The sequence below is a fragment of the Streptomyces sp. DvalAA-43 genome (genome assembly GCF_900091725.1).
Taxonomy (GTDB): Bacteria; Actinomycetota; Actinomycetes; order Streptomycetales; family Streptomycetaceae; genus Streptomyces; species Streptomyces pulveraceus.
In genome coordinates, this window is the sequence record NZ_FMBW01000094.1 from 113,936 (window position 1) to 229,278 (window position 115,343).

Consider the following 115,343-nt stretch of genomic DNA (forward strand, 5'->3'; position numbering starts at 1 on the left):
CACTTCCGACGTGACCGATCCGGTGGAGCTGCTGATGCGGGTCCAGCTGGGCGGCGGCACCGACATCGCACGCGCCGTGGAGTACGGCGCGGGTCTGGTGGAGAACCCGCGGCGCACGATCGTCGCGCTGATCACCGACTTCTACGAGGGCGGCGACCCCTACCGGCTGGTGCGGGCGGTACGGGGGCTGGTGGAGCAGGGCTCGACCGTACTGGGACTGGCCGCGCTCGACGAGGACGCCGACCCGGACTACGACCGCGTGACGGCCGGGAAGCTCGCCTCGGCCGGGGCTCACATCGGGGCGATGACGCCGGGCCGTCTCGCCGAGTTCGTCGCCGAGAGGCTGGGCCGATGACCGACACGGATACCGGCGCCGCCGTGCGCCCCGATCTCCTCGCCCTCACTCCGGAGACACTCGCGGCGCTGTCCAACCGCGGCCTGGTCAAACGCGCCACCAAGGAGCTGGACGCGGGGACGGTGCCCGCGCTCGCGACCGATCCGGACACCACGGTGCGCGCCCGGTTCGACGACGGCACCACCACGTCGCTGCCGCCCGGCACCGGTCTGGACGAGGGCAGTTGCAGCTGCGCCGCACCGGGGGTGTGCCGCCATCTCATCGCCCTGGTGCTGGCCCACCAGCGCGGCGCCGAGGCCGGACCGGGCGCAGCCCCCGCCGCGTTCACCGACTGGTCCCCCGGCAGCACCGATGACGCGGTTCTCGCCGAAGTCATCGGCACCCGCCCGTTCACCACGGCCCGGCGCACCTTCGAGCGGGGTTACGCCGCCGTCGTGCACCGCCCCACGCCCGGCCGTCCCGAGCCCCGGGTCGAGCTCCCCACCTGCACGGTGAGTTTCCCGGTCCCCGACGCGATCGCGTACGCGTTGACGGACGCGGCCGCCGCGCTGCGCGGTGAGGTGCTGGCGCTCGCGGTCTGGGCGTTCCGGGCGGCCGACGCCGCGGACACCGGCGAGCGTTCCGTACCCGTGCGGGTCGGCGGCCGTACCACCGCGCCGGCCACGGCCCGGCCCGCGCTGGACGCGGCCGTCGAGCTGGTGGACGTGCTGCTGGCGGAGGGTGTGGCCCACGTCGGACCGGTGCACGGCGGGGCCCTGGCCCGTGCCGGTGCCGCGCTGACCGCCGAGTCGATGCACTGGGCCGCGGGCGCGATCGCCGCGTTGACGGATCAGCTCACGGCGTACGCCGATCGCAGCGCTCGGTACCGCCCGGAGTCGGTCGCCGCCCTGCTCACCGAGGTGCACGCCCGTCGGCGGGCCGCGGCGCACCCCGGCGTGCTCGGCACCCGCGAGGCCGGCGACACCCCGCTGCGCCGGGTCCGGCTCGTCTCGCTCGGCTGCCGTGTCCACGGCACCGGGCAGTCGCTGGTCTCCGAGGTGTACCTCGCTCACCCCGGCGCGGGCACCGTCCTCGTCCTGCGCAAGGGATGGACGGCCCCCGAGGGCAGGGAGCTCTCCGCCCCCCATCTGGCCGCCCGCCGTGTCCTCGGCACCCCACTGGGCTCGCTGGCCACCGGAAGCCTGGTCAGCGAGAGCGTCCGGCGCACCCCGAGCCATGCGCTGACGATCGCCCGGGGCCGGCTCGGCACGACGACCATCACCCCGGTCGGCGCCGCCTGGACGGAGCTTCCCGAGCCGTTGCTCGTACGGGATCTGACCGCCCTGACGGCGGGCTGGGACGGCAGGCCGCCCCGGCTGATCCGGCCACGGGTCGAGGCGGAGGCGGTCCATGTCGTCGCGCTGTCGGAGGTGGCGAGCGTCGGCTACGACCCCGCCGAGCAGCGCCTCGAAGCCGTGGTGCGCGATGCCTCGGGGACCCGGGCCCTGGTGGCGTCGGAGTACCGGCCGGAGTGCCCGGGTGCGCTGGACGCCCTGGCCGACGCCCTGGTGGGCGGCGCCACACACATCAGCGGTTCGCTGCACCGGTCCGGCGGTGGAGTCCGGATCGATCCGCTCGGGGTGCTCACCCCGGCGGGGACGGTCGTGCCCGATCTCGCCGCCGGTGACGGCTCCACGGCGCTGGCGGCGGTGGGGCGGCGTCCGTCCGATCCGCTGACGGCGGCGCTGGACGAGGCGATGTCCGCCATGGCGGCGGTGCCGCACAGCGGGCTGCGTCATCTGGGCGTCCCGGCCCGCGCCCGTATCGACGAAGCGGCGACCGCGCTGTCCCGCACCGGTCTGGACCGTGCCGCGACGCTGCTGCGCGCCTTCGTCGAGACGCTGGACGGCGGGGCCGTGTCCGACACGGAGGCCCTCGCCGCCCGTTCCGGGGCGTGGCTGGACGCTCAGCTCCACCTCCTGGTCAGCAGCGAACTCCGCTCCTCGGGAACGGGATCCGGAACGAACGACAGACCCTGACGGCAGGCCCTGACGCATCCAGGACCGCTGAGACTTCCGGAACCGCCAGGGCCTCCAGCGCCTCTACGGCCGGTTCAGATAGGCGAGGCCGGGGTGGACCTCGATGTATCCGTCGACGAGGCGTCCGGCCACGGCCACCGAGTCGACCAGCGGGTGCAGCGCGAAGGCCTTCACGGCGGCGGCGCGCGAGCCGCTCGCCGCCGCGTCCAGTACCGCGCGCTCGACCGCCTTGACCGCCGTCACCAGCCCGACTGCGTGGTACGGAAGCGGGTCGACGGCGACGGGATGGGCACCGTTGGCGTCGACCAGGCACGGCACCTCGATGACGGCGTCCTCGTCCAGCACCGAAAGCGTGGTGCGGTTACGGACGTTGAGGATGAGCGAGGTCCGTTCGTTACGGGCGACGGCCCGCATGAGGGCAAGCGCCACCTGCTCGTAGCCGCCGGACTCCAGATCGCTCTCCTCCCGCTCGCCGACCCCGGCGACCTCCCTGTTCTCCGACATGTAGGTGGCTTCGCGCTCGGCGCGCGTATGGTCCCAGGCTGCCAGGGCGGGCGTGGCGGGGTCCTTCATCCGGGCGTAGAAGCCCTCCTGCTGCGTGCGGAGGAAGGCGCCCCGGGTCTGCTCGGCATCCTGGTAGGCGCGTACCGCCTCGCGGTTGAAGTAGTAGTAGTGCAGGTACTCGTTGGGGATGGCGCCCAGCGACCGCAGCCAGTCGGCGCCGAAGAGCCGGCCCTCCTCGAAGGACCCGAGGAGTTCCGGGTCCGCGAGGAGCCGCGGGAGTTCGTCCCGGCCGTCGACGTGGAGCCCGCGGACCCAGCCCAGATGGTTGAGCCCGACGTAGTCGATCCGGGCCCGGTCGGGGTCGGCGCCGAGCACCCGGGCGATGCGGCGCCCGAGGCCCACCGGGGAGTCGCAGATGCCGATGACCCGGTCGCCCAGGTGGCGGGACATGGCCTCGGTGACCAGACCGGCCGGGTTGGTGAAGTTGATGACCCAGGCGTCGGGGGCGAGCCGGGCGATGCGCTGTGCGAGGTCGACGGCGACGGGCACGGTGCGCAGCCCGTACGCGATGCCGCCCGCGCCGACCGTCTCCTGGCCGAGTACGCCTTCGTCGAGGGCCACCCGCTCGTCGGCCGCCCGGCCTTCGAGGCCGCCGACGCGGATCGCGGAGAAGACGAAGTCGGCGCCGCGCAGTGCTTCGTCGAGTGAGGTGGTGGCGGTGACGGTGGGCGCGTCCGGGACGCCGGCGGCCTGTTCGCCGAGCACCCGGGCCACCGCCGTGAGCCGGTCCGCGTCGGTGTCGTAGAGGGTGACCGCCGATACGCGGCCTTCGGCGTGATCGGCGAGCAGCGCCCCGTACACGAGAGGAACCCGGAATCCGCCGCCGCCCAGAATTGTCAGCTTCACGCTTCCGCATGGTACGGGGACCGGCCCGCGCCAGGGCCGAACGCCCCGGGCGGCGGCTCGCACCGTACGCCCGAGGACACCACCGGGCCCCACGCCCAAGAACACCACCGGGCCCCTCGCCCGAGGACGCCGTCCGGCCCGGCGGCCGCGGACCCGGGGGTCCGAGGCCGCCGGGCCGGAAGCCGGTCGGGCCCGCGCTCCGGGGAGCGGGTCGGGTCAGCTGCCGCCCCACCACCGCGAAACGGCCCGCCACAGCCGCGCCGGTGCGGATTCGCCGCCGCGCTGCTGCGGGATCCGGCCGACGGCGGACGGTTCGGCGCCCGTGCCCCCGGATTCACCGAAGGACGGTTCGGTCACCGCGCTCCTGGACTCGTCGACGGCCGTGGCGGTGGCCGCTGTGCTCGCGGCGGCCGGGGCGGGGGCACGGCCGGGCGTGGGGGCGGTGTGCCGGACGGTCGACTGCACCTCCCAGTCCTGGCGCTGCGGGTTGGGCCTTCCCATGGACGGCGGTTCCTTGTCGTCCTGCGGCGGGCGGGCCGCGAAGTCCGCCGGAAGCTCCACCAGGTGCCGGCCCATGATGTTCCCGACCCAGCTCAGCTCGCTCTCCTCGACGGCGAGTTCGAGGTCGGGCAGTCGCATCAGCAGGGCGTCGACGCCGACATCCGCGATGGCCCGTCCGATGTCCTGTCCGGGGCACTCGTGGGGGCCGCCGCTGAACGCGAGGTGGGCGCGGTTGCCCGCCATGTCGGCACTGAGATCGGGCCGGACCACCGGATCGGTGTTGGCCGGTGCGATGCCGACGATCAAGGCGTCGCCCTCCTTGATCTGCTGACCGCCGAGCTCGGTGTCCCCGACGGCCCAGCGGCCGAAGACCGCGGTGAACGGCGGCTCGTCCCACAGCGTCTGCTCGACCGCTTCGGGCACCGTCATGTGTCCGCCGCTGAGCCTGGCCCGGAATCGCGGGTCGGTGAGCACCATGCGCAGGACGTTGGCGATCAGGTTGGCGGTCGCCTCGTAGGAGGCGATCAGGATCAGCCGGAGGTGCTCGCTGACCTCCTGGTCGTTCAGCCCGGCGGGGTGCTCGACGAGCCAGGTGGCGAAGTCGTCCGCGGGTTCGCGGCGGCGGCGCTGGACGAGCCGGGTCAGCGCGTCGAGCACATAGGCGTTGCTCGCGACCGCGGTCGCCGTGCCCCGCGTCATGTCGCGGGCGGCCTGGACCATCCGGTCGTTGTACTCCTCGGGCATGCCGATGATCGCGCACGTCACCATCATCGGCAGCCGCTCGGCGAACTGGCCGACCAGGTCGGCACGGCCCTGCTGGCAGAACTCGTTGACGAGCCGGTTGCTGTAGCGGTTGACGTGGCGGCGGACGCCGCGGGTGTCGATGCGGGCCATGCTGTCGGTGACCGCGCCGCGCAGGCGCTCGTGCGTGGCGCCGTCGGCGAACACACACATCGGCTGCCAGGTGAAGATCGGGGCCAGCGGGTGGTCCGGGGCGACGCTGCCGTCCTGGAGGGCCCGCCACCGGCGGGAGTCGCGGGAGAACTGCGAGGGCGTACGGGTCACGTGCAGGTTCTCGCTGTGTCCGAGGACCAGCCAGGCGGGCACGTCCCCGTGGAGCAGCACGGGGGCCACGCTGCCGTGTTCGGCGCGCAGCTTGTCGTACAGCCCGTGGGGGTCCCGTTCGGCCTCCGGGCCGTAGAACCGGCGCAGTCCGCCGGGGCCGATGCCGAGGCCGTGGGCCGGGCATTCGGGGGGCGGGACCGGCCCCGTGGCCGCTCCGGGCTCGTAGTGGAATGGGGTTGTCACGATCGCTCCAGGGATCAGGTTTCCAAGAACCGGACGGGTGGGGATGCGCGCGGGGGGATGGGTACTGCGGTCAGGCGAGCGGGAGGGACAGGCTGTGCAGATAGCGCATCAGGGTCATCAGCACATCGCGGCTGGAGCCGCGCAGTCGCGCGTCGCAGTCGATCATCGGGACCTCTTCGGGCAGGTCCAGGGCACTCCGCAGCGCCTCGACGGGGTGTTTCGGGGCGTCGGGGAAGGTGTTGATGGCGACGACGAACGGTACGCCGCGCTCCTCCAGCCTGCCGATGACGTCGAAGCTGACTTCGAGCCGTCGGGTGTCGATGAGGACCACCGCGCCGAGGGCACCTTCGAACAGACCGTTCCAGAGGAACCAGAACCGTTCCTGGCCCGGGGTGCCGAACAGATAGAGGATCAGCTCCTCACTGATGGAGATCCGGCCGAAGTCCATGGCGACGGTGGTGGCGGTCTTGCTCTCCACCCCGAAGTTGTCGTCCACGCCGACCCCGGCCTGGGTCATGGTCTCTTCGGTGGTCAGCGGCCGGATCTCGCTGACGGAACCGACCATGGTCGTCTTGCCGACCCCGAACCCGCCGACGATCACGACCTTCACCGCGGCTGTCGCCGTGGTGGGAAGGACGTCCTCGCTCCGGGGGCCGGTGATCGTGTCAGAGCTTCTGAAGTCCATGCATCACCGCTTCGAGAAGGGACCTGTCCGGGAGGGTGGCGCGGACGATGGGTGCGCGCGATTCGATGAGTTCGGCAGCGAGGAGCTCGGTGAGGAGCGAGGTCACCACGCTGAAGGGCAGACCGAGGTACGCCGAGATCTCCGCGACGGATAACGGTGCTTGGCAGAGCCGCAGGATCACGGCCTGCTCGGGCTGGACCGTCGGCGTCGGCTGTGCCTGCGCGACGATCATCGTGACCAGATCGAGGTGTGCCCGCTCGCTGCCGTCGGGATCGCCGGTGATCACGTACAGCCGTTCCGGGTCACTCAGTGCCGGATCGGCCTTTCGGCGTTCTCTTCGGGGAGAATTCATCCGGGCTGCCCGTCGTGGCGCGGCGGACTCGTCAGATGGGCGCCGATCCTGACGACCATGTCACGCATCCGCGATCCGACCAGTCCCGCGTCGACCGTCTCCCCGGCGAGGACCGCGAGGTACGCGCCGGTTCCGGCGGCCATCAGGTAGAAGAACCCGCCGGTGACTTCGATGACGACGAGCCGCATCAGCCCGTCGCTGTACGGGATCTCCGAGGCGACGGCGGCGGCCAGGCTCTGCAGTCCGGCGCAGGCCGCCGCGAGGCGGTCGGCGACATCGGGGTCGCCGCCGTGCCGGGCGATGCGCAGACCGTCGGCGGAGAGCACCACGATCTGGTGGATGTCCGGTACGTCGTCGGCCAGTTCCTTGAGCATCCAGTCCATGTTTCCCCGCTGCTGGATCACTTCAGGTCTCCCTTGTCCCACGCATCGTCAGAGTCTTCGTCGGTCGTCGGGTCCTGCGGCACACCGTTGACGGCGTTGGTGAAGGCCTCCAGCCAGAGTCCGGGGGGCTGTTCCTTGCCACCGGGACCGCCGGGGCCGTGACCGTTGGCCTGGCCGTTGGTATGGCCGTTCGCGTAGCCGTTGCGCTGGCCCGCGGTGGGGTCGACGGGCTGGGCCGGGAGGTTGTGCGAACCCAGGGGCGCCCGGCCGCGGCTGCGGCGTTGCGGGAGCCCGCCCGCGGTCCACTCGGTCACCACGGGGATGTCGTCCTCCAGGGCGGCCGCGGGAACGACCGGCCGGGCGACGGGTGCGACCGGTCCGGTGGCGGGTCGTTGGGCCACCGGGGTACGGGGCTTGCGGCGGGCGGGCACGACGTGCTTCATGGCCTCCTGGTCGATGTCGCTGGTGGGCCTCGACGTGGCGCCGATGCCGTGGGCGATACCGGGAGCGGGTCCGGTGGTGATCATGGCGCGGGGCACGATGAGCACGGCACGGACACCGCCGTACGCGGACTGCCGCAGCGAGACCTGGAGGTCGTACATCCGCGCGAGCCTGCCGACGACGGCCATGCCGAGCCGCGGGGACTCGCCGAGGTCGTTCATGTTGGAGCCGGCCTGGGCCCTGGCGAGCATGTTCTCGGCCCGCGAGCGGGCCTCCTCGCTGAGCGAGACGCCGCCGTCCTCGATCTCGATGGCGATGCCGGTCTGCACCTCGACGGCCGTGACGTGCACCCGGGTCTGCGGGGGCGAGTAGCGGGTGGCGTTGTCGAGGAGTTCGGCGCAGGCGTGGATGAGCGGCTCGACGGCGGTGCCGATGATGGCGACCTTGGCGATCGAGTGCAGATCGACGCGGGGGTACTCCAGGATCCGTGACATGGCGCCGCGCAACACGCTGAACAGCGGTACGGGCTTGGGCCACTGGCGGCTGGGCCGGGCGCCGCCGAGTACCGCGATGGAGTCCGCGAGACGGCCGATCAGCGCGGTGCCGTGGTCGATGCGGAGCAGGTCGTCGAAGACGTCGGGGTTGCGCCCGTGGTGCTCCTCCATCTCCCGCAGCTCGCTCGCCTGGCGGTGGACGATCGCCTGGACCCGCCGGGCGACGTTGACGAAGGCGCGCTGCGCGGAGTCGCGCATCGCCTCCTCGTTGTCGATGATGTTCAGCACCGTGTAGACGAGGGTGCGCTGGGCGTCGGGCAGATCGCGGTACAGCTCGTCCGCGTCGACGACGTCACGGAGCACCTCTTCGGGCGAATTGCCCACCCGCAGCCGGTGGATCGCGGCCGGCAGGAGCTCCTTGCTGAGGCGCACGGTCTCGTCGTCGTGGGTGGCGATGCGCCGCTCCAGATCGGCGAAGCGCCGTTCGTACACCGCGCGCTGGGACCGCAGGTCGCGGGCCCGGCGAGCGAGTTGGACGCTCAGGGCGACGACCACGACGGTGGCCACGGCGCCGCACCACACGACCGGTATGCGCGCGGCCGCGGAAGCCAGTGCCACCGCGGCGGCGGTGGCGCCGCCCATCAGGAGCACGGGCAGCAACACAGCACGAGCGACAGGGACTTCTCGGTCGATCGGCGGTGATTCAACACGAACCATCTAAGACCTCTGGCGGTTGATTCGGGAGGTATGCACGCTTGCAGGACAGTCGTGTACAAGCGCTCGAATTCATATCAACTCGACTTCACTGCGCGTGAGCTTAGTCAGATCGAATCAGTGCTTCGGCACATTCACCCAACCCCCTGCGCGAGCGCCCCAGCAGTAATACACTCACGAGTTTTTGCACGCACCGCCGTCGCACGCACACAGGGAGTGACAGCCGATGGGATTCAGCGAGGAATGGGGGCGTTCGTACCGGAGGATGGGACGACTTCCAACCTGCGGGCCCGACCGCCCTGTTGAGCACGTACGGTGAGGGTGGAGATCACCGATTCGGTTCGCTCCGAACACCTCACACCGACCGTCCCACAGAGCGGGACATACGCACATGCGATCGAACTGGATCGAAAGGAGCACATTCATGACTCCGGGTGGGGTGGACCTCGCGGTCACCGAACTGACGAGCGGTACGGCCGGCACCGGCAGCACACGCAGCACGGAACGCACCGGAACCGAAGGGGAACGGACACACCATGGCGCCGAATCGGGGCTACACCATCGAATCGCTGGACACCGGGCTCCGGCTGATGCGGCTCTTCCTCACCCATGACACGCTCACCGTCTCCGAGGCCGCCGAGCTGCTCGCCGTGGGCCGGTCCACCGCACACCGAGTACTGAGCACCCTGGAGGGACGCGGCTTCGCGATCCGCGACTTCTCCGGCCGCGGCTACTCGGCCGGTCCGGAGCTGGTGCGGCTCGGCCGCCCGGCGGGATTCGGCACGGACCTCCGCGAACGGCTGGGGGCGGTGCTGGAGGACGCGCTGCTGCGCACCGGCGAGACGGTGCAGAGCGCGGCGCTGATGGGCGACCGGATCATCGTCACCGACGGCCGCGCGTCCTCGCATCCGGTGCGGGTGATGCCGGAGGTGGGCGGGACGCGGCCCGCCCATGCCACATCGGGCGGCAAGATGCTGCTCGCCCGGATGACGACGGAGCAGGTCTGCGCCCTCTACCCGCGGGAGGAGCTGCCCGCGGCCACGCCGGAGACCATCACCTCGCGCTCCGCGCTCCTCGCCGAGCTGGACGGGATCCGGTCCTGCGGATACGCGCTCAGCCGCGGGGAGTCGGTCCGGGGGATGCACACCGTGGCGGTGCCGCTGGCCGGATCGAGCTGGCGCGACCGGCTCGCCCTGATGGCCTCGGCCCCCGCCGACCGCGGCGACGAGGCGTCCCTCGTCCGCCGCGCCGAGGAACTCCACCTGTCCGCCGCCCTGCTGGGCACGGTCTGAACGGGACCGGCCGCGCGGGAAGCGGCAGCGGACCGCCGTTCCCGGACGGCCCGCCGCCGCTTCCGGCGCCCCTACGCCCCTACGCCCGGAGTTCGATGCTGTGCGCCGCCACCAGGGCGGCGATCTCCGCCAGGACCCGGTCCACGGGCCGCGGTTCGAGCCGGGCGCCGTCGCGCAGACGCAGGGCCACCTGCCCCTCGGCCGCTTCCCTGGCCCCGATGACCGCCTGACAGGGGACCAGGCGGGCCTCCCGGATGCGGGCGCCCAGGGTGCCGCGTTCCGGACCGGCGATCTCCGCCCGCAGTCCCAGGCCGGCGCATTGCCGGGCGAGCGCCTCGGCGTCCGGCAGTTCGGCGCCGGAGACCGGGAGGACCGCCAGCTGGACGGGGGCGAGCCAGGCGGGGAGGGCCCCGCCGTGCACCTCGATCAGATGGGCGACGGCCCGCTCCACGCTGCCGATGATGCTGCGGTGGACCATGACCGGCCGGTGTTTCGCCCCGTCGGCGCCGATGTAGCGCAGATCGAACCGGACCGGCTGGTGGAAGTCGATCTGGACGGTGGACAGGGTGGACTCCCGGCCCGCGCCGTCGGCCACCTGGACATCGATCTTGGGACCGTAGAACGCGGCCTCGCCCTCGGCCGCCTCGTAGGGCACTCCCGAGCGGTCGAGGACGTCGGTCAGCAGGGCGGTGGACTTCCGCCACATCCCGGGGTCGTCGACGTACTTGCCTCCCGGGCCCGGAAGGGAGAGCCGGTAACGGGCCGCGCCGATGCCCAGCGCCCGGTACGCGTCGCCGATCAGCTCCAGGGCGGCCCGCGCCTCCTCGGCCACCTGGTCCGGGGTGCAGAAGATGTGCGCGTCGTTCAGCTGGATGGACCGCACCCGGGTCAGTCCGCCGAGCACTCCGGAGAGTTCGGAGCGGTACATCCCGCCCAGTTCAGCCAGGCGCAGCGGCAGTTCGCGGTAACTGTGCGAGCGGGAGCGGTAGATGACCGCGTGGTGCGGGCACAGGCTGGGCCGCAGCACGACCTGTTCCCCGCCCAGCTCCATCGGCGGGAACATGTCGTCGCTGTAGTGCGACCAGTGCCCGGAGATCTCGTACAGCTCCCGCTTGCCGAGCACCGGCGAGTACACGTGACGGTAGCCGGCCCGTCGTTCGGCGGTGCGGATGTACTCCTCCAGGGTGTGACGGACGACGGCGCCGTCGGGCAGCCAGTAGGGCAGTCCCGCGCCGATCAGCGGGTCGGTGTCGAACAGGCCCAGCTCGCGGCCGAGCTTGCGGTGGTCGTGCATGGCGGTCTCCTCGTGGTCACCGGGCGGGTGACCGCAGGACGACACGAAGCCCCGGGGCACTCGCCCCGGGGCTTCTCACTGCACAGCTGTCAGCGCGCCGGGACACTCTCCGGCGTCGTCGTCATGACAGCGCGTTTCATGCGGTGGACGCTAGCAGCGGTGCTCCGGCGGCCGCGCGGCATTTTTCTTCCCGGCGCCGTCGGCACGGGTCCCGCGGCCGCCCCCCGGTTCAGCGCCGGGCTCCCCCGATGCGCCCCTCCAGCTGCACCAGCAACTCACTGAGCTGGGCGCTGAGCCGGGTACGGGACTGCTCGTCGAGACCGGAGAGCACCGAGCGTTCGTAGGCGAGCTGCCGGGGCAGCAGCATGTCCACCAGCTCGCGCCCCTCCTCGGTGAGGCGGACGTGGTTGACGCGGCGGTCGCGGTCGTCGCCCCGGCGGTCGACCAGACCGCGCTCCTGAAGGACCCGCAGGCGTTTGGTGACGGCGGCGCCGGACGAGAAGGTCTCCCTGGCCAGTTCGCCGGGGGTGAGTTCGCGGTCGGTGCGGCGTACGGCACCGAGCAGGTCGAACTCGGCGCGGGTCAGTCCGGCGGCGCGCAGCGGGGCGTCCTCCGCCTGCTGGAGCAGGGCCGCGCAGCGGTTGATGCGGCCGATGAGTTCCATCGGTCCGGTGTCCAGCTCCGGGTTGACGGCCTGCCACTGCCGTACCACCGAGGCGACGATGTCGTCGGTCACACCGCTCCGTTCTCCGGGGCGCGGGCGATCGACCCCCGCCGTGTTGCTGTCGCGGCGAGCGTACGGTGTCCGGCCTGCTCGGCGGCGAGCACCTGCTCCCGGGGCAGGGCGCGCTGCCACCATTCGCCCGCCGCGGTGTCGTCGGCCTCGCGCAGTTCGACGAGCGATCCGGTCAGCCGGCGGCGGGCGGCGTCGAGCGCGGCGGGCGTGGTCTGCGGGGCGGCCAGCGCGTGTACGGCGTGGGCGCGGGCCAGGTCGGTGGCGGCCAGCGCCTTCTCCAGGCGCCCGCCGGCCCGCCGGTTGGTCACCAGCATGGCGGCCAACAGGCCCGCCGCGGCCCCGATGACGGTGTCCAGGACCCGGTCGCCGATGAGTTCACCGGCCGGGTGGGTGCCGCCGAATTCCAGGACCAGCAGGGCCATCGGGGTGACGGCGACGGAGCCGAGCCAGTAGTTGCGGGTGATCAGGGCCTCGGCCGCGAAGCCGAAGAAGAGGCAGAAGCCGATGAGGGCCAGCGGTCCGGTGCGGCTGACGGGGAGGACGGCGGCGAAGACGAGGACGCCGAGCAGATTGCCGAGGGTGCGCTGGAGGGCCCGGTTCCAGGACAGCGTCACATTCGCCTGGTAGAGGGAGGCGGCGGTGACGATCGCCCAGTAGGGGCGGCCGACACCGGCCGCCTGGGAGAGGTATCCGGCCAGGGCGCAGCCGATGAGCGCGCGGGCGCCGATGGGCAGCAGCGGGGAGCCCGGGGCGAGGGAGCGCAGCAGCGCGCGGCGGGAGTCGCGGCGGCTGCCGCCGCGCCGGGCGGCCCGTTCGGCGTCGACGCCGAACAGTTCCTCGGAGGTGCCCGGGGCGGGCGGCGGTGTGGGGACGGGGCCGCGGGCGCGGGTCTGCCGGGCCCAGGCGCGGAGCCGGTCGGAGGCGGGCACGGCGACGGGCGACGGGGCGTCGGGGCCGCCCGCGGCGAGGGCCGCTTCGGCGTGGACGACCAGCCGTTCCAGCGCCCGGCGTACGGGTGTGGGGCGCCCGGCGGCGAGCAGGGTCTGCCAGGCCCCGTGCACGGCGGCGGCCGCGGCGTGCCGGGTGCGGTGGCCGGGATCGGCGAGGTACGCCGCGGCTGCGTCGAGGGCGCGGGCCGTCGCCCGGCGCTCCGGGCCCTCCCGGCGGACGAGCGCGGGGCCGGCCGTGACCAGCCAGGCGACGGCGCCCGCCGCCAGGGTCAGCGCGAGATGGCCCGGCACCTGATCGAGACGCTGGGGGGCGAAGAGCGCGGCGGAGGTGACGAAGGTGAAGATCACCGGTCCGGGCGGGCCGATGCGGGTGGCGTCGCAGAGGGCCTTCTGCGCCGCCGCGAGCAGCGCCCCCACCGCGATCAGCACGGCGGTCGACCCGGTGAGCGAGGCCGCGACCAGGGCGGTCGCCAGTCCGATGACCATGGCGACGACGACTCCGGCGACGGCCCTGGCGCGACGGGCGTACGGCAGGTTGTGGCCGTACAGCGCGCAGAGCGAACCGGCCATCGTGTACATCACGAGGTCGAGGCGGCCGACGGCGAGCAGCACCAGATCCGGTACGGCGGTGGCGACGACCACGCTCAGCGCCGGTTTGAACCACATGTCCGAGGGCCGGGCCAGACGGAGCGGGGCCGCCAGCGGGAGTCTGCGGACGGAGGGCTGCCGGGACCAGGTAGTTGTATCACTCACCCACATACCTTAACAGGTATTACACCCGTAAAATACTTTCTCCCGATGGCCGCCCCCTGCGCGAGGTCATAGCGTGCGAGTGCGCGGGGACGGACAGGTGCCGGGCACAGGCACCCGTCCCCCGCGCCCACGCAGCCACGGAGGAACCCGAATGAAGCTCACCGAACCGGTGCCCAGCGGCCCCTGCTGGATCGAGCTGAGCACCCCCGACATCCCGGCCGCCAAGTCGTTCTACGCGGCGCTGTTCGGCTGGCGCTCCGAGACCGATCCGCGCGAGGAGGCGGGCGGCTACACGATGGCGCGCCTCGGCGACGCGCGGGTGGCCGCGCTCAGCCCGGTCTATCAGCCGGGCCGGCCGCCCGCCTGGACGGTCTCATTCGCCACCGAGGACACGGATGCCACGGTCGAGCGGGTGAAATCGGCGGGCGGTTCGCTCCTGATCGGCCCGATGGACGTGTTCGACCAGGGCAGGTTCGCGGTCGTCGCCGATCCGTCCGGCGCGGTGTTCTCGCTGTGGCAGGGACGCGCCTTCGGCGGAGCCGAGCGGCTGAACGACCCCGGCGCGCTCGGCTGGGTCGAGCTCGTCACCCGTGAGGCCGACCCGGCCCTCGCTTTCTATCCCGCGGTCCTCGGATGGACGGTGGACGCCGCATCGGAGCGGTACACCCGGTGGGGCGTGGCCGGTGAGGACTTCGGCGGGATGCTGGTCATGGACGACGGGTTCCCGCCGGAGGCGCGGCCGAACTGGCTGCCGTACTTCTCCGTGACGGATGTCGACGCGACGGCCGCCACGGCGCAGGGAGCGGGCGGCGAGCTGCTGATGCCGCCGACGGACATCCCGGACGGACCGCGGATCGCGGTCGTACGGGACCCGCAGGGCGCGGTGTTCGGCATCCACCGGCCGGGCGGCAAGGGCTAGGGTCTCCTGGAGTTCAGCCGATGTACGAGAGCGACGCCGGACTTCTCGCCCCCGGCCGGGCCGGCTCCCCCGCCGAGACGGCCACCGGCGACAGCGCCTTCCTGCGGGCGATGCTCGACGCCGAGGCGGCACTCACCCGCGCCCAGTCCGGCTGCGGGCTCGCCCCCGCGGAGGCGGGGCGGGCGGTCACCTCGGCGGCGGCCGACGCGGGCCGGTTCGACGTACGGGACCTGGCGCTGCGGGCGCGCGCGGACGGCGATCCGGTCGTCCCACTGGCCATGGACCTCGCCGCCGCGGTGGAGCCGGACGTCCGGCCGTATGTGCACCGGGGCGCGACCAGCCAGGACATCCTCGACACGGCCGCCATGCTCGTCGCCGTGCGGACCCTGGCCCCGCTGCTCGACGATCTGGCGCGGACCGCCGACGCGGTGGCGCGGCTCGCCGCCGCGCACCGCAACACCCCGATGGCCGGCCGGACGCTCACCCAGCACGCCGTGCCGACCACCTTCGGGCTCAAGGCGGCGGGATGGCGGGCGCTGATCCTCGACGCCCGGGACCGGCTATCGGCCGTACGGGAGTCACTGCCCGTACAACTCGGCGGCGCGGCGGGGACGCTGGCCGCCTTCGAGGCGTACGCGCCCATCGAGGACGTCGACGGGATCGATCCCGGGCTGCCCCTGATCCAGGCGTTCGCGAGCGAACTCGGCCTCGCCGAACCGCTGTTGCCATGGCACACCCTGCGCACCCCGGTCGCCGACCTGGCGGGCGCGCTCGCCTTCACGGCGGGCGCGCTCGGCAAGCTGGCGGCCGATGTGCTCAGCCTGTCCCGTACCGAGATCGGCGAGGTCACCGAGGGGCAGGGCGACGGTACCGCCGCCGTGACACACCGGACCGATCCGGTGCAGGCGACACTGATCGCGGCGGCCGCCCGCCGCGCCCCCGGTCTGGCGGCGACGCTGTACGGCTCGCTCGTCGCCGAGGACGAGCGGCCGGCCGGGGCCTGGCACGCCGAGTGGGAGCCGCTGCGCGAACTGCTGCGGCTCGTCGGCGGGGCCGCGCACCGCGCCGCCGGACTCACCGGCACCCTGCGCGTCGTCCCGTACGCCATGCGGGAGAACCTCCAGCTCACCGACGGGCTGATCGTCTCGGAGCGACTGGCCGCCGTGTTCGCCGAACGGATCGGCCGCAAGCGCGCCGGGGAGGTGCTGGTGAGCGCCGCCGACCGGGCCCGTGCGGAGACCACGGACCTGGCCGACGTCCTCGCCGACGTGCTGGACGAGGAACCCGAACTCGCCGGTCTCGACCTGGGCGAACTGACCGACCCCGCCCGGTACACCGGATGCGCGGGCTCCCTCACCGATCGCGCGCTCGACCGCGGCTGACGGGCCCGTACGTCTCAGACCAGCCGGCCCGCGCGGGCGATGACCCGGCCGCCGCGCACGACCAGGGCCGGAACCGGGCGGTCCACCACGGCCTCGGGCAGCGAGGCGGCGTCCACCAGGACGAAGTCGGCCGGGTCCCCGGCCTCCAGCCGGGAGGCGGGCAGACCGAGCAGGGCGGCGCCGCCCTGGGCCACCGCCTCGTAGCAGGCGGCGAGTTCGGCATCGGTACGGGCATCCGTGCGGTAGGCGAGCAGATGGGCGCGGGCGAGCATGTCGCCGTCACCGAACGGCGTCCAGGCATCGCGCACCCCGTCCGAGCCGACGGCGAGCCGCACACCGTGCGGGGTGAGCCGCGCGGGGTCCAGCACGGGGTCGGCGCCCAGGGCGCAGGTGACCAGGGAGACCCCGGCGTCGGCCAGCCGCGCCGCGACGGCGTCGCCCTCAGCGCCTCCGAGCTCCGCCACCGCGAAGGCGTGGCCGAGGGTGACCCGTCCCTGCATCCCGGCGGCGACGGTGCGCCGGGCGATCTCGGTGACCTGGCGCAGGCCGTCGGAGCCGCCGTCGTGCAGATGGATGTCGATCGGTACGCCCTTGCGGACGGCCAGCCCGAACACGAAGTCCAGCTGGCCCGCCATGTCGCCGTCGATGCCGATCGGGTCGAGACCGCCGACGACGTCGGCCCCCTCGGACAGGGCCTGCTCCATGAGTTCGGCGGTGCCGGGCTCGCTCAAGAGGCCGAGCTGCGGGAAGGCGACGATCTGGACGTCGATGAGGTCCTTGCGCGCGTCGGCCGCCGCCCGCGCACCGCGCACCCCGGAGAGGCCGTGGACGGGGGCGACGTCCACATGGGCCCGCATGGCGCGGGTGCCGCGGGCGATGGCCCGGTCCATGAGCGCCCCGACCCGCTCCTCCACCGGACCGGTGAAGGCCGTCCTGGCCCGTACATCGCCCTCGATCAGGTCACGGAGCGTCCCGGCGGGTTCCCGGCTCAGCCAGGGGCCGCCCCAGGTCGTCTTGTCGGGGTGGATGTGCGCGTCGACGGGCGAGGGCAGGGCGAGGGCGCCCGCGGCGTCCACGGTCGCACAGCCGTCGGGCAGCCGTGCCGGGTCGTACGCGGCGATCCGGCCGTCGGAGACCAGCAGGTCACGGGTGCGCCCGTCGGCGGAGCGGACGGCGGTGAACAGGACATGGGGGGAGGCGGTGACGGGCGTCGCCATGGTGCGGGATCTCCTTCGGGGCTGCGCGGCGGGGTGCGCCGAGTCGTGCGCGCGGTGGTCGTGCGCCGGGTCGTGCACGCGGTGGTCGTGCGCCGGGTCGTGCACGCGGTGTGCGTCGTGGTCAGGGCCTGCGGCGAGGGCCGGGAGCGGCCGGTTCGGCGGCCTCGGCGGTCTCGGCCTCGGCGAGCATCTGCAGGGCGGTCGCGCGCGTTCCGGCCACATGGCCGCGGGCGATCCGCTCCGCCGCGTCCGCGTCGCCGCTCCTGATCGCCTCGTAGAGCAGTTCGTGTTCGCCGCACATCACGGGGCCGTCGCCCGGCTCGGAGGTGAGGCTGAAGAGCCGGCGCAGCCGGCCGTCGAGCGGTGCCATCAAGCCCTGGAGCAGCGGATTGCCGGACATGACGACGATCTGCTGGTGGAAGTCGGCATGGACCGAGCCCAGTTCCCGGGTCCGGCGGGAGGAGTCCGCGACGCGACGGGCCCGGTCCAGGAGCCGCTCCAGGGTGCGCAGGCCGTCCCGGTCGGCCCGCCGGGCGGCCAGCGAGGCGGCCAGGGCTTCCAGATGCTCCCGGATGTCGAAGAAGTCGGCGGCCTCGTCCGGGCCGAGCGGGGCGACGAAGGCACCCTTGCGCGCCTGGGCGGCGATGAACCCCTCGGTCTCCAGCCGCTGGATGGCCTCCCGCACGGGGATGCGGGACACCCCCAGCTCGTCCGCCAGCTCCCGTTCGACGACGCGGTACCCGGAGGGGTAGCGGCCGTCGATGATCCGCTCGCGCAGTTCCCCATAGACCTGGTCGCGCAGCGACTGATGTGCCGCACCGATCGTGCCGGTGGCGGTGAGACCGGCGGTTCGGCTGCTGCTCATGGACTCGCTTCCTGCCCGTCGGAGCCGGTCTCTTCCGGCTCCCGTGCCGCGATCATCGCAGATTCCGGAAAGCTCCCGTAGACCCTTGCTTGGTATTCGGTATACCAGATAGCTTGAGCGCCGTGCCCAATCGGGCCGCTCTGAACTGGTCTTTTCCGCCGACCCATGCCTGGGCAGGCATCGGCTTCGGCGTCCAGCCGCCCGTTCGCACCTGAGGAACCACCGATGACCCAACCCTCGACGGCCGTCCCGCCGCCCGCCTCCCCCTCCTCCCCGACGTCCTCCGGCCTCCCGGATGCCGCCCCGCCGTCCGGCGGCCCGGCGGGGAGCCTCGCCAAGGGGCAGATCGGCACCTTCGATCTGGTCTTCTTCGTCGTGGCGGCGGCCGCGCCGCTGACCGTGCTGGCCGGTGTCGCGCCGTTCGCCATCGGCATCGGAGGTCCGGGCACCCCGCTCGGGTATCTGGTCTCCGGTGCGCTGCTGGTGCTGTTCGCCGCCGGGTTCACCGCGATGAGCCGCTATGTGCGCAACGCCGGAGCCTTCTACGCGTACGTCGCCCGGGGACTCGGCCGTACCCTCGGCGTCGCCACGGCCTATCTGGCGACGCTCTCGTACAACCTGGTCGCCCCCGGGGTCGCCGCCGGGTTCGGCTACTTCGCCTCGACGACCCTGAGCGATCTCACCGGTGCGGAACTGCCCTGGTGGCCGCTGTCGACCCTCTGCGTGCTGGGCACCGGGGTACTGGGCTGGCTGCGGGTCACCCTGAGCGCGAAGGTGCTGGGGGTGGCGCTGGTCCTGGAGGTCCTGGTGCTGCTGGTGATGGACGTCGGGGTGCTGGCGGACCGGGGTACCGCCGCCCTGGACCTCACGTCCTTCGACCCGTCGGTGCTGGCCTCCTCCGGTGGCATGGCGGGGATGTTCGTCCTGGTCATCGGCGCGTTCACGGGCTTCGAGGCGACCGCGATCTACGCCGAGGAGGCACGCGACCCGGAACGCACGGTGCCCCGCGCCACCTTCGTCGCCATCGGCTTCCTGGCGCTGTTCTACGCCGTCGGGGTGTGGATCCTGATGGGCAGCTTCGGCACGGACGAGTCGGTGTCGATGGCCCGGTCCTCGGACGGCCCGCAGCTCACGTTCCACGCGGCCGACCGGTTCGTCGGTCCGTGGCTCGCCGACTCCATGCATGTGCTGATCGTGGTCAGCGCGTTCGCCGCCACCCTCGCCTTCCACAACGCCGCGGCCCGCTACCTCTACGCCCTGGGCCGCGAGGGTCTGCTGCCGCGCCGGCTGGGCCGGGTGTCGCCCCGGCAGGGCTCACCGGTGACGGCGGTCGTCGCGCAGACCGTCTTCGGTCTGGTGATCGTGGGGGGCGGTGCGCTGATCGGCGCGGATCCGTACTCCGAGATCTTCCTGTGGACCAACAGCACCGGCGTCCTCGGCATCATGATCATGCAGGCGCTGGCCGCGCTCGCCGTCTGCTTCTTCTTCCGCCGCGACCGGTGCGGCATGTCGGTCTGGCGGGTCGCGGTCGCCCCGCTGATCGCCTTCGTGGGTCTAGCGGTCCTGTCGGTGCTCGCGACGCTCCACTTCGATCTGCTCACCGGGCGCACGGGCGCGGTCAACGCGGCGCTGCTGGTGCCGCTGCCGGTGGTGCTCGTGGCCGGGATCGTGGTGGCGCTGCGCATCCGCCGCACCGATCCCGGGCGGTACGCGCGGCTCACCGAGGTGGACGTCGAGCGGGACTGAGCGCCGCGGTTGCCGGACGGCCGGACGGCACCGCCGCTCCGCGGTCAGCCGTTCGCACCGTCCCCGCGGAGCCTGGCGTGGAGATGCATGTCGTGCCAGCCGTCGGCGTGCGGATGGGAGTGGCGCCGGGTGCCCTCCAGGGCGAAGCCCGTCTTGGCCGCCACCCGGCAGGAGGGCTCGTTCCGCACGGAGTGCGCGAGTTCGAGCCGCTCGAATCCGATCTCGTCGAAGGCCCAGCGGGCGAGCGCCGAGACGGCCCGGGGCGCCACGCCCCGCCCGCGGGCGGCCGGCAGCACCCAGTAGGAGCACTCCGCCTGACCGATCTCCGGGATCAGGGTGCGGAGCGAGACCCGGCCCAGCACCTCCCCGGTACGGTCGTCCGCCGACCCGGGGCGTACGACGGCCCAGTGGGCTCCGGTCTCGGCGTACCAGGCGTCCTGCCACTGCCCGATCCATTCGCGTGCCTCGTCCTCGTCGTCCGCCCGGCGCAGGTGCCAGTGCTGGATCGCCGGATCGGAGAAGGCGGCGACGACGGTCGGCGCGTCCTGCTGCCGCCACGGCCGCAGCAGCAGGTCGTCGGCGACGGACAGGGCCGGCTGGGCGGAGTCCGCGAGGCGGCCCGGCGGGATGTGGGGCGGCACCAGGTACGGCATGGCCGCATCATCGCACGGGAGGCGGGACCCCCTCGGGCCGCCGCCGCGCCGGACGGCGGCCTGCCGGCCGACCCGTCAGCCCACCTGCTCGTCGGTCGCCTGGACGTGGTCGGCGATGCCGACGACGAGGACCCGGGTGTCCGGTTCGATGGGCCGCCACCGGTGGACGAGGCCGCCCGCGCAGTAGAGCGTGTCGCCCTGTTCGAGGCGGTAGAAGTTGCCGTCCGCCTCGACCTCCGCCGAGCCGTCGGCCACGTACAGGATCTCGTCGTTGCGGTGCCGGAACTCCCGGCCCCAGTCGTGGGCGCCGGTGAACTCCAGGGCGTGCAGCCGTTGATGGCCCCGGACCAGCGGGCGCATCCGGCCGTCGCTCTCGCCCTCCGCTCCGGTCTCGCGCACGGCGGCGGAGGTCCGGCGCACCACGTCGACGGGGCGCGGCGCCTCGGCCGTGGACAGCAGCTGGACCGCGCTGGTGTCGAGCGCGTCGGCGATCCGCTGGAGGGAGCCCATGCTCGGCCGGGAGCGGCCGTTCTCGATCTGGCTGAGGAAGGGGACGGAGAGCCCGGCCCGCCGCGCGACCTCCGCGAGGGTCATCTCCAGGGCCCGGCGCCGTCGGCGAATACCCGGGCCGACCAGCGGGGTGTCCGCCTCGCTCATCTCACTCACTCCGTGTTCCGAGTGCCGCACACCACAACCGGCGGGGCAGGGAGCAGCCTACCGGGCCGGTTAACCTTTTAAGTCCCACCTAAAAAAGTTAACCGGGAGGACCGATCCATGCCCCTCGTGGACCAGAACCAGCGACGACGCCGCGGCACGGGGCTCATGGCCCTGGACGAGGACGCCAGCTACGGCGGGTACACCCTGTTCGCCCCGCTGACCGGCGGCGGCGAGGTGTACCTCATCGACCTGCGCGGTGCGGTCGTCCACCAGTGGAACCTCCCCTACCGCCCCGGCCGGCACGCCCGCATCCTGCCCAACGGCAACCTGGCGTACAGCGGTGTCCTCCCGGACGAGCCGGCTCTCTTCCCGATGTGGCACAAGTACCGCGGCGGGATCATGCAGGAGATCGCCCCGGACGGCACGGTGGTGCGCGAGCACCGCGACCGCTATCAGCACCACGACGCCTACCACTACGGCGACGGCCGTCTCCTCTACTCCGCGCTGGAGCCGCTGACCGGCGAGGCCGCCGCCGCGGTCAGGGGCGGGGTGCCCGGCTCGGAGCCCGGGGGCACGGTGTGGGCGGACACCATCGTGGAGGTGGACGCCGAGGGCAACACGGTGTGGGAGTGGAAGGTCTCCGAGCACCTGGACCGCGAGGCGTTCCCGCTCCACCCCGACTACTCGCGCGAGCACTACCCGCTGATCAACAGCGTGCTGCCGACCAGCGACGGCAACATCCTGGCGAGCTTCCGCTCCGTCTCGGCCGTCGTCGTCATCAGCCGTGCGACCGGCGAGATCATCTGGCGCAGCGAGCCGGGCACCGTATCGCAGCAGCACTGCCCGACGGAGCTGGAGAACGGCAACTTCCTGGTCTTCGACAACGGCGTCTTCCGCCCGCGCTGGGACGTCCCGTTCAGCCGCGTCATCGAGATCGAGCGCGCGAGTGGCACCATTGTGTGGGAGTACCACGACCCGGCGCGCGAGTCGTTCTTCGCCCCGTTCATGGGCAGCGCCCAGCGCCTGCCCAACGGCAACACGCTCGTGACGGACTCCCCCGCCGGCCGCCTCTTCGAGGTGACCGCGGACGGCTATCTGTGCTGGGAGTACGTGGTGCCGTTCTTCGGCGGCTACCAGGAAGAAGAAGTGCGCAAGCTGTTCCCGTCGGAGCCCAACGCCGTGTTCCGCTCCTACCGCTACTCGGCCCAGGAGCTCCCCTGGCTCGACGTCCCGAAGGGCTGAGCCGGACCATGGCCTCCCCCGTCCCCGACACCGCCGCCCCCGTCGCACCGGTCGCGTCCGTCGCACCGGTCGACGAGCGGCTCCCCCTCCCCCGGCTGGCGCCCCTGGCGTTCCAGCATCTGCTCGCCGGGATCGCCGCCCCCGTCTCCTCGGTGATCCTGATCGGCACCACGCTCTCGCTGTCGGCGTCCCGGACGGCTTCGCTGCTCAGCGCGACGCTGGTGCTGTGCGGTGTCGGGGCACTGCTCCAGTCGCTGGGGATCAGGGCGCTGCGCATCGGCGCCCGCCTCCCGTTCCTGATGCTGCCGGGTGGCGCGGCGGTGGCGATCTTCCTCCAGGTGGCGAAGGAGCACGGGCCGGCCACCGCCTCCGGTTCGGTGCTGATCGCCGCGGTCTTCCTGATTCTCGTACTGCCGCTGTACGGGCGTCTGGTGCGGTTCTTCCCGCCACTGGTGATGGGCACCACGGTGGTCCTGATCGGCATCAACATGATCAAGATCACCGCGCCGATGATCGCCTCGGGGCCGGGGCTCGGCTTCGCGACGCTCGGCATCACCGCGCTGTTCTTCCTCGTCCTGCGCGGTGTGTGGCGGCAGATGTCGGTGCTCTTCGGCCTGATCGGCGGCACGGTCGTCGCCGCGGTCAGCGGTACGGCGTTCCATCTCGCGCACGGCAGCACCTTCGCGCTGCCCGAGCCGTTCCCGTATGGCACCCCGCACTTCGATCTGCTGGCCGCCGTGCCGCTGCTGGTCTTCGCGCTCGCCTCGCTCGCCGAGGCCACCGGCCAGACCGTACTCAACAGCGAGGCCGTGGGCCGGACGCCGGACGCCGCCCGTGACGTCCCGCGGATCTCGCGGGCCGACGCGGTGGCGTCGCTGGGTGCCGGGGTCTTCGGTACGTCGCTGATGGTGACGAGTGCCGAGAACATCGGCATCGTCCAGTTGACCCGGGTGCGCAGCCGGTTCGTCACGGCGGGGGCGGGGGTGCTGCTGATCGTGTGCGGTCTGATCACGCCGCTCACCCGGCTGCTCGCCGCCATTCCGGAGCCGGTGGTCGGCGCCGCGGGGCTGATCATCTACGCGGTGATCGCCACGATGGGGTTCGGCATGCTCAGCCGGGAGAACCTCGGTCACGGCACCAACGGCATCGTGGTCGCGCTCGCGCTCTGCGTCGGCCTGCTGCCGGTCTTCGCCCCGGAGATGTACGCGGGCCTGCCGGTGTGGGCCCGCACGATCTTCGGCAGCGGCGTCGCGGCCGGTGCGCTGGCCGCGGTGGTCCTCGCCGCCGTGTTCGGCCGACTCGGGCCGAAGGAGGAGAGGGCCGGGCAGGAGGAGGACGGGGCCGGGGCGCGGCCCGAGGCCGGGTCGGCCCGGTAGACCGCCGGTTGCCGCACACTCGGGTGCCCTCTCGCACGGACGATCGCGCGAGGGGGCATTCGTGCCCCCTCCACCTCTCATTGAAAGTTCACACACCGGTAGGATGACGGGATGGACGGGCTGAGCGGACTGATGCGGCGGTGCACTCGGGGCACCCGCGCGTCGGCCGTGCTCGGCTGGCTCTTCGTCCTGCTCGCCATGGTCTCGTGCTGTTCGATCACGGCTCCGGCCGCGCACGCCTCGGGCGCCCACCCGACGACCGTCGTCCGGACGATCACGCCCACCCATGAGGCGCTCGCGCGGATCGTGGTGGCCGATGCCCCCGAGGACCGGGGCCTGGGCAGCTCCTGCCACGGCACCTCCGAGCACGCGACTCCGGTCGTGCTGCCGGGCCAGAGCGCGCCCGCGGCCCTCCCCGGCGTGACCGCCACCGCCCACGTCGCCCCGCTCACCGGCGCCGCCGCGATCCGCGGCCCGTCCAACGACGCCGTGCGGGAAGTCGACCATCTCCGTCTGCAGGTTCAACGGATCTAGAGGCAGGACCCGTTCCCCGGAACACACCGGGGGACGGATTCCGCATGCCCTCGACCCCATCCGTCCTGATCGAACCGAAGGACTCCCCCATGGCTTCCGCCAAGCAGCAGAACACCCCTGCCTCCGCCCGTCGCGCCAAGCTGGAGGAGGCCCGCCGCAAGGAGCGGGCCCGCGAGCGGCGCAGCCGCGTCATCACCCTCACCGCCTCCGTCGCCGTGGTCGCCGCGCTCGTCGCGGGCGGCGGCTATCTCATGTCCGCCGCCGACGACAAGGAGAAGGCACAGGCCGAGGCCAAGTCCTCGCCGGTGAAGGGCGAGCGGACCTGGGACAAGCTCACCCAGAACCACGTCGAGAAGAAGGTCGACTACCCGATGAACCCGCCGGTCGGCGGCGATCACCACCCGGTCTGGATGAACTGCAACGCCGACGTCTACACCAAGGCGATACCGAAGGAGAACGCCGTCCACTCCCTCGAACACGGCGCGGTCTGGGTCACGTACACCAGCAAGGCGAAGCCGGCCGACCTCGACAAGCTCCGTGAACGCGTCAAGTCGACGCCGTACTCCCTGATGAGCCCGGTCGAGGACCAGGCCGCCCCGCTGATGCTCAGCGCCTGGGGCAAGCAACTGACGGTGGATGGTGCCGCCGACGCGCGGGTCGGGCAGTTCTTCACCAAGTACGTGCAGGGCCCGCAGACCCCGGAGCCGGGCGCGGCCTGCACGGGCGGGGTGGCCCAGTGACGTCCGCGGTCCGCTCCTCGCGGCCGATGGTACTGGCCGGCGGCGCGGTGCTGCTGCTGGCCGTGGGCCTGCTCGCGCTCATGCTCGTACGGCCCTCCTCGTCCGCGGGTCCCGCCTCGCCCGCGGCCGCCCCCTCGGACGCCTCGGTCGACGTCGGATTCGCCCGCGACATGTCGATCCACCATCAGCAGGCGGTCGAGATGTCGTTCATCGTCCGGGACCGCACGTCCGACGAGGCGGTACGCCGGCTCGCGTACGACATCATCAACACCCAGGCCAATCAGCGCGGCATGATGCTCGGCTGGCTGGAGACGTGGGGCCGGGCGAAGTCCTCGGACGCCCCTCCGATGCAGTGGATGGGGCACGCCTTCACGCCGAGGGGCGACGGTTCATTGATGCCCGGAATGGCGACCGACACCGAGCTCGACGCGCTGCGGGAGGCCAAGGGCAGGGCCGCCGAGGTGCTGTTCCTGAAGCTGATGACCTCGCACCACCGGGCCGGGGCGGAGATGGCCCAGGCCGCGGCCGGCTCGGCGGACACGGACGCGATCAGGAATCTGGCGGCGGGCATGGTGCGGGGCCAGCAGTCGGAGATCGCGCTCATGGCGGACATGTTGAAGGAACGCGGCGCGAAGGCCTGAGTGCCGCGTGCCGGTCTCGGCGGCGGTCCGTTCGCGGCGGGGCCCCTCCCCGTGAACGGACCGCCCACGCCCGGCCCGGCACTCCCGGAGAGTCCGGCCCGCCGGGCTCGCACAAGGGATCGCATAGGCTCGGCTCCGACATGAAGAGCAACGTCACACCGCTGGGGCCCAAGGCCGACAAGGACACCGTGCGCCGGAGCAACCTCAGCCTCGTGCTGCGGGCCGTCCGCGACGAGGCCGGGGGCGGGGCGACCAGGGCCACGGTCGCCGCCCGGGTGGGACTGACCCGGGCCGCGGTGTCCTCGCTCGTCGAGCAGTTGCTCGGCCTCGGATTCCTCACCGAGTCCGGCAAGACCTTCAGCGGGCAGGCGGGCCGCCCCGGGACCGCGCTCAAGGTGGCCCGCACCGGGCCCGCCGGACTCGGCGTGGAGGTCAACATCGACTATGTGTCGGTGTGCGTCGTCGACCTCGCGGGCACCGGGCGGGTGCGGCTCACCGAGCACCTCGACAACCGTGGCGCACCGCCCGCGCGGGTACTGGCGCGGGCGGCCGGGATCGCCGCGCGCACCCTGGAGTCGGCGCGCGAGCAGGAGCTGTTCCCGGTGGGGGTGGCCCTCGCGCTGCCCGGACTGGTCTCCGGCGGGGCGGTGCGCCAGGCGCCCAACCTGGGCTGGAACCGGGTCCCGGCCGATGGTCTCTTCGCCGCCGCGCTCGCCGCCGAGCGTCCCGGCCGTGCGGCACTGCCGGTGCGCGCGGAGAACGAGGCCAATCTGGCGGCGCTGGCCGAGCTGTGGTTCGGCGGGCTCGACGCGATCCGCAGCTTCCTCCACCTCACCGGCGAGATCGGTGTCGGCGGTGCCCTGGTCATCGACGGTGAACTGCTGCGCGGGGCGCACGGATTCGCCGGGGAGATCGGGCATGTGGTGGTGGACGCCGAGGGGCCGGAGTGCCGGTGCGGCTCGCGCGGCTGTCTGGAGCAGTACGCGGGACAGGCGGCGCTGCTACGGGCCGCCGGGATCGAGGAGTCCGGCGGCGGGGCCGGGGTGGCCGAGCTGGAACGGCGTGTCCGGGCGGGCGACGAACGGGCGGTGGCCGCGGTCGCGGAGGCCGGCCGGATGCTGGGGCGGGTGCTGTCCGGGGCGGTGAATCTGCTCGACCCGGACGCGGTGGTGCTCGGCGGTATCTACCGGAACCTGATGCCGTGGCTGTCGCCGCCCGCCGACGCGGAGCTGACCGGCCGTGTGGTGTCGGGGCTCTGGTCCCCGGGGAGCGGGCGGCTGCGCGCCGCGTCCGTCGCGGGCGACGCGGCACGGGGCGCAGCGGCGCTGGTGCTGACGGAGGTGCTGGCCGACCCGGTGGCGTACGCGGGCCGTGCGACCGGCGGACCGGGGTGAACGGGCCGGGGCGGCCGGGCCCGCGGCCGCCCCGTCGCGCGTCCCGTGACGCCGAGGGGCCGCACGCGACGGCCCCCGTGCCCGGGTGGCACGCGCATGCGCCCCGGGTTCAGCGGACCCCGAGCAGGTGGTCCATCGCCAGCTGGTCCAGGGCCTCGAACGCCATGCCCCGTTCCGCCGCCGCGTCCACGTCGAACTCCTCGAACGCCGACCGGTCGGCCAGCAGCCCGGCCACGCCGTCCTGTGCGGTGGGGCGGGCCAGTTCGTCGAGCCGGGACGCGCGCAGCGCCTCCCGCACGGCGGGGTCGGCGCGGAACGCGGCGGCGCGCTCCTTGAGGATCAGATAGTTGCGCATGCACCCCGCGGCCGACGCCCAGACGCCGTCGAGGTCCTCGGTGCGCGGCGGCTTGAAGTCGAAGTGGCGCGGCCCCGCGTAACCACCCGTCTCCAGCAGGTCGACGAGCCAGAACGCCTGGCGCAGATCGCCCGCCCCGAAGCGCAGGTCCTGGTCGTACTTGATGCCGGACTGACCGTTCAGATCGATGTGGAAGAGCTTGCCCGCCCACAGCGCCTGCGCGATGCCGTGCGGGAAGTTCAGACCGGCCATCTGCTCGTGCCCGGTCTCCGGGTTGACGCCGACCAGCTCCGGGCGTTCCAGGCGCTCGATGAAGGCGAGGGCGTGGCCGATGGTCGGCAGCAGGATGTCGCCGCGCGGCTCGTTCGGCTTGGGCTCGATGGCGAACCGGAGGTCGTAGCCCTGCTCGGTGACATGGTCGCCGAGCAGGTCGAAGGCTTCCTTCATGCGGTCCAGGGCGACCCGGATGTCCTTGGCGGCGCCGGACTCGGAGCCCTCGCGGCCGCCCCAGGCCACATAGGTGGTGGCGCCCAGCTCGACGGCGAGGTCGATGTTGCGGAGGGTCTTGCGCAGCGCGTAACGGCGTACGTCACGGTCGTTGGCGGTGAACGCGCCGTCCTTGAAGACCGGGTGGGTGAAGAGGTTGGTCGTCGCCATGGGGACGACCAGCCCGGCCGCGTCCAGCGCCTGCCGGAACCGCTTCACGATCCCCTCTCGCTCGGTCTCCGTCGAGCCGAACGGAATCAGGTCGTCGTCGTGGAAGGTCACCCCGTACGCGCCCAGCTCCGCGAGGCGCCGCACGGATTCCACCGGATCGATGGGTGCGCGGGTCGCGTCGCCGAACGGGTCTCGCCCCTGCCAGCCCACCGTCCAGAGTCCGAAGGTGAACCGGTCGTCGGGGGTGGGCGTGAAGCGTTCCGTCATCGTCTGGCCGCCTTCGGTGCCGTGGGGCCCAGGACGTTCGAGGCGCCCGAGCCTTATTTGTTCAGTGACATGACTAATGATGCACGGACCACCCCTGGCGCGTAACCCCTCGCCGCCTCGGACTGTTCGGCGCACCCTCGATCCCGTAATTTGTTCCGTGCACGACCGAATCCCGCACCACCTGCCGCACAGGAATGAGGGCCCATGCCGCCGCGTACCGTCGTCATCGGCGTGGACAGTTCCACCCAGTCCACCAAGGCGGCCTTCGTCGACGCCGCGAACGGCCGGCTGCTCGGCGTCGGCCGCGCACCGCATGTCGTCAGCGGCGAGGCCGGGGCCCGGGAGAGCGACCCGGAGCTGTGGTGGCGGGCGCTGCGGGCCGCCGTCGCCGCCGGGCTGAAGGAGTCCGGGGTGGCCGCCTCGGCCGTGACCGGCATCGCGGTCGCCGGACAGCAGCACGGGCTGGTCGTCCTCGACCGGTCGGGCCGCCCGCTGCGCCCCGCGATGCTGTGGAACGACACCCGCTCCGCCCCGCAGGCCGCCGCGCTCATCGAGGAGTTCGGCGGTCCGGACGCCTGGACCGCGCGGACCGGGTCGGTGCCGGTGGCCGCCGTCACCGCGTCGAAGTGGCGGTGGCTGCGGGAGAACGAGCCGGACATCGCCGCCGCGGCGGCGGCCGTGCGTCTGCCCCACGACTTCCTGACCGAACGGCTCACGGGCATCGCCGTCACCGACCCCGGCGACGCCTCGGGCACCGGCTGGTACTCCACCGCGACCGGCGCCTACGACCCCGTACTCCTCGAACTCCTCGACCTGGAAGCCGCGTTGCTGCCCGAGGTGGCCGGGACCGGTGCGACACGCGTCGGCCCTCTGACCGCCGGGGCGGCCGACGCGCTCGGGCTGCCGGCCACGACCGCCGTGGCCGCGGGCACCGGGGACAACATGAGCGCCGCCGTCGGCCTCGGCCTGGGCGGCGCCGGGCTCCTCGACCACCCCGTCCTCAGTCTCGGCACCTCGGGCACGGTCTTCGCCGCCTCCCGGACCCGGCCCGCGTCAGCGGCACTCTCCGGCTTCGCCGCGACGGACGGTACGTATCTCCCGCTGGCCTGCACCCTCAACTGCACGCTCGCCGTGGACAAGGTCGCGGCGCTGCTCGGCCTGGACCGCGACGACGCGTCCCCCGGCGGCGAGGCGGTGCTCCTCCCCTATCTCGACGGCGAGCGCACCCCCGATCTGCCCACCGCCGCCGGTTTGCTCACCGGGCTCCGGCACGACACCACGCCCCGTCAGCTCCTCGGCGCCGCCTACGAGGGCGCCGTCGTCACCGTGCTGCGCGCCCTCGACGAACTGCTGCGGGCCTGCGGCCTCGACCCGGCCGATCCCGGGGTGGCCGACCGGCCGTTGCGCCTGATCGGCGGCGGGGCGCGGGGGCGGACCTGGGTGGAGACGGTACGGCGGCTCTCCGGCCGGCCCGTGATCGTTCCCGGCGGCGGCGAACCGGTGGCGCTGGGCGCCGCCGCACTGGCCGCGGCCGCGGCCACCGGCGCCGACCCCGTCGCGATCGCCGCAGGATGGGGCACCGGCGAGGACGCCCAACTGCCGCCCGTACCAAGGGACTTGACCACATGGGACCGGATCGGGTCGGTTCTGGAACGCGCCTCGGGCCCGTTGCTCGGCGGTTTCTGACGGTTCCACGGCCGGTTCCGGACCGGTTTGGGGTAGCGAACCGATCTTCACTACTATCCGGCGATGATCATAAGTAAAAGGCTGACGGTCGGGGTGGGCATCCTGCTCGCCACCCTGACCGCCGGGCTCGGTTCGGCGCTCCCCGCGGCCGCCGACGAAGCCCCCGCCCAACCCTCCCCCAAGGTCGAGCTGGTGCTCGACGTCAGCGGCTCCATGCGGACCCGCGACATCGACGGCCAGTCCCGGATGACAGCCGCCAAGCAGGCGTTCAACGAGGTCCTGGACGCGGTGCCCGAGCAGGTGGAACTCGGCATCCGCACGCTCGGCGCCGACTATCCGGGCAACGACCGCAAGGTCGGCTGCAAGGACACCAAGCAGCTCTACCCGGTCGGCCCGCTGGACCGCACCGAGGCCAAGACCGCGGTCGCCACCCTGGCCCCCACCGGCTGGACCCCGATCGGCCCGGCCCTGCTGGGCGCCGCCGACGACCTGAAGGGCGGCGACTCCACCCGGCGGATCGTACTGATCAGTGACGGCGAGGACACCTGCGGACCGCTCGACCCGTGCGAGGTCGCCCGTGACATCGCGGCCCGCGGCATCCACCTCGTCATCGACACCCTGGGCCTGGTGCCCAACGCGAAGATCCGCGAACAGCTGACCTGCATCGCCGAGGCCACCGGCGGCACCTACACCGCGGTCCAGCACACCGATGAACTCTCCGGCCGCGTCAAGCAGTTGGTCGACCGGGCCGCCGAGCCCGTCGTCACCCCCGTGGCGACCGAGGGCGCGGACGCCTGCTCCGACGCACCGCAGCTCAAGCCCGGCCTCTACACCGACCGCGAGAAGTTCGGCCAGCACCGCTGGTACCGGGTGGATGTGCTGCCCGGCCAGGAACTGCGCGCCTCCGTCAGCGTCTTCGCCGACCGCGCCATGAACAACGACTACGGCGTACTGCTGCGGGCGCTCACCGTGCACGGCAGGGAGATCGTACGGGGCTCGGAGTCGGGCACCGGCCGCACGGACGCGATCTCCTCCGGCCTGCGCTATCCGAAGCCCGAGCAGGACGGCACGGACAGCGATGACAAGCCGGCCGCCGAGACCGTGTGCCTCCAGGTCGGCAACTCCTTCTCGGCCCCCGCTTCGGTGAAGACCTCGCCCGGCATGCCGGTCGAGCTGACCGTGGACCTGGTGGACGCCCCGGACGACGCCGCCGATGTCGCCGCGTTCGGACTCGGCCGCGGCTGGTGGCTGCTGGGCGTGCTGATCCTCACCGGCCTGATCGCCGGCCTGCTCTTCGGCTGGATCTCGCGCTGGCGCGTCGCCGTCTGGAGGACCAACTGATGATGCGTACGACACGTGTACTCGCCGGTGCGCTGCTCACCGGGCTCGCCCTGCTGACATCGGCGGGCGCCGCGGCGGCCGACGACCCCTCCGCGAGCCCGAGCCCGAGCTCCTCCGACGACGCGTCCGGCCCCACCGAGGCCGGCACCACCTTCCGTACGGCGACGGCCCTCCAGCAGAACCAGCGCGCCACCGCCGGGGCCTCCACGGGTGACTACCTGTACTGGGTCTTCCCCGCCGACGCGGGCCAGCGGGCCACCGTCAAGGCGAAGATCACCCTGCCCGAGAACGCCACCCGGCACGGCACATCGACCTGGCAGGTCGACGTGTACGACGGGCTGCGGCGCCGCCAGGCCTGCATGTACGGGCGCCAGACCGGCAAGGCCGGGGCCGACGCGTCGGCCGTCGAGCTGACCTGTGTCCTGCGGACCGTCCGCGCCTGGGCCGAGCCGTGGGCCAACGACCCGCTGCCGGGCAGCTACTACGTACGCCTGACGGTCGTGGATCTGCCCTCGGCCGACCTCGGTCTTCCGGTGCAGACCGAGGTCGAGGTCACGGCGGCCGACAAGGGCGGTGCCGGCGATGTGGACGGCACGCTCGCCCAGCCGCTGGTCCCCGGTGTGTCCTCCGTCGCGCAGGCCTCGGACGGTTCGTCGGACGACGGCGACAGCGCGACTCCCAAGGTCTCGCTCGGCAGTGAGCCCGAGGACGGCTGGGCCTCGGGCTGGTGGACCGACCGCTGGCTGTGGACGGTCGGCGGCGGAATCCTGGGGGCGCTCGCGGGGGTCTTCGGCTACTCCCTCACCCGCGGCAGCGGCCGCCCGTCTCGGGTCCCGCCGGGCGTCTGACGCGACCGCACCGTAGGGCGGGCCCGGATCCCGGGCCCGCCCTACGGTGGCGGACGGCGTCGCCTCCGCCCCGCCCGCCCGAACCGCCCCCGGGGCGGCACCGCGCGCGACTACGCTCGACAACTCACGTACCGAATAAGGCCGATGGTGTTCTCCACGGCTGCGGTACCGCTGATGTCAGGTCGCCGCGCACCGCATCCGGTGCGCCACGAGGGAGCGGAGACTTTCATGTCCACGGAGACCGGCCCGGTCATCGACGCCGAGCCGCGCAGCCACCGGATCGCGCCGGGCCCGAAGGGGCTGCCGTTCCTCGGGAACCTGCCGCAGTTCGGCAAGAACCCCCTCGCCTTCTTCGAGCGGCTGCGCTCCCACGGGGACATGGTGGGCTGGCGATTCGGCCCCAACTCCTGCGTGTACATAGCCGATCCGGACTGCATAGGCGAGCTGCTCACCGAGACGGAACGCTCCTTCGACCAGCCGGCACTCGGCATCGCCTTCCGCACCGTGATGGGCAACGGCGTGGTGGTCGCCCGGGGCACGGACTGGCGCCGGAAGCGGTCGCTGGTGCAGCCTTCCGTACGCCCCAAGCAGGTGCGGTCCTACGCGGCGACGATGGCGAGCAGCACGGTGGAGCTGGCGGACACCTGGTCGGACGGTGAACGCGTCGACGTCAAACGGGAGATGGCGGCACTGACCCAGCGGATCGCCGTGCGCACCATCTTCGGCGTCGACACGGCGGCCGACGCCGAGGCGATGGGCCGGGCGATGGATGTGGCACAGCAGGAGATCGGCAAGGAGTTCGCCGGTATCGGCGCGTTACTGCCGGACTGGGTGCCGACTCCCGGTCGGGCCAGGATCAGGAAGGCAGCGGCGGTCATCGACGCGGAAGTGGGCCGGGTCGTCGCCCGGCACCGCGACGGCGGGGACGAGCGGCCCGATCTGCTGAGCCGGCTGCTGACCGCGGTCGACGAGACCGGTGCGCACCTCACCGACCGGGAGATCCGCGACGAGACGGTCACGCTGTACATCGGCGGGCACGAGACGACCAGCTCCACGCTGGTGTGGGCCTGGTATCTGCTCTCCCGCAACCCCCGGGTGCGTACCGCCCTCGCCGAGGAGCTGGACCGGGTCCTCGGTGACCGGGAGCCGGAGTTCGACGACTACGCGCGGCTGACGTACACCCAGTCGGTGGTCAAGGAGACCCTGCGCCTCTACCCGACGATCTGGCTGGTCACCGGGGTCGCGAAGGAGGGGGCGCGGATCGGCGGGGTGCCGATGCCGGAGGGTACCCGGGTGTGGACGAGCCAGTGGGTGACGCAGCGCGACGCACGGTGGTTTCCCGAGCCGGAGGAGTTCCGCCCCGAGCGCTGGGACCCGGAGACGGGCGACGACATCGCGGAGTACGCCTGGTTCCCGTTCGGCGGCGGGCCCCGGGTCTGTCTGGGCACCCGGTTCGCGATGGTCGAGGCGGTGCTGATCCTGGCCGTGCTGGCCCGCCGCTTCGAGCTGGACGTGGATCCGGGCGTCGTCGGTCCGGTGCCGTCGCTGACGCTGCAACCGGACCGGGACGTGCTGGCGACGATCCGGGCGCGGTGACGGAACGCGGGGCGGGGCCGTGGGCGCCGGCACGGGTAGGCGCCGCCACGGATATACCGAACCGATATGTCCGATCTGTCGCGGAGGTCAGGTCATCCGGTTCACAATGTCCATGTCGGCCGCACCGGCCGGCGGGCCGTTACCGCAGGCTGTCGATCCAAGGGGAGAAACACCATGCGCCTCCGCTCCGCTCTCGCTTCCGCGCTCTCCGTCGCGGCCGCCCTGGCCCTGACCGGCACCGCCGCCGCGGCGACGCCCTTCTCCGCGCCCGCCGGGGCCACGAGCTGCCTCGGGACCTGCCAGGAGAAGGCTCTCGACGTGCGGGCCGCCCCCGGCGGACAGCGGAACGTCGCCCGTGTCAGCGTCACCAACCACGGCGACCGGGCCTGCGTGGTGGACCGGATCCCCACGGTCACCTTCCGGGGGCTCGACGGCTCGGCCGAGGCCGTGCCGCCCGCCGGGAGCGGGCCCTACACGCTCTCCGCCGGGGAGCGGGCGTACGCCGCCGTGCGCACCGCGGACCCGGCGGCCACCGAGGGCCATGTCGTCGGCAGCCTCTCCGTGGCGGCGGACCCCTCGCACACGGGTCTCACCTTCCGCGCGGCCGCCGTGGGCATGCCCGAGGGGGTCCATGTGTGGGAGCCGGTGACCACGCTGTGGCAGGAGACGCAGGCCGCGGCGGACAGCGCGCTGGCGGGCGCGCCGCACTGACGGACGGCTGCGGATCGCGCGAGGCGCCGGCGACGGTCCGCCCGGATGCTCCGGGCGACCCCGGGGGCGTCGTCGCGCCTCAGCAGTGCAGCAGTACGGGGAAGGCCGCCATGTCGTTCTGGGTCATCACCGGCAGCTTGCGGATCTCGTCGTCCGCGACGGCCGCCCGCAGCCCGGGGAAGCGCCCGAACAGCGCGGGCAGGGCGATCCGGGCCTCGACGCGGGAGAGTGCCGCCCCGGGGCAGATGTGGGGGCCGTGGCCGAAGGTCATGTGACGGATCGGGGACGGCCGGGTGATGTCGAAGGCGTCGGCGTCCGTGCCGTGCTGATCGATGTCCCGGCCGATCGCGCGATAGGAGATCACCACTCCCTCGCCCTTCGCGATCACGTCGTCACCGACCTGGATGTCCTCGGTGGCGAACCGCATCAGCAGATGGGTGGTGGGGGTGTCCCAGCGCAGGGTCTCCTCGATCACCGTCTCCCACGGGATCTCGCCGTCGAGCACCTTGCGCAACTGGTCGGGATGGGTGAGCAGGGCCCGTACGGCGTTCAGGATCAGGCCGATGGTGGTTTCGTGACCGGCGGCCACCATCGCCTTGAGGTTGCCCACCACCTCTTCCTCGGTGAGCGGTTCACCGCCTTCCTCGGCGAGGATCAGCGCGCTGGTGAGGTCGTCGGTCGGGCGCGCGGTCTTCTCGCGTACGAGGGCGGCGTAGAAGACGTCCAGTTCGGCCAGGAGTGCCAGTCGTTCCTCCTGCGGGGTGAGCATGGAGAAGAACGCCTTGTACCGCTTCATCAACATGGGGTGCTCGGCCTCGTCCACCCCCATCAGCATGCCGACGACCCGCATCGGCAGCGGCTGGGCGAACACGGACTTGAGGTCGACCACCCCGTCCTCGCTCTTCTCCCCCTCTTCGGCGAGGGCGTCGAGCAGTTCCCCGGTGAACTTCTCGATCGCCGGGCGTATCTCCTCCAGCCGGCGCGGTGTCAGCGCCTGGGAGGTCTTGGTACGCAGTCGCCGGTGCTCGGCTCCGTCCACGGTGAACATGGAGCGTCCGGCATCGATCATGCCGATCAGGGGCCACTCGTGGGTGACCTCGCCGCGCTGCCAGAGCCCCCAGGCGTCGAGGTCCTTCACCAGCCGGGGGTCGACGAGCAGTTGGCGGGCCAGGGCGTGGCGGGTGACGGTCAGGGCCGGTACGCCGAGCAGCTCGATCCTGGCGAGCGGGCCGGCGTCACGCAGTCGCGCCGTCTCCGCGTCCAGGTCCTGGACCATCGGGTCGATGACGACGGCCCCGCCGTTCGAAGCGGCGTCCCGGGCGGCGGCGTGCGGGCAGTTCACGACGGATCTCCTGTCGGGCGTACGGGAGCGAACCGGACGGGCAACGCGGTCATCCCCCGCAGGAAGGCGGACTGCCTTCGGACCAACTCGGGTGCGGGGACCGCCAGTTCCAGGTCGGGCAGCCGGTCGAGCAGCACCTCGATCCCGGTGCGGGCGATGATTTCGGCGATCTCCTGGGCCGGGAAGGGACAGCGGTACTCGCCGTGGCTGAACGCCAGATGCGCGCTGTTGCCGCGCTGGCCCGACGGGCCTCCCGAGGCGGAGAGGTGCTGGCGGATGTGCGGATCGGTGTTGGCGGCGCCCAGGCCCAGCAGCAGCATGTCCCCGGCACGGATGTTCCGGTCCGCCAGCCGGGTGTCGCGGGCGGCCCAGCGCCCGGCGAGGATCTGCGTCGGGCACTCCTCCCAGAGCACCTCGTTCATGGCTTCGGCGACGCTGTGCCGGCCGCCGGAGAGCGCGACGGCGAACTGGTCGTCGGTGAGCATCAGCCGGAGCGAGTTGCCGATCCAGTCGGCCGTGGTGAGGTGCCCGGCGGCCGTGATGGCCATCAGGTCGAGCACGTACTCCTCATCGGTGAACTCACCGGCGTACGCCAGCATGCGGGAGGCCACGTCGTTCCCGGGCTCGGCCCGGCGGGCCGCCAGCAGCCGCCGCATGTGTTCGCCGAACCGCAGATGGGCCTCCTGCGCGCCCGGTCCGCCGTCGGCCAGGTCCCCGAGCACCTCGGCGATCCTCGGCCCCTCCGCGTCGGGGAATCCCACCAGCCGGGCGAGGACGAGCACCGGCAGCGGCACGGCGAAGTCGGCGATCAGGTCCGCCGTACCCCGCTCACAGAACCCGTCGATGAGACGGTCCGCCAACTCCTCGCAATTCCTGCGAAGTTCGAAGTGCTCGACCTCCTCCAAGGCCTGCCCGACCATCGCGGCGTGGCGCCGGTGCTCGGCCCCGGCGGTGAAGTAGATGGACGGCATCGGGCGGCCGACCATCGGCAGCAGCGGCCAGTCCTCGGGGATACTCCCCCACTGGTTCCACAGCGCCACGTCCCGGGGGAACAACTCGCCGTCGCTGGTGACCTGGTGGAGTTCGCGGTAGCCGATGACCAGCCAGGCCGGTACCCCGCCGGGCAGCTCGACGGGTACGACGGGCCCGTGTTCGCTCCGCATGGCGCGGTAGACGGCATGCGGTTCGATGTGGAACCGGGGTCCACTGAGCGGCACGGCGGACGTGCCGCCACCGGCCGGGCAGCCTCCGGTCGCGGGCGGCTGGGACAGGACGGGGCGCTCGGGCACCGCTGACGCGGGCGTCGTCATCGTACGGAATCTCCTGCGACGAAGGCTTCGCTCGTTGCGGTGGTCGGTTGATCAACGCGGCTTCACTATAGGGAAATTCGGTGAGTCTTTCGGCACTATTCACAACCATTCTCGCCACTCTTCCGACTTTGGAAGACCGTTTTCTGAGCATCATTGATCAAAAAGGGTGGGATGTGACATGCCTCGGCCGCGCACACCCGCCACGGCGCGGCCGCCCCGGCACATGGAAACGGACGGGCGCGGGCAGACACGGGCGGGCATGGGCAGGCATGGACCGCCGACCGGAACATTGACATGCACCGGTCGTACGGTGAATTCTGATGCTCGAATCTTCAGAGTTTCAATCATGTCTGCGCAGGCATCGCCTATTTCACTGTTCGTTACGAACGGAGAACACTCCTTGCGGATCCTTCAGAACCGTTCCAGCCAAGCGGCGGTCGGCACGCTGTCGGTGATCGTCCTCGCACTCACCGCCCTGACCGCCCCGGCCCCGCAGGCGCACGCCGCGGCCACGCCCTCGGGCACCCTGGACGGCACCACGAAGAATGTGACGTGGCAGAGCCCGGTCTACCCGAAGGGAACCGTCGACTCGCCCACGAAGTGCGGCACGGCCGCCGAGGACCCCGACAACGCGGTCTGCGCCCGGTTCGACCTGACCGTCCACCCGCCCGCGGGCCAGTGGGACGACAACCCCGAGGGCGGCGTCCCCGTCTCCATCCAGTGGGAGACACCCACCGACGACTTCGACATGTACATCTACGACTCGGCCGACAAACAGGTGGCATCCAGCGCGGGCACCGCCGACCCCGAGTCCACGGTCATCCCGAAGGCCTCCGGGACCTATCACGTGCTCGTCGTCCCCTACGACGTGCACAACAACTCGTTCACGGGAAAGGCCTACCTCCCCGAGGCCACCGACGCCGGGAACCTCACCGGGTTCGGCGGCTCGCACGGCAGGTACGAGATCCGGGCCGGTGCGCTGGGCGCCCGCGCCGAGTTCTTCACCGACGACACCCTGCGGCTGCAGGCATCCCCGGACGGCGTGCTCGCCGACCCGAAGGACAGCCACATGGTCCGGCGGCAGCCCACCGCCCAGCCGCACACCAGCTCCTTCGACGCGGGCGGCTACTACGGCATCCGCTCCAAGGGCGTGGTGCTGCGCGTCTACAAGAAGCCGCTGCGCTTCGGTCTCTACAAGGCCGACAACCGCACGGCCATCTGGCAGGAGGCCGATCCGCTGCGCTGGACCGGCGGCGGCATGCGGCAGAGCCTGAAGCGCGGCGCCGACGAGCAGTTCTTCGGCGGGGGCGAGCAGAACGGCAGCTTCTCGCACCGCGGCCAGCTGATGAACGTAGGCAACAACACCAACTGGAACGAGGGCGGTTACAACAACTCCCAGCCGTTCTACCTCTCCACGGCGGGCTACGGCGTCTTCCGCAACACCATGACGCCCGGCATCTACGACTTCGCCTCACCTGTGCGGACCGGCCAGCAGGAACGGCGCCTGGACGCCTACTACTTCACCGGTGACACCAAGGAGGTCATCGGCAAGTACACCTCGCTGGTGGGCAAGCCGTTCATGCCCCCGGTGTACGGGCTTGAGCCCGGCTCCGCCGACTGCTACCTCCACAACGCCAACCGGGGCGAGCGCCACACCCTCGACGCGCTGAAGGTCTCCGACAGTTATGTCGACAACAGGATGCCGCTCGGCTGGATGCTCGTCAACGACGGCTACGGCTGCGGATACGAAGACCTCGCCCAGACGGGTACGGGCCTCAACAAGAACCATGCCCAGCTCGGCCTCTGGACACAGAACGGCCTGCCCGACGAGGCCGCGGAGGCCAAGGCCGGGGTACGCGTCCGCAAGCTGGACGTCGCCTGGGTCGGCGGCGGCTACGGCTTCGCCCTGGACGCCTGCGACCAGGCCAAGGCCGGCATCGAGAACAACAGCGACGCCCGCGGTTTCGTCTGGCTGCCCGTGTCCTGGGCCGGTGCGCAGCGCTGCGGTGTGCTGTGGAGCGGCGACCAGAGCCTGTCCTGGGACTTCATCCGCTGGCAGATCCCGACGTACGCCGGCGCGACGATGTCCGGCATCGCGTACAACACGGGTGACGTCGGCAGCATCTACCGCCACGACCCCGAGATGTACACCCGCGACCTGCAGTGGAAGGCCTTCCTCCCGGCCATCATGACGATGGACGGCTGGGCCAGCGACATCACCACCAAGCAGCCGCACGACCAGCAGCCGTGGCTGGACGGCGAGCCGTACACCTCCATCAACCGCAAGTACCTTCAGCTCAAGGAACGGCTGCTGCCGTACATGTACACTCTGTCGAAGGAGGCCACGAAGACCGGCGTCGGCGCGGTCCGGCCGCTCGCCCTGGAGTACCCCGACGACCCGGCGGCACTCGGCCCGGACGCCAAGTACGAGTTCCTGGCCGGACCCGACTTCCTGGTCGCGCCGGTGTACAGCGACACGGACGTCCGGAACGGCATCTACCTGCCGAAGGGCACCTGGACCGACTACTGGACGGGCAGGACCTACCAGGGCCCGACCACGGTCGACGGCTACAAGGCGCCGCTGGACACCCTGCCGCTCTTCGTCAAGGGCGGTTCGATCGTACCGATGTGGCCCAAGGGCACCGTGTCCTGGGAGTCCCGGGACCAGACCCGGCTCGGCTACGACATCCACCCGCAGGGCACCACGGACTACACCCTCTACGAGGACGACGGCGTGACGCGGAAGTTCACGGAGGGGGCCTCGGCCACCCAGCACGTACGGGTCCAGGCACCCGCCCGGGGCAAGAAGGGCGACACCACCGTCAAGATCGGTGCGAGCGTGGGCAGTTACGCGGGCAAGGTGTCCGCCCGCTCCTACGACCTCACCGTGCACGGCGGGAGCGCCCCGGCGCAGGTCGTCATGGATCACACCCGCCTGCACCGGATGAACTCGGCGGCCGAGCTCGCCGCGGCCGCATCCGGCTGGTTCACCGACCCGGCGACCGGGATCACGGAGATCAAGACACCGTCCGTCTCCACCGGGCGCGGCTTCACCGTCCAGCTGCGGAAGTAGGCGGCGGGCGCGGCCCACGGCCGCGCGACGGAGCAGGGCCGGGGGCCGTCCGCGGACGGCCCCCGGCCCATGCGCCCGGTCCATGCCCCCGGCACGCTACGGCTTGCGGGCGACCGCACCGTAGATCGGCACCGGCCGGGTCTCCACCGGAAGGTCGCCGAGGCTGAGCTCCGGATGCCAGTCGACGACCTGGACCACGCCCGGTTCCACCACTTCCAGCCCGTCGAAGAACCGGCCGACACCACGGCGCGACCTCGGCACGAGCGTCACACCGCCCGCCGCGTACGAGGCCACTCCCTTCTCCACGCTCTCGGGGTCGAAGTCACCGGTGAGCTGCGACAGCACCAGGAAGCTCCCGGCGGGGAGCCGCTCCACCAGCCGTTCCACCAGCGCGTACGCCCCCTCGCTCCTCCCCGCCCCGTCTCCGTCTCCGACGAAGTGCAGCAGCGCGATGAGGGAGAGCGCGACGGGCCGGTCGAAGTCGATCACGTCGGCGGCAAGCCGGAGGATCCTCTCCGGCTCCCGCACATCGGCGTCGAGGTAGGCCGTCACACCGTCGGCGGTCCCGCTCAGCAGCGCCTCGGCGTGGGCCAGGACGATGGGGTCGTTGTCCACGTACACGACCCGGGCGTCGGGAGCCGTGCCCTGGACGATCTGGTGGAGATTGGGCTCGGTGGGGATCCCGGAGCCGATGTCGAGGAACTGCCGTATCCCCGCCTCGCCCGCGAGCCAGCGCATCGCGCGGTGCATGAACCACCGGTTGTGGCGCGCGATGCGCTTCGTGTCCGGCGAGAGCCCGGCGATCTGCCGGCCGAGCTCCTCGTCGACGGGGTAGTTGTCCTTCCCGCCGAGGAACCAGTCGTACACCCGCGCGGGATGCGGCCTGGTGGTGTCGATGCGGTTCGACACCGGCCCGCCGGACGGGGTGACGGGCGGCTGATGCTCACTCATGGGGACCTCCGGACACGAAAGCGATCAAGCCATGGCCTCAACCTACCTGGGGGTCGCTGGAGTTGTGGCCGCATGCCGCACCAAGCGTGCCCTCCTCGGCCGAGTCGGGGTCTGCCGGATCGCCCGGACGACGCCCCCGTGATGGCCCCGGCGGCCGTCGGGCTGGTTGACTGTCATGGCCGGTCGCGTGGGCGGCACGGAGCCCGCGGAAGGGCCGGGGCGGATGAGGGGCGTGCGGATGGGGTACGGGCGGGCCGACCGGGTGCGGGTGCCGGTGGGGGACGACGCGGCGCGGTGGGCGACGCGGGGGAAGTGCCTGCGGGTGCTGATCGTCGTGCACAACGTGACCTCCGCGACGCGGCTGCTCGATGTGCTGCCGCTGTTCGACGACGATCTGCGCGTTCAGCTGCTGGTGACCTGTACGGGGTCCTCGGCGTTCGCGGCCGGAACTGCCGAATTGCTGGCCGACACGGGGATTCCGGTGCTGCCGTGGGAACAGGCCGCCGAGACGGCGGTGGATCTCGTGGTGTCCGCCAGCTTCGGCGGTCAACTGGACGCATTCTCCGGGACGTTGATCATCCTCTCGCATGGCGTCGGATACACTAAGAGGCTGGCAACACCGGACACCGGACACCGGACACCGGACACCGGACACCGGATCGAGGGCGGGGCGGTGCCCGCGCCCGTGTTCGGGCTCGCGCCCGAGTGGCTGCTGACACCCCGGGGCACTCCCCTCGCGGACGCGCTCGTGCTCTCCCACCCCGAGCAGGTCGAGCGGCTGCGTGCCGCCTGCCCCGAGGCCGCGCCGACCGCCGTTCTCGCCGGGGACCCCTGCTACGACCGGATACTCGCCGCACGGCCGTATCGCGCCCGCTTCCGCCGTGCGCTGGGGGTACGGCCGGGCCAGCGGCTGGTGCTGCTCAACTCGACCTGGAACCCCGAGTCGCTCTTCGGTGACGGCGGTAGGGCCCCGGACGGCGGTGATGTCGTCGCCGCCCTGCTGGACCGGGTCGCCGACGAATTCCCCGTGGACACATACCGGTTCGCGGCCGTACTGCACCCCAACATCTGGCACGGGCACGGCCCTGGCCAGATCCGTTCCTGGCTCGATCGTGCGCGGCGCGCCGGAATGGCACTGATCGATCCGCTGAGCGGATGGCGGCAGGCCCTGCTGGCCGCCGACGCCGTCATCGGGGACCACGGATCCGTCACCTACTACGCGGCCGCCCTCGGCACCCCGGTGCTCCTGGGCGCCGCACCGCTCGATGCCCTCGACCCCGACGCGCCGATCTCCTCGTTCATGCGGGAGGCGCCACGACTCGACCCCGAAGCGCCCCTGGCGGCACAGATCGAGGAACTCATCGTCCGTCACCGGCCGTTGCCGGGTCCCGCCGCGTTCACCACCTCCGTGCCGGGCGAGTCGGCGGTCCGGCTCCGGAGGCTCTTCTACTCGATGATGGGAGCGGCGGAGCCGGCTGGGCCCGCGTCGCTGAAGCCTCTCCCGCTGCCCGGATACGAGGCGGCGACCGCCACCGTCCCCTTGCATGTCCTGTCCCGGGTGCTCGGGCCGGGGGAGGTCGCGATCACCCGCTGGGCGGGCCGACGCCCCGCGACCGGTGGATCGGATCCCGGCGGCGAACTGCACATCGCCGTGCACGAGGACACCCGTGACGTGGAACAGCTGGACCTGGCCGACGTCGTCTTCCGTGACGGTGCCCCCGACGATCCGCGCTTCGGCTCCCCGTCGGTCTGGGCCGCCGAGGTGCTCCGCCGGCATCGGGGCTGCTCCGTGGCGGCCTATGTGACCGGCCCGTCCGCCTGTGTGGTCCAGGTGCGCGGCGAGGCACCGCTGCATCTGGCGGCGGTGCCCGGCTCCGACACGGAGAGCGCCTCCGCCGTGGACCCCGCCGTCCACGCCTCCGCCCTGCACGCCTTGCTGGCCGCGGGCGGTCACGATCCGGCGGAGACCGGCCGGAGGCTCGCCCGGGTCGTGTCCGACGGCCTCTCCGTGCGGACGGGAACCCGGCTGCACCACGTACGGGTCGTTCCCCCGGCACCCACGGAGGCCGGGGCCTGAGCCGGGCGGGAACGTGGGCTCACTCCGTGCCGCACCCCTCCCGCATCCGCCGGAGAATCCGCAGCTGGTACTCGGCTTTCTGGCCGTCGAGCGTAGTGATCGCCGCCTCGATCAGCGGCAGCGCCGCACCGGTGTCCTCCTCGTCCATCCAGGTGCCGGCCAGGTCCGTGAGCGTCCGGGCCGAGTTGTACGCATCGCCGCTCGAACGGAAGTACCGCAGCGCGGACTCCAGCTTCTCCCGGGCCTCCTCCCGCTGCCCCGAGCCGCGCAGCGCCCGTCCGCGATGACGCTCCAGCAGGGCACGGGCACGCGGCAGGTCCGCGGTCCCCTCGTCCTGATCGCCCAGGGTGTCCAGGATGCCGCCCGCCTCGTCGAAGCACGCGTACGCCTCCTCGTTCCGCCACTGGCGCAGCCTCAGCAGCCCCAGGAACTCGACGGCCGAGGCGTGGCCCCGCTTGTGGCCGGCCGATTCCTCCGCCCTCGCCGCCGCCCGTGCCTCCGTCTCCGCTTCGTCCCAGCGCTTCAGCTCGGTGAGGGTGTGGGCGAGTTGTGCGTGCAGTGCTCCGGCGTCGGGGCTCGCGGGGTCGTGGGCGTCGGCGAGCCGTGCTCCGATGCGCAGCGCGGGCAGCAGTATCTCGTGGTGGCCCGCCTTGAGCTGGAGCGGCCACAGCGCGCGGCAGAGGCGTACGGCGGTGTCCGGGTCGCCGGACTCCTCCGCGCAGCGCACCGCCTCGACCAGGTTGCCCAGCTCGGCGAGGAGCGCGCCGAGGGCGGAGCCCTCGTCCTCGTACCGCTGTCCGGTGCGGTCCCCGGTGGGCGCGGGAACGCGCCAGCTCTTCGGGAGCGCCTGGTGGGCGGCCGACGCCGCCAGATCCGCGTAGCCGCTCAGGGTGCGGTGGAGAGCCGCCGAGCAGGCCGCGATCCCGTCCTCCCGGATCGCCGCCGCCTCGGCGTGTGCGCGTACCCCGTGGCGGTAGTGGTAGCGGCCGTCGCCGGTCCCGCGCTCCAGGAGCATCCGGTCGGCGAGGTCGTCCAGGAGTTCCGCCGTCCCCTCGTGGTCCCGGCCGGTGGTCCACGCGGCCGCGGCGGCGTCGAAGGCGGGCCAGGCGCGCAGGGCCATCAGCCGGTACAGCCGGGCGGATTCCGGCGCCAGAAGGCGGTAGTTGTCCTCGGCGGCGCCGCGTACCGGATCGCCGTCCGCTCCGGCGTGACGTGGCGGGAGGGTGGGTGCGGAGAGCTGGTACGCCGCGGCGCGCAGGGCGTACGGCGATCCACCGCAGCGCTGGAGCAGCGAGGGCAGCGTGGCACGGGCTGCGGCGACCGTGGACTTGTCGGTGATGTCGGTGAGCAGGCGCACCGCGTCCCGGTCCGAGAGCGGGCCGACGGGCACACGTACGGCGTCGATGCCGGGGAACGGGGTGCGGGCGACCAGGATCGTGAACACCCCGGGTGCCGGGGTGAGGAAGGGCCTCACCTGCCCTGCGGAGTACGCGTGGTCGAGCACCACCAGGAGTCTGCGGTCCGCCACCCGGCCGCGGAAGAACGCGCCGAGTTCATCGGTCCCGGTCGGCATCTCCTCGTCCGGAACCCGCAGTTGACGCAGGAGTGCGCGCAGCACGGTTCCCGTGTCGCGCGCGCCGCCGGAGCCCCCGCCGCCGAGGTCGGCGTAGATCTGCCCGTCCGGGAAGAGGCGGGTCGGCTGCGCTCCGAAGTGCACGGCGAGCGTGCTGGACCCCATGCCGTCCGGGCCGTGCACCAGGGCGAGCCGGGGCCGTCCGTCCGGGCGGCGGGACGCCTCCCGCTGGAGTCGCTTCATCGCCTCCTTGCGGTCCGTGAAGAACCTTATGGAGGCGGGGAGGTCGGACCGCACGGCCCCGGCCGGGACGGGGGCGCGGCGCACCCGCGCCGCGAACGCGGTCCAGGAGGCGGCGAGTCGGGGATCGGACCGGATCCGCTCGTGGACCATGCGGGCCACCTCGTCCCGCTCGTCCTGGGCCACGGGGGCGGGGATCTCGCGGCCGACGATCCTCCGCACCGCGCCGCCGGTGGACTCCCAGGCCCATTTGCCGGCCTCGTTGGCCATCCCCGAGCCGACCGCGCCGAGTACCGCCGAAATCGCCGCCACCGAAGTGGGATCCAGCATGTCGCGCACTCCTCGTTCCCGGTGTTCCGCGCGGTGCGCCCTCCCCGGCACCGTCGCTGCCACCGTGCGGATCAACGTTAGCGTCAGACGGGCCGCAGTCCCCCGGACATCGCGACGGTGATCTGCCGCGCCGGGCACGGCGGTCGTTCGTCTGTCCTGAAACAGGCGTTTCGTCGGTGTCCGGGCGGGATGGGTGTTCCGGTGCCGCCGTCGTGTCTGCCGGCCCGGCCACCCCGGTCGTCCCGGCACCCCGGACGTCCCGGTGCCGAAACTATTCACCGTCCGTCAGGCCGTGTTGGATATCCTGGCGGTTGTTCCAGGTCGTCACGGCGAGCCCCGTCGGCCGTCGGCGCGCGGGCCGGGGGCCCGTCGAGGGGAGTAACTGTGCAGGGAGCAGCCGCACGCCGGGGTTCGGCCAGGAAGGCGGAGCAGGCCTGGCAGCAGGCGATGGTCCTGTTCCAGCAGGGCGATCAGGCGGCCGCCGCCGAACGGTTCTCGCTCGCCGCGGCCCACGATCCGCTGGCCGCCGACGCCTGGCTGGGGCTGCACGCGACCGGGCAGCGTCAGCAGGAGGCGCTGGACGGCATGGTCCGTGCCTCCGGGTCGTTCGGCGCGTTGCGTGCGAAGTTCGGGATGCCGCTCCGCTCCCGGTTCCAGCTCGGCCACTACGTCACCTTCCGGCTCGAAAGCGCCCGTGACCTCTGGGTGGCGGCCATGACCTCGCTGCTGGACGCCGGAAAGCTCGACGAGGCCTGGGCGGGGCTGGCCACGGCACAACTGGACTGCGACGAGACCCGGTTCGTCTGCACCCGGTACGCCTTCCTCAAGGAGGACTGGTCCCTGGTCCTGCGTTTCGCCCCGGGGATCCGTGACGCGTTCCTGCACGACGAGGCGCAGTTGTACGTGGGTGCGGCGCTGTTCGCGCAGGGTGTGTGTCACGAGGCGCTGAACGTGCTGGCGGAGCTGCCGAAGAAGCTGGAGTCCGGAAGCCGTTTCGACGCCGAGGTCAAGTACTTCATGGGCCGCTCGCTGGAGTCGCTGGGCCGCTCGGAGGAGGCGCTGAAGCGGTATCAGTACGCGTTCCGGTGTGCGCCCGGCCTCTTCGACGTGAATGTACGGGCCCAGGCGCGCTCCACGGCTCCGACGGCGTCGTCCGTCGCCGGGGCGCCTCCGGCGTCCTCCCCCGACCCTTCCCCGCCGTCCTCCGCGCGGGCCCCGGAGGTCCGTACGGCCGCGCCCGTCGCCGGTCCCACGGCCCCCGCGGCCGCTCCGGGCCTCCAGGAGGGTGCGGGGGACGGGCTGTCCCGGGAGGAGATGGCGCGACTGCTCGCACAGGCCCAGGAGGCGCTGGACGGCATGATCGGCCTGGAGCCGGTGAAGCGGCAGGTCCTCACGCTGATCGCGCAGCTGCGCATGGCGGCACTCCGGGAGGAACAGGGGCTGCCCAGCGGCGCCCGGCCCCGGCACTTCGTCTTCGCGGGCCCGCCCGGCACCGGGAAGACCACCGTGGCCCGCATCATCGGCAAGGTCTTCGCCGGTCTGGGGCTGCTGCGTTCCGGCCATGTCATCGAGGCCCAGCGCGTCGACCTCGTCGGGCAGCACCTCGGGTCCACCGCCATCAAGACCAGCAAGGTCATCGACTCCGCCCTGAACGGCGTGCTGTTCATCGACGAGGCGTACGCCCTGTCCAACAGCGGGTACAGCGGTGGCGACGCGTTCGGTGACGAGGCGCTCCAGGTGCTCCTGAAGCGGGCCGAGGACGACCGGGACCGGCTCGTCGTCGTCCTCGCCGGATATCGCGAGGAGATGACCGGGCTCCTCGCCGCCAACCCGGGCCTGGTGTCCCGGTTCAACACCCGTGTCGACTTCCCCTCCTACTCCGCCCAGGAGCTGCTCCTGATCGCCCGGTCCATCCTGGCCGGTCAGGGCGACGAACCCGACGAGGAGGCCGCGGCGGCGCTCGGCGCGCTCTTCGTCTCGGCGGTGGACGCGGGCATGGCCGACACCCTGGGCAATGCCCGCTTCGCCCGCGAGCTCTGCCAGAAGGCCGCCGCGCAGCGGGATCTGCGTCTGTACGCCGAGCACACGGGCGGCACGACACCCAGCAGGCAGGAGATCGTCACCGTACTGACCCAGGACGTGCTGGCGGCCCACCAGGAGCTCATGGAGTCCCACGGGAACCCGGCGCTGTGATCAGGGAGCCGTGAACAGCGCCGGGAACCGGGGAGCGAGCCAGGGCCTGCGGCCCCAGGCGAGCACCCGGCCCCGGGCCATGGCGCCATGGGGGTCGATGCGGCCGAGCGCCATCAGGAAGAAGGTGACCGGCTCGATGGCGATGGTGCAGTCCGGGCGGGCCGGCGGCCGGGGAGTGACGGTCACGGTTCCGTCGGTGAAGGTGACACCGAACCGGGCGCCGCCCCACAGGCGGATCGTGTACCGGGCGGTGAACCCGGCGGCGGTGGCGGCGTCGGTGACCCGGGGCATCGCCGTCATCAGGAACGGCAGGGACAGCGCGACGCGTTCGCGGTCGACCATGTGACGGCGTCCCAGCGCACGGGCCAGGTCGTAGCCGTGGCCGAGCATGTGCGTCAGCAGGTACGAGACCAGCACCGCGCGGCTCATCGGCCCCAACGGCGTCACCACGGACCCTGCACCTGCACCGTCCGCGGCCGTGAGGCAGGCGTCCGCGTGCGCCACGATCATCCCGGCCAGCGGCTCGGCGGCCCGCTCCCCGAATGCGGCGAGCGCGCGCTCGTTGGCGGCGGCCAGGCTCTGCGGCGTGCCGTCCCCGTAGCCGCGCTCCCGCCCGGCCGCGAGGTCGGCCATCAGCTCGTTGGCCTGTGCCAGATGCGCCGCGGCCTCCCCCCACGGTCCACTGCGATCCGGGCACCGGGACGCTCGTGTCGGCGACGCCGCGCAGCACCGCCGCGATCTCCTCGGCGGTGGCCCGCACGGCGTCGCCGAGCCCTGCGGGCAGCGTGTCCCGCGCCTCGCGTCCGGTCACCGGCTCCACGCTTCCTCCGCTCCGGGCGGGAGCCCGCCCGCCCGTGGTGAACAGCCCGCCCACGGGCTCCGTTCCGGATCGCCCCATGGCGCCCGGGTACACAAGACCAGGCCGCGGGGCCCGCGACAAGGGCTCGCGCCCATTCGTTCCGGCTGTGGCCGGACCGGCGGCATCCGATGTCTACCCATGGGTAACTCCCGCTGCTTTGATGGCGGCACCACCTTCCGCACCACCTTTCCCCCCTCGCACCAGGAGAACCCGTGCCGAATCCCGCGATCCGCCGCATCTCCGGCGCAACCCTGGCCGCCGCGCTGGCCGCCGCGACACTGGCGGTCGACGCACCGCAGGCATCGGCGGCATCGACCCCGTCCCTGCGCGTCCTCACGTACAACACGTTCCTGTTCAGCAAGACCCTGTACCCGAACTGGGGGCAGGACCACCGGGCCGCCGAGATCCCGAAGGCGCCGTTCTTCCAGGGCAATGACGTCGTCGTGCTCCAGGAAGCGTTCGACAACTCCGCGTCCGACGCGCTGCTGAGCGACGCCGCCGCGCAGTACCCGTACCGGACACCGGTGGTGGGCCGGAGCAGGAGCGGCTGGGACGCGACCAGCGGGGCCTACTCGGCCGTCACCCCGGAGGACGGCGGTGTCACCGTACTGAGCAAGTGGCCCATCGTCCGCAAGGAACAGCACATCTACAAGGACGCCTGCGGCAGCGACAGCTGGTCCAACAAGGGCTTCGCCTACACCGAACTGGACGTCCACGGTGTCCGGGTCCATGTCGTGGGCACCCACACGCAGTCGACCGACTCCGGGTGCAAGGCGGGCGAGGCCGCCGCGAAGCGCCGTCTGCAGTTCAGGCAGATCGACGCGTTCCTCGACGCCAGGAACATCCCGGCCTCGGAACAGGTCGTGGTGGCAGGGGACTTCAACGTCGACGCGTACTCCGCGGAGTACGCGTCGATGCTCGACGACGCCGGACTGACCGCGGCCACCGCCCGCACCGGTCACCCGTACTCCTTCGACACCCGGGAGAATTCGATCGCCGCCGACCGCTACCCCGACGACCCCCGCGAGGACCTCGACCACGTACTGCACCGCGCCGGGCACGCGAAGCCGGACGGCTGGACGAACGAGGTGGTCAAGGAGGAGAGCGCGCCCTGGACCGTGAGCAGCTGGGGCACCAGCTACACGTACACCGACCTCTCCGACCACTACCCGCTGGTCGCGTCGGCACGGTAGCGCTCCCGCTCCAGGGGCGGGATCCGCGTGGTCCTCTACGATCGTCCGCGTGTGCGCAAACGTCATAGTCGCCGAAGACGACGAGAAACAGGCCGAACTCGTACGCCGCTACCTCGAACACGAGGGCCATGCGGTCACGGTCGTCGGCGACGGCCTCGCGGCTCTCGCCGAGGTCCGGCACCGGGAGCCCGATCTCCTGGTGCTCGACGTGATGATGCCGCGCGCGGACGGCCTGGACGTGGTGCGGGTGCTCCGTGCCGAGCACCGGGAAGTGCCGGTGCTGATGCTGACGGCCCGCAGCACCGAGGACGATCTGCTGCTGGGGCTCGATCTCGGCGCGGACGACTACATGACCAAGCCGTACAGCCCCCGTGAGCTGATGGCCCGCGTCCGGACCCTGCTGCGGCGCAGCCGACGGGGCGCGCAGGGTGCCGAGCCCGTCGCGGACCAGGCGCTCAGGTGCGGTGCGCTGGTCGTCGACCCGGACCGGCACGAGGTGTCCGTCGGCGGCCGGTCCGTGGACTGCACACCCGGTGAGTTCCGGATCCTCGCCGCCATGGCGACCGAGCCCGACCGGGTCTTCACCCGGCAGCGGCTCCTGGAGGAGCTGCACGGCTTCGACCGGTACATCAGCTTCCGCACGGTCGATGTGCACATCATGAACCTGCGCAAGAAGATCGAACCCGCACCGCGTCGGCCGGCCCGGCTGCTCACCGTCTTCGGGGTCGGCTACAAGCTGACGGACCCGGAGAGGGGCGCTTCGCGTGCGTGGTGAGCAGCGGCGGACCCGGCTCCCTCTCCGCAGGAGTCTGTTCGGCCGGCTGCTGGCGGTGTCCGCGCTGGTGGCCGCCTGTTCGGTGGCCGCCACCGCCTGGATCGCCGTGCAGACCACCTCCGGTGCCATCAAGCAGGAGCAGGGCCAGAACCTCACCGCCGACGCCCGGATCTACAACACCCTGCTCGGCTATGCGGCGGGCCACTCCACCTGGGACGGCGTCGACGGCACCGTGCGCGATCTGGCACGTCAGTCCGGCCGGCGCATCGCGCTGACCACGGAGCAGCGCCGGCCCCTCGCCGACTCCGCGTCCCTGCCGTCACCGCCCGCGCTGCCGCCCCAGGCCTCGGCGATCGTCGACCCGCTGTCCGTGGACACCGCGCTGTCCCGGACGGCCGACCGGGAGGGTGGCGCGGCCGACCGGGTCGACCCGCGCGCGGTGGGTCCGTTCCGGTTGCCCGCCGCCGAACGTACGGCGTTGCAGAACGCCGCCGACCGGAACGCGGCCTGCCTGAACCGCATCGGGATCGCGGCGGACGTGGTCCGCGGTGCGAGCGGACGCCCGCGCGTCCAGGTGGTGGGCAACGATCCGGACCGCCTTCGGAACACGCGGTGCACGTCCGAGGAACTGGACACCCCGACCGCGACCGAACGCAAGGCACTGGACGCGCTCAACGGACTGGCCAACGCCTGCCTGAAGCGGCAGAGCCGCTCGGCCATCCACCTCAATCCGGACCTGTCCTGGGGCGACGGGCCCATGCCCCGGCCCGCCGCCGGCGTCGTCAAGGTCGCCACCCCCGTGCCGAGCGTCCGGAACGGCGAGGACGACCGGGCCGCCGCCTCCTGTGTGGACACGGCGCGCAGGGAACAGCTCAGTTCCTATGTCGCCTCGCCCGCGCTGCTGTTCATCGGCGACGAGGGCGGCACGACCGTGCCCGGCTTCGACCTCTCCCCCGCGAACACCGCGAAGATCGCGGGGGCCGCGGCGCTCGTCCTGGCGCTCACCGTCGGAGCCACGGTGCTCGCCGGGTCCCGGCTCGTACGGCCGCTGCACGCCCTGACGGGTGCGGCACAGCGGATGCGGGACGGTGAGGACTCCGCGCCGGTACGGGTCACCGACGACAACGAGATCGGCCGGCTCGCCGCGGCCTTCAACGACATGGCCGACCACCGCGCGCGCCTGGAGACCCAGCGCAAGGACATGGTCAGCGACGTCGCCCATGAGCTGCGCACCCCGCTGAGCAACATCCGGGGCTGGCTGGAGGCCGCTCAGGACGGCCTGGCGGAGCCCGATCCTGCGTTCATCGCCTCGCTGCACACGGAGGCCGTGCAGTTGCAGCACATCATCGACGACCTCCAGGATCTCGCGGCGGCGGACGCGGGTGCCCTGCGTCTGCACCCCGAGCCGGTACGTATCGAGGACGTCCTCGCACAGGTCGCCGCGGCGCACCAGGCGCGCGCCGAAACCGCGGGCGTCGCACTCTCCGCGCTTCCGGCGGTGGGCGACGCGCCCCCACCCGAGCTGTGGGCCGACCCGGTCCGGCTGCGCCAGGCCATCGGCAACCTGGTCTCCAACGCCGTACGGCACACCCCGTCGGGCGGCCGGGTGACGGTGCGCGCGTACGGCTCGGCGTCGTCGGCGGACGGGGCGGCGGACGGTGGTGAGGTGGTGGTCGAGGTCGCGGACACGGGCAGCGGCATCTCGGCGGCACATCTGCCGCATGTCTTCGACCGCTTCTGGCGCGCCGAGAAGTCACGCAGCCGGCGCACCGGGGGCAGCGGGCTGGGGCTGGCGATCGTACGGAAACTCGTGGAGGCGCACGGGGGCTCGGTGAGCGCGGTGAGCGTCGAGGGGCAGGGCTCGGTGTTCACGCTCCGGCTGCCGGCCGCCCCGGCGGAGGCCGGGTCGCAGGAGGCGGACGGCGCGGCACCGAAGGCCCCGGACCGGGCCTGATGCGATGACCACAACGTCCTGACAGCTTCTTCATAACTTCACGCCAGCCTGTCGGCATGCCTCGTGCCCGGTGCGCACCAGACCCCGGGCATCACCGAGGCCCACCTGGAATGGAGTCATCCCCTATGCCCAACCGTCTCCTGCGCACCGCCGTCCTCGCCGCCGTCGCGGCGGGCGCGGTGCTCGTACCGTCCGCCGCGGCCTTCGCCGATGCCTCGCCCTCGGCTCCCTCCGTCAAGCGGTCCGCCGCGGCGGGTACCAACGGCGGCGCCAGCGCCGCCCCTGAGGACGCGCAGCCGTCGGCGGTGCCCCGTGGTGGTGTCGCCGCGGGCGACAGCCCGGCTCCGGCCGTCAAGCGTCCGGGGAGCGCCGCTCCGCGCGGTGGCGTCGCGGCGGGCGAGCGTCCGGCCGGCACCTCCGGCGACAGCACCACCATGATCGCCGGCTCGGCCGCCGGGGCGCTTCTGCTCGCCGGGGCGGGCACCGTCGTACTGCGCCGCCGCTCGGCCGCCCAGCGCAACGGCTGACCAGCCCGACCCCACGGCCGCCCCGGGTGTCGGCCGACTGCCGAGGCAGTCGCGACGCCCACCGGAGGCGGCCGGACTTCGTGGCGCCGTCCGTTCCCGGGCGGCGCCACTGCCGATCTCCGCCCAGACCTGGAGCCCCCATGTTCCGTCCCTCGTCCTCGCTCCGACGCGCCGCACTGCCGCTGCTCGCCTGCCTGTTCCTCGCCGGTTGCTCCTCCGACGTCACGGACGGCTCGTCCGCCACCGCACCCCGCAACGGTACGAGCACCGCTCCGGAGCGGACCGGTGCGAAGGAGGCCGGGAAGTCGGAGGGTTCCCGGCCCGCAGCGGCCGCTCCCGTCCGGGTCGGCATCCCCTCGCTGGGGATCGACAGCGAGCTGATGCGCCTCGGCCTCAACCAGGACGGCACGGTCGAGGTCCCGCCCGCCGAGAAGGGCATGACCGCCGGCTGGTACACCGGCGGTGTCACGCCCGGTGAGCCCGGTGCGGCGGTCATCATCGGACACAACGACACCCGCTTCGGGAAGGCCGTCTTCCACGATCTGAAGAAGATCGCCAAGGGAGCGGACATCGCCGTCCGCAACGACCGGGGCGCGGAGCTCCACTTCAGGGTCACCGGCACCGAGACCGTCAGCAAGAAGGCGTTCCCGACCGAGAAGGTCTACGGTGCCACCCGGGCGCGCACCCTGCGCCTCATCACCTGTGACGGCTCCTTCGACGCCCAGGGCCACCCGGTGGACAACCTCATCGTGTACGCGACCCGGAGCTGACGGCGGCGTCGAGGCCCGGAGTGTCCCGGACCGTCCCGGACTTCGCGGGCGGGAGAGCCGGGCCGGGGCGTCGCAGCGCCAGGGCCGCCAAGGCCTCGGGGGCGCCCTTCTGGCCGCGGATTCCCGGGAAGGCGTTGATGTCGACGACGACGGGACTCCCCTCGCGGTCCAGCAGGTCGACACCGTAGACGTCCAGGCCGAACACGTCCCCCGTGCGCAGGACGAGCCGGATCCAGGCCGGTGGCAGGTCGCGGATCAGCGGCTCGGACCGCGCGCCGTCCGGCGGTGCGCCCACCGCCGCGGGCCGCACCCCCGCGAACACCTCTCCCGCGATCACCCACAGCTTGTGGTCCCAGCCGCTGTTCGCGAGGAACTCCTGCAGGACGACGGGCTCGTCGGACCACTCGGCCGCGAGGTCCCGGAGCCCGTCCGGCCCGTCCACGCGAGCGACCAGGTCGCCGCGTCGGCTGTGGCGGCTCTTGACCATGAACGGATAACCGCGCTCCGGCAGCCCCGCTCCGTGGAGGGCTTCGGAGAGCGCGCCCAGGGTCCGGGTCCGGGGCATCGGAAGACCTGCGCCTTCCGCCACGGCGGCGATCCGGCTCCTGTCCTGGCACAGCTCCGTCGCGGCGGCGGAGTTCACCACCCGGGCGCCGAGCGCTTCGAGGGAACGGGCCAGCGCCAGGGCCCTCGGGGTATGGGCCTTGAGGAGGTAGACGTCGGCGAGAGCGTCCGGGGCCACCGGGTGCGACGGGGGCCCGGCTCCGGCGTCCGGGTCCAGGAACGTCACCCGGTGCTCCGCCTCGGTCAGCGCGGCGGAGGCCGCGGCGAGCAGCGGATGGTCCGCCTTGTCGGTCAGCAGACACACCCTCATATCTGGACGCCCTCCGGCACGGCCGCCGCCATGCCCGCTCCGGGCCCGGAGTCGGCGACGGGGTGCGGCTGGGGCCGCCCGTAGGGGATCAGCGGCTGTGCGGGGATGCGCGGGACAGGGCCGAGCGCGCCCATCCGGTCACCGCCGCCGGTCCTGGCCAGCTCCAGGACGGCTCCGGCCAACCGGGCTGCCGCGTCGGGGACCTGACGGAAGCTCGGGAAGTCGTTGATGTCGACGATCACCGGGCCGTCGGGGCCGAGCACCACATCGATGCCGTACAGATCGAGGCCGAAGACCGCTCCCACCTTCGCCGCCGCCGCGGCCACCTCGGCGGGCAGCGGGACGGCCCGCTCGTCGACCGGTGCGTCCGGGTGGAGCGGGGAGCGGCGCACGGTCGCGTGGAACTCACCCGCGAGACAGTAGACCTTCAGATCGGAGCCCGGATTGGCCACGTAGGGCTGGGCGATGAGCTGGCCCTCGTCCGCCTTTTCCGTCTCCGCGAGTTGTCCGGGGTCCGCCACCAGCCGTACTCCGCGCCCCGAGCTGCCGTCGGCGGGCTTGACCACCAGAGGGAAGAGCTCGTCGGGAATGTCCGCGAACAGTGCGGCCCTCGGTGCCGAGTACGTCACGGGGACCGGCAGGCCGTGCTGTCGGGCGATGACCGAGGTGAGGACCTTGTCGCGCACCGCGCGGATCGACCGCGCATCGTTCACCGTGGTCAGGCCCACCGCCGCCGCGGCCTCCAGCAGGGTGAGCCCGGGGCCGCCGGACACGGTCTTGAGTACCCAGGCGTCATGGGTCCCCGCCCGCACCTCCTCCGAGATCCGCAGCAGTGAGCCGCCGGGGCGCACCACATCCACCTGGTGTCCCCACGACGTCAGTTGTCGGACCACGTCAAGCGGCATGCCGTCATGCCGGTACAGCTCTTCGACGAGGAAGCAGAGCTTCATCCCAAAACCCCTCGGTGCCCCACGACTGACGGGGGCACAACGGTGCCTCGTGGTGCTCCGTCGAGCACCACCAAAAGGGCAACGCTACGTCACGCGCACCCCAAGGCAACGCCTGCCATGGGTTACTGATGAGGCGTCTCCTCGGCCGGCCCGTTCCCGTCAGAAGAAGACCCCGCACCGCAGCAGCACATTCGCGTACGGCCGTGCCTCCCCCGTCCGTACCACCAGCCGGGCACCCGCCGAGAGCGCCTTCAGCTCGTCGTGCGGTACGTGCGCGAGTCCCGGGAGGCGGGCCGCCAGGAGACGCGCGGCCTCCGGGTTGGCGTCCCCGATCTCGTCCGCCGCTGTCGCGCCCTCCACCACGAGTTCGTCCAGCAGGCCGTCGAGCACCTCGGCGAAGGAGGGGACACCGGCCCGGAAGGCGAGGTCGACGACGCGGGGACCGGCCGGGACGGGCATCCCCACGTCGCAGATCAGCACCCCGTCGCCGTGGCCCAGTTCGGCCAGGGCCCCGGCGAGGTGGCGGTTGAGGATCCCTGTCTTCTTCACGGGGCCGGGGTTTCCTCTGCGTCCGGGGCTTCCCCCGTGGCCTGGGCTTCCTCTGCGCTCGGGAATCCCGCCACGGCCGGTACTTCCACCGCCGGGACTTCCCCCACGGGAACTTCCTCCGCCGTCGGGAAGGACGCCTGCGCCCCCCGCCTGGTGACGGCTGCCGCGCCCACCCGCACGGCGAACGCGGCGGCTTCGGCGAGCCCCTCGCCCCGGCCGAGCCGCCAGGCCAGGGCGGCGGTGAACGCGTCGCCCGCCCCGGTCGTGTCCACGGCCTCGACCACGGGGCTGGGTACGCGTACGACATCGCCCCCGCGGGTGTCGGCGACGAGTGCGCCCGCCGCCCCCAGCGTGACCACGACCGAGCGCGGCCCGAGCCTCAGGAGGGCTCGCGCCCATTCCCCGGGGGTGCTGCCCGCTGCCCCGCCGAGCATGAAGCGCGCTTCGTGCTCGTTGACCACCAGCGGATCGCAGACGGCCAGCACGTGCTCGGGCAGGGGCGCGGGCGGGGACGGGTTCAGCACCAGCCGGGTACCGGCTGACATCGCACCGGCCACCTCGGCCACCGTCTCCAGCGGGATCTCCAGCTGTACGGAGACGACCCGGGCCGCACCGAACAGGGCACCGGCCGCCCGGATGTCCTCCGGAGCGAGGCGGGCGTTGGCCCCCGGCGACACCACGATGCTGTTGTCGCCCGAGGGGTCCACGGTGATCAGCGCGACGCCGGTGGGGGCGCCGCCCACGAGGACGCCGGTGGTGTCGACGCCCGCCGCCCGTTGGGATTCCAGCAGCAGGCGGCCGTGCGCGTCGTCACCGACCCGGGCCAGCAGGGCCGTGCGGGCTCCGAGACGGGCGGCGGCGACCGCTTGGTTCCCGCCCTTGCCGCCCGGGTGGACGGCCAGATCGGAGCCGAGCACGGTCTCCCCCGGTGCGGGGCGGCGTTCGACACCGACGACCATGTCGGCGTTGGCGGAGCCGACGACCAGCAGGTCGTACCGGTCGTGGTCGTTGACGTGCATGGTTCCTGCTTTCCGAGGTCGGACGCTGTGCGAGGAGCGCCGTTCAGGTTTCCGGGGTCCGGCGCCGTGCAGCGGGCGCTGTTCAGGCGAAGTCGGCGACATTGCTCCTGGTGACGACCTTGACCGGCACCTTCACCATGCTGTCGACCTTCTTGCCCTCCGCCGCCTTCACCGCGTTCTGCACGGCGATCCTGCCCAGCTCCTTCGGCTGCTGCGCCACAGAGGCGTAGAGCGTGCCCGCGGCCACCGCCTTCAGGCCGTCCGGGGTTCCGTCGAATCCGACGACGGACACCGTCCTGCCCGCCTTGCTGCCGAGCGCCTTGACCGCGCCGAGCGCCATCTCGTCGTTCTCGGCGAAGACACCGGTGATTCCGGGGTGGGACTGGAGCAGGTTGGTCATGACGTCCAGGCCCTTGGTCCGGTCGAAGTCCGCCGGCTGCTCGGCCACGACCTTGATGCCCGGATACGCCTTGAGGCCTTCGGCGAAGCCCGCGCCGCGCTCGCGGCTGGCCGAGGTGCCGGCGGTCCCCTGCAGGATGGCGATACTGCCCTTGCCCCCGAGCCTGTCGGCCAGTGCCCTGGCGGCGAGCCTGCCGCCGGCGACGTTGTCGGACGCGACCAGCATCGCGGTCCGTGCGTCGTTGACGCCCCGGTCGGCGGCGATCACCGGGATGTCCGCCTTGTTGGCACCCCGGACGGCGGGGCCCGCCGCATCCGAGTCCACCGGGTTGACGATGATCGACTTCATGCCCGAACTCGTGAAGTTCTCCAGCTGGTTGGCCTGCTGCGAGGCGTCGTTCTGCGCGTCGGTGACGGTGAGGTCGACCCCGGCCGTCTTCGCCTCGGCCTGCGCGCCCGCCTTCATCTGGACGAAGAACGGGTTGTTGAGCGTGGAGAGCGACATGCCCACCTTGGTGGTGCCGCCGGAGGAGCCGGAGTTGAGGTAGGACACCCCGCCCACGACAACGGCCACGCACAGTGCGGCGATGCCGAACCTGACCGCACCCGCTCCCTTGCGGCCGGAGCCCGGTGACCCCGGCGCGGCGGACGAACCACCCGGCGCGACGGCCCCGGATCCGGCCTTGCGGCGGAGGGTGTCCAGCAGCACCGCGAGGGCGATGACGACGCCGATGACGACCTGCTGCCAGAACGCGGAGACGGACAGGAGGTTGAGCCCGTTGCGCAGCACGGCGAGGATCAGTGCGCCGATCAGCGTTCCGGACGCCTTGCCGACACCGCCGGCCAGGCTGGCACCGCCGATGACCACGGCGGCGATCGCGTCGAGTTCGTACCCCTGCGCGGCCTGCGGCTGCGCGGAGGTCAGCCGGGAGGCGAGGACGATGCCCGCGACCGCGGCGAAGAGCCCGGACAAGGCGTAGATGGCCAGCTTCTGCCGCTTGACCCGCAGGCCGGAGAGCCGGGCCGCTTCCTCGTTGCCGCCGATCGCGTACATCGACCGGCCGATGTAGGTACGGGCCAGGATCAGTGCCGCGACCAGTCCCATCGCGATCATCACGAGGACCGGGACGGGCAGCCAGCCGCCGAGGGTGTCGCCGAGCACGGAGACCGAGCCGGGGAAGTCGATCGGCTTGCCCTGCGAGATGACCAGGGACAGACCGCGCGCGATCGACAGCATCGCCAGTGTCGCGATGAACGGCGGCAGCTTGCCGTACGAGACGAGCGCCCCGTTGACGAAGCCGCACGCGATGCCGGTGGCGACGGCGAGGACGACCGCCAGCCAGACCGGCAGCCCCTCCGAGGTCGCCGTCCAGGCCAGGACGGTCGCCGAGAGCGCCGCGACCGAGCCCACGGACAGGTCGATGCCCGCGGAGACGATGACGAAGGTGACGCCGAACGCGAGGATCGCGGTGACGGCCGCCTGTACGCCGATGTTCAGCAGGTTCTGGGTGGTCAGGAAGTCGCCGGAGAGCAGCGACATCGCCACCAGCAGGACGACCAGGGCGCTCAGGGCGCCGTTGTCGAGCAGCAGCCGGCGGACCGTGTGCCCCGCGGCGCCACCGGCGCCCGAATCGCTCTTGAGCGTGTCAGTGGCCACGGGGGCTCTCCTCTTCGTTCGCAGCCGGATCCGCGGTCGCGGCAGTGGGGGTGGGGGGTGCGCCGACGGCGAGGGCCATCACGGCGTCCTGGGTCGCCCGGTGCGCGGGAAGTTCGCCCGCGATCCGGCCCTGGGACATGACCAGCACCCGGTCGCTCATGCCGAGGACCTCGGGCAGGTCGCTGGAGATCATCAGAACCGCGTGGCCCGAGGCCGTCAGTTCATTGATGAGCTGGTAGATCTCGACCTTGGCACCGACGTCGATGCCACGGGTCGGTTCGTCGAGGATCAGCACTCTGGTGTCGGCGAGCAGCCACTTGCCGATGACGACCTTCTGCTGGTTGCCCCCGGAGAGCGTACGGACGTGCTGGCCGAGACCCGCCATCCGTACGCCGAGCTGTTCGGCGATCCGGGCGGCGGCCACGCGCTGTCCCTTGAGGTCCACGAGACCGGACCGGCTCGCCGAGCGCAGGGTGACCAGGCCGAGGTTCTCCTGCACCGAGGCGTCGAGCACCAGGCCCTGCCCCTTGCGGTCCTCGGGCACCAGGCCGATTCCGGCGCCCATCGCCGCGGTGACGTCGTGCTTGGCCAGTGGCGCGCCGAGCACGTCGACGGTGCCGCCGTCGTAGGGGTCGGCGCCGAAGACGGCACGGGCGACCTCGGTGCGTCCGGCGCCGACGAGACCAGCGAGGCCGACCACCTCCCCGGCCCGTACGTCGAAGCTGATGTCATGGAACACCCCGGCGCGGGTGAGCCCGCGCACGGACAGCAACGGGCCCCCGGTCTCCGGGCGTTCACGGGGGTACTGCTGCTCGATGCTGCGTCCCACCATCAGCTGTACGAGCTCCGCCTCGGGCGTCGAGGCGGGCACCTGGTCGATGCTCCGGCCGTCGCGCAGCACCGTGACCCGGTCGCCGAGTGCCGCGATCTCTTCGAGGTGGTGGGTGATGAAGACGATCCCGACCCCGTCCGCCCGCAGCTGCCGCACGATCCGGAAGAGCTTGTCGACCTCTTCCGAGGTGAGGACCGCGGTCGGCTCGTCCATGATCAGGACGCGGGCGTCCAGGCTGAGCGCCTTGGCGATCTCCACCATCTGCAGCCGGGCGATGCCCAGTTCGCGAACCTTTGCCTTCGGCGAGACGTGCAGGCCGACGCGGCGCAGGAGCACCTCGGCGTCCGCCTCCATGCGCCGCCGGTCGATCATCCCGAAGCGGCGCGGCTGCCGGCCGAGGAAGATGTTCTCGGCGACGGTGAGATCGGGTACCAGGTTGAACTCCTGGTAGATCGTGGCGATTCCGAGCCGTTCGGCGTCCTGTGCGCCGTGGATGCGGACCTCGCGCCCCTGGGCGAGGATCCGGCCGCTGTCCGGGCGGTAGGCGCCGGAGAGCATCTTGATGAGTGTGCTCTTCCCGGCCCCGTTCTCGCCGAGCAGGACATGGACTTCGCCGCTGCGCAGATCGAAGTCCACACTGTCCAGTGCGACCACACCGGGAAAGGTCTTGCGTACGCCTTCGACGCGCAGCAACTCGTTCGGATGGCTCACCGGTTGCTCCTCCGGTCCGGAGCGGGCTCGCCGCAGGAACGGCGTACGACGAGACGGGCGGGGAGGGTGACGGACTGCGGGGACCGGCCCTCGACGATGTCGACCAGCGCGCGGACGGCGGCGCGGCCGAGTTCACCGGTCGGCTGGGCGATCGCCGTGATCGGCGGGTCGGTGTGCACGAACCACGGGATGTCGTCGAAGGCGGCGAGCCCGATGTCCTGCGGCACCCGCAGACCGGCCGCGCGGATGGCGTCCAGCGCGCCGAGCGCCATCAGGTTGTCGGCGGCGAAGACGACCTCGGGCGGTTCAGGGAGTGCCAGGAAGCGTTCGGTGACGCGCCGGCCGCTGTCCGCCTGGAAGTCGCCCTGGCCGATGTGGACGTCGGGCAGGGTGAGTGCGTACGCGCGCAGCGCCTCGCGGAAGGCCTCGACGCGTTCGTTGCCCGTGGTGGTGGCCGCGGGGCCGGCGATGATGGCGAGCCGGCGGTGGCCCAGCGCGTGCAGATGGGCGACCAGGTCCCGGATCGCGTCGCGGCCGTCGGCCCGTACGACGGGGACGTCGACGCCGGGCATCCAGCGGTCCACGAAGACCATCGGGGTACCGCCCCGCGCCACGTCCGCCATCAGCGAGGAGTCGCCGTCCGCGGGCGAGACGAGCAGCCCGTCGATCCTCCGGTCGAGGAGCGTACGGACGTGATGGTCCTGCAGCTCGGGCCGTTCGTCGGCGTTGCCGATGATGACGCTGTAGCCGAGGGCCCGTGCCTCCTCCTCGACGAAGCGGGCCAGCTCGGTGAAGTACGGATTGAGCACATCGCTGATGACCAGGCCGAGGGTGCGTGTCTGGTCGGTGCGCAGGGACCGGGCGACGGCGTTGGGCCGGTAGCCGAGGGCGTCGACGGCGGCGCGGACCCGGGTCCGCGCGTCCGGGCTGACGGAGGGATGACTGTTGAGGACGCGGGAGACCGTGGCGACAGAGACTCCCGCCTGGGCCGCGACATCCTTGATGCTCGCCATGTACGGACCACCTCCTTGTGGTTTCCGTGAGCCTCGAAACCAGCGGACCGAAGTCATGGAATCGATTACACGGATGATTGGAAACGATTACATGGCTGGAAACAAGACCCCGCCCGCTGTCCGAGACCGGATCGTGACGCGCGCACCGGAGGCCGGGGGTGCCCTGGGGTGATCGACGGATCCTCCGGATCACCGGCTCGTGCGGTCGGCCGGGCGGTGGGTCACGCCCTATGGACAGCGCTGCCGCCGGTGTCCGACGCTCCTGCGGATGGCAGCGAACAGCGTCTCATCGGACCGCCGACACGCCACGGTCCGGTACGGACGGCCCCCGAAGCCGGAAGCCGTCCGTACCGGACCGGTCGAAGGCGTTCAGCCGACCTGCACGAGGATCTTCCCGCCGACGCCGCCGCGCAGCGAATGAGGGCGTCGATGACGCCTTCCAGGGGCAGTTCCCGCACTCCTCCGGTGGTGTCGTAACCCCCGTCGACCATGGCCGCCATGACCGCGTCGAACTCTGTGGGCCGGTATCCGACCGCGCCGACGATCTCTGCCTCGCCCATCATGAGCTGCGTGGGCTGGAGCTCCGTCGGGTGCTCGTGCAGTGCGGCGACCACCAGTCGGCCGCCGGGGACGAGGCCTGCCAGAGCAGAGGTGGGCGAACCGGGCACCGAGGCCGATCGGCCCGGCCCCCGCGACGAGCGCCGTGCCGGCCCACCGCCATCGGCTCGGCGAGCGCAGCCATCCGCAGGTCCGCTCCTTCCGGCAACACGTGCAGCATCGATGCCTCACACGTGGTGAATTCCGCCCGCCCACCGCCGTTCACGTTCGAGCGATCGAGCCCATCAGCCGGCCCGAGAAGGTTCGCCGTCAGAATCCTTCGTTCCTCGCCACCCGGTCGGGGTGCTCGCTGTTCGTGCGGGTGCGGTCGGGGCGGACCGCTCGAACGGCGGGTGGATTGCCGTGAATCCGCTGCGAACGGCGGTTACGCAGCCCGCTCGGGAAAGCGAGCATGGTGCATCGCAGGCCGCGAAACACAGACCGCCACAGGCCCTGGACCACCCCGGGAACAGGCCCTGGACCACCCCGAGATTCGAGGGAGTCCCCCATGTCAGATACTGTCCCCCGCCCGCCTCTGGACCCCGAGTTGGAGGCCGCCCTCCTGCTCGTCCAGGACCAGGTTCCGACCATCACACCCGAGCTGATCCCGGCCATGAGACAGGCGGGCACCCCTGTCGACGTCTCCGACGACGTGCTGGCGGACGCCGGAGTCACGCGCCGCGATGTCACGATCCCGGGGTTCGAGGGCGCCGACATCCAGGTCTCGGTCATCACCAGGCTCGGTCGTACGGGCTCACGACCGGGACCCGGGGTCTACCACGTGCACGGCGGAGGCATGATCCTCGGTGACCGCATGGTCGGCATCACCCAGGTCCTCCCCTGGATCGTCGAGCACGACGCCGTGGCGGTCACCGTGGAGTACCGGCTCGCACCCGAGTCTCCCGACCCCTGCCCGGTCGAGGACTGCTACGCGGGCCTGGTCTGGACCGCCCGCCACGCCGCCGAACTCGGCATTGACCCGGAGCGCCTGATCATCGCGGGCGCCAGCGCCGGCGGGGGGCTGGCCGCCGGGACCGCCCTCCTGGCCCGGGATCGCAACGGACCGCGACTGGCCGGGCAGATGCTGATATGCCCGATGCTCGACGACCGGGACGAGAGCGTCTCGACCGTGCAGTTCGAGGACGCCGTGCTATGGGACCGCACCAGCAATCGCACGGGCTGGTCGGCCCTGCTGGGTGGGCGCCGAGGGACCGACGACGTGTCGGTGTACGCCGCGCCGGCCCGTGCGACGGACCTGTCCGGGCTGCCACCGACGTTCATCGACTGCGGCTCGGCGGAAGTGTTCCGCGATGAGGGCGTCGCCTACGCGGCCGCGCTGTGGCGTGCCGGAGTCCAGGCCGAACTGCACGTGTGGCCGGGCGGTTTCCACGGCTTCGACATGATCGCCCCGCACACCGCCGTCTCCCAGTCCGCGACCGCCGCACGCCGGGCCTGGCTCGCACGCCTCCTCGACGCGTGACCCCACCGTTGCCGGAGGCGGAGGTACGCTGACGCAGTACGCCAGGGAGCGCAGATGCACGAACTCGTCGGCCGGATCACCGCTCTGGACCCACAGGCGAGCGAGACCCTCAAGGTCATCTCCTACTTCGACACACTGATCACCGGGGGCGTCGGCCTGGACGGACTCCTGCGCGGCGCCGCCGCCCTGTCCGGCACCGTCGCCGGTGCCGAACGGCGCGGCCGGACCAGCCGGCGCGATCCGGAGGGCCGGCTCCTGGGCGGCACCACCGGCCAGGAGCCGCGATTCCCCGTACGCCCCTGTTCCGGCGGCAGCGTATGGCTGGAGCGGGAAGGGCCCGCGCACGCGAACGACGCGATGATCATCGAGCGGCTCGCCTTCGCGGTCGAGCTCCTCGAACTGCACCGCGACGCGGGCGGCGCCCTGGAGATCGGCATCGACGCGGCCCGAACGGTCAATGACCGCACGACGGCCCTGGCCCGGCTGCGCCTGGACGCGGGCACCCGGATCCGGTTGATCGCGACCAGCGCCGACAAGAAGATCCCCGGCGCCCCCTCCACGATCCTGCCGACGCGCTACGGGATCCTGCGCGCGACCCTCGACACGACGGGAGACGTGCCGCTCCCGGGCCGGGCAGGCCTGGGCCCGTGGGTGCGAGCCGACCGGGCACCCGCGTCGTGGGACGGCTCGATCGTCGCGCTCCGGCTCACCGACGCGTCCACGCCCACCGTCGACGCGACGGACCTCGGCGTCATGCTCATGTTCCTGCAAGCCCACGACCCGCGCGTCCCGCACGAGGACGTCCGGGCGCTGTTGCGTCTCGACGCCCGCTCAGCCGCGGTTCTGCGTGTGCTCGTGGAAGCGGACAGCGTCCGCGCCGCCGCGGCGCGACTCGGCATGCACCACTCCACCCTGCAGGCCCGGCACGAAGCGCTGACACGCGACCTCGGCTACGACCCACGCACGACCACCGGCCGGACGCGCTACATGGCGGCCGCCCTCCTCCAGCGCCTCACCGACCCGGTCCCGGAACCGAAAACGGCTCCGGAACCAGGACCGGGCAGGAACTGAACAGGGCCGGACCTCTGTCCACCACAACAACAAAGCCGGTCAGAGCGACAAAGTGTCGCTCTGACCGGCTTCATTTGGTCGGTTGACCTTGGTGTCCGAGGGGGGACTTGAACCCCCACGCCCGATAAAGGGCACTAGCACCTCAAGCTAGCGCGTCTGCCATTCCGCCACCCGGACCAGGTGGTCGGCCCCGGTTTCCCGCGGCGACATGGAAAACAATACCAGGGGTTCAGGGTGGCCATCACCCGCATTTCCGGTGGTCAGTGCGGTGCGGCGGATACGCCGGCCACGATCCTGCGGCATTCCCCCCGACCCGGCCACGATGCGTGGTCACGACCGCACGCACCGTGCGATTCCGGCCGACGGCAACCGCGAAATCAGGCCGCCCGAGGCACGCGGATCCACGAGACCGGGCCGCGGCGGGACGCTCGCGAAAGTGCCGCACGCCCCCTGGACACCGTCCGCCGGATGCGGGATAACAATGTCCATACAGTATTCGTCGACTGTATGCAATGCGCTGACAGAGTGCCGCACGGCTTCCGCACCCCCTACGAAGGGACAGGTATCGCCATGCCCGAGGACAGCGAAGAACTCATCTCCGGTGGACACCTGGTCGCCAAGGCCCTGAAGGCCGAGGGAGTGGAGCGCGTCTACACGCTCTGCGGCGGCCACATCATCGACATCTACGACGGCTGCGTCGACGAGGGCATCGACGTCGTCGACGTACGGCACGAGCAGGTCGCCGCCCACGCCGCCGACGGCTACGCCCGGATCACCGGAAAACCCGGCTGCGCCGTCGTCACCGCCGGGCCCGGTACGACCGACGCCGTGACGGGGGTGGCCAACGCGTTCCGGGCTGAGTCGCCCATGCTGCTCATCGGCGGGCAGGGGGCGCACAGCCAGCACAAGATGGGTTCGCTCCAGGACCTGCCGCACGTCGAGATGATGTCGCCCGTCTCCAAGTTCGCGGCGACCGTGCCCGACACCGCGCGGGCCGCCGACATGGTGTCGATGGCGTTCCGCGAGTGCTACCACGGGGCACCCGGGCCGTCCTTCCTGGAGATTCCGCGCGATGTGCTCGACGCCCGGGTGCCGGTGGCGCGGGCCCGGGTGCCGGCGGCCGGGCGGTACCGGGCCTCGACCCGTACGGCCGGTGACCCCGAGGCCGTGGAACGGCTCGCGGACCTCCTCGTGCATGCCGAGAAGCCGGCGATCCTGCTGGGCAGCCAGGTGTGGACGACCCGGGCGACCGACCGCGCGGTGGAACTCGTACGCACCCTCAACGTTCCCGCGTACATGAACGGGGCCGGCCGCGGCACCCTGCCGCCCGGCGATCCGCACCACTTCCAGCTGTCGCGGCGGTACGCGTTCTCCCACGCCGACCTCGTCATCGTCGTCGGCACACCGTTCGACTTCCGGATGGGGTACGGCAAGCGGCTCTCCCCCGACGTCACCGTCGTACAGATCGACCTCGACTACCGCACCGTCGGCAAGAACCGGGACGTCGACCTCGGGATCGTCGGGGACGCGGGGATGGTCCTCGAAGCGGTCACGCAGGCCGCGAGCGGGCGGCTGAACGGCGGGGCCGTCAGGCGCAAGGCCTGGCTGGAGGAGCTGCGTGCCGCCGAGCGGAGCGCGATCGAGAAGCGGCTGCCGAGCCTGCGTTCGGACGCCTCGCCGATCCACCCGTACCGTCTGGTCGGCGAGATCAACGACTTCCTCACCGAGGACTCGGTCTACATCGGGGACGGCGGCGACATCGTCACCTTCTCCGGGCAGGTCGTCCAGCCCAAGGCGCCCGGCCACTGGATGGACCCGGGGCCGCTGGGCACCCTCGGCGTCGGCATCCCGTTCGTACTGGCGGCCAAGCAGGCCCGGCCCGAGAAGGAGGTCGTGGCGCTCTTCGGCGACGGGGCGTTCTCCCTGACCGGCTGGGACTTCGAGACGCTGGTCCGCTACCGCCTCCCGTTCGTCGGGATCGTCGGCAACAACTCCTCGATGAACCAGATCCGTTACGGCCAGCGGGCCAAGTACGGGGACGCGCGCCAGCGGGTCGGCAACACCCTCGGCGATGTCCACTACGACAGGTTCGCCCAGATGCTGGGCGGCTACGGCGAGGAGGTCCGCGACCCCGCCGACATCGCCCCGGCACTGCGCCGCGCCCGCGAGTCGGGGCTGCCGTCGCTGATCAACGTCTGGATCGACCCCGACGCCTACGCCCCCGGAACGATGAACCAGACCATGTACAAGTAGCAGTGGCGAAGGAGCCGTCGGCATGACCAGAGCTCTTGAGGGCGTGCGCGTCCTCGACATGACGCACGTACAGTCCGGTCCCTCGGCCACCCAGCTGCTCGCCTGGCTCGGCGCCGACGTGGTGAAGCTCGAAGCGCCGGGCGGCGACATCACCCGCAGGCAGCTGCGCGATCTGCCGGATGTCGACTCCCTCTACTTCACGATGCTCAACTGCAACAAGCGGAGCATCACACTCAATGTGAAGAGCGGGCGCGGCAAGGAGATCCTCACCGAGCTGATCCGCCGCAGCGATGTGCTGGTGGAGAACTTCGGTCCCGGCGCCGTCGACCGGATGGGATTCACCTGGCAACGGATCCAGGAGATCAATCCACGCATCGTCTACGCCTCCATCAAGGGGTTCGGCACGGGACCGTACACCGACTTCAAGGCGTACGAGGTGGTCGCCCAGGCCATGGGCGGCTCGATGGCCACCACCGGATTCGAGGACGGCCCGCCGCTCGCCACCGGTGCGCAGATCGGGGACTCCGGAACGGGGATCCACGCGGTGGCCGGCATTCTGGCCGCGCTGTTCCAGCGCGAGAGCACCGGACGCGGGCAGCGCGTCGATGTCGCCATGCAGCACGCGGTGCTGAACCTGTGCCGGGTGAAGCTGCGCGACCAACAGAGGCTGGCGCACGGCCCGTTGGCCGAGTATCCCAATGAGGACTTCGGCGACGAGGTGCCTCGCAGCGGCAACGCCAGCGGTGGTGGACAGCCGGGGTGGGCGGTGAAGTGCGCGCCCGGCGGCCCCAACGACTATGTGTATGTCATCGTGCAGCCGGTGGGGTGGCAGCCGCTCTCCGCGCTCATCGGACGCCCGGAACTGGCGGACGACCCCGAGTGGGCGACGCCCGAGGCCCGGCTGCCCAGGCTCGGCAAGATGTTCCAGCTCATCGAGGAGTGGTCCTCGGCGCTGCCCAAGTGGGACGTGCTGGAGCGGCTCAACGCCCATGGCATCCCGTGCGGCCCGGTCCTGTCCATCAAGGAGATCGCCGAGGACGAGTCGCTGGCCGCCAACGGGATGATCGTCCGGGTCGAGCATCCGGAGCGCGGCACGTTCACCACCGTCGGCTCCCCGCTGAAGCTCTCCGACTCCCCCGTGGACGTGGTGACTTCGCCGCTGCTCGGTGAGCACAACGAAGAGGTGTACGTCGGTGAACTGGGCCTCGGCGACGAGGAACTGCGGCTGCTGAAGACGGACGGAGTCATCTGAGCCATGGCCGGATCACAGGATCGCGCACGGGTACGGGAACTGCTCGACTCCGTCCGGGCCGCCGGGCGCGACGCGCTCACCGCCCCCGAAGGAAAGACCGTCGCCGACGCCTACGGGATCGCCGTGCCCGGCGAGGAGCTGGCCCGGGACATCGACGAGGCGGTGGCGTACGCCGACCGGCTCGGCGGACCCGTGGTGCTGAAGATCGTCTCGCCGGACGTGTCGCACAAGACGGAGGCCGGCGGTGTCGTCGTCGGTGTGGAGGGCGCCGCGGAGGTCCGGGCCGCGTTCCGCCGGATCGTCGAGAACGTGCGGGCGTACGCACCCGATGCCCGGATCGACGGGGTGCAGGTGCAGGAACTGGTGCCGCCCGGACAGGAGGTCATCATCGGTGCGGTGACCGACCCGACGTTCGGGAAGGTCGTGGCCTTCGGACTCGGCGGCGTGCTGGTGGAGGTGCTGAAGGACATCACGTTCCGCCTGGCCCCGGTCACGGCCGACGAGGCGCGGTCGATGCTCGACTCGATCGGTGCGGCGGAGGTCCTGCGCGGGGTACGGGGTGCGCCGGCAGTGGACCGATGGGCCCTGGCCGAGCAGATCCAGCGGGTGTCCCGACTCGTCGCGGACTTCCCGGAGATCGCGGAGGTCGACCTCAATCCGGTCATCGCCACACCGGAGGGTGCGGTGGCGGCCGACATCCGCATCCTGCTGGCGACCCGGACCGCCGTGCCCCGGCGCGCGTACGGCCGCGAGGAGATCCTGGCCTCGATGCGGCGGCTGATGGAGCCCTGCTCGATCGCGGTGATCGGCGCGTCCGACGAGCCCGGGAAGATCGGGAACTCGGTGATGCGGAATCTCGTCGACGGGGGCTTCGCCGGCGAGATCCACCCGGTGAACCCCCGGGCCGGTGAGATCCTGGGCCGCAAGGCGTACAGGAGTGTCATCGACGTTCCCGGTGAGGTGGATGTGGCGGTCTTCGCGATCCCCGCCGCATCCGTGGCCCCGGTGCTGGAGGAGGTGGGGCGCAAGGGCGTACCGAACGCGGTGCTCATCCCCTCCGGCTTCGCCGAGACCGGCGAACAGGGCCTCCAGGACGAGCTCGTGGCGATCGCCGAGCGGTACGGCGTGCGGCTGCTGGGTCCCAACATCTACGGCTACTACTCGACGTGGCAGGACCTGTGCGCCACCTTCTGCACGCCCTACGACGTCAAGGGCGGGGTGGCGCTCACCTCGCAGTCCGGTGGGATCGGCATGGCGATCCTGGGCTTCGCCCGTTCGACGAGGACCGGTGTGTCGGCGATCGTGGGGCTCGGCAACAAGTCGGACATCGACGAGGACGATCTGCTGACCTGGTTCGCCGAGGACCCGCACACCCAGTGCGTCGCGATGCACCTGGAGGACCTCAAGGACGGACGCGCGTTCGTCGCGGCGGCTCGGGCGACCGTACCGAGGAAGCCCGTCGTGGTGCTGAAGGCGGGCCGTACCAGCGCCGGTGCCAGGGCGGCGGGTTCGCACACCGGCGCGCTGGCGGGCGACGACGCGGTGTACGACGACATCCTGCGCCAGGCGGGGGTGATCAGGGCGCCGGGGCTCAACGAGATGCTGGAGTACGCGCGGGCACTGCCGGTGCTTCCGACGCCGAAGGGGGACAACGTCGTCGTCATCACCGGCGCGGGCGGTTCGGGGGTGCTGCTGTCGGACGCGATCGTCGACAACGGCCTTTCACTGATGGAGATCCCGCCGGATCTGGACGCGTCGTTCAGGGCGTTCATCCCGCCGTTCGGCGCGGCGGGCAACCCGATCGACATCACGGGCGGCGAGCCGCCGTCGACGTACGAGGCGACGATCCGCCTGGGCATGTCGGACCCGCGCATCCACGCGCTGGTCCTGGGCTACTGGCACACGATCGTCACCCCGCCGATGGTCTTCGCCGAGCTGGCCGCACGGGTCGTCCGGGAGTTCCGGGACCGCGGCGTCGTCAAGCCCGTGGTGGCGTCGCTGGCCGGTGACACCGAGGTCGAGGAGGCGTGCGCGTACCTCTTCGGGCACGGTGTCGTGGCCTACCCCTATACCACCGAGAAGCCGGTCGCGGCGCTCGGTGCGAAGTACCGCTGGGCAAGGGCCGCGGGGCTGCTGAGCTGACCCTTCCCAGGCACGGAGAGTTTGGACAGGCAGCGCCGGCCAGGTTCTTTGGAAGCCGAGGGGAGATCCATGAGCACAGACGAACGACCGGGCAGGACGCCGGGTGCCGCGTTCCGTGAGGTGACGGACGCCAAGGGCCGTGTCTACCGTGTGGGCGAGAGCGACCGGGATCTGCTCGGTCACAGCCGCAAGCTGATGGTGTATCTGCCGTGGATCGCGATGATGGCCATCAGTGTGTCCGAGTACGCCTACGGCTCCGCGGAGGACACGCTCTCCGAAGCCCATGGCTGGACGCAGAGCAACACCTTCTGGATCCTGAGCGTCTGGGTCTTCTTCCAGGCGGGGGTCGCCTTCCCCGCCGGGTGGCTGCGCGAGAGGGGGATCCTCACCGCGAGGCGGGCCATGTTCACCGGGGCCGCGCTCTGTCTCGTCGGCTTCGTCGCGCTCTCGCATCTGGACGATGTGACCGCCGCGATCTGCGGGTTCGGGATCATCGGCGGTCTGGGGTCCGGGCTCGTGTACGCCACCTGCATCAACATGGTGGGCAAGTGGTTCCCGGAGCGGCGCGGCGCGAAGACCGGATTCGTCAACGGAGGCTTCGCCTATGGTGCGTTACCGTTCATCTTCATCTTCAACTACGCCTTCGACACCGGTGACTACAACGAGGTCCTGGATCTCATCGGTGTCTATGTGCTGATCGTGGTGGCGGGCTGTGCCTGGTTCTTCAAGGACCCGCCGAAGAACTGGTGGCCCGCCGAGGCCGGCCCGCCGGATGGAGCGGGTGGCACGCGGAGTGCGGCCGGTCCGGCGAAGAACCCTCCGGCGGTGAAGCAGTACACACCGATGGAGGCCGTCCGGACGGGCATGCTCCCGCTGATGTGGCTCGCTGTCGTACTGACCGCGGGGGTGTCCATATTCGGCATCTCGTTCCAGGTGGACTTCGCCAGGGACGTGGGTTTCGGCCCGCTCGTCGCGGCGTCGTCCATGGGTGTCATGTCCGTCATCAACGGTGCCGGCCGTGCCGTGGTGGGCTGGCTGTCGGACCTCTGGGGCCGCAAACAGACCCTGGTGTTCGTCATCGTCGTGCTGGGTCTGGCCCAGTTCGGTGTGATCTGGGCCGGCCATGCGCGCAACGAGTGGCTGTTCCTGTTCTTCGCCTTCCTCTCCGGATTCGGCGGCGGCGCCTTCTACCCGATGTTCGCCGCGCTGACCCCGGACTACTTCGGCGAGAACTACAACGCCACCAACTACGGCCTCGTGTACAGCGGGAAGCTGGTCAGCGGACTGTTCGGCGGCGGACTGGGCTCGATGGTGGTCCATGCCTGGGGCTACGACGGCGCCTACGCGCTGGCCGGCGGGATCTCCATGGTGGCAGCCGGCATCACGCTGATGCTGAGGCAGCCGGGCCGCCCGCGGGTGCGCGGCACGGCCCCCAAGCGGGTGCCGGTCGGCCGCGAGGCGGTCTGAGCCGCTCCCCGCGCGCACGCACGACGGCCCCTGGAAAGCGCCCCTCTGCGGGGAGGACCGTCGTGCGTGCGGTGGGTCAGCAGCCCTTCCGGCGCAGGGTGTGCAGGTAGGCGGCCGAGCGACGGGCCGTGGTGAAGGAGTCCACGATCGGCTGGTCGTGCTCCACCTGCCAGTGGTGGTCGCGGCGTCCGCCGTGGGTCCTGGTGACGGTGTCCAGGAACTTCTTGTAGTCGATGTCGCCGTCCCCGACGTCCACCATGCGGTAGCCGTCGCGGGCGGCGGTGTCGTGCTCGCCGTCCTTGACGTGGAAGAGCGGGTAGCGGTCGGGCTGCTTCAGTACGTAGTGCAGCGGGTCGAAGGTGTCGGGGGTGCCGTCGGCCCGCTTGCCGAAGCGGAACTGGCCGACGTACGCCCAGTAGATGTCCATCTCCAGGAAGACCAGGTCGGGGTCGGTCTCGGCGAGCAGCACGTCGTAGAGGCGGACGTCGGGCCGGTCGGTGGCGAAGGAGAACTCCTCGGCGTGGTTGTGCTGGTAGAACTTCATGCCGCGTGCCCTGGCCGCGGCGCCGTAGGTGTTGAAGTCCGCGGCGGCGCGCTTCCAGGCGTCGACCGTCGATCCGTAGCGGAACGGCCCCGAGGCGGTGCCGATGTGCTTGAGGCCGAGGGCCTGGGCGTCGTCGAGCACCTTGGTGAGGTTCTGCGCGAAGGTGTAGGCGTTCGTGTTGTTGTCGTCGTAGTAACCGACGTGGCTGCCTATGCCCTTGAGTCCGTGGTCGCGGGTGAGCCGCTTGAGCTGGGCGAGGGTGAGGGCACCGGCCGAGCCCTGGGTGTAGCCGGCGTACTCGACCTCGTCGTAGCCGTACGCCTCCAGTTCGGCGAAGACCTTGTCGAAGCCGAGGGTCGAGACCTTGTCGCGGAGGGTGTAGAGCTGGATTCCGAGGCGGCCGGGCGGGAGCAGCGGGTCGCCGTGGGGCCTGCCCTGGGCGGTGGCGGCCGGGGCGGCGGCGCCGAGGAGGGCGGCTGCGGTGGCTCCGGCGGCGACACCGAGCAGGGAGCGCCGGCTGAGCTTGTGGGCGAGTTCGGCGTCGACGGGGGTGCGGCGGCTCATGGGGGAACTCCTTCTGGGGGCGGGACGTTGTCAGTGCAGTCCGGCGAGCTTGAGAAGCAAGGACTTCACTTCGGTGGCCCGGACGGGGCCGGTGAACGCGTGGGGGGTGGAGCACAGGATGAGCGGACCTTCTTCGTCGCTCCGCGGAAGGCGGCCGTGGCTGCCGCGAATAGGTGACGGGTCCAGGGGCACGACCGCCATGCGGTAGCGCATGCCGAGCTTCTTGCGGGCGACGGCCGCGGCCGCCTTGACCCGGACGTACGGGTCCTGGGGGTCCAGGAAGAGTTCGACGGGGTCGTAGCCGGGTTTGCGGTGGATCTCGACGAGCTGCGCGAAGTCGGGCGCGCGGGCGTCGTCGAGCCAGTAGTAGTACGTGAACCAGGCGTCCGGGTCCGCGACGGCGACCAGCTCGCCGGAGCGCGGGTGGTCCAGGCCGTGTGCCTTCTTGCCCTCGTCGTCGAGGAGCTGCTCGATGCCCTGGAGGTCCCGGAGGGCTTCGCGGGTGGCTTCGAGGTCCTCGGGGCGGCGTACGTAGATGTGGGCGAGCTGGTGGTCGGCGACGGCGAAGGCACGGGAGGCCATCGGGTCGAGGTACTCCATGCCGTCCTGGGTGTGGACCTCCAGGAGGCCGGCACGGCGCAGGGCCCGGTTGATGTCGACGGGCCGGTCGACGCGGGTGATGCCGTATTCGGAGAGGGCGACGACGGTGCGGCCCTCGCGGCGGGCGTCGTCCAGGAGGGGGGCCATCGCGCGGTCGAGTTCGGCCGCGGCCCGGTGGGAGCGCGGGTCGTCGGGGCCGTAGCGCTGGAGGTCGTAGTCGAGGTGCGGGAGGTAGCACAGGGCGAGGTCGGGGTGGCGGGTGCCGAGGATGTGCCGGGTCGCGTCGATGATCCACTGCGAGGAGACGAGGTCGGCGCCGGGGCCCCAGAAGTGGAAGAGGGGGAACGTGCCGAATTTGTCGGTGAGTTCGTCGTGCAGGGCGGCCGGCCGGGTGTAGCAGTCGGGCTCCTTGCGGCCGTCCGCGTAGTAGACGGGGCGCGGGGTGACGGTGATGTCGGTGTCGGCGCCCATCGCGTACCACCAGCAGATGTTGGCGACGGTGTATCCGGGGTGGGCGCGGCGGGCGGCGTCCCAGAGTTTGTCGCCCTCGACCAGTCCGTTGTGCTGGCGCCAGAGCAGGATGTCGCCGAGCTCGCGGAAGTACCAGCCGTTGGCGACGATGCCGTGCTCGGCGGGGGTGGTGCCGGTGAGGAAGGTGGACTGGGCGGCGCAGGTGACGGCGGGGAGGACGGTGCCGAGCGGGGCGTGGGTGCCGGACTGCCCCAGGGCCTTGAGGTGCGGCATGTGGTCGAGGAGCCGCGGGGTGAGGCCGACGACGTCGACGACGAGGAGAGGGGTGGGTGTCAGGGGCTCGGTGGGCTGTTCGGCCGGGGTCACGGGAGCTCCTTGAGGCCGAGGTCGACCAGGAGGTCGCGGGCGAGGGTGAGTTCGGCGGCGATGCCGTCGGCGAGCTGGGTGCGGGTACGGGGGCGCAGCGCGGCCGGGAGCGCCTGCCAGGTGTAGGTCTCGACCTCCAGGTGCCTGGTGAGGGGCTGTGCGCCGCCCACCAGCCGGGTCAGCGCGGTGCGGAGCACGGGAAGGGTGGAGGTGAGCGGTGGTGCGGGGGGTGCGTGCAGGGGGACGTGGAAGTGGGCGCGCCAGGGGGCGCCGTCCGGCAGGGCCCGGCCGGTGACGGCCTCGTCGAGGTCGTCGGTGCCGCGCAGTCCGGCGGCGGTGCCGGTGCGGGTCTGGTGCAGGAAGCGGGGCTCGGCGAAGGCGGCGAGCGCGGTGCGGACCTCGGGGAGGTGGGGGTGTTCGGCGTGCAGGGCGGCGGAGAGCTGCGCCTTGGCGATCGGGATTCCCGCCTTGCCGAGTGCGTCGACGGCGGCGTCGGGGTCCTCGAAGGAGGTGGCCAGGTGGCAGGTGTCGATGCAGATGCCGATGCGGGGGTGTCCGACGGCGGTGAGGGGTGCGATGGCGTCGGCGGTGGTCTCGACCGTGCAGCCCGGTTCGGGTTCGAGGCCGATGCGGATGGACTTGCCGGTGAGCTCGGCGAGGGCGTCGAGCCGTTCGCCGAGGGTGGTGAGCGCGGTGTGGGCCGTGCGGGCCGCTTCCGGGTCCGTGTCGAAGGGGGTGCGCCAGGCGATCGGGAGGGTGGAGATGGTTCCTTCGGTGACGTCGTCGGGGAGCAGTCCGGCCAGGAGCCGGGCGAGGTCGGTGGTGTGGGCGAGCCGCTCGGGATCCGTCCAGTCCGGCTTGTACACCCGGTACTTGACCTCGTCGGCGCCGAAGCCCTCGTACGGGAAGCCGTTGAGGGTGACGACCTCCAGGCCGCGGCGGTCCAGTTCGGCGCGCAGGGACCGCAGCTCGGCCGGGTCGTTGACCAGGGTGCGGGCCGCGTCCCGGGCGAGCCAGAGGCCGATGCCGAGCCGGTCGCGGCCGAGGCGTCTGCGGACGGGTTCGCAGTGGTCGCGCAGTTGGGCGCGGACGCCGTCGAGCGCCTCGGCGGGGTGGACGTTGGTGCAGTACGCGAGGTGGACGGTGGAGCCGTCGGGGTGGCGGAAGCGCATCGCCTCACTCCCCGCCGCGCAGGATGGAGTTGCCTTCGTGGAGCGGTTCGGGTTCGGCGATGCCGAGCTGGAGCCGGCCGCTCTGCCCGTAGAAGGCGACGGGGTTGCGCCAGAGCACCCGGTCGACGTCGTCGTCGTCGAATCCGGCGGCGAGCATCGCGTCGCCGACCCTGCGGGTCTTGAGCGGATCGCTTCTGCCCCAGTCGGCGGCCGAGTTGACCAGGACCTTCTCGGTGCCGTGGGTCCTGAGGATCGCGACCATGCGGTCCTCGTCCATCTTGGTGTCGGGGTAGATGGAGAATCCGGCCCAGCAGCCGCTGTCCAGGGCGTCCCGCACGGTGGTCTCGTTGAGGTGGTCGAGCACGACGCGTTCCGGGGCCAGGTGGGATTCGCGGATGACGTCGAGGGTGCGGTGCAGTCCGGCGAGTTTGTCGCGGTGCGGGGTGTGCACGAGGGCGGGCAGGCCGTGGTCGGCGGCGAGCTGGAGCTGGGTGGCCAGGGCGGTGTCCTCGGCCGGGGTCATGGAGTCGTAGCCGATCTCGCCGACGGCGACGACGGAGTCCTTGACGAGATAGCGGGGCAGGGCGTCCAGGACGGGGGTGCAGCGGGGGTCGTTGGCCTCCTTGGGGTTGAGGGCGAGCGTGCAGTGGTGGGCGATGCCGTACTGGGCGGCGCGGAAGGGTTCCCAGCCGAGCAGGGCGTCGAAGTAGTCGAAGAAGCTGGCGGGCGAGGTGCGGGGCTGGCCGAGCCAGAAGGAGGGTTCCACCAGGGCGCGGACCCCCGCGTCGTACATCGACTGGTAGTCGTCCGTGGTGCGGGAGGTCATGTGGATGTGCGGGTCGAAGATGCGCATCAGGACTCCTCCGTGGGGGCTGCGCCGGGGGTGGTGAGTTCGAGGACGCGGGCGAGATCGGCGGGGACGCCGCGGCCCGCGGCGATGCGCTCGGCCGCGAAGTCGCCGAGCATGCGGGCGAGTTCGGCGTCGCCGCAGGCGCGTCGGGCAAGTCCGTCGACGGCGGCGACGGGGACCTCGGTGAAGAGGCACTTGAGAACGGCGTGGCGCCATTGGTGCGGATCGAGATGCGTGGCGGCGTACGGGCCGACGGCCGCGGCGATCAGCCGGGTGTCATTGGTGCGCAGGGCGTCCTCGACGAGCGGAAGGGCGGTGGGGCCGGGCTCCAGCCGGTGCAGGGTGAGCAGGACGGCACGCCGCTCGGCGGCGGTGCCCTGCTCGTACAGCCTGGTCAGGGCGGGCAGCGCGGCTCGGGCCTCGACGAGGAGCAGAGCGCGTACGGAGTCGGCGTGTTCGAGTCCGCAGTGCCGGCCGGCCGCGGCGTACCGCAGTTCCCACGGCGGGGCGGCGTACGGTCCGCCGGGCGGTTCGGTCTCCTGGTGGACGGCGGCGTGCTCCGCCTCGGCCAGGGCCTCGTCGAGCCAGGCGCGCGCGGCTCCGCCGAGCCGTGCGTCGAGCTCCTTGCGGGTCAGCAGCGGGGGGTTCGTCGGGGACATCGGCATGACGTCTCTCCCTTCGGCGGTTCAGCGGCTCGACGGACTGTGCTGCGACGGGCTGTGGCTGGACGGACCGTGCTTGCGGAGGAACTCGATGGAGGTACGGGCGAGTTCGGGTCCGGCGTGGGAGTGGCGGGGCAGTTCGACGACCGTCAGACCGCCGTAGCCGGTGTCCGAGAGGGTGTCGAGTGCGTCGAGCACGGGCGGGAAGTCGATCTCGCCCTCGCCGAACGGGAGGTGCTCGTGGACGCCGCGGCGCATGTCCTCGATCTGGACGTGGCGCAGCCAGGGGGCGGCGTCGCGGACGCAGTCGGCGGGCGCGGCGGGCTCCAGGCACTGGCAGTGGCCGATGTCGAGGGTGAGCCCGAGCGGTGGCGGATCTCCGCTGAGGACGCGGAGATGATGGAAGTCGGCGAGGTCGGCCAGGAGGTGTCCGGGCTCGGGTTCGATGGCGAGGGGGATGCCGGAGCGGTCGGCGGCCTCCAGGACCGGGGCGAGGGAGCCGGTGAGCCGCTGCCAGGCGGTGTCGGGGGTGGTGTCCGGCGGGGTGATGCCGCTGAAGCAGTGCACGGCGTGGGCGCCGAGGTCGGCGGCGATGCCGACGGCCCGGACGAGCAGCCGGGTGCGGGCGGCGCGGGCCTCCGGGTCCGGATCGAGGAGGGACGGGCCGTGCTTGCGGCGCGGGTCGAGGACGTAACGGGCGCCGGTCTCGACGGTCACGCCGAGCCCCAGCTCCCGGAGCCGGGACGCCACGCGGGCGGTGCGGGCGGCGAGGTCCGGGGCGAGGGGGTCGAGGTGCATGTGGTCGAGGGTCAGGCCGACGCCGTCGTAGCCGAGGTCGGCGAGGAGCCCGAGGGCGTCGTCCAGGCGGAGGTCGGTGAGCCCGTTGGTGCCGTAGCCGTAGCGGATCGTCATGTCGGGCTCACCTTCCGGGAGAGGGCGCGGGCGATCGGTACGAGTGCCATGACGGCGAGTCCGGTGCCGACCGCTCCCGCGCGGGCGGCGAGGGCGGCCTGGAGCGGGATCATCGCCCGGATGCCGCCGCCGACGGCGCGCTGGGTGAGCGGCGGGGACGGGTTCAGCGCGGCATGGAGGAGGGGGACGGCCGCGGTCCGGAGGTAGGAGCCGGTGAGCGCGGTGCGTACGAGACCGGGGGCGGTGGCGGCGAGGGGCTCCGGCGCGTCGTGCGTGGGGCCGGGGTTCGGCCGGTGCGGCTCGCCCCGACCGCCGAGGTCCCGGTGTGCGTCCGTCCCCCGGTCTCCGCGCCGCCCGCGCTGCTCGTGGACCGCCGCCGCGCCCAGGGCGGCGACGGCGCCGAGCGCGGCGAGTGGCGCGGCGGTGGATCCGCCGTGCGCCTCGTGCCGGGAGACGGCGGTGACGGCGTAGGTGTGCGCGCCGAGCAGGACGGCGGCCGGCAGGACGCCGCGTACGCCCCCGGTCGTGGCCGGACCCGAGCCGAGGGCGGCTCCCGGCCCCGAAGCGGATCCCCGACCGGAGGCGGCCCCCCTCCCCGAGGCGGGACCCCTCACAGGCGCGGGACCCTTCACAGGCACGAGTACGGGCCCCGGCCCCGTCGCCCGCCCCGTCGCCCCGCCAGCGGCCACCCCGGTGGCAGCCGCCCCGAGCAGCAGGTCGAGCCCGCGCGCCGCCGCCATCGCCGCCGGGCCGGCCGGGGTGTGCTTCAGCCGGAGGTCGTACGCCCACACGGTCGCCGCCAGCCCCGTCGCGACCGCGAGGGCCGGGCGGCCGGCCCGTGCGGCGAGTCCCAGCCCCGCGGCCGTCAGCGCGCCCGCTGCCGCGAGGGCCGCGCCGGGTGCGATCCGGCCCGAGGGAATGGGCCGGTGCGGGCGGTCGATGGCGTCCTCGTCGCGGTCGGCCCAGTCGTTGAGCGCCATGCCCGCCTCGTACAGGCAGAGCGAGGCGCCGACGGCGAGCACGGTTCCGCGGTCGGGGCGCCGGCCGCTCGCCGCCGCCCCGGCGAGTGCGTCGCCGGGGACGGTGAAGAGCGCGGAGACGCGGAGCAGCTCCGCCCAGGCACGTGCCGTCACCGGTCCCCCCGCAGCGTCCCGGCGAAGGCGAGCAGCGCCATGTACTGCTCGAAGAGCGCGGCCGGGCCGCCGTCCGGGTCCTTGAAGTAGAAGCCGAGCTGGGGCAGCGGGCCGCTCATGCCCTGCTCGTGGGCGCGGGCCACCAGCCTGACGAGGTCGAGGACCAGGGGCGCGGCCAGTGCGGAGTCGCAGCCCTGCCAGGTGGTCTGGAGCACCATCCGTGCGCCGAGGAATCCGTCGAACGCGATGTGGTCCCAGGCGGTCTTCCAGTCGCCGAGGGCCGGTACGTCGTCGATGTGGACCTCGCCCTCGGGGGCGGTGCCCAGGGTGTCTGCGAGAACGCGTTCCTTCCCGGCGTTCTTGGCGGCGGCCGCGCCCGGGTCGGCCAGCGCCGCCCCGTCGCCGCCGCCCAGCAGATTGGTGCCCGACCAGGCCCGTACGGGGAGGGCGCGCTGCACGAACATCGGGGCGAGTACGGAGCGGAGCAGCGTCTGGCCCGTCTTGCCGTCGCGGCCCGCGTGAGGAAGTCCGCAGGCCGCGACGGCGTCCTGGAGTGCGGGGGTGCGCAGCCCGGTGGAGGGGGTGAAGTTGATGTAGGGGCAGCCGGCCCGCAGTGCCGCCGCCGCGTAGAGCGAGCTGGCGGGCAGCCTCGGATCGCCGGGGGCCGGTACGGGTTCCGTGGAGGCCACGTTGATGACGACCGTCCTGGCGAGGCCGTTGCGGTGTCCGAAGTCGGTGAGGTCGGCGGCGAACGCGGTGATGAGTTCCTCGTCGTCGCGGGTGTCGCCGGGCAGCGGGCCGCCGGGCCGGATCTCCGCGTCCGCGGCGGCGAGTTCGGCGTGCACCGCGGAGGGCAGATCGTGCGGCAGCACTCCACCGGCCGCCAGTGCCTCGGCCCGCTTGGGCAGTGGGCAGCCCGCGGTGTCGTGTCCGCCGAAGACCAGTGAGGTGAGTGCGGGCAGCCCGCTGTCGGTGAAGGGCGGGGTCTCGGTGACCATGCCTGCCGCCGGGTGGAGCCCTGCCGCGACCGCCGCGCACCCCGCGGTTGCGGTGGTGGCGACGGAGCCGCGTGCTCCGATGAACCAGACTCCGGTACGTACGGCGGGTGCTGACACGGGCTGCCTCCCTGGCTGGGGGTGCGGGCTGGGCGGAGCGGGTGGCGCTGTACGAGAGGGGACGGGGTCGGCCGGGGACGGCGGGCGGGGCGTTGTGCTCTCCCCCGCCCGCCGTCCCCGCGGTGGGTGTCCTAGGCCGAGGGCAGTTCCTTCAGCTGGATGTTGCGGAAGGAGACATGGTCGTCGGCGCTGTGGTTCTGGAGGCCGATGTAGCCGTTCTTCAGGCTCCGTACCGGATCGGTGTTGGTGAAGTCGTTGATCTTCACTCCGTTGAGGAAGACCTGGAGGCGTTCGCCCCGGACCTTGATCTCGTAGCTGTTCCACTGGCCGGGCGGGCGCAGGACCTGGTCACGGGCCTTGGCGTTCGCGGCCTTGAAGGTGTAGATCGATCCCGTGGTGCGGTCGGGTGCGTCGCTGGCGTCGATCTGGATCTCGTAGCCGTTGTTCACCGCGGACCAGGGGTCGTCGGACTCCGGGAAGCCGACGAAGATGCCGGAGTTGTCGTCGCCCTGCATCTTCCAGTCGAGCTTGAGCGAGTAGGAGCCCAGTTCCTTGGCCTGGTAGGTGAGCAGGCCCATGCCGCCCTGGGAGCGGAGTTCACCGTCGACGACGTCGAACTTCCCGGGGCCCGCCTGCTTCCAGCCTTCGAGCGTCTTGCCGTTGAAGATCGACCGGTAGCCGGTGTCGGGCTTGCAGTCGGCCTTCACCTGGCCGGCCGCGTACCGCATGCCGCCGAGGAGCAGCTTGCGGAAGTCCGGTTCGGCGTAGGACTCCTTGGTGTGGCCGAGGCCGGTGTAGAAGGAGCGGCCGCCCTGGTAGGTCTGGCACCAGGTGATGGGGTGGTCGCCCTTCATGGTGCCGCCGGTGTAGGTCGTCTCGTCGAGTGTGGCGAGGATCTTGGCCTGGCCTCGCGGATTGGTGCGGTAGTTGTACCACTCGTCGGTGCGGTTCCACTCGTCGGCGAGGCCTGCGGTGGCCGGATGCCTGTGGTCCTCGACGCGGACGGTGGCGGGCTGGATGGCGGGGTGCGAGGAGAAGTACGCCCCGACGAGTCCGCCGTAGAACGCCCAGTCGTACTCGGTGTCCGCCGCCGCGTGGACGCCCATGTAGCCGCCGCCGGTGGCCACGTAGTTCTCGAAGGCCTTCTGCTGGTCGGCGTTGAGCACGTCACCGGTCGTCGAGAGGAAGACGACGGCGTCGTAGCGGGCCAGGTTGCTGGTGGTGAACTGGCCGGCCGTCTCCGTGGCGTCGACGGTGATGTTGCTGTCCTTGCCAAGTTCCTTGAGCGCCGCGATGCCGTCGGGGATCGCGTCGTGGCGGAAGCCGGCGGTCTTCGAGAAGACCAGGATCCGCTTGGCGGTCTTGTCGGGGGCACTGTTGGACAGCTCGAAGTCGTCGATGTCGTAGAGCGCTCCCGCGCCTCCCTTGAAGACCAGGAAGAGTTCGGTGGACTTCTTCGGGACGCCGCGCAGGGGTACGTCGATGTCCTGGAAGTTGTCCCAGGCGCCGGTCACCGGTACGGGCGCGGAGCCGAGGATCTTGCCGGTCGCCGAGCCGGTCCGCACTTCGAGGAAGCCGCCGGCACCGCCGGAGGAGATCCGTGCGGTCAGCTTGGTGGAGCCGGTGAGGAGGTACGGCTTGAAGGAGATCCAGTCGTCGTTGTGGATGTCGCCGACCGTCTTGCCGCCGTGGGCGGTCGCCTTGTTCTGCGGGGCGACGCCGTGGGAGTCGCTGTAGTGCTCGGCCTGCCGGTGGCGCGGCTGGAGTTCGGCCTGGTCGTGGCCGGACAGGGCGGCCTGGCCGCCTCCCCCGCCGTCCGTGTAGGAGGCGTCGATGACGCCGAAGATGTTGGCGTTGGGGTCGTGTCCGCCGTCCATCTCCGTCTTGATGGTGCCGGTGCAGCCGTGTGCCGAGGTGATGGGGTGGCCGTGGCTGTCGTGCCCGAGGATGAAGCGGACCTCGATCTTCGAGCAGTCGATGGTGCCGTCCTCGGGGTCGGTGACGGTCACCTTGAACGGGATCTCGTCGCCGAAGGAGAACAGCTGCCCGTCACCGGGGAGCTCCAGCTTCACCACCGGAGCGGTGTTGCCGACCGTCACGTGGACGTTGGCCGAGCCCTTGCGGCCGGTGGGGTCCGTGGCGGTGACGGTGGCGGTGTAGGTGCCGTTCTTCTTGTACGTGTACGTGGGGTTGGCGGCGGTCGATGTGCCGCCGTCGCCGAAGTCCCAGCTGTAGCCGAGCGTGTCGCCGTCGGCGTCGGTGGTTCCGGCCGAGGAGAAGGCGACCTTGAGGGGTGCGGTGCCCGAGGTCTTGTTGGCGCTGGCCTCGGCGATCGGGGAGCGTCCGCCGGTGGCGTTCTCGATGCGGTAGAGCGCCGAGTTCTGGTCGCCGCCGAAGTAGCCGGTGCCGTAGTCCAGGACGTACAGCGCGCCGTCGGGGCCGAACGTCATGTCCATCACCTGGGTGCCCGACCACGGGAAGGCGTTGATGGACTTCACCGTGCCGTCGGTGTCCTGGTCGATGCGCTTGATCCAGCGCCGGCCGAACTCACCGGCGAAGAAGTTGCCGTCGTAGGCCTCGGGGAACTTCACCGGCGAGTCGAGGTCTGCGTCGTAGTGGTAGACGGGTCCGCCCATCGGGGACTCGGAGCCGGTGCCGAACTCGGGTACCGATCCGCCGTCGTACGGGATCCAGGCGGGCTGGGCCGGCGGCAGGTCGACCAGCCCGGTGTTGTACCGGGAGGTGTTCTTGGGTGCGGCGCAGTCGAAGGTCTCGCCGGAGGTCTTCGTCGCGAAGTCGTAGGCGACGAAGGGGTCGTTCTTGCCGGTGCAGAACGGCCAGCCGAAGTTGCCGGCCTCGGTGACGCGGGCGAATTCGACCTGGCCGCCGGGTCCGCGCTTGGGGTCGGCCGCACCGGCGTCGGGCCCGTAGTCACCGACGTACACGATGCCGGTGGGCTTGTCGACGGTGAAACGGAAGGGGTTGCGGAAGCCCATCGCGTAGATCTCGGGGCGGGTCTTGTCCGTGCCCGGGGCGAAGAGGTTGCCCCCGGGGACGGTGTAGGTGCCGTCGTCGGCGACCTTGATGCGGAGGATCTTGCCGCGCAGGTCGTTGGTGTTGCCCGAGGTGCGGCGGGCGTCGAACGCGGGGTTGCGGTCGGGCCGGTCGTCGATCGGGGTGTAGCCGTCGGAGGCGAACGGGTTGGAGTCGTCGCCGGTCGACAGGTACAGGTTGCCCTGCGCGTCGAAGTCGATGTCGCCGCCGACGTGGCAGCAGATGCCGCGCGAGGTCGGGATGTCGAGGACCTTCTTCTCGCTGGCGGTGTCGAGCGTGCCGTCCTCCTTGAGGACGAAGCGCGAGAGCCGGTTCACTCCGTCGAACTTGGCGAAGTCGGCGGCGGTGCCGTTCTCGGGGGCGTCGCCGGACGGGGTGTCCAGCGGGGGCGCGTAGTAGAGGTAGATCGCCCGGTTCTTGCTGAAGTCCGGGTCGACACCGACGCCCTGGAGGCCTTCCTCGTCGTGGGAGTAGACGGGGAGGACACCGGCGAGCGTGGTGTCGCCGCCACTGTCGGTGAGCCACAGCTCGCCGCCGCGCGCGGTGTGCAGGACGCTGCGGTCGGGGAGCACCGCCAGGGTCATGGGCTCGCCGGTCTCGGCCACGCCCTTGGCGAGGGTGACCTGCTGGAATTCCTCGGCCGCCGCGTCGGCGGCGGCCGGCGCGGGCGGCCCCGCCGCCGCGCCGGGCGTGGCGCCCAGGGCCAGGGTGGCAGCGGCGAGCAGGCCGCCGGTGAGCAGGGCGAGGGATTTACGGACGCGGAGCCGTGTTCTGCTCCTGTTTCCGGTCGGTTTTCTGTGCACGAGTGTCCTCCGGAGAGTGCCGGTTGTACGGGCGGGGTGCTGCCGTGCCGTGCTGCGCGGGGACTGCCGCGCGGGTCGTCCGGGGTGTGTGGGACACCGGCGACCCGGGTCATGTCATGTACACAATGCGGACCGTAGACCTGTTCGTCCAGGACGGAAAGCCCTTGCGCACCGGTCCGCTCGAACTTCTTCCTGCGCCAGGACAAAGCGGATGGGCAGGGGTGGGCGCGGGGCGGCCACGAAGCCCGCCGCCCCGGCCCGGACCGGGGACACCGTCCCCGGCGGGAGACCGTCAGCCCCCTCCTCGGAACCCAGTCCCGGGTGGGAGACCGTCAGTCCCCGCCCCGGAATTCAGTCCCCGCCCCCGAACGCCGCGTCGAACGACGCCGTCGGCGGCTCGAAGTCGTACCGCTTCAGCGTGGCGAGCGCCTCCGGCGCCCCAGCCAGCCGGTCCATCCCCGCGTCCTCCCATTCCACGGAGACCGGCCCGTCGTAGCCGATGGACCGGAGCATCCGGAAGACGTCCTCCCAGGGCACGTCGCCGTGACCGGCCGAGACGAAGTCCCAGCCGCGCCGCGGATCGCCCCAGGCCAGATGCGAGCCGAGCCGGCCGTTGCGGCCGTCCAGGCGCTTGCGCGCTTCCTTGCAGTCCACGTGGTAGATCCGGTCCCGGAAGTCGTACAGGAAGTTGACCGGGTCCAGGTCCTGCCAGACGAAGTGGCTCGGGTCGAAGTTCAGCCCGAAGGCCGCCCGGTGGCCCACGGCCTCCAGCGCGCGGTGCGTGGTCCAGTAGTCGTACGCGATCTCGCTGGGGTGCACCTCATGGGCGAACCGCACGCCCTCCGCGTCGAAGACGTCCAGGATCGGGTTCCAGCGCTCGGCGAAGTCCTCGTAGCCGCGCTCGATCATGTGCGGCGGAACCGGTGGGAACATCGCGACCAGGTGCCAGATCGAGGAGCCGGTGAAGCCGATGACGGTGCGCACCCCGAAGGCGGCGGCCGCGCGGGCGGTGTCCTTGAGCTCCTCGGCGGCCCGGCGGCGGACCCCTTCGGGCTCGCCGTCGCCCCAGATCCGCGCGGGCAGGATCCCCTGGTGCCGCTCGTCGATCGGGTCGTCGCAGACGGCCTGGCCGACCAGGTGGTTGGAGATCGCCCAGCACTTCAGTCCGTACCTGTCCAGCAGCTGCCGCCGGCTGTCCAGATAGCCGGGGTCGGCCAACGCCTTGTCGACCTCGAAGTGGTCGCCCCAGCAGGCGAGTTCGAGCCCGTCGTAACCGAAGTCCCGGGCGAGGCGGCAGACCTCCTCCAGCGGCAGGTCGGCCCATTGGCCGGTGAAGAGTGTGAAGGGACGGGGCATGGGCGGGACCTCCTAGAGAACCACGGGGGTGTGTACGGAGTTCTTCTCGGCGCTCTCCTCCACCGCGGCCAGCACCCGCTGCACCTGGAGCCCGTCGGCGAACGACGGTGCGGGAGCGGTCCCTTCGGCGATGGTGCGGACCAGGTCGCGGGCCTGGTGGACGAAGGTGTGCTCGTAACCGAGGGCGTGGCCCGGCGGCCACCACGCCTCCAGGTAGGGGTGCTGGGGTTCGGTGACGAGGACGCGCCGGAACCCCGCGGTGGCGGCGGGTTCGGTGTGGTCGTGGAAGGACAGTTCGTTGAGCCGTTCCAGGTCGAAGGCGAGCGATCCGCGCTCCCCGTTGATCTCCAGCCGCAGCGCGTTCTTCCGTCCGGCCGCCATCCGGGTCGCCTCGAACGAGGCCAGCGCGCCGGAGGCGAGACGGCCGGTGAACAGCGCCGCGTCGTCGACGGTCACCGCTCCTCTCGCACCCGTGTCCGCCGCGCCGGAGAGCCCGGCCGACGGGCCCGCGAGCCGGGGCCGTTCGCGTACGAAGGTCTCGCTGACCGCCGACACCCCGACCAGCGGCTCCCCCGCCAGATACTGGGCCAGGTCGACGATGTGCGCGCCCAGGTCGCCGAGCGCGCCCGAGCCCGCGCGTTCCCGCTCCAGCCGCCAGGTGAGCGGCGATTCGGGGTCCACGAGCCAGTCCTGGAGGTAGGCGGCGCGGACATGCCGCAGGGGGCCGAGGCGTCCCTCGGCGATCAGCTGCCGGGCGTAGGCGATCGCGGGCACCCTGCGGTAGTTGAAGCCCACCATCGCGACCTGGCCGCGGGCCGCCGCGCGCGCGGCGGCGGCGGTCATCGCCTCGGCCTCGGCCACCGTGTTGGCGAGCGGCTTCTCGCACAGCACGTGCTTGCCCGCCTCCAGGGCGGCGATGGCGATCTCGGCGTGGCTGTCGCCGGGGGTGCAGATGTCGACGAGTTGCACATCGTCCCGGGCGATGAGGGCGCGCCAGTCGGTCTCGGCCGCCGCCCAGCCGTGGCGGGCGGCCGCCGCGTCGACCGCCGCCCGGTCCCGTCCGCAGACCGCGGCGAGAGCCGGTCTCATCGGCAGGTCGAAGACGTGTCCCGCGGTGCGCCAGCCCTGTGAGTGGGCGGCGCCCATGAACGCGTATCCGACCATGCCGACTCCGAGCACCGGCACGCTCGTCGGCCGGTGCGTCGGCGGCGCTGCGGCCTCCTGATCCGTCTCTTCCCTACGGGCCATCCGGGCTTCCTCCTCGTCGGTCGTTCGATGGGTGCGGCGGGAGGGTCGGTCAGCACCCTCCCGCGGGGTGGATCAGCTGAAGCCCGTCGGCAGGTACTGGTCGATGTTCTCCTTGGTGACCACGGCCGAGTAGAGGGTGATACTGGTCGGGATCTCCAGCTCGGCCAGGCCGCCGACGCCCTTGCCCTGGGCCAGCGCGCGGGCCAGGTCGATGGCGGACGCGGCCATCGTCGGCGGGTAGAGCACGGTGGCCTTCAGCACACTGTTACCGGCCTTGATGGCGTCCATCGCGGACTTGGCCCCGGCGCCGCCGACCATCAGGAACTCGTCCCGGCCGGCCTGCTGGATGGCGCGCAGCGCGCCCACGCCCTGGTCGTCGTCGTGGTTCCACACCGCGTCGATCTTCTTCTGCGCCTGGAGGAGCTGGGCCATCTTCGCCTGGCCCGACTCGACGGTGAAATCAGCTGCCTGACGGGCCACCAGCTCGATGTTGGAGTAGTTCTTCAGCGCGTCGGCGAAGCCCTGGCTGCGCTGCTTGGTGAGCTCCAGGTTGTCGATGCCCGCCAGCTCGACGACCTTGGCGCCCGTCTTGCCCTTGAGCTGTTCGCCGATGTACGTGCCGGCGTTGAGGCCCATGCCGTAGTTGTCGCCGCCGACCCAGCAGCGGTAGGCCTGCGGGGAGGCGAAGACCCGGTCGAGGTTGACGACGGGGATGCCCGCCCGCATGGCCTCCAGCCCGACCTGGGTGAGCGCCTTGCCGTCGGCCGGGAGGATGACGAGGACATCGACCTTCTTGTTGATGAGGGTCTTGACCTGGCCGATCTGGGCGGCGGTGTCATTGGAGCCCTCGGTGGTCTCCAGTGTCACCTCGGAGTACGTGGCCGCCCGCGACTTGGCGTTCTCGTTGATGGCGTTGAGCCAGCCGTGGTCGGCCTGCGGACCCGCGAAGCCGATGGTGACGGGCTTGCCGGGCTTGTTGTCGGCGGCGGCTCCGGTGCTCTTGGCGGTGTCCTCGGTCTTGGGGTCGTTGCTGGTACAGGCGGTGAGGAGGGCGCCCGCGGAGACGGCCGCGGTGCCGAAGAGCAGTCGTCTGCGGCTGGTTTCTGGCATGGCTGTCGAACCCTTCATCCGGTGCGTGACATGTCACATGGGGCGAACGGGGCGGTCGGTGGGATGTGGAGCGTCAGGTCTCCCCGTGCTCCGATGTGCGGCGCTGGACCAGGACGGCGGCGACGATGATCGCGCCCTTGGCGATCTGCTGGACGTCGCTCTGCAGATTGTTGAGCGCGAAGATGTTGGTGATGGTCGTGAAGACCAGGACGCCGAGCACGGAGCCGACGATGGTGCCGCGCCCGCCGCTGAGCAGGGTGCCGCCGATGATCGCGGCCGCGATGGCGTCGAGCTCGTAGAGATTGCCGTTGGTGTTCTGGCCCGAGCCGGACAGGATGATCAGCATGAAGGCGGCGATGCCGCAGCACAGTCCGGAGAGCAGATAGAGGAGGAGCCGCTGGCGCCGTACGTCGATGCCGGCCAGCCTGGCTGCCTCCGCGTTGCCGCCGACCGCGACCGTACGCCGTCCGAAGGTCGTACGGTTCAGCACCAGCCAGCCGATGACGGTGACCGCCGCGAACATCATGACCAGGGGCGGGATGCCGAGGACGTAGGAATCGGGCAGGCCCAGGTCGAGGACGGACGTGACGGTGACGATCTGGGTCTTGCCGTCGGTGATCTGGAGCGCCAGGCCGCGGGCCGAGGCGAGCATGGCCAGCGTCGCGATGAACGGCACCATCCGCCCGTACGCGACGAGCAGCCCGTTCACCAGCCCGGCGGCGAGTCCGACGGCGATCGCGGTGAACAGGATGCCCGCGAAGCCGTACTCCTGGGTGGCGACCGTGGTCGCCCAGACGGAGGCGAGCGCGACCATCGCACCGACCGACAGATCGATACCGCCGCTGGTGATGACGAAGGTCATCCCGACGGTGACGACACCGATCACGGAGGCCTGCGTCAGGATCAGCTGGAGGTTCCCGGTGTCCAGGAAGGCGTCGGGCTCGGTGATTCCGCCGACGGCGATCAGTACGGCGAGGACGCCGATGAGCGAGAGGTTGCGGACGTCCACGCGCGGGCCCCGGCCGCGCGGGGGTGCGTCCTTCGTCCGGGGTCCGGGGACCGGGGCGGGGGCGGCCCCGCGGTCCGGCCCGCCCTGCTGCGCCGAGGAGACGGGCTGCGTCATGACGTCGGGCTCCCTTCCATCACTAGGTCGAGTACGCGGTGCTCATCGAGCTCCCGGGCGTCCGCCGTGTGCACGACGCGGCCCTCACGGAGCACCAGCACCCGGTCGGCGAGGCCCAGCACTTCGGGCACCTCGCTGGAGACGAGCAGGACGGCGAGGCCTTCGTCGGCCAGCCGGCGGATCACGGCGTACAACTCGGCGCGGGCTCCGACGTCGACACCGCGGGTCGGTTCGTCGAGCAGCAGGACCCGGCAGCCGCGCAGCAGCCAGCGGGCCAGGACCGCCTTCTGCTGGTTGCCGCCGGAGAGCGTGCGGACGGGGGTGTCCGGGTTGTCGGGGCGCAGCGAGAGTTCGCGGGTGGCCTCGCGGGCCGCCCGGCGTTCGGCCCCGCGGTCGATCCAGCCGGCTCTGGAGAAACGGGACATCGAGGAGACGGAGACATTGCGGGTGACGGATTCGAGCATCAGCAGGGCCTGCGCCTTGCGTTCCTCGGGGGCGAGGCCGATGCCCGCGGCGACGGCCGCACGGACGCTGCCGGGCCTCAGCTGCTTGCCGGCCACCTTCACCCGTCCGGCGGTCGGCCTGCGGGCACCGTAGACGGTCTCCAGGATCTCGGAGCGGCCCGAGCCGACGAGCCCGGCCAGTCCCACGATCTCGCCGGGCCTCAACTCCAGGTCCACCGGGGCGAATTCCCCCTTCCTGGTCAGCCCCTCGACCGTCAGGACGGGCTCCGTCGCGTCCGCTCCCGGACGGCTCGTGGTGCGGGGCGGGAAGACGTACTCGACCTTGCGGCCGGTCATCATGGCAACGATGTCGTGTGTCGGTGTGGACTCGGCGGGCAGCCCGACGGCCACCGCCCGGCCGTCCTTGAGCACCGTCACCCGGTCGCCGATCCGGCGGATCTCCTCCAGGCGGTGCGAGATGTAGACGACGGCGACCCCGTCGGCGGTGACGGAGGCGACGATACGGAAGAGGTTGTCGACCTCGTCCGGGTCGAGCGCGGCGGACGGCTCGTCCATGACGATGAGCCGTACGTCGTGCGAGAGCGCCCGCGCCATGGAGACGATCTGCTGCTGGGCGGCGGACAGCGCGCCGACCGGGCTGGCCGGGTCGATCTCCGGGTGGCCGAGCCGCTTCAGCAGTGCCCCGGCGGCCGTGCGGCCCTCGCGGGTGCGGACGACGAAGCGGGCGGTGGTGGGTTCATGGCCGAGGAAGATGTTCTCGGCGACCGACAGTCCCTCGACCAGGTCCAGTTCCTGGTAGATGGTGGCGATGCCCAGACGCATGGCGGCGATCGGCGACTTCAGCGCGACCGGTGCGCCGCGCCAGGTGATCTCGCCGCCGTCGGGCTGGTGGGCCCCGGCGAGCACCTTGATGAGGGTGGACTTGCCGGCGCCGTTCTGCCCGAGGAGACAGTGGACTTCGCCGGCCTGGACCTCCAGGTCCACGCCGTCGAGGGCGCGTACTCCGGGGAACGACTTGGTGATGCCGGACATGGTGAGCAGGGGTGGTTCTGGTGCCATGACGAATCCCCTCGGCGAATGGGGCCGGTGAGCGGGCAGGGCTGTACCAGGAGCGGTGGTGCGGTGTTCCCGGCGCTCCCGGTGTTTCCGGGGTGCGCCCGTGCGCGGCCGGCCCGGGGGTCAGGCCGGCGAGAAGAGGTGGTCGCTGATGAGCCGGGCGGCGCCGATCACTCCGGCGGCCGGCCCCAACTCGCCCAGCACGATGGGAAGGTTGCCGGTCGCCAGCGGCAGCGACTGGCGGTAGACCTGGGTCCGGACACTGGCGAGGAGGGTGTGCCCGAGGCCGGTCACACCGCCGCCGATCACCACCAGGCCGGGGTTGAAGAAGCTGACGAGTCCCGCGATGACCTGGCCGACCCGGTTGCCGCCCTCGCGGATCAGGTCGAGCGAGGTGGCGTCACCGGCGGCCGCTGCGGCCGCCACATCGGCGGCGGTGAGTTTCCCGGCCGCTTCGAGACGGCCGGCGAGCTCCGCCGACCGCCCGGTGCGTGCCGCGTCCTCCGCGTCGCGGGCGAGCGCGGCACCACTGAAGTGGGCCTCCAGGCAGCCCCGGTTGCCGCAGGCGCAGGCCCGGCCCTCGGGTTCCACCTGGATGTGGCCGATGTCCCCGGCGCTGCCGGTCGTACCGCGGTGGACCTCGCCGCCGACGACGATGCCGCAGCCGATTCCGGTGCCGATCTTGACGCAGAGGAAGTCGCCCACGGAGCGCGCGACGCCCGCGTGCTGTTCCCCCATCGCCATCAGGTTCACATCGTTGTCGACCATGACGGGGCAGCCCAGTTCCTGGCTGAGCGCCTCGCGGACCGGGAAGCCGTCCCAGCCGGGCATGATCGGTGGTGCGACCGGCACGCCTTCGGGGAAGCGGACCGGTCCGGGTACGCCGATCCCGGCGCCGTCGAAACCCTCGGCGAGCCCCGAGGCCCGGAGCTTGGCCGCCATGGACAGCACCTGCTCGAAGACGGCGACGGGGCCTTCGCGTACGTCCATCGGGTGGTTGAGGTGACCCAGGACCTCCAACTCGGCGTTGGTGACGGCCACATCGACGGAGGTGGCGCCGATGTCCACGCCCAGGAAGCGCAGTTGTGGTGCGAGCCGGATGTTGTGCGAGCGGCGCCCGCCGCGGGAGGCGGCGAGCCCGTCGGCCACCACGAGCCCGGTCTCCAGCAGTCTGTCGACCTCGACGGCGAGCTTGGAGCGGGAGAGATCGACCTGATCCCCCAGCTGTGCCCGGGAGTTGGGCCCGCCGTCGCGCAACAGCCGGAGCAGTCGCGCCTGATGCGCATTCGCGGGTCGTGCCGTCATACGTCTCACGCGCCCCTCCCCGCCACATCGGCCTGTACGTCGGGCTTTCGAGGGGAACGTAGCAGCGGTTGCCGGGAGTGGGAAGAAGTTGCGCAGGAATCCACCACAACTTTCTCCACACCGAGGACAAAGCTGTCCGGCCGCCCTCACGAGCCGGACCTCGAAGGGACCGGCCGACCCGGACTCTCAGCGCAGGATTCCGGCCTGCCGGGCGGCCCGCAGCCAGGACGGGAACTCCGACAGAACCCTGTCGTACAGCTCCTGGTCGGAGATCCTCTCGATGTCGTCGACGGCGAAGAAGCCGACGTTGTCGACCCGGCGGCCCGGCATGGTGTCGAAACGTTCCAGCACGCCGTACCGGGAACTGCCGAGTCCGACGAACTGCCAGAAGACCGGCTCCTCGGCGGCCGCCCGCAGCTCCGTCTCGATCTCCTGGTTGCGGTACACACCACCGTCCGAGAAGAACAGGACCAGCGTCGGATCGGGCGCCGGGTGCTCGCGCACGAAGGCCCGCACCTCGGCGATGACCTTCTGCTCCTCGTTCTGGATGCCGACCGTACGCATGTCGATCTGGCCGGGGACCAGCCCCTTGGGCGGCTTCCTGCGCCCGAAGCCGAAGGTCTGCCCCACGCGTACGTGCAGCCTCAGCCACTCGGGCAGGTCACCGGCGGCGAGGTCGGGCAGCCGGGCCGGGTTGCTGGCGAACGTCCACGCCTGCATCTCGCCGTCGTCGTCGAGCTGGGCCGCGACGGCCACCATCCGCTCGGCGACCCCCGCCACCGTGCCCCGCAGGTAGAGGCCGCCCATCGAACCCGACGCGTCGAGGACGAGGACGACGCGTGCGCGCAGCTCCGGCACACCGTGCTTGCTCAGGCTGACCAGGACCTGCCGCTTGCGCAGCGACAGGCGCTCGCGCATCTCCACGGGCAGGCTCTCCTCGCCCTTGGCGAGCCGGGGGCGGGGTTCTCCTCCGGCGTGCCCCGGCGCGGGGGCGGGGAACGACGGCACGGGGGCGGGGTACGCCGGTGCGGGGGCGGGATACGGAGGCGTCTCGGCCGGGGAGCCGGGCCCGGCCGCGGACTGTTCCTCGTCGACGCTGATCCCGAAGTCGGTCGCCAGTCCCGCCAGCCCGCTCGCGTAACCCTGGCCGACCGCGCGGAACTTCCAGCCGCCGTCGCGGCGGTAGAGCTCGCCGCCGATGAGCGCGGTCTCCGTCGCGGCGGCGATGTCGAAGCGGGCCAGTTCGGCGCCGGACTCAGCGTCGAGCAGCCGCAGACACAGTTCCGGCACCTGACCGAATGTGCCGCCGTCGGCGGACGCGCAGAGCGCGACGCGCTCGATGTCCGGCCCCAGCGCGCCCAGTCGGACGTCCAGCGAGTCGCTGCCGGGCTGTCTGCCGACGTGCCGCACGGCGCCCGAAGCGTGCCGGGGCTGGTTGTAGAAGACGAAGTCGTCATCGGATCGCACCCGTCCGCCACGGGTCAGCAGCAGTGCGGAAGCGTCCACGTCCGGCACTCCGGCCCCTGCCGACCAGTCGAGTACGGCCCTGACCGCAGAGGCCGCGAGCGGTATGTTGGCGCCTTTGCTCAGTGTCGTCACACCGGCAAGTCTGCCCGCCGCCCGGCCGGACCCGCGGCGACGGCCCCCGCGACTCCCCGGTCGGGGCGGAGGCCGGTCCGGACGAGCGCCCCGGTCAGCCCTGCTCGCGCTGGTGGTACGTCTTGCGCGTGTGCTCCGTGTGGGAACGCATGATCTCCGTGGCCCGCTGTCCGTCGCGCGCGGAGATCGCCGCGATCAGCGAACGGTGCTCGATCCACGACTGGGCACCGCGCCGACGGGCCACCGGCGTGTAGTACCAGCGGACCCGGCGGCCCACCTGACCGGCGAGCTCGGAGAGGACGACATTGCCCGCCAGCTCCATGACCTTGGCGTGGAAGGCCGCGTTGGTGGCGACCGCCAGGTCCACGTCGTCGTCGGCGACGGCCTGCTCGCCCTTGGCGCAGAGCTCCTCCAGGGCCGCGATGCCCTCCGTTCCGGAGTTGGCCGCGGCGAGACGCGCGGCCTCGGCCTCCAGGAGAGTGCGGACCGAGAGCAGCTGGTCCGCCTCCTCCTCCGTGGGCTCGTGCACGAACGCGCCCTGGGCGGGCCGGAGATCGACCCACCCCTCGGTGTTCAGCCGTTGCAGGGCCTCGCGCACCGGCTGGCGGGAGACCCCGAGATGGCCTGCCAGCTCGCTCTCGACCAGGTGCTGGCCGGGGCGGAGCGCACGCGTCGTGATGAGTTCGAGCAGCGCCTCGTAGACGCGTTCGCGCAGCGGACCGGGCCGTTCCAGCTTCGGCACGGCCCCTTGCGGCAGTCCTGTGGACAACATCGCGGTCCCCCTCCAGCCGACGAGCACCCATTGCTTATCGTCTACAGTCTACCGAGCACAATGCCCCTCAGGGACAGCGGATCACCTGACCCGCGTACGAGAGATTCCCGCCGAAGCCGAAGAGCAGGACCGGCGCACCGCTGTGGACCTCGCCGCGTTCCACCAGTTTGGACAGGGCCATCGGGATCGAGGCCGCGGACGTGTTGCCGGAGTCCACGACATCCCTGGCGATGACCGCGTTGACCGCGCCGATCTTCCTGGCGACGGGTTCGATGATCCGCAGATTGGCCTGGTGCAGCACCACCGCCCCCAGGTCCTCGGGCGCCACTCCGGCCTTCTCGCACACCTTGCGGGCGATGGGCGGCAGCTGCGTGGTGGCCCAGCGGTAGACGGACTGCCCCTCCTGCGCGAAGCGCGGGGGCGTCCCCTCGATCCGTACGGCGTTCCCCATCTCCGGCACCGAACCCCACAGCACGGGACCGATCCCGGGCCCGGCCGCCCCGTCCGGCTCCGCGACCACGACCGCCGCGCCGGCCCCGTCGCCGAGCAGGACACAGGTGCTGCGGTCGGTCCAGTCGGCGATGTCCGCCATCTTGTCGGCACCGATGACCAGCACGCGCTCGGCCGCCCCGGCCCGGATCGCATGGTCGGCGGTGGCGAGGGCGTGGGTGAAGCCGGAGCAGACCACGTTGATGTCCATCACCGCGGGCGAGCCCATCCCGAGCCGGGCGGCGACGCGCGCCGACATGCTCGGCGAGCGGTCGATCGCGGTCGAGGTGGCGACCAGCACCAGATCGACCTCGGCCGGCTCCAGCCCCGCCGCGGCCAGCGCCTTGGCCCCCGCGTACGCGGCCATCTCGTCCACCGGCTCGTCCGGCCCCCCGACGTGGCGGGTCCTGATGCCGACCCGACTGGTGATCCACTCGTCGCTGGTATCGACCATGGCCGCCAGATCGTCGTTGGTGAGCACTCTGGCGGGCTGATAGTGGCCGAGCGCCACGACACGTGAGCCGGTCATGTACAGGGTCCCCTCGCTACGGATGGCAGGAACCATCCAGTCTTGGTCGCTACCGTCCGGTACAGGGGCACGTGTTCCCACAGGAATAGCGTCCGGCCGTTGGAGGCTTGACAACAGACTTGCCCCTTACAAAGGCATTTTGTAGACAAAACTCCGGTGCTCGGCCTCCTGCCCTGACGCGAAGTCACGCCGCGTGTGCAGGACAATGACATCGCCGGGCCGTCTCTCCGCCTCTCCGCACGATGATCCGGTGTCCGGGGCAGCATCCGCAGCAAGGGCCGGTTCGGCTTCCACCACGTACCGGTTCGGCTCCCACCACCTACAGAATCGGGTTCAACCGCCATGGGTCGGGTCACCGAGCGTCGCCGCACCATCCGCATCCGGGACGGAGCCGTCTCCACCCGCCCCGATACGCTCGTCGCCGAGGAGCCCCTGGAGATCCGGCTGAACGGCAAGCCGCTCGCCATCACGATGCGCACACCGGGTGACGACTTCGCCCTGGCGGCCGGGTTCCTGGTGAGCGAGGGCGTCATCGGCGACGGGTCCGAGGTGCAGTCGATCGTCTACTGCGCCGGAGCCACCGCCGACGGCGTCAACACGTACAACGTGGTCGATGTGCGGCTCGCCCCCGGCGTCCCGGTCCCCGACATCACGCTCGAACGCAATGTGTACACCACCTCGTCCTGCGGGCTGTGCGGCAAGGCGAGCCTCGACGCGGTACGCACCACGACCCGGCACCCGGTCGCCGACGCTCCCCCGCTCCGGGTCGGGCCCGCCCTGCTCTCCGCCCTCCCCGACCGGCTGCGCGCCGCGCAGCGGGTCTTCGACCGGACCGGGGGGCTGCACGCGGCGGCGCTGTTCTCCGAGACGGGTGAGCTGCTCGACATCCGGGAGGACGTCGGGCGGCACAACGCGGTCGACAAGCTGGTCGGCCGGGCCCTCACCGACCACCGGCTGCCGCTGTCCCGGGCGATTCTGCTGGTGTCGGGGCGGGCCTCGTTCGAGCTGGCCCAGAAGGCGGTGATGGCCGGGATCCCGATGCTCGCGGCGGTCTCGGCGCCCTCGTCCCTCGCGGTCGATCTGGCGGCCGAGTCCGGACTGACCCTGGTCGGCTTCCTCCGGGGCCCTTCGATGAACGTGTACGCGGGCGAGCACCGGATCGCGCTGGAAACGACGGACGGCCAGGACTGACGCGCCCCGCCCGCCCGCACCGGCGAACGGACCGGACAGACCGGGGTCCGGCCGACGCGAGGCCCCTCGCGCCGACCGGATCCGGCTCAGCTCATCGCGGCGGCCTCCCGCGCCACCGCTCCGCCCGCCGGGCTCTCCTCCCGCGCATCGCGCGAGCGGCGCTTGGCGATCACGGCGCACACCATCAGCTGCATCTGATGGAAGAGCATCAGCGGCAGGACGGCGAGGGACGCCTGAGCCCCGAACAGCACGCTCGCCATCGGCAGCCCCGAGGCCAGGCTCTTCTTCGAACCGGCGAACTGGATGGCGATCCGGTCCTCCCGGTCGAAACCGAGCCGCTTCCCCCCGTACCAGGTCAGCGCGAGCATCAGGGCGAGCAGCAGCACCTCGGCACCGAGCAGCGCCCCGAGCCGGGCCGGGGTGACCTGGTGCCAGATGCCCGCGACCATGCCTTCGCTGAAGGCCGTGTAGACGACGAGCAGGATCGAGCCGCGGTCGACGTAGCCGAGGACCTTCTTGTGGCGGGTGATGAAGCCGCCGATCCAGCGGCGCAGCAGTTGCCCGGCGACGAAGGGCAGCAGCAGCTGGACCCCGATCTTCAGCAGCGCGTCCGCCGAGAACCCGCCGCCGTCGTTGCCGAGCAGGGCGGCCGCGAGCAGCGGGGTGAGGAAGATCCCGGCGATCGAGGAGAAGGAGCCCGCGCAGATCGCCGCGGGCACGTTGCCGCGGGCGATCGAGGTGAAGGCGATCGACGACTGGATGGTCGACGGGACGAGGCAGAGGAAGAGGAAGCCGCTGTACAGCTGCGGCGTCAGGACATACGGCACCAGCCCCCGGCCCGCCAGGCCGAGCAGCGGGAACGCCACGAAGGTGCAGATCAGTACGGTGAGATGAAGCCGCCAGTGCTTGAGGCCGTCCAGCGCCTCGGCGGTGGAGAGCCGGGCGCCGTACAGGAAGAAGAGGAAGGCGACCGCTCCGGTCGAGGCACCGCCCGCCGCCTCCGCGGCGGTCCCTGACGCGGGCAGTACCGCCGCGAGCACGACGGTGCCGATCAGCGCCAGGATGTACGGGTCGAGCGGCAGCCAGGACGGCAGCTTCAGGGTGCGGCGACTCATGTGCTCCACAGGTTCTCTTGGTTCTGATCGTGCCCTCTCCATGCTGCTCCCCATCGGCGCGATCGGGAATCCCGCACACCGCTCTCACTGTCATCACGGTGCGCGATAGCCTGGCGCCATGTACGACCCCGCACAGCTCCGTACCTTTCTCGCCGTCGCCCAGACGCTGAGCTTCACCCGGGCCGCGCGCCGGCTCGGGGTGCGGCAGTCCACCGTGAGCCAGCATGTGCGGCGCCTGGAGGATGCGGCGGGGCGGCAGCTGTTCGTCCGGGACACGCACCGGGTCGACCTCACCGTGGACGGCGAGGCGATGCTGGGCTTCGCGCGGACGATACTCGCCGCCCATGAGCGGGCCGCGGCCTTCTTCACCGGGACCCGGTTGCGCGGGCGGCTGCGGTTCGGGGTCTCCGAGGATTTCGTGCTGACCCGGCTGCCGGAGATCCTGGAGTCGTTCCGCCGCGACCACCCGGAGGTCGAGCTGGAGCTGACGGTGGAGCTCTCCGGCACGCTGCATCAGCGGCTGGCGGCAGGCCGGCTCGATCTGGTGCTCGCCAAGCGGCGCGCCGGGGACACCCACGGCGAGCTGGTCTGGCAGGACACGCTCGCCTGGATCGGCGCACCCCAGCTGCGGATCGACCCGGACCGTCCGGTTCCGCTGATCCTCTTCCCGCCGCCGGGCATCACCCGGGCCCGCGCCCTGGAGGTTCTGGAGGAGCACGGCCGGCCCTGGCGGGTGGCCTGCACCAGCACCAGTCTGAGCGGACTGATCGCGGCGGCCCACGCGGGGCTGGGCGTGATGGCCCACAGCCGGGGACTGATCCCGACGGGCCTGGCACCGGTCCCGGCCAGGGCCGGGCTGCCGGAGCTGGGCGGCGTGGATTTCGTCCTGTCGCACGGCCGCCGCCGCGACGGGGCGCACGAGGCTGCGGACGCGCTGGCGTCAGCGATCCTGGCGGGCGGCAACCGGCTGATCCCGGCCTTGGGGAACATCGGTACAACGGTCATCGGCGAGAACGATCTTGGTCGGCCGGCACAGTGATCGGATGCCGCGCCGGGCTTCCGGGGAAGTGCGGGACCCGGACGCGGTCGAGTTCGACGGTGACGGTGACGGTGACGAACGAGGGGCGCTGCCGCAGCGCTCTTCCGCGGGCCGGGCGGTCGTTGAACGGGGCGGACGGGACCGGGCGAGGGCCAGGACAGCGAAGGGGCCCGGAGGGATCCGGACCTCCGTGGCTCCAGCGGGTCAGAGCCCTGTCAGAGGGCCGGAGCGTCGGAGATGCGATAGCCCACCCCGGGCATCGTCATGATGACCATCGGGCTGCCCAGCTTGCGGCGCAACCTGCCGATGGTGACGGTCACCGTGTTGGTGAAGGGATCGGCGTTCTCGTCCCATACCTGTTCCAGCAGGTCCTCGGCGCTCAGGAAGCCTGGACTGGCGCGCAGCAGCGCCTCCAGGACGGCGAACTCCTTGACGGACAGCTCCAGCGGACGGCCGTCACGCAGGGCGTTCCGGCGTACCGGGTCGAGTTCGAGGCCGGCGGCACGCAGCGTGCGGGCCCGCGCGGCCGGCCTGCGGCGGGCCAGGGACCGGATGCGCAGGATCAACTCCGGGAAGTGGAAGGGCTTGCCGAGGTAGTCGTCGGCGCCGAGGGTGAGACCGCTGACCCGGTCGCCGGGAGCCCCGGCCGCGGTCAGCATCAGCACCATCGCGCGGTCGTCCCGCTCGGTGATCATCTGGCAGAGCGTGTCGCCGTGGATGCCGGGCAGGTCGCGGTCGAGGACCACCACGTCGTAGACGTTCAGATCGAGCTTGGCGGCGGCGGCCAGACCGTCGTGGGCAATGTCGACGGCCATCCCCTGATCCCGCAGTCCCTCGGCGACGACCTCGGCCAGCGACCTCGCGTCCTCCACGACCAGAATTCTCATGGTGTCACCCCGTCCGAACGGGCTGCCGACGGCAACGCCGCCACGACGCGCAGGCCGCCCTCCGGCCGGGCCTGAAGCGCGAGGCGGCCGTCGTGTGCCGCGACGATCGCCGCGACGATCGACAAGCCCAGGCCTGAACTCCCCTCCGGCCCCGTCCGGTCGGTGCCGAGCCGCTCGAACGGCTGCGTCAGCCGGTCCACCTGGTCCTGGTCGAAGATGCGCCCGCCGGTCTCGACGACCAGGCGTGCTTCCGTAGCGGTGTGCTCGGTGGAAATCCGGACCCAGCCGCTCTCCTGGTTGTGCACGATCGCGTTGTCGACCATGTTCTCCACCATCCGGAACAGCAGCGCCTCGCTCCCCTCAGTCCGGACGTTCGCCCGCACCTCGTCGTCGACGGTCAGCGCCTTCGCGGCGATATCGGCGGTCCGGGCGGCCAGCGCCCTTCGCGCCAGCTCGCCGAGCGACACGGGGGTCCGGTCGGCCAGGGTGCCGTGCTGCGCCCGCGCAAGGACGAGGAAGCCGTCCAACAGGTGATCCACCCGGTCGAGCTCGGCCCGCAGTCGGCCGGCGAGTGCGACGGTCTGTGCCGCCGGCTCCGGTTTGGCGACGGCGACGTCCAGCGACGCCCGCATCGTCGCCAGCGGTGTACGCAGTTCGTGCGAGGCGTTGCCGACGAACCGGCGCTGTGCGACGAACGAGACTTCGAGGCGTTCCAGAAGACCGTCGACCGTGTCGGCGAGCTCCTTGACCTCGTCGACAGGTCCGGCCACGGCGAGCCGCTGATACAGGTTCTCCGCGGAGATCCGCCGTGTCGCCGCGGTGATCAGCCGCAACGGGCGAAGCACCCGGTCGGCGAGGATCCGGCCGAGCAGGAGCGAGACGCCCGCCATCACCGCCAGCGCGATCAGCGAGCCGACCAGCAACCGGTGGTTCTGTTGCGCGTGCACCTCCGAGAGCTGCCTCCCCAGGTCCCGGATCCGCTGCTCGGCCGAGGCGAGGTCGGATCTGCCCGCCGGGACCTGTTCCGGGACCTGTCCCGGAATCCCTTCGGGGGCGAGCGTGGTCACCCGGGTGCCGGACATCAGGTAGATCAGGGCGAGCAGTACGGTTCCGGACCCGAGGAACCCACCGGCGTACAAGATCGTGAATCGTCGGCGGACGGTCCCACCCCACGGCTTGCCCATGGTCCACCACCCTTTCGCGTCCGGCCGGACCCAGCATGCCCAACCGCACCTAACAACGATGTGACAGTTGCGGTTCGGACCACGTCACGGCCGGATCCGTAGACCGGAACCATGTTTCCTACCAGAGAACAACTCCGGCGGGAGTGGACCGAGTTCCGGCGGGTGGGCCGGCTGATCGCGATGGCGGTCGCGGCCCTGGCCGTCGTCGCCCTGGGTCTGCACTACGCGTTCGGCAACCACGCCTCGTGCGGCGGCCCCTGCCCGGCCGAACCGACCGGGCCGGACGGCTCCCTCGTCAACGACCAGTTCTCCTTCCTGCACCGCGACATGGGCACCGACGGCAGCATCACGGTCCGGATGACGTCCATGACGGGAACGATCACCTACCCGCCACCGGACCACGATCGGATCGTCCGGGGACTGGTGCCGTGGGCGAAGGCCGGGATCATCATCAAGGACGGTGTCCGCCAGGGGTCCTCCTACGCAGCGCTGATGGCCACCGGCCGACACGGCGTGCGGATGCAGTACGACTACCGTCATGACATCGCCGGCAGCGGCAGGGGCGTCGCGGGTGGCGCGCCGCGCTGGCTGCGGCTGACCCGGTCGGGTGACACCGTCACCGGCCATGAGTCCGCCGACGGCACGAAGTGGACGAAGGTCGCCACCGTGCGGCTGCCCGGGCTTCCCGAGACCGTGCAGGTCGGCCTGTTCGCGGCCTCCCCCGGAGACCTGACGCTGCGGCGGACCGGCCTGGGCGGCGCCACGGAACAGGTGCGCTGGACGCAGGCCGGCGGCACCTTCGACAACATCGCCCTCCAGGGCGCAGCCGCCGGGGAATGGAGCGATGACGCCGTCGGCGAACGGAACCGGACGGACTGGGAGAAGTACCACCTGGCGTCCGGGGCGGTGGAGAAGAAAGGCACGATCACCGTCACCGGCACCGGCGACATCGGCCCGGCAGGCGCCGAGGACGGCGCCCGCCCGGTGGAACGCGCCCTGAGCGGCCTGGCCCTGGCGTTGCTCATCGTGCTCGTGGTCGCCGTGCGGTTCGCCGCTACCCGGCACCGAGCCGGGCCCGCGGACGGCACTCCGGTCACCCGCCCCCGCCTCGCGGCGAAGGCGATCGTCGTCGCAGCCGTCACGTTCGTGACCACTGTCCTCGCCCTTGGCATCGTGATCCCGGCCGGCGTGACGATCCTGAAGAACAACGGGATCCCCGTCATCGGGGTGTCCGCGCTCACCGGAACACGGGTCGTCGTCGGCACGGCCGGCGCCCTCGCCCTCGCCGCCGTGCTCGCCCTCGCGCTCGGCTCCCTTCTGCGGCGCGCCTGGCCGGCGATTCTCGTTGCCGTCCTGACGATCGCGGTCCCGTACGTGGTGACCTCCGTCCCGCTGCTCGCCGACGGCCTGTCGCAGTGGCTGCTGCGGGTCACTCCGGCCGCCGGCTTCGCCGTCCAGCAGACCCTCGTCGAGTATCCGCAGGCCGTCGCCCACTACGCCCCCTCCGCCGGATATTTCCCGCTTCCGTGGTGGGCCGGGATCGCCGTGCTGTGTGGGTACGCGGCGGTGCTCCTGGGGCTCGCTCTGAACCGCCTGCCGCAGAGCGACGAACGGGCCGGGCAACCGGTGGACCGGGAGTGACCCCTGACGGCGCCGGGGTTCGCGATCTCCCGCGCCGGGTGCGGCTCTGCACCCCGATGGCGTCCGCCCCGTGAAGCGCGGGGTTCGGAGCAGGCGCTCGGGCGGCTTGCTCCGGACCCCGCCCCCGGAAGGTCAGTTGACGGCCAGGACCGCCGTGTTGTTCGTGAGGTCCGGGTCGAAGTCGAAGGGGTACTCGCCGAACTCGCCGAACGCGGGGTGGATGCTCACGGCACCGGTCGCACCGGGCACCACGGTGTCGATGCGCACGGAGAACGCGAACGTGCGCCGGGTGTCTTCCAGCACCCAGTACCGCAGGGCGCAGTCGTAGCGCGGGGCGCCCGTCCGGTTCGGGTAGTAGCCGCCGCCGAGGGTGTGCGGGGAGCAGCCGGACGGCACACCGGTGACCGTGGTGCCTTCGGGCACGATCAGCCGGACCCCGGCGACCGGGTCGCCGGAGCCGAGGTTCCCGAACCAGGCCGGGCCGTTGTTCTTGAACGTGAGTTCGGCCGTGGCCGTCTCGCCCGCCGCACCGGAGATGACGTCGCCGGTCACGGAGAAGTCCGCGGTGTTCTCCGCACCGATCTGGAGGATCGCGTAGTTGTTCTGGGAGTCGATGTCCTCGGCGCCGTCGCCCGGCTGGACGTCGATGTCCAGCCGCTCGTTCAGCGCGTGCGGGGCCAGTCGCACCGTCAGCGGCTCGGGCAGCTCGAAGGAGTCGCCCGGCGCCAGCACCCGGTCGAAGGTGCAGACCGCATGTTTCGACGGGGCGTAGTCGTTGTCGTCCGTCGTGGTGTAGGTGCAGGCGTCGTACCGGGTCAGATCCGTCAGGCCGTACGAGGCGGACAGCTTGACGGTGAACCCGTTCGCGCTCCGGTTGCCGTTGTTGGTGACCTTGAACGGGATCGTCCGCTCGTCGCCGGGCCGGCCGTCCTCGATGTCGGCGACGGGGTCGATGGCGAGGTCGGGCCCCGCGCCGACGGTGAGCGTGGTGTCGAAGCTCTCGTGCGGCGCGGTGAGCGTGCCGTCGGGTCCGCCGGTGGCCGTCGCCTCATAGGTGATCCTGCCGTGTGCGCCGGCTTCGGCGCCGTCGGCCGCGCGCACGGTCAGGAACACCTGGTCCTCGTAGTCGCCCCCGATCGCGGGAACCACGGGGATGTCGCACACCGCACTCGTACCGCTCGGCGTGCAGTTGTCGGGCCAGGCCACCTCGGCGACCCCGGCGAGGTCGGAGACGTCCACGGTGAGCCTGCCGTCGGTCACCGTGAAGTTCTCGTTGTCGTGGTAGATGCCGACGCCGAGAGTGCGGGACTGCGGCTGACCGCCGTCGGTGCCGAGCGGAAGCGTCTGCTGGTACGGCTCGTTGATCCACAACTGGTCGGTCTGCGGCGAGTCGTCGTCGGCGAACGCGGGCGCGGCGAGGCCGGCCGTCAGCAGACCGGCCGCCACCGCCACGGCTGCGCCGGATCTGAGACGTACCGGGCGTCCGGCAGAGAACAGTCTCATTGCTACCCCCCAAGGGTGTGGTAAGGCGCCGGCAGCCCCGGCGCACCGGAAGGATCATCACATGGCAGGGGATCACGTCGCGCCCCGGTTTTCGGCCGCCGACCGCCCGCGCCGCCGGGATCCACGGACGGCGCCGGCCGACCATGCGATCCTCTCGATTCATATGAAAAACGAGCAAACCTTGGTGAATACCCCCGGAACGGGAGTGGCAGCCGCGTACAGATTCGGTGGAGATTCCGGCGCCCGCCGGTTACTCCGCGTTCCCAGCCACGCCCGAGCCTTGCCCATCTGGCCGGATTTCGGTGGCTGACCTGTGCATATGCCACGTTCTCCGCCGGTACGGAACCCTCCCGCCGCGTCGGCGGGTGGGGTAGCGTCACGGCGCTGTGCGGAGCGCCACGAGGAGCAGGTCATTGCGCGAGTTCACTGTCCCACCCATGGCGGCCGCGCCCCTCGTGGGCGGGCTGGCCGACATCGTGTTCGACCATGCCGAGGAGGACCCGCACCGGGTCGCGCTCGGCCGCAAGGACGCGGGCGGAAACTGGCGGGATGTCACCGCCGCGGCCTTCCGCGACGAGGTGCTGGCGCTCGCCAAGGGGCTGATCGCCCATGGCGTCAGGTTCGGTGACCGGGTGGCCCTGATGGCGCGTACGCGCTACGAGTGGACGCTCTTCGACCTCGCGCTGTGGACGATCGGCGCCCAGTCCGTACCCGTCTACCCGACGTCCTCGGCCGAGCAGGTGCGGTGGATGCTGCACGACGCCGAGGTGTCCGCCGTCCTGGTCGAGCACGAGGACCACGCGATGACGATCGCCTCGGTGATCGACCGGCTGCCCGGACTCAAACGGCTCTGGCAGCTGGACGCCGGCGCGGTGGCCGAGCTGACCGACGCGGGGGCGGAGGTCGAGGACGAGGTGGTGCACCGCCACCGCCGCGCGGTGACGCCCGAGTCCGTGGCCACGGTCATCTACACCTCGGGAACGACGGGGCGTCCCAAGGGCTGTGTACTGACGCACGCCAACTTCATGTTCGAGACGGACACCATGGTCGCCCGCTGGAGGCCGGTCTTCCGCTCGCGGCCGGGTGACGAGGCGGCGACCCTGCTCTTCCTGCCACTGGCCCATGTCTTCGGCCGGATGGTCGAGGTCGCGGCGATCCGGGGCCGGGTGAAGCTGGGCCACCAGCCGGAGCTGTCGGCCAGGGCGCTGATGCCGGACCTGGTGACGTTCCGGCCGACGTTCATCCTCGCGGTTCCGTACATCTTCGAGAAGGTCTTCGACGCCTCCCGGCGCAAGGCGGAGGCGGAGGGCCGGATCGGGCCGTTCGACAAGGCCGTGGACATCGCGGTGAAGTACGCCGAGGCGCTGGAGGCGCGGGCCTTCGGGACCGGTCCGGGGCCGTCCGCCGGGCTGCGGATGCAGCACCAGTTCTTCGACAAGGTCGTGTACCGGAAGGTGCGCGAGGCGATGGGCGGCCGGATCCGGCACGCCATGTCCGGCGGTTCGGGGATGGAGCGGCGGCTCGGGCTGTTCTTCGAGGGCGCGGGCGTCACGGTGTACGAGGGGTACGGGCTGACCGAGTCGACCGCGGCGGCCACGGCCAACCCGCCGGAGCGCACCCGGTACGGCACGGTCGGGCTGCCGATCCCCGGGACGACCGTGCACATCGCCGAGGACGGTGAGGTGTGGGTGCACGGCGACCATGTGTTCACGGGTTACCTGGGCGCCCCGCAGGCCACCGAGGCGGTGCTGCGCGAGGGCTGGCTCGCCACCGGGGACCTGGGCTCGCTCGACGAGGACGGCTATCTGACGATCACCGGGCGGAAGAAGGAGATCCTGGTGACGTCGGGCGGCAAGAGCGTGTCGCCGGCCGGTCTGGAGGAGCGGGTGCGGGCGCATCCGCTGGTCGCCCAGTGCATCGTGGTCGGCAACGACCGGCCGTACATCGCGGCCCTGGTCACGGTCGACCAGGAGGCGGTGGAGCACTGGCTCGCGATGCAGGGGCGGACGCCGCTGAAGCCGGAGGAGCTGGTGCGCGACCGGGACCTGGAGCTGGAGGTCCGGCGGGCGGTGGTGGCCGCCAACACCGCGGTCTCGCAGGCCGAGTCGATCCGCACGTTCCGGATCCTGGCGCGTCCCTTCAGCGAGGAGCACGGGCTCCTCACTCCTTCGCTGAAGCTGAAGCGCCGGGCGATCGAGACGGCGTACGCGGCGGAGGTCGACGCGCTGTACCGCTGAGGCACCCCGGGTGCCCCCAGCGGTACAGCACCTGCCGCCGGTCTCAGGGCCTAGCTGATCGAGACCCGGAGCAGCTTGTCCGAGCCGTCGGGTTCGTTCCCCTTGTTGTCGCAGTTGGTGGTGGAGAGCCAGAGCTGGTCCTGGCCCGGCACCTTGGTGACCGTGCGCAGCCTGCCGTACGTACCGACGTAGTACGCGCTCGGTGTGCCGAGGTTCTCGGTGTCACCGGTGATCGGCACCCGCCACAGCCGTTCGCCCTTCAGGGCGGCCATGTAGATGACGTTGCGGACGATGGCGATCCCGCTGGGCGAGGCCTCGGAGATGTTCCAGGTCTTCTTCGGGTTCGTCATGCCGTCGGTGGTGCAGGTGCCCTCGCAGACGGGCCAGCCGTAGTTGTTGCCCGGCTTGATGAGGTTGAGCTCGTCCTTCTTGCTGTCGCCGAACTCCGCCTCCCACAGCCGGCCGTTGCGGTCGAAGGCGAGCCCCTGGGGGTTGCGGTGACCGTAGCTGTAGACGTAGTTGCCGAACGGGTTGCCGGGGGCGGCCTTGCCGTCCGTGGTCATCCGCAGGATCTTGCCGTTCAGCGAGTTCTTGTCCTGGGCGAGGTCGGGCGTCTGCGCCTCGCCGGTCGAGGCGTACAGATAGCCGTCCGGGCCGAACAGCAGCCGTCCGCCGTTGTGGTACCTGCTCTTCTTGATCCCCTGGAGCAGGACCTTGTAGCCGCTGAGCGAGCTGCCGTCGTAGGTCATGCGGGCGATGCGGTTGCCCTCGGACGCGGTGTGCATGACGTACACGTAGTGGTTGGTGGACCACTTCGGGTCGACTGCGACGCCGAGCAGACCGCCCTCGCCGTCGGTCGTGACGGCGTTGGGCACGGTCCCGACCTGGGTCCTGGTGCCGTCGGCGGTGGCCTTGAAGACCTTGAAGCTGTCCCGTTCGGTCACCAGGGCGCTCTTGCCGTCGGGCATCCAGTAGGTGCCCCAGGGGATGGACCAGCCGCCGGAGACGGTGGCGATGCCGGACGGCACTCCGCCGTCGGTGGCGCAGTCCGGGGTGGTGAAGGTGACCGTGTTGCTGGGCGGCGAGGCGTTGCCCGCCGCGTCCTTGGCGACGACGTCCAGGGTGTACGGGCTGGCGCAGGCGAGCCCGGTGAGCGTGGCCGTGGTGGCCGGCGGGGTGCCGGTCACGGTCTTGTAGACGGTGCTGCCGCTGCGTACCTCGTAGGCGGTGACGGCCTTGTCGTCCGTCGACGCCCCCCAGCTCAGCGCGACGCTGTTGGCGGTGAGGTCCGAGGTGGACAGGGTGCCGGGTGCCGAGGGTGCGGTGGTGTCGGAGCTGCGCAGGGTGGTGCAGTCCACGATCGGGCTGACCGACGACACATTGCCGGCCGCGTCACGCGCGAACACGGTGAGGTTGTAGGTGGTGTCGGGGGTGAGCCCGGTCAGCTTCTTCGTGGTGGCGGTGCCCGGTGCCTCGCCGGACTTGTTGCCGTGTTCGTAGATGTCGTACGCGGCGACACCCACGTTGTCCGTGGCGGCACCCCAGTTGAGAGTGAGGCTGTTCTCGGTGATCTCCGAACAGCTGGGCGAGGTGGGCGCGGTGGGTGCCTCGGTGTCCGAGGAGGTGACCGTGACGTCGAGGTAGTCGAGATTGGGCAGCCCGTTGGCCGTCGTGGACGTCAGCCGGATCTTGTTGCTGCCCGCCTTGACCGGGGTGGTCAGGGTGGAGGTGGCCCAGGTGTTCCAGTCGGTGGTGGCGTTGAAGGCGCGCGCGGCCGAGACCACCGTGCCGCCCACGGCGACATCGGCGGGCCGGGGGTCCGCCGTGCCGTTGGAGTAGCGGATGGCGATCTTGCCGGTGCCGGCGGAGGCCGCGGTGACGGTGAACTCCACATAGCTGCCGACGACGTTGTCGCCATTGACGAATCCGGTGCCCGAGTAGCCGGAGTGGTTGGACTCGGCGGCGCCCTTGACGATCGTCGCGGACTCCGCCTCGTACCGGGTGGCGGCCGCGGAGGCCGGCTGCGGGACCGCCTGCACCAGGGCGGTGCAGAGCAGCAGGGCCGTGAGGGCGGCCACTCTTCCCCGTGGCGTGGTGAGCGTCATGGTCTGCATCCGAACCTCCGTCACGGAACCCAGTAGTTGCCGGACGCGACGATCATCGACTGGAGCTGGACGCTTCCGCCGTAGTAGAGGTCCGGGTCGATCGAGGTGGTGGCGAGCTTGTTCCAGAGCGCGTCGAGCCAGGCCTGGGATCCGGAGTCGGTCAGCGCGGTCACGACGAACGGGGCGGTGAACGCCATGTCGTTGCCGCTGTCGAACGCCGAACCGTTCAGGTGGTAGCCGCTGACGATCTTGTTGGGGTTGCCGCCCGTCTTGGACTTGATCCAGGTGTTGAGCTTGCGGGCCGAGGCGAGCGAGGCGCTGTCCCCGCTGGTGACGGCGTCGGTGCCGATGCGCCACGGGTCGCGGCAGGCGTTCCAGGAGTAGTCGCCGTCGTTGGGGCCTTCGAGCACCTCGCCGGAGGCGGGCTTGGCCGTGCTGTTGGTGTTGACGACGAAGTCCGCCAGCAGCCCCGTGCCGGAGGCGTACTTGGACTGCTGGGAGGTGATCAGCTTCTGGTGCGCCGTGCGCACGGTGTCCCAGGTGCTGTCGCCGGTGGCGGTCCGGAAGGCGCGGAAGTGGTCGATCATCCAGTCCGAGGAACGGGTCATCCAGTAGTGGGACTCGCCGGAGTCCGACCAGTCGCCGAGCAGCATCAGGTGCGTGGTCGGGTTGACCTCGCTCTTCTTGATGGCGTTGATGTGTTTGACCGCGAGGTCCTTGTAGTTGTACGTGCCGGTGGAGCCCCACTGCTTGTCGGCGAGGAGCAGCCCGTAGGCCACGTCCAGGTCGCCGTCGGTCGCCGAGTCGGAGCCGTCGACGCTCTTGCAGGAGGCGTTCTGTTCGGCGGCGAGGAGGTTGGAGTTGTTCACCGAGGGGTGCGCGAGCACGTACTTGACCATGCCGTCGAAGGCGGTCTTCGCGTCCGGGTCGGCCCCCGCCATCGTGGCGGTGACGACCATTCCGTAGCCCTGGGCCTCGGCGACGTAGGGGTGGTCGGCGTCCGGCGAGATGACCTGGTACCAGCCGTTGCCGCAGTTCTTCTTGACGAACGCGGACTTCCAGGCGTTGTACGTCTTGATCACGGCCTGGTCGAGTGCCGACTGCGTGCCCGAGGGCTTCAGCGTCCCGGCGGCGTAGGGGAACGTGTGGCTGCCGAAGGGCACCGCGGGGCCGCTGTCCGCCGTGGCCGCGACCGCCCGGGGGGGCTGCGTGTGCTCCGCCGCGGTGGCCGGCACCGTGCCGAGCAGCGGCAGCAGCAGCCCGGCGGCGGCGAGCGCCGCCGTGCCGATGGTCACTGTCTTCGTGGTGGTACGCATGGGATCTCCTCAGCCCTTGTACTGGACGACGATCTTGGTGAATTCGTACGGGGACTGGGACACCCCGCTACAGGTGTCCCCGTCGCTTCCGGAGCCGCAGACCCGGTCCCGGTTGACGGACCAGAAGGCGTAGCGCGCGATGTGGTGCTGCTGCGCGTAGCCGAGGATCGTCCGGAAGTCCGTGGTGGTGACGGTCTCGTCCGCGTCGTCGGTCTTCCCGTTCATCGAGGAGACCCCGATGTGCCGGTAGGCGGCGTCGTCGGTGTACCCGTAGGCGCTCTTCACGGCGGACTTCAGGCCGTCGAGCGCGGTGACCGTGGCGGCGCCCATGGTGCCGGTGTGTCCGCCGAAGTCGAAGGGCATGACGACCCAGCCGTCGTTGTCGAGCCCCGCGGCCGCGCCCCGCTTGATGAGGTCCTTGCCGGTGGCGTCGGGACCGGTCGGGGTGGTTCCCATGGTCACGTACGTCACGAGGCCCGGGTTGGCCTTCCTGACGGTCTTCAGGGCGTCGACCACCCGTTGCCGCACGGTGGCCTTGGAGAACTCGGTGTCCTCGATGTCGATGTCCAGCGCCTTGAGGTGGTAGGCGTCGATCACCTTCTGGTAGGCCCCGGCCAGGGCGGCGGCGCTGGTGCACTTCTCGCCGAGCTTGTCGCCACTCCAGCCGCCCACCGAGACGACGATGTCGCCGCCGGCCGCCCGGATGGCGTCGATGGCGTCCTCGTCCGAGCCGCCGGTCAGCGGCCGGTCCCCGTCCCACTTCGGGTTGCAGCCGCCGTCCGAGAGAATGAACGCGAGCGTGAACCACTTCACGCCGGTGGCGGCCATCACCTCGGTCGGCTTCTGCGGCTTGCCCCAGCCGAGGTACTCGTACGGCGCCGCGACCATGGCACCGGGGCCCGCGGCGGTCGTCGTGCCGGCCGGGGAGTCGTACGCGTCGGTGGTCTCGTGCGGGTGCGTGGTGGCGTAGGCCTTCGGCAACTGGCCCAGCAGGGGCAGGAGCAGACAGCTGAGACCTGTGAGGACGGCCACCAGGCGGCGTGGGGGTGCGGCAGGGTGCACGGATGATCCCTTCCGGTTCTCGGTGTTAGGAAAGGTTCCTAACCGACACTGCATAGGATTCCCTGCGGAGCTTTCTGTCAATGCCCCGCGCGGGCCCAAATCTCAAGCGGTGGCCGCGGGTTGGGCGGAACGCGGGCAGCCCATCGGGGCGACGGGGCCATCGCCCCGCCGCCCGGCCGCGCACAGGCGTTCCGCCTCCCCTCCCTCAGACCAGTTGGTACCCGCGCATCCGGGTGAGCAGGAGATAGGTGTCCTGCAGCGACCCCGAAGTGTCGCCGAGCGAACGGTAGATGCCCCACTTGGGCCGGACCCGGTCGGCGAGGAAGGTGTCGACCCCGGACGCGGACTTGTCGATGACGGTGGTCGCCCCGTCCTTCAGGATCCAGCGGACCGAGCCCGATGCGCCGTCACCGATCGTGATCCGGAAGTCGGCGTCGATCCACTTGTCGTGCAGCGGGGCGAGGTCGGTGCGGCCGACGAGGACGTCGGCGACGGCCAGCTTGAGCTCGATGGTCTGTACGCCGTTCACCCGGCGCAGAGACTGGACGACGATCGGCGAGGTGCCGTTGCCGGGCTGCTTCATCTGCATGATGTGCGTGAAGCTGGTGGTCGCCTTCAGCGAGCCGGGGATGTACATGCGATAGGTGATCCGCCAGGTCTCGCCGGGCAGCCACTTGAGGTACGAACTGCCGCTGGTGCGCAGACCGGTCACCTCCTGGCGCTGACGGTCCGTCGAGGTGTCCCGGTCGACGGTGTGCATGGTGAACCGGAAGTTGTCGCCCTCGGTGCGGATGTGCGGCTGCCCCGCCGGATGGGAATCGGCCCGGTCGTCCTCGACGGTCTCGAAGGCGCCGAGTCCACCGCTGCTCGCCGAGGGCGACCAGCGTAATTTCCAGCTCGCGGCGTGCGCGGTGGCGGGGAGCCCGGCAGTGGCGGCGACGGCGCCGCCGATCGCCGCACCGAGCAGCGCCCGCCTGGAAGGGTTCGTCACGTCGACCTCGCTCGGAGTCGTTCGTTCATGATCGCGGAGTGGTGCGTTCACAAGGGTGACCGTTGTTCAGTGACGTGCTCCAGGGTTGCGTGTCGGCGGGACCCGGTCAATGCCCCGGACGGATGAGGCCGGATGAGGCCGGGTGACCGCTGGGGAACGTGGGGCGGCCCGGGAATGCTGGGCGGCCGGTGATCGTTGACCCCGTGAGTACCAACCGACGACGTAAGGATCGACCGCTCGTGAGCCAGGTCCCCTCCATCACTCTCAACAATGGCGTCGAGATGCCGCAGCTCGGTTTCGGTGTCTGGCAGGTGCCGGACGACGAGGCCGCGAAGGCGGTCGCCACCGCCATCGAGTCCGGGTACCGGAGCATCGACACCGCCGCGATCTACGAGAACGAGCAGGGCACCGGCCGGGCCATCGCCGCCTCCGGTGTCGCCCGCGAGGAGCTGTTCGTCACCACGAAGCTGTGGAATTCCGAGCAGGGCTACGACTCGACCCTGCGCGCCTTCGACGCCTCGCTCGACAAGCTGGGGCTCGACTACGTCGATCTGTATCTGATCCACTGGCCGGTGCCCGCCAAGGACGCGTACATCGACACGTACAAGGCCTTCGAGAAGATCCGGTCGGACGGCCGCGCCAAGGCCATCGGCGTCTCGAACTTCCTCCCCGAGCACCTGGAGCGGCTGCTCGGCGAGACCTCCGTGGTCCCGGCGGTCAACCAGATCGAGCTCCACCCGCAGCTCCAGCAGGCCGAGTCGCGCGCCTTCCACGCCAAGCACGGCATCGCGACCGAGGCCTGGTCGCCGCTGGGTCAGGGCAAGGGCCTGCTGGAGGTCCCGACGGTCGTCGCGATCGCCCGGAAGCACGACCGCACGGCCGCCCAGGTGGTGCTCCGCTGGCACCTCCAGACCGGCAATGTGGTGATCCCGAAGTCCGTGACGCCGTCCCGCATCGCGGAGAACCTCGATGTGTTCGGCTTCGAGCTGGACGCCGACGACCTGGCCGCGTTCGCCGCGCTGGACGAGGACAGGCGTCTCGGCCCGAACCCCGGCGAGTTCAACCTCGGCGCCTGATCCGTACGGCCGTGCCTCGGTACGCCCCACCGGCGTACCGAGGCCGAGACGCACGCCACGGACCGCGGCCCGGCTGCCGAGCTCCGGTCCGGCGCCCGGGGCGGCTCCCGCTGCGCGTACGTCAGTTGCGGGCCGGTGGCCGATCAGCCGTCGAGCCAGCGCTTGAGCTCTTCGGTGTGCTCGCCGAGCCGCGGCGGGCGCCGTTCGTAGCGCGGCGGGGTGCGGGACAGCCCGATGGGGTTGGCCACGAGCGTCATCGGGTCGTCCGGGTCCGCGTCGGCCGGGATGACCCGTGGCGACAGCCCCAGGCGCTCGGCGAACTCGAAGGCGCCGGCGAGGTCGTTGACCGGACCGCACGGCACCCCGAGCGGGGTGAGCAGCCCGAACCACTCGGCGGCGGTGCGCAGGGCGAGCCGCCCGGAGATCTCCTCGGCCAGCACATCGACATGGGCGACCCGGCCGGCGTTGTCGGCGAACCTCGGGTCGTCGGCGAGCCGGTCCGCGCCCAGACCGCGGCACAGGGCACGGAACTGCCGGTCGTTGCCGACGGCGACGACCAGCGGCCGGTCCGCCGCCCGGTAGACCTCGTACGGGGCGATGGACGGGTGGCGGTTGCCGAGAATGCCTGGCACCCGACCGGCCAGGGTGTATCCGCTCGCCTGGTTGACCAGGCTGGACAGCAGCGAGGACAGCAGGCTGACCTCGACGTGCTGGCCCTCGCCGGTGGCGTCGCGGTGGCGCAGCGCCGCCATGACCCCCACGGCGGCGTGCAGACCGGTGAGCACGTCCACCAGTGCCACGCCCGTCTTGACGGGCCGCCCCGGCGCGGGTCCGGTGATGCTCATCAGCCCGCCGACCGCCTGGAGCAGCAGGTCGTAGCCGGGCAGCGCGGCGCCTTCGCCGGACCCGAATCCGGTCACCGAGCAGTAGACGATGCCGGGGTTGAGCTCCTGGGCCCGCGCGTAGGAGAGTCCGTGCTTCTCCATCGTGCCGGGGCGGAAGTTCTCGACCAGCACATCGGCGCGGCGCACCAGTTCATGGGCGTCGCGGCGCCCTTCCGGCGTGCCGAGATCGAGGGCGAGGGACCGTTTGTTGCGGTTCACGGAGAGGTAGTACGTCGACTCCCCGTGGGCGTGGGGCGGTCCCCAGGCCCGGGTGTCGTCGCCGGAACCGGGGCGTTCCACCTTGATGACGTCGGCGCCGAGATCCGCGAGGAGCATCGTGGCGTACGGGGCGGCCAGCACCCGGCCGAAGTCGGCGACCACGACGCCGGACAGGGGGCCGGGCACGGGGGCGTTCACCGCGTCACCGTCCGCGGTCCGTGCGGGCGACGGGGAAGCCGAGCGGGGTGACCGGAACGGCAGGGGCGGGTGGGGTGTGCTGCATGGGCCCTCCTCTCGAACGCGTCGCCGCGCGAGGCGGCTCGTCGCGCGCCGGGCCGCAGATGGCCGGGGCGCGGAGCCTCATCCTGGGCGTGCCGCACACTCCATCACAGTGGACAGGATGTCCTGACGAAGCCTCCTCACCACTCCGATCCGTCGATCGGCGGTGTGCCGGGGCGCGCCGTCAGTCCCGTCGCCCCAGGTGCACGGTACGTGCCGAGAGCAGGAAGACATCGGGGCGGCGGCGCAGCCCGGCCGGGTCGTCGGGGTCGAGCAGCCGGTCGAGTACGGCGATGTCCTCGGCCGTGAGCTCCTCCTCGAACATCTGCCGCCGACGGGCGAACTCGGTGATGACATGGTCCCGGGCCGCGTCGGCGAGCGGCGCCGGAAGGTCGAGCAGGAAGCTGCGGGTGCCCTGCGGGGCCAGGCCCACGGCGGTGAAGAGGGCACTCCAGTCCTCGGTCTCGCGCTTGGTGCCGGGCAGCGCCGCCCGCATCTCCTCGAAGCGGTCCACGTTGATCGCTTCGAGCCGGGCCTCCAGACCGGGCCGCCCGATGCCGATGTCGCGCGGGAGCCGACGGGGCTGCAGTCCGCCTTCGGCCAGGGCCACGGTCCCGCCGGGGCGCAGCAGTGCGGCGAACCCGGCCAGGACGGAGCGCTGGTCGCCCATGTGGTGCAGGGCGTTGCCCGCCCAGATCAGGTCCGCCTCCCCCAGTCCGTCGAGGCCGTCGGGGATGTCGGCCCGGTGGGTGCGGACCCGGTCGCCGAGGCCGAGGCGTTCCGCGTGGTCCCGGGTGCGTTCCAGGAGCGCCGGGGTGCCGTCGACGGCGACGACCTCCGCCTCGGGGAACACCTCGGCGAGCAGACAGGTGACCACGCCCGGCCCACTGCCGACGTCGAGCACCCGGCGCACCTTCGGGGCCGTGGGGAGCCCGGCGATCCAGCGGGCCGCCGCCTCGTACTGCGGGCGGCTGACCTCGGCCTCCTGCTCCAGCATCGGCCCCATCACATCCCAGTCGATGTCACCGGCTTCCTGGTGGTGACCATGGGCGGTGTGCCGGTGACCCTCGTGGGCCTGGTCCGGGCGGTGGCTGTGAGCGGTGTTGTGATGGGGACCGTGTCCGGTGTGCTGACTCATGGAGACAGCCTCGCCGCGAATCGAATCCCTGGCAAGTCTTGTTGCTGGTTCGGCAAGTCGCCACTTCCGGCCGACGCCTCTCCGCCCGGCACCCGTCCGACATCTGCGCGGCATCCGTCCGACATCCGTCCGACTCCCGGGCGCGTCTCACCCAATGGACACCCGCATATTGCCGGTACGCCGCCGGGCCCATAACTTGCGTTTATGGACCTGGAGTTGCGCCATCTGCGAAC

At 71.8% G+C, this 115,343-nt stretch carries 90 protein-coding genes, 1 tRNA gene and 1 pseudogene (2 of these 92 running past the window's edge); 37 read left to right on the forward strand and 55 right to left on the reverse strand.

The features are described 5' to 3' along the window. Together GA0115234_RS39025 and GA0115234_RS39030 are read left to right on the forward strand one after the other, a co-directional pair. Positions 1-355: the 3' end of a VWA domain-containing protein gene (locus GA0115234_RS39025; protein ID WP_093551279.1), read on the forward strand. 839 nt of this gene lie to the left of the window's left edge; the window shows 355 of its 1,194 coding nt (coding positions 840-1,194); its start codon lies off the left edge, out of view; the stop codon is at positions 353-355. Then, entirely contained in the window at positions 352-2,373 is a 2,022-nt protein-coding gene (locus GA0115234_RS39030) for a hypothetical protein (protein ID WP_093551281.1), read from the forward strand. Before GA0115234_RS39025 ends, GA0115234_RS39030 begins: the two co-directional genes overlap by 4 nt. A 63-nt stretch (positions 2,374-2,436) precedes the next feature. Here GA0115234_RS39030 and GA0115234_RS39035 read toward each other — a convergent pair whose 3' ends face one another. The 6 genes from GA0115234_RS39035 to GA0115234_RS39060 form a co-directional block, all read right to left on the reverse strand. Further along, the gene (locus tag GA0115234_RS39035; RefSeq protein ID WP_093551283.1) at positions 2,437-3,783 is read right to left on the reverse strand and encodes a 6-phospho-beta-glucosidase; all 1,347 of its coding nucleotides are present in this window, start codon (positions 3,781-3,783) and stop codon (positions 2,437-2,439) included. A 216-nt stretch (positions 3,784-3,999) separates the two neighbouring features. After that, positions 4,000-5,592 (reverse strand): cytochrome P450, encoded by a 1,593-nt coding sequence (locus GA0115234_RS39040; protein ID WP_093551285.1) that lies wholly within the window; start codon positions 5,590-5,592, stop codon positions 4,000-4,002. Between the two features lie 70 nt (positions 5,593-5,662). Continuing rightward, positions 5,663-6,277, reverse strand: a complete 615-nt coding sequence (locus GA0115234_RS39045; protein ID WP_093551287.1) for a GTP-binding protein — start codon at positions 6,275-6,277, stop codon at positions 5,663-5,665. Next, on the reverse strand, positions 6,258-6,629 hold the full coding sequence (locus tag GA0115234_RS39050) for a DUF742 domain-containing protein (RefSeq protein ID WP_093551289.1): 372 nt from the start codon (positions 6,627-6,629) through the stop codon (positions 6,258-6,260). The genes GA0115234_RS39045 and GA0115234_RS39050 overlap by 20 nt, the downstream gene beginning before the upstream one ends. After that, complete coding sequence (locus tag GA0115234_RS39055; protein ID WP_093551291.1) at positions 6,626-7,033, reverse strand: roadblock/LC7 domain-containing protein; 408 nt, start codon at positions 7,031-7,033, stop codon at positions 6,626-6,628. Before GA0115234_RS39055 ends, GA0115234_RS39050 begins: the two co-directional genes overlap by 4 nt. Then, on the reverse strand, positions 7,030-8,664 hold the full coding sequence (locus GA0115234_RS39060) for a sensor histidine kinase (RefSeq protein ID WP_093551293.1): 1,635 nt from the start codon (positions 8,662-8,664) through the stop codon (positions 7,030-7,032). The genes GA0115234_RS39055 and GA0115234_RS39060 overlap by 4 nt, the downstream gene beginning before the upstream one ends. A gap of 533 nt (positions 8,665-9,197) precedes the next feature. Here GA0115234_RS39060 and GA0115234_RS39065 point away from each other — a divergent pair. After that, positions 9,198-9,953, forward strand: a complete 756-nt coding sequence (locus GA0115234_RS39065) for an IclR family transcriptional regulator (RefSeq protein WP_093551295.1) — start codon at positions 9,198-9,200, stop codon at positions 9,951-9,953. 79 nt (positions 9,954-10,032) lie between these two features. Here the strand turns inward: GA0115234_RS39065 and thrS are convergent, their stop codons facing one another. From thrS to GA0115234_RS39080, 3 genes are all read right to left on the reverse strand, one after another. Next, complete coding sequence (thrS, locus tag GA0115234_RS39070; RefSeq protein ID WP_370804750.1) at positions 10,033-11,307, reverse strand: threonine--tRNA ligase; 1,275 nt, start codon at positions 11,305-11,307, stop codon at positions 10,033-10,035. A 169-nt stretch (positions 11,308-11,476) separates the two neighbouring features. Beyond that, complete coding sequence (locus tag GA0115234_RS39075; protein ID WP_093551299.1) at positions 11,477-11,983, reverse strand: MarR family winged helix-turn-helix transcriptional regulator; 507 nt, start codon at positions 11,981-11,983, stop codon at positions 11,477-11,479. Continuing rightward, the gene (locus tag GA0115234_RS39080) at positions 11,980-13,599 is read right to left on the reverse strand and encodes an FUSC family protein (RefSeq protein ID WP_370804760.1); all 1,620 of its coding nucleotides are present in this window, start codon (positions 13,597-13,599) and stop codon (positions 11,980-11,982) included. Before GA0115234_RS39080 ends, GA0115234_RS39075 begins: the two co-directional genes overlap by 4 nt. A 238-nt stretch (positions 13,600-13,837) precedes the next feature. Between GA0115234_RS39080 and GA0115234_RS39085 the strand changes: the two genes are divergently transcribed. Both GA0115234_RS39085 and pcaB read left to right on the forward strand, forming a co-directional pair. Further along, the gene (locus GA0115234_RS39085; protein ID WP_093551303.1) at positions 13,838-14,605 is read left to right on the forward strand and encodes a VOC family protein; all 768 of its coding nucleotides are present in this window, start codon (positions 13,838-13,840) and stop codon (positions 14,603-14,605) included. A 20-nt stretch (positions 14,606-14,625) separates the two neighbouring features. Next, entirely contained in the window at positions 14,626-15,987 is a 1,362-nt protein-coding gene (pcaB, locus tag GA0115234_RS39090; RefSeq protein WP_093551305.1) for a 3-carboxy-cis,cis-muconate cycloisomerase, read from the forward strand. A 14-nt stretch (positions 15,988-16,001) separates the two neighbouring features. On the opposite strand, the gene GA0115234_RS39095 is transcribed toward pcaB, so the two are convergent. Both GA0115234_RS39095 and GA0115234_RS44150 read right to left on the reverse strand, forming a co-directional pair. Beyond that, positions 16,002-17,204: an amidohydrolase gene (locus GA0115234_RS39095; RefSeq protein ID WP_093551307.1), complete on the reverse strand. Its 1,203-nt coding sequence runs from the start codon at positions 17,202-17,204 to the stop codon at positions 16,002-16,004. Between the two features lie 121 nt (positions 17,205-17,325). Beyond that, the gene (locus GA0115234_RS44150; RefSeq protein ID WP_093551310.1) at positions 17,326-18,069 is read right to left on the reverse strand and encodes a GntR family transcriptional regulator; all 744 of its coding nucleotides are present in this window, start codon (positions 18,067-18,069) and stop codon (positions 17,326-17,328) included. A gap of 225 nt (positions 18,070-18,294) precedes the next feature. Between GA0115234_RS44150 and GA0115234_RS39105 the strand changes: the two genes are divergently transcribed. Continuing rightward, positions 18,295-19,815, forward strand: a complete 1,521-nt coding sequence (locus GA0115234_RS39105) for an APC family permease (protein WP_093551312.1) — start codon at positions 18,295-18,297, stop codon at positions 19,813-19,815. A 44-nt stretch (positions 19,816-19,859) separates the two neighbouring features. Here the strand turns inward: GA0115234_RS39105 and GA0115234_RS39110 are convergent, their stop codons facing one another. Next, positions 19,860-20,468: a GNAT family N-acetyltransferase gene (locus GA0115234_RS39110; RefSeq protein WP_093551314.1), complete on the reverse strand. Its 609-nt coding sequence runs from the start codon at positions 20,466-20,468 to the stop codon at positions 19,860-19,862. A gap of 75 nt (positions 20,469-20,543) precedes the next feature. Beyond that, on the reverse strand, positions 20,544-21,125 hold the full coding sequence (locus GA0115234_RS39115; protein WP_093551316.1) for a helix-turn-helix domain-containing protein: 582 nt from the start codon (positions 21,123-21,125) through the stop codon (positions 20,544-20,546). A gap of 117 nt (positions 21,126-21,242) precedes the next feature. On the opposite strand from GA0115234_RS39115, the gene GA0115234_RS39120 reads away from it, so the two are divergent. The 6 genes from GA0115234_RS39120 to GA0115234_RS39145 all read left to right on the forward strand — a co-directional run bounded on the left by GA0115234_RS39120 (position 21,243) and on the right by GA0115234_RS39145 (position 27,052). After that, complete coding sequence (locus GA0115234_RS39120; protein WP_093551318.1) at positions 21,243-22,367, forward strand: aryl-sulfate sulfotransferase; 1,125 nt, start codon at positions 21,243-21,245, stop codon at positions 22,365-22,367. A gap of 8 nt (positions 22,368-22,375) precedes the next feature. Then, positions 22,376-23,743 carry a uracil-xanthine permease family protein gene (locus tag GA0115234_RS39125; RefSeq protein WP_093551320.1) on the forward strand — a complete coding sequence of 456 codons (1,368 nt, stop codon included), beginning with the start codon at positions 22,376-22,378 and terminating at the stop codon, positions 23,741-23,743. Positions 23,744-23,854: 111 nt separating this feature from the next. Then, positions 23,855-24,277: a hypothetical protein gene (locus GA0115234_RS39130; RefSeq protein ID WP_093551322.1), complete on the forward strand. Its 423-nt coding sequence runs from the start codon at positions 23,855-23,857 to the stop codon at positions 24,275-24,277. An 89-nt stretch (positions 24,278-24,366) separates the two neighbouring features. Beyond that, a complete protein-coding gene (locus GA0115234_RS39135) occupies positions 24,367-25,017 on the forward strand; it encodes a DUF3105 domain-containing protein (protein ID WP_093551561.1) in 651 nt (216 codons plus the stop codon). Further along, positions 25,014-25,658: a DUF305 domain-containing protein gene (locus GA0115234_RS39140; protein WP_093551324.1), complete on the forward strand. Its 645-nt coding sequence runs from the start codon at positions 25,014-25,016 to the stop codon at positions 25,656-25,658. Before GA0115234_RS39135 ends, GA0115234_RS39140 begins: the two co-directional genes overlap by 4 nt. A 140-nt stretch (positions 25,659-25,798) precedes the next feature. After that, complete coding sequence (locus GA0115234_RS39145) at positions 25,799-27,052, forward strand: ROK family protein (protein WP_093551326.1); 1,254 nt, start codon at positions 25,799-25,801, stop codon at positions 27,050-27,052. A gap of 109 nt (positions 27,053-27,161) precedes the next feature. On the opposite strand, the gene xylA is transcribed toward GA0115234_RS39145, so the two are convergent. After that, complete coding sequence (gene xylA / locus GA0115234_RS39150; RefSeq protein ID WP_093551327.1) at positions 27,162-28,331, reverse strand: xylose isomerase; 1,170 nt, start codon at positions 28,329-28,331, stop codon at positions 27,162-27,164. 204 nt (positions 28,332-28,535) lie between these two features. Here xylA and xylB point away from each other — a divergent pair, with 204 nt between their 5' ends. The 5 genes from xylB (at position 28,536) to GA0115234_RS39175 (ending at position 34,513) form a co-directional block, all read left to right on the forward strand. Continuing rightward, positions 28,536-30,017, forward strand: a complete 1,482-nt coding sequence (gene xylB, locus GA0115234_RS39155) for a xylulokinase (protein WP_093551329.1) — start codon at positions 28,536-28,538, stop codon at positions 30,015-30,017. Positions 30,018-30,080: 63 nt separating this feature from the next. After that, a complete protein-coding gene (locus GA0115234_RS39160; protein ID WP_161275746.1) occupies positions 30,081-31,358 on the forward strand; it encodes a VWA domain-containing protein in 1,278 nt (425 codons plus the stop codon). A 2-nt stretch (positions 31,359-31,360) separates the two neighbouring features. Next, positions 31,361-32,206 (forward strand): hypothetical protein, encoded by an 846-nt coding sequence (locus GA0115234_RS39165; protein ID WP_093551563.1) that lies wholly within the window; start codon positions 31,361-31,363, stop codon positions 32,204-32,206. Positions 32,207-32,434: 228 nt separating this feature from the next. Further along, positions 32,435-33,802: a cytochrome P450 gene (locus GA0115234_RS39170; RefSeq protein WP_093551333.1), complete on the forward strand. Its 1,368-nt coding sequence runs from the start codon at positions 32,435-32,437 to the stop codon at positions 33,800-33,802. 174 nt (positions 33,803-33,976) lie between these two features. Next, positions 33,977-34,513, forward strand: coding sequence for a DUF4232 domain-containing protein (locus tag GA0115234_RS39175; RefSeq protein WP_093551335.1), 537 nt, complete (start codon positions 33,977-33,979; stop codon positions 34,511-34,513). Positions 34,514-34,592: 79 nt separating this feature from the next. Here the strand turns inward: GA0115234_RS39175 and GA0115234_RS39180 are convergent, their stop codons facing one another. Beyond that, positions 34,593-35,855, reverse strand: a complete 1,263-nt coding sequence (locus GA0115234_RS39180) for a cytochrome P450 family protein (RefSeq protein ID WP_093551337.1) — start codon at positions 35,853-35,855, stop codon at positions 34,593-34,595. After that, a complete protein-coding gene (locus GA0115234_RS39185) occupies positions 35,852-37,165 on the reverse strand; it encodes a cytochrome P450 (protein WP_093551339.1) in 1,314 nt (437 codons plus the stop codon). Before GA0115234_RS39185 ends, GA0115234_RS39180 begins: the two co-directional genes overlap by 4 nt. Before the next feature lie 400 nt (positions 37,166-37,565). Between GA0115234_RS39185 and GA0115234_RS39190 the strand changes: the two genes are divergently transcribed. Then, complete coding sequence (locus GA0115234_RS39190; RefSeq protein ID WP_237542108.1) at positions 37,566-40,238, forward strand: glycoside hydrolase family 31 protein; 2,673 nt, start codon at positions 37,566-37,568, stop codon at positions 40,236-40,238. A 96-nt stretch (positions 40,239-40,334) separates the two neighbouring features. On the opposite strand, the gene GA0115234_RS39195 is transcribed toward GA0115234_RS39190, so the two are convergent. Then, the gene (locus tag GA0115234_RS39195) at positions 40,335-41,189 is read right to left on the reverse strand and encodes an SAM-dependent methyltransferase (protein WP_093551341.1); all 855 of its coding nucleotides are present in this window, start codon (positions 41,187-41,189) and stop codon (positions 40,335-40,337) included. A gap of 175 nt (positions 41,190-41,364) precedes the next feature. Here GA0115234_RS39195 and GA0115234_RS39200 point away from each other — a divergent pair, with 175 nt between their 5' ends. Continuing rightward, positions 41,365-43,266: a hypothetical protein gene (locus tag GA0115234_RS39200; RefSeq protein ID WP_343335972.1), complete on the forward strand. Its 1,902-nt coding sequence runs from the start codon at positions 41,365-41,367 to the stop codon at positions 43,264-43,266. A 19-nt stretch (positions 43,267-43,285) separates the two neighbouring features. Here GA0115234_RS39200 and GA0115234_RS39205 read toward each other — a convergent pair whose 3' ends face one another. Further along, positions 43,286-45,409 (reverse strand): regulator, encoded by a 2,124-nt coding sequence (locus GA0115234_RS39205; RefSeq protein ID WP_093551345.1) that lies wholly within the window; start codon positions 45,407-45,409, stop codon positions 43,286-43,288. Positions 45,410-45,793: 384 nt separating this feature from the next. On the opposite strand from GA0115234_RS39205, the gene GA0115234_RS39210 reads away from it, so the two are divergent. Continuing rightward, positions 45,794-47,602: an AAA family ATPase gene (locus tag GA0115234_RS39210; RefSeq protein ID WP_256088925.1), complete on the forward strand. Its 1,809-nt coding sequence runs from the start codon at positions 45,794-45,796 to the stop codon at positions 47,600-47,602. Here GA0115234_RS39210 and GA0115234_RS39215 read toward each other — a convergent pair. Continuing rightward, positions 47,603-48,422: pseudogene (locus tag GA0115234_RS39215) on the reverse strand (maleylpyruvate isomerase family mycothiol-dependent enzyme). Positions 48,423-48,673: 251 nt separating this feature from the next. Between GA0115234_RS39215 and sph the strand changes: the two are divergent. From sph to GA0115234_RS39240, 5 genes are all read left to right on the forward strand, one after another. Continuing rightward, positions 48,674-49,654: a sphingomyelin phosphodiesterase gene (sph, locus tag GA0115234_RS39220; RefSeq protein ID WP_093551349.1), complete on the forward strand. Its 981-nt coding sequence runs from the start codon at positions 48,674-48,676 to the stop codon at positions 49,652-49,654. Between the two features lie 49 nt (positions 49,655-49,703). Further along, entirely contained in the window at positions 49,704-50,429 is a 726-nt protein-coding gene (locus tag GA0115234_RS39225) for a response regulator transcription factor (RefSeq protein ID WP_176729399.1), read from the forward strand. Continuing rightward, positions 50,419-52,383, forward strand: a complete 1,965-nt coding sequence (locus GA0115234_RS39230; protein WP_256088926.1) for a sensor histidine kinase — start codon at positions 50,419-50,421, stop codon at positions 52,381-52,383. Before GA0115234_RS39225 ends, GA0115234_RS39230 begins: the two co-directional genes overlap by 11 nt. Before the next feature lie 125 nt (positions 52,384-52,508). Further along, positions 52,509-52,910 carry a hypothetical protein gene (locus GA0115234_RS39235; protein WP_093551351.1) on the forward strand — a complete coding sequence of 134 codons (402 nt, stop codon included), beginning with the start codon at positions 52,509-52,511 and terminating at the stop codon, positions 52,908-52,910. Positions 52,911-53,050: 140 nt separating this feature from the next. Beyond that, positions 53,051-53,680 (forward strand): class F sortase, encoded by a 630-nt coding sequence (locus GA0115234_RS39240; RefSeq protein WP_093551353.1) that lies wholly within the window; start codon positions 53,051-53,053, stop codon positions 53,678-53,680. Here the strand turns inward: GA0115234_RS39240 and GA0115234_RS39245 are convergent. From GA0115234_RS39245 to GA0115234_RS39275, 7 genes are all read right to left on the reverse strand, one after another. Beyond that, positions 53,655-54,554 (reverse strand): ATP-grasp domain-containing protein, encoded by a 900-nt coding sequence (locus tag GA0115234_RS39245; protein WP_093551355.1) that lies wholly within the window; start codon positions 54,552-54,554, stop codon positions 53,655-53,657. The genes GA0115234_RS39240 and GA0115234_RS39245 overlap by 26 nt on opposite strands. Beyond that, the gene (locus GA0115234_RS39250) at positions 54,551-55,504 is read right to left on the reverse strand and encodes an ATP-grasp domain-containing protein (protein WP_093551357.1); all 954 of its coding nucleotides are present in this window, start codon (positions 55,502-55,504) and stop codon (positions 54,551-54,553) included. Before GA0115234_RS39250 ends, GA0115234_RS39245 begins: the two co-directional genes overlap by 4 nt. A 159-nt stretch (positions 55,505-55,663) precedes the next feature. Continuing rightward, positions 55,664-56,053 (reverse strand): D-ribose pyranase, encoded by a 390-nt coding sequence (gene rbsD / locus GA0115234_RS39255; RefSeq protein ID WP_093551359.1) that lies wholly within the window; start codon positions 56,051-56,053, stop codon positions 55,664-55,666. Then, entirely contained in the window at positions 56,050-57,072 is a 1,023-nt protein-coding gene (locus tag GA0115234_RS39260; RefSeq protein WP_093551362.1) for a ribokinase, read from the reverse strand. The genes rbsD and GA0115234_RS39260 overlap by 4 nt, the downstream gene beginning before the upstream one ends. 82 nt (positions 57,073-57,154) lie before the next feature. Next, on the reverse strand, positions 57,155-59,128 hold the full coding sequence (locus GA0115234_RS39265; protein ID WP_093551364.1) for an ABC transporter permease/substrate-binding protein: 1,974 nt from the start codon (positions 59,126-59,128) through the stop codon (positions 57,155-57,157). Next, entirely contained in the window at positions 59,118-60,671 is a 1,554-nt protein-coding gene (locus GA0115234_RS39270) for a sugar ABC transporter ATP-binding protein (protein WP_093551366.1), read from the reverse strand. The genes GA0115234_RS39265 and GA0115234_RS39270 overlap by 11 nt, the downstream gene beginning before the upstream one ends. Then, entirely contained in the window at positions 60,668-61,684 is a 1,017-nt protein-coding gene (locus tag GA0115234_RS39275; protein WP_093551368.1) for a LacI family DNA-binding transcriptional regulator, read from the reverse strand. Before GA0115234_RS39275 ends, GA0115234_RS39270 begins: the two co-directional genes overlap by 4 nt. A 1,105-nt stretch (positions 61,685-62,789) precedes the next feature. Between GA0115234_RS39275 and GA0115234_RS39280 the strand changes: the two genes are divergently transcribed. Both GA0115234_RS39280 and GA0115234_RS39285 read left to right on the forward strand, forming a co-directional pair. Beyond that, positions 62,790-63,761, forward strand: a complete 972-nt coding sequence (locus GA0115234_RS39280; RefSeq protein ID WP_093551370.1) for an alpha/beta hydrolase — start codon at positions 62,790-62,792, stop codon at positions 63,759-63,761. 54 nt (positions 63,762-63,815) lie between these two features. Then, on the forward strand, positions 63,816-64,832 hold the full coding sequence (locus GA0115234_RS39285; protein ID WP_093551372.1) for a hypothetical protein: 1,017 nt from the start codon (positions 63,816-63,818) through the stop codon (positions 64,830-64,832). A gap of 89 nt (positions 64,833-64,921) precedes the next feature. Here GA0115234_RS39285 and GA0115234_RS39290 read toward each other — a convergent pair. Next, positions 64,922-65,009 (reverse strand) — tRNA-Leu (locus GA0115234_RS39290). A 393-nt stretch (positions 65,010-65,402) separates the two neighbouring features. Here GA0115234_RS39290 and GA0115234_RS39295 point away from each other — a divergent pair. The 4 genes from GA0115234_RS39295 to GA0115234_RS39310 all read left to right on the forward strand — a co-directional run bounded on the left by GA0115234_RS39295 (position 65,403) and on the right by GA0115234_RS39310 (position 71,946). After that, the gene (locus GA0115234_RS39295) at positions 65,403-67,085 is read left to right on the forward strand and encodes a thiamine pyrophosphate-binding protein (protein ID WP_093551374.1); all 1,683 of its coding nucleotides are present in this window, start codon (positions 65,403-65,405) and stop codon (positions 67,083-67,085) included. A gap of 22 nt (positions 67,086-67,107) precedes the next feature. Beyond that, positions 67,108-68,337 (forward strand): formyl-CoA transferase, encoded by a 1,230-nt coding sequence (gene frc, locus GA0115234_RS39300; protein ID WP_093551376.1) that lies wholly within the window; start codon positions 67,108-67,110, stop codon positions 68,335-68,337. A gap of 3 nt (positions 68,338-68,340) precedes the next feature. After that, positions 68,341-70,479 (forward strand): acetate--CoA ligase family protein, encoded by a 2,139-nt coding sequence (locus tag GA0115234_RS39305; RefSeq protein WP_093551378.1) that lies wholly within the window; start codon positions 68,341-68,343, stop codon positions 70,477-70,479. A gap of 69 nt (positions 70,480-70,548) precedes the next feature. Further along, complete coding sequence (locus tag GA0115234_RS39310) at positions 70,549-71,946, forward strand: OFA family MFS transporter (RefSeq protein ID WP_093551380.1); 1,398 nt, start codon at positions 70,549-70,551, stop codon at positions 71,944-71,946. Positions 71,947-72,022: 76 nt separating this feature from the next. On the opposite strand, the gene GA0115234_RS39315 is transcribed toward GA0115234_RS39310, so the two are convergent. The 18 genes from GA0115234_RS39315 to GA0115234_RS39400 form a co-directional block, all read right to left on the reverse strand. Beyond that, complete coding sequence (locus GA0115234_RS39315; RefSeq protein WP_093551382.1) at positions 72,023-73,054, reverse strand: sugar phosphate isomerase/epimerase family protein; 1,032 nt, start codon at positions 73,052-73,054, stop codon at positions 72,023-72,025. Positions 73,055-73,084: 30 nt separating this feature from the next. Next, positions 73,085-74,491, reverse strand: a complete 1,407-nt coding sequence (locus GA0115234_RS39320; protein WP_176729400.1) for a nucleotide pyrophosphatase/phosphodiesterase family protein — start codon at positions 74,489-74,491, stop codon at positions 73,085-73,087. After that, positions 74,488-75,663 (reverse strand): metabolite traffic protein EboE, encoded by a 1,176-nt coding sequence (eboE, locus tag GA0115234_RS39325; RefSeq protein WP_093551384.1) that lies wholly within the window; start codon positions 75,661-75,663, stop codon positions 74,488-74,490. The genes GA0115234_RS39320 and eboE overlap by 4 nt, the downstream gene beginning before the upstream one ends. 4 nt (positions 75,664-75,667) lie before the next feature. Further along, positions 75,668-76,516: a TatD family hydrolase gene (locus tag GA0115234_RS39330; RefSeq protein WP_093551386.1), complete on the reverse strand. Its 849-nt coding sequence runs from the start codon at positions 76,514-76,516 to the stop codon at positions 75,668-75,670. Further along, entirely contained in the window at positions 76,516-77,178 is a 663-nt protein-coding gene (locus GA0115234_RS39335; protein WP_093551388.1) for an EboA domain-containing protein, read from the reverse strand. Before GA0115234_RS39335 ends, GA0115234_RS39330 begins: the two co-directional genes overlap by 1 nt. A 21-nt stretch (positions 77,179-77,199) precedes the next feature. Continuing rightward, the gene (locus tag GA0115234_RS39340; protein ID WP_093551391.1) at positions 77,200-78,087 is read right to left on the reverse strand and encodes a sugar phosphate isomerase/epimerase family protein; all 888 of its coding nucleotides are present in this window, start codon (positions 78,085-78,087) and stop codon (positions 77,200-77,202) included. Next, a complete protein-coding gene (locus tag GA0115234_RS39345) occupies positions 78,084-79,220 on the reverse strand; it encodes an SCO3242 family prenyltransferase (RefSeq protein ID WP_093551393.1) in 1,137 nt (378 codons plus the stop codon). Before GA0115234_RS39345 ends, GA0115234_RS39340 begins: the two co-directional genes overlap by 4 nt. Next, positions 79,217-80,335, reverse strand: a complete 1,119-nt coding sequence (locus GA0115234_RS39350; RefSeq protein WP_093551395.1) for an inositol-3-phosphate synthase — start codon at positions 80,333-80,335, stop codon at positions 79,217-79,219. Before GA0115234_RS39350 ends, GA0115234_RS39345 begins: the two co-directional genes overlap by 4 nt. A gap of 131 nt (positions 80,336-80,466) precedes the next feature. Next, positions 80,467-84,192 (reverse strand): ThuA domain-containing protein, encoded by a 3,726-nt coding sequence (locus GA0115234_RS39355; protein WP_093551397.1) that lies wholly within the window; start codon positions 84,190-84,192, stop codon positions 80,467-80,469. Positions 84,193-84,543: 351 nt separating this feature from the next. Next, positions 84,544-85,548: a sugar phosphate isomerase/epimerase family protein gene (locus GA0115234_RS39360; protein WP_093551399.1), complete on the reverse strand. Its 1,005-nt coding sequence runs from the start codon at positions 85,546-85,548 to the stop codon at positions 84,544-84,546. A gap of 12 nt (positions 85,549-85,560) precedes the next feature. Then, positions 85,561-86,796 carry a Gfo/Idh/MocA family protein gene (locus GA0115234_RS39365; protein WP_093551401.1) on the reverse strand — a complete coding sequence of 412 codons (1,236 nt, stop codon included), beginning with the start codon at positions 86,794-86,796 and terminating at the stop codon, positions 85,561-85,563. Between the two features lie 72 nt (positions 86,797-86,868). Further along, positions 86,869-87,906, reverse strand: a complete 1,038-nt coding sequence (locus GA0115234_RS39370; protein ID WP_093551403.1) for a substrate-binding domain-containing protein — start codon at positions 87,904-87,906, stop codon at positions 86,869-86,871. 73 nt (positions 87,907-87,979) lie between these two features. Then, entirely contained in the window at positions 87,980-89,029 is a 1,050-nt protein-coding gene (locus GA0115234_RS39375) for an ABC transporter permease (RefSeq protein WP_093551405.1), read from the reverse strand. Beyond that, positions 89,026-90,552, reverse strand: coding sequence for a sugar ABC transporter ATP-binding protein (locus tag GA0115234_RS39380; protein WP_093551407.1), 1,527 nt, complete (start codon positions 90,550-90,552; stop codon positions 89,026-89,028). Before GA0115234_RS39380 ends, GA0115234_RS39375 begins: the two co-directional genes overlap by 4 nt. A 120-nt stretch (positions 90,553-90,672) precedes the next feature. Next, complete coding sequence (locus GA0115234_RS39385; RefSeq protein WP_093551409.1) at positions 90,673-91,854, reverse strand: ROK family transcriptional regulator; 1,182 nt, start codon at positions 91,852-91,854, stop codon at positions 90,673-90,675. A 186-nt stretch (positions 91,855-92,040) separates the two neighbouring features. Then, complete coding sequence (locus GA0115234_RS39390; RefSeq protein WP_093551410.1) at positions 92,041-93,453, reverse strand: VWA domain-containing protein; 1,413 nt, start codon at positions 93,451-93,453, stop codon at positions 92,041-92,043. A 94-nt stretch (positions 93,454-93,547) separates the two neighbouring features. Beyond that, positions 93,548-94,225 carry a GntR family transcriptional regulator gene (locus GA0115234_RS39395; RefSeq protein ID WP_093551412.1) on the reverse strand — a complete coding sequence of 226 codons (678 nt, stop codon included), beginning with the start codon at positions 94,223-94,225 and terminating at the stop codon, positions 93,548-93,550. 67 nt (positions 94,226-94,292) lie between these two features. Further along, positions 94,293-95,243, reverse strand: coding sequence for a beta-ketoacyl-ACP synthase III (locus tag GA0115234_RS39400; protein ID WP_093551414.1), 951 nt, complete (start codon positions 95,241-95,243; stop codon positions 94,293-94,295). Positions 95,244-95,585: 342 nt separating this feature from the next. On the opposite strand from GA0115234_RS39400, the gene fdhD reads away from it, so the two are divergent. Further along, positions 95,586-96,434, forward strand: a complete 849-nt coding sequence (gene fdhD / locus GA0115234_RS39405) for a formate dehydrogenase accessory sulfurtransferase FdhD (protein WP_093551415.1) — start codon at positions 95,586-95,588, stop codon at positions 96,432-96,434. Positions 96,435-96,520: 86 nt separating this feature from the next. Here fdhD and GA0115234_RS39410 read toward each other — a convergent pair whose 3' ends face one another. Further along, positions 96,521-97,549: a bile acid:sodium symporter family protein gene (locus tag GA0115234_RS39410; protein WP_093551573.1), complete on the reverse strand. Its 1,029-nt coding sequence runs from the start codon at positions 97,547-97,549 to the stop codon at positions 96,521-96,523. Between the two features lie 118 nt (positions 97,550-97,667). On the opposite strand from GA0115234_RS39410, the gene GA0115234_RS39415 reads away from it, so the two are divergent. Further along, positions 97,668-98,588 carry a LysR substrate-binding domain-containing protein gene (locus tag GA0115234_RS39415; RefSeq protein ID WP_093551417.1) on the forward strand — a complete coding sequence of 307 codons (921 nt, stop codon included), beginning with the start codon at positions 97,668-97,670 and terminating at the stop codon, positions 98,586-98,588. Between the two features lie 215 nt (positions 98,589-98,803). Here the strand turns inward: GA0115234_RS39415 and GA0115234_RS39420 are convergent, their stop codons facing one another. Next, the gene (locus GA0115234_RS39420; protein WP_093551419.1) at positions 98,804-99,475 is read right to left on the reverse strand and encodes a response regulator transcription factor; all 672 of its coding nucleotides are present in this window, start codon (positions 99,473-99,475) and stop codon (positions 98,804-98,806) included. Next, positions 99,472-100,659, reverse strand: a complete 1,188-nt coding sequence (locus GA0115234_RS39425) for a sensor histidine kinase (protein ID WP_093551421.1) — start codon at positions 100,657-100,659, stop codon at positions 99,472-99,474. The genes GA0115234_RS39420 and GA0115234_RS39425 overlap by 4 nt, the downstream gene beginning before the upstream one ends. A 111-nt stretch (positions 100,660-100,770) precedes the next feature. Between GA0115234_RS39425 and GA0115234_RS39430 the strand changes: the two genes are divergently transcribed. Further along, positions 100,771-102,300, forward strand: a complete 1,530-nt coding sequence (locus GA0115234_RS39430; protein ID WP_093551423.1) for a hypothetical protein — start codon at positions 100,771-100,773, stop codon at positions 102,298-102,300. Between the two features lie 132 nt (positions 102,301-102,432). On the opposite strand, the gene GA0115234_RS39435 is transcribed toward GA0115234_RS39430, so the two are convergent. Further along, complete coding sequence (locus GA0115234_RS39435) at positions 102,433-103,803, reverse strand: hypothetical protein (RefSeq protein ID WP_093551425.1); 1,371 nt, start codon at positions 103,801-103,803, stop codon at positions 102,433-102,435. Between the two features lie 437 nt (positions 103,804-104,240). Between GA0115234_RS39435 and GA0115234_RS39440 the strand changes: the two genes are divergently transcribed. Beyond that, positions 104,241-106,040, forward strand: coding sequence for an AMP-dependent synthetase/ligase (locus GA0115234_RS39440; RefSeq protein WP_093551427.1), 1,800 nt, complete (start codon positions 104,241-104,243; stop codon positions 106,038-106,040). 50 nt (positions 106,041-106,090) lie between these two features. On the opposite strand, the gene GA0115234_RS39445 is transcribed toward GA0115234_RS39440, so the two are convergent. The 4 genes from GA0115234_RS39445 to GA0115234_RS39460 form a co-directional block, all read right to left on the reverse strand. Next, positions 106,091-108,154 (reverse strand): PQQ-dependent sugar dehydrogenase, encoded by a 2,064-nt coding sequence (locus GA0115234_RS39445; protein ID WP_237542109.1) that lies wholly within the window; start codon positions 108,152-108,154, stop codon positions 106,091-106,093. An 11-nt stretch (positions 108,155-108,165) separates the two neighbouring features. After that, a complete protein-coding gene (locus GA0115234_RS39450; RefSeq protein ID WP_093551429.1) occupies positions 108,166-109,461 on the reverse strand; it encodes a glycosyl hydrolase family 8 in 1,296 nt (431 codons plus the stop codon). 9 nt (positions 109,462-109,470) lie between these two features. Further along, positions 109,471-110,523 (reverse strand): chitinase, encoded by a 1,053-nt coding sequence (locus GA0115234_RS39455; protein ID WP_093551431.1) that lies wholly within the window; start codon positions 110,521-110,523, stop codon positions 109,471-109,473. A gap of 205 nt (positions 110,524-110,728) precedes the next feature. After that, positions 110,729-111,514 (reverse strand): Tat pathway signal sequence domain protein, encoded by a 786-nt coding sequence (locus tag GA0115234_RS39460; protein ID WP_093551433.1) that lies wholly within the window; start codon positions 111,512-111,514, stop codon positions 110,729-110,731. A gap of 239 nt (positions 111,515-111,753) precedes the next feature. Here GA0115234_RS39460 and GA0115234_RS39465 point away from each other — a divergent pair, with 239 nt between their 5' ends. Beyond that, on the forward strand, positions 111,754-112,590 hold the full coding sequence (locus GA0115234_RS39465; RefSeq protein WP_093551435.1) for an aldo/keto reductase: 837 nt from the start codon (positions 111,754-111,756) through the stop codon (positions 112,588-112,590). Between the two features lie 143 nt (positions 112,591-112,733). Here GA0115234_RS39465 and GA0115234_RS39470 read toward each other — a convergent pair whose 3' ends face one another. Beyond that, positions 112,734-113,891: a CaiB/BaiF CoA transferase family protein gene (locus GA0115234_RS39470; protein WP_218107204.1), complete on the reverse strand. Its 1,158-nt coding sequence runs from the start codon at positions 113,889-113,891 to the stop codon at positions 112,734-112,736. Between the two features lie 265 nt (positions 113,892-114,156). Then, positions 114,157-115,110 carry a class I SAM-dependent methyltransferase gene (locus GA0115234_RS39475; RefSeq protein WP_093551437.1) on the reverse strand — a complete coding sequence of 318 codons (954 nt, stop codon included), beginning with the start codon at positions 115,108-115,110 and terminating at the stop codon, positions 114,157-114,159. A gap of 204 nt (positions 115,111-115,314) precedes the next feature. Between GA0115234_RS39475 and GA0115234_RS39480 the strand changes: the two genes are divergently transcribed. Beyond that, positions 115,315-115,343, forward strand: the 5' portion of a protein-coding gene (locus tag GA0115234_RS39480; protein ID WP_093551439.1) for a LysR family transcriptional regulator. 934 nt of this gene lie beyond the right edge of the window; 29 of the gene's 963 nt are visible here — the first part of the coding sequence; its start codon is at positions 115,315-115,317; its stop codon lies off the right edge, out of view.

Coding starts and splice junctions, on each gene's coding strand:
- GA0115234_RS39030 (WP_093551281.1), top strand. CDS start 352: ATGACCGACACGGATACCGGCGCCGCCGTGCGCCCCGATCTCCTCGCC.
- GA0115234_RS39045 (WP_093551287.1), bottom strand. CDS start 6,277: ATGGACTTCAGAAGCTCTGACACGATCACCGGCCCCCGGAGCGAGGAC.
- GA0115234_RS39050 (WP_093551289.1), bottom strand. CDS start 6,629: ATGAATTCTCCCCGAAGAGAACGCCGAAAGGCCGATCCGGCACTGAGT.
- GA0115234_RS39060 (WP_093551293.1), bottom strand. CDS start 8,664: ATGGTTCGTGTTGAATCACCGCCGATCGACCGAGAAGTCCCTGTCGCT.
- GA0115234_RS39065 (WP_093551295.1), top strand. CDS start 9,198: ATGGCGCCGAATCGGGGCTACACCATCGAATCGCTGGACACCGGGCTC.
- GA0115234_RS39080 (WP_370804760.1), bottom strand. CDS start 13,599: ATGTGGTTCAAACCGGCGCTGAGCGTGGTCGTCGCCACCGCCGTACCG.
- GA0115234_RS39085 (WP_093551303.1), top strand. CDS start 13,838: ATGAAGCTCACCGAACCGGTGCCCAGCGGCCCCTGCTGGATCGAGCTG.
- pcaB (WP_093551305.1), top strand. CDS start 14,626: ATGTACGAGAGCGACGCCGGACTTCTCGCCCCCGGCCGGGCCGGCTCC.
- GA0115234_RS39095 (WP_093551307.1), bottom strand. CDS start 17,204: ATGGCGACGCCCGTCACCGCCTCCCCCCATGTCCTGTTCACCGCCGTC.
- GA0115234_RS44150 (WP_093551310.1), bottom strand. CDS start 18,069: ATGAGCAGCAGCCGAACCGCCGGTCTCACCGCCACCGGCACGATCGGT.
- GA0115234_RS39105 (WP_093551312.1), top strand. CDS start 18,295: ATGACCCAACCCTCGACGGCCGTCCCGCCGCCCGCCTCCCCCTCCTCC.
- GA0115234_RS39110 (WP_093551314.1), bottom strand. CDS start 20,468: ATGCCGTACCTGGTGCCGCCCCACATCCCGCCGGGCCGCCTCGCGGAC.
- GA0115234_RS39115 (WP_093551316.1), bottom strand. CDS start 21,125: ATGAGCGAGGCGGACACCCCGCTGGTCGGCCCGGGTATTCGCCGACGG.
- GA0115234_RS39120 (WP_093551318.1), top strand. CDS start 21,243: ATGCCCCTCGTGGACCAGAACCAGCGACGACGCCGCGGCACGGGGCTC.
- GA0115234_RS39125 (WP_093551320.1), top strand. CDS start 22,376: ATGGCCTCCCCCGTCCCCGACACCGCCGCCCCCGTCGCACCGGTCGCG.
- GA0115234_RS39130 (WP_093551322.1), top strand. CDS start 23,855: ATGGACGGGCTGAGCGGACTGATGCGGCGGTGCACTCGGGGCACCCGC.
- GA0115234_RS39135 (WP_093551561.1), top strand. CDS start 24,367: ATGGCTTCCGCCAAGCAGCAGAACACCCCTGCCTCCGCCCGTCGCGCC.
- GA0115234_RS39145 (WP_093551326.1), top strand. CDS start 25,799: ATGAAGAGCAACGTCACACCGCTGGGGCCCAAGGCCGACAAGGACACC.
- xylA (WP_093551327.1), bottom strand. CDS start 28,331: ATGACGGAACGCTTCACGCCCACCCCCGACGACCGGTTCACCTTCGGA.
- xylB (WP_093551329.1), top strand. CDS start 28,536: ATGCCGCCGCGTACCGTCGTCATCGGCGTGGACAGTTCCACCCAGTCC.
- GA0115234_RS39160 (WP_161275746.1), top strand. CDS start 30,081: ATGATCATAAGTAAAAGGCTGACGGTCGGGGTGGGCATCCTGCTCGCC.
- GA0115234_RS39165 (WP_093551563.1), top strand. CDS start 31,361: ATGCGTACGACACGTGTACTCGCCGGTGCGCTGCTCACCGGGCTCGCC.
- GA0115234_RS39170 (WP_093551333.1), top strand. CDS start 32,435: ATGTCCACGGAGACCGGCCCGGTCATCGACGCCGAGCCGCGCAGCCAC.
- GA0115234_RS39175 (WP_093551335.1), top strand. CDS start 33,977: ATGCGCCTCCGCTCCGCTCTCGCTTCCGCGCTCTCCGTCGCGGCCGCC.
- GA0115234_RS39185 (WP_093551339.1), bottom strand. CDS start 37,165: ATGACGACGCCCGCGTCAGCGGTGCCCGAGCGCCCCGTCCTGTCCCAG.
- GA0115234_RS39195 (WP_093551341.1), bottom strand. CDS start 41,189: ATGAGTGAGCATCAGCCGCCCGTCACCCCGTCCGGCGGGCCGGTGTCG.
- GA0115234_RS39200 (WP_343335972.1), top strand. CDS start 41,365: ATGGCCGGTCGCGTGGGCGGCACGGAGCCCGCGGAAGGGCCGGGGCGG.
- GA0115234_RS39205 (WP_093551345.1), bottom strand. CDS start 45,409: ATGCTGGATCCCACTTCGGTGGCGGCGATTTCGGCGGTACTCGGCGCG.
- GA0115234_RS39235 (WP_093551351.1), top strand. CDS start 52,509: ATGCCCAACCGTCTCCTGCGCACCGCCGTCCTCGCCGCCGTCGCGGCG.
- GA0115234_RS39240 (WP_093551353.1), top strand. CDS start 53,051: ATGTTCCGTCCCTCGTCCTCGCTCCGACGCGCCGCACTGCCGCTGCTC.
- GA0115234_RS39245 (WP_093551355.1), bottom strand. CDS start 54,554: ATGAGGGTGTGTCTGCTGACCGACAAGGCGGACCATCCGCTGCTCGCC.
- GA0115234_RS39250 (WP_093551357.1), bottom strand. CDS start 55,504: ATGAAGCTCTGCTTCCTCGTCGAAGAGCTGTACCGGCATGACGGCATG.
- GA0115234_RS39260 (WP_093551362.1), bottom strand. CDS start 57,072: ATGCACGTCAACGACCACGACCGGTACGACCTGCTGGTCGTCGGCTCC.
- GA0115234_RS39275 (WP_093551368.1), bottom strand. CDS start 61,684: ATGGCGAGCATCAAGGATGTCGCGGCCCAGGCGGGAGTCTCTGTCGCC.
- GA0115234_RS39280 (WP_093551370.1), top strand. CDS start 62,790: ATGTCAGATACTGTCCCCCGCCCGCCTCTGGACCCCGAGTTGGAGGCC.
- GA0115234_RS39285 (WP_093551372.1), top strand. CDS start 63,816: ATGCACGAACTCGTCGGCCGGATCACCGCTCTGGACCCACAGGCGAGC.
- GA0115234_RS39295 (WP_093551374.1), top strand. CDS start 65,403: ATGCCCGAGGACAGCGAAGAACTCATCTCCGGTGGACACCTGGTCGCC.
- frc (WP_093551376.1), top strand. CDS start 67,108: ATGACCAGAGCTCTTGAGGGCGTGCGCGTCCTCGACATGACGCACGTA.
- GA0115234_RS39305 (WP_093551378.1), top strand. CDS start 68,341: ATGGCCGGATCACAGGATCGCGCACGGGTACGGGAACTGCTCGACTCC.
- GA0115234_RS39310 (WP_093551380.1), top strand. CDS start 70,549: ATGAGCACAGACGAACGACCGGGCAGGACGCCGGGTGCCGCGTTCCGT.
- GA0115234_RS39315 (WP_093551382.1), bottom strand. CDS start 73,054: ATGAGCCGCCGCACCCCCGTCGACGCCGAACTCGCCCACAAGCTCAGC.
- eboE (WP_093551384.1), bottom strand. CDS start 75,663: ATGCGCTTCCGCCACCCCGACGGCTCCACCGTCCACCTCGCGTACTGC.
- GA0115234_RS39330 (WP_093551386.1), bottom strand. CDS start 76,516: ATGCGCATCTTCGACCCGCACATCCACATGACCTCCCGCACCACGGAC.
- GA0115234_RS39335 (WP_093551388.1), bottom strand. CDS start 77,178: ATGCCGATGTCCCCGACGAACCCCCCGCTGCTGACCCGCAAGGAGCTC.
- GA0115234_RS39340 (WP_093551391.1), bottom strand. CDS start 78,087: ATGACGATCCGCTACGGCTACGGCACCAACGGGCTCACCGACCTCCGC.
- GA0115234_RS39360 (WP_093551399.1), bottom strand. CDS start 85,548: ATGCCCCGTCCCTTCACACTCTTCACCGGCCAATGGGCCGACCTGCCG.
- GA0115234_RS39365 (WP_093551401.1), bottom strand. CDS start 86,796: ATGGCCCGTAGGGAAGAGACGGATCAGGAGGCCGCAGCGCCGCCGACG.
- GA0115234_RS39370 (WP_093551403.1), bottom strand. CDS start 87,906: ATGCCAGAAACCAGCCGCAGACGACTGCTCTTCGGCACCGCGGCCGTC.
- GA0115234_RS39375 (WP_093551405.1), bottom strand. CDS start 89,029: ATGACGCAGCCCGTCTCCTCGGCGCAGCAGGGCGGGCCGGACCGCGGG.
- GA0115234_RS39380 (WP_093551407.1), bottom strand. CDS start 90,552: ATGGCACCAGAACCACCCCTGCTCACCATGTCCGGCATCACCAAGTCG.
- GA0115234_RS39385 (WP_093551409.1), bottom strand. CDS start 91,854: ATGACGGCACGACCCGCGAATGCGCATCAGGCGCGACTGCTCCGGCTG.
- GA0115234_RS39395 (WP_093551412.1), bottom strand. CDS start 94,225: ATGTTGTCCACAGGACTGCCGCAAGGGGCCGTGCCGAAGCTGGAACGG.
- GA0115234_RS39400 (WP_093551414.1), bottom strand. CDS start 95,243: ATGACCGGCTCACGTGTCGTGGCGCTCGGCCACTATCAGCCCGCCAGA.
- fdhD (WP_093551415.1), top strand. CDS start 95,586: ATGGGTCGGGTCACCGAGCGTCGCCGCACCATCCGCATCCGGGACGGA.
- GA0115234_RS39410 (WP_093551573.1), bottom strand. CDS start 97,549: ATGAGTCGCCGCACCCTGAAGCTGCCGTCCTGGCTGCCGCTCGACCCG.
- GA0115234_RS39415 (WP_093551417.1), top strand. CDS start 97,668: ATGTACGACCCCGCACAGCTCCGTACCTTTCTCGCCGTCGCCCAGACG.
- GA0115234_RS39420 (WP_093551419.1), bottom strand. CDS start 99,475: ATGAGAATTCTGGTCGTGGAGGACGCGAGGTCGCTGGCCGAGGTCGTC.
- GA0115234_RS39425 (WP_093551421.1), bottom strand. CDS start 100,659: ATGGGCAAGCCGTGGGGTGGGACCGTCCGCCGACGATTCACGATCTTG.
- GA0115234_RS39430 (WP_093551423.1), top strand. CDS start 100,771: ATGTTTCCTACCAGAGAACAACTCCGGCGGGAGTGGACCGAGTTCCGG.
- GA0115234_RS39435 (WP_093551425.1), bottom strand. CDS start 103,803: ATGAGACTGTTCTCTGCCGGACGCCCGGTACGTCTCAGATCCGGCGCA.
- GA0115234_RS39440 (WP_093551427.1), top strand. CDS start 104,241: ATGGCGGCCGCGCCCCTCGTGGGCGGGCTGGCCGACATCGTGTTCGAC.
- GA0115234_RS39445 (WP_237542109.1), bottom strand. CDS start 108,154: ATGCAGACCATGACGCTCACCACGCCACGGGGAAGAGTGGCCGCCCTC.
- GA0115234_RS39450 (WP_093551429.1), bottom strand. CDS start 109,461: ATGCGTACCACCACGAAGACAGTGACCATCGGCACGGCGGCGCTCGCC.
- GA0115234_RS39475 (WP_093551437.1), bottom strand. CDS start 115,110: ATGAGTCAGCACACCGGACACGGTCCCCATCACAACACCGCTCACAGC.